Source organism: Streptomyces sp. NRRL S-920 (assembly GCF_000717945.1).
GTDB lineage: Bacteria > Actinomycetota > Actinomycetes > Streptomycetales > Streptomycetaceae > Streptomyces > Streptomyces alboniger.
On record NZ_JODF01000047.1, the window covers coordinates 1 to 90042 of the forward strand.

The following is a 90042-nucleotide window of genomic DNA, read 5'->3' on the forward strand; positions in this document are numbered from 1 at the left end:
GTCGGTGACCCGGCGCCAGCTGGCCCGCCTCGCCCGCGTCGAGGAGCTCGCGGCGGAGCTTCCCGGGGGCGGCACCCTCCACGTCCGGCGCCCCGCCCCCTCGGAACCCACCCCGGCCGCCGCCAGGACCGCGCTGACCGTGGTCAGACCCCCCAGCTCGCCCCGGATCGCGCGGCCCAGGGACGTCACCTCGCCCTCCTCGCGGGCGCGCGCACGGCAGTGGAAGGCCAGCTCGCAGGCGGACAGGCACTCGGGGGCGTACGTCGCGGGGACCGCCTCCACGGACGCCGTCAGTTCGGCGGCGGGGCGGCGGACGTCGAAGGTGACGCCCTCGGGAAGCTCCGCCGCGAGGTCCTCGACGCGGGCGAGGCGGGCCAGCTGGCGCCGGGTCACCGACAGCTGCTTGCGGACGTCGATCGCCGACGCCGTGGGGAGGTTCGAGAAGTCCTTGGGGCAGACCAGCAGGACGTGGTGCCGGACCGGCGGGGCGGGGTCGAGGCGCTCCGCCACCCGCTCCAGCGCCAAGGCGTACACCGCGGCCTGGCGCGCCGCCGCCCCCACCTTCGCCGCGTCCGCCGAACCGTCGATCATCGGGAAGGACTTGATCTCGACGACCGTCCAGCCGCCGTCAGGATGGACGACCACCGCGTCCGGCTCCAGGAAGGCGAGCGTCCCCGCGACGTCGAGCGCCAGCATGGGATGGTCGAGGAGCGTCCAGCCCCCGGACTCCGTCGCCTCGCGCAGCGCGAGCGCCGTACGGGCCGCCCGCCCCTCGGGGCCCGCCGCCGCCAGCTCGGGCACGGCCGATTCGCCGGGAACGGGCTCGGGGCCGCCGCCCAGGCGCCCGTGCGTCAGCCGCAGCAGCTCCGCGCCGCCGTCGGCCTTGACCCGGGCCTCGAACGCGTTCCCCCGCATGAAGGCGAACTGGGACTGCCCGAAACCGGAGGGCGAGCCGAGCGACCGGGCGAGCGCCGTCTTGTCCACGCCCGCCCCGTCCAGCAGCGCTCGCCGTCCGCACCCCGGGTTGGCCGCGAGCGCGGCGAGCGCGCGGGCGTCCAGCGGCTGTGCGGGGACATCGGCGCCGCGCAGCTCAGCGAGCCGGTGCCGCAGCGCTGTCCGCCGCCTCGGCGGGGCCGGCGCTCGGCTCGGCGCCTGGGCCGGCACTGTGCTTGCGCTGTCGGGGAAGTCGCTCACCCGTCGAAGTCTGGCACTCGCCACTGACAATTGAGGAGTCTGTGGCGGACGAGGCCCCGGAAACGGAAGACTCTGTGACCGACGAGACCCCGGAAACGGGTGACGAGGTCTCGGCAATCGAGGACTTCGCCGCCGAAGAAACCCCGGCACCCCCCATGAATCGCGCCCGCAGCCGCGCCATCCCCGGCTCCGTGAGCCGCCGCACAGGCCGTACGAGCAGCAGCCCGATACCCATCACGACGCCGCCCGCGACCGCGTCGAAGAAGTAGTGGTTGGCGGTGCCCATCACCACGAGCGTGGTGATGAGCGGATAGCCGACCGCGGCGATCCGCATCAGCGGCGAGCGCCCGTGCCGCCACAGCATCACGCCGCACCACAGCGCCCATCCCACGTGCAGGCTGGGCATGGCCGCGTACTGGTTGGTCATGCCGCCGAGCCCGCGCGGCGCGCTCGCCTCGGCGCCCCACCAGCCGTAGCCGCTGTACTGGGCCATGGTGTCGACGAAGCCGTGGCCCGCGCTGAGCAGGCGCGGCGGGCAGGTCGGCATGAGCGTGAAGCCGACCAGGCCGATCATGGTGGAGGTCATCAGCCACGCGCGTGCGGCGCGGTAGTGCACCGCGCGGCTGCGGAAGAGCCAGATCAGGACGGCGGGCGTGACGAGGTAGTGCAGCGAGGCGTACCAGAAGTCGGCCGGGACGCCGATCCAGGCGTGGGCGGTGAACAGACGGTTCAGCGGGCTCTCCGCGTCGAGCCGCAGGAACTGCTCGGCCCTGAGGATGCCGATGCCGTTGTCGACGGCGCCGGCGACGTCCCCCCGGGCGAGCAGCCGCCCCGCCGAGTAGGCGGCGTACACCAGCACGATCAGGGGCAGCTCCGTCCACCAGCGGAGCGGGTGTTCGGGTAGGCGCCCGGTGCCTGGCACGTCGGTCTTCGGCATCCGGTTCGTTCCCCCATCGTGTCTGTTCACTCGGCCCACTCGGCGTCGGCCGCCGCATCACTTTACGGCGTACGCGAAGGTCGCCGAGGCGTCCCCCGGGTAGGGGACGCTCAGATCGGCCGCGGGGTTGCCAGGCCGTGTGAGTGTCCGATCAAGGGTGGGTGATGATGGAGTGACGGACGCTTCGTATCCGTGCGAAGCGGCAAGAAGGCCGCAAAAGCACAGCAAGCACACAGCAATAACGCAGCACCAGTGCAGCGAGAAGCAACAACGTGGAGAGGTCACGCCCATGGCACCCCGCATCCTGCTGGCCCGGCACGGACAGACGGAATGGTCACTGTCCGGGAAGCACACCGGCAGGACGGACATCCCGCTCCTCGACGAGGGCCGCCGCGGCGCGAAGCTCCTGGGCGAGCGGCTGCACCGCGCGCCCTACGACGGCCTGCCGGATGTCGAGGTGCGCACGAGCCCGCTCTCCCGCGCGCGGGAGACCTGCGCGATCGCCGGCTTCGGAGAGCGCGCCGAGCCGTGGGACATGCTCATGGAGTTCGACTACGGCGACTACGACGGCATGACCCCGGACGACATCCGGGCCGTCCGCCCCGGCTGGATGATCTGGCGGGACGGCGTCCCCGGGGGCGAGACGCTCGCGGAGGTCTCCGCGCGCGCGGACGAGGTGGTGGAGTGGGCCAGGAGCGCCGACCGCGATGTCCTGGTCTTCGCGCACGGCCACATCCTGCGCGTCCTCGGCGCGCGCTGGCTCGGCCAGGGCATCGACTTCGCGGCCCGCATCCGCCTCAACCCGACGTCCCTCTCGGTCCTGGGCTGGGCCTACGGGGAGCCCGCCATCGAATCGTGGAACGAGACCGGCCACCTGGCCTAGCGGCCCAGGACTGCACATACGTACGTACGGCTACACCGCCCGCGGCAGCGAGGCGTGGCGCTCCAGGAAGCCCCCCACCCCCGGGGCCCTGCGGTGCGGCAGCAGCACCCGCGCCGTCGTGGCGAGCATCGACTGGATGCGGGAGGACTGCACCTCGTCGAGGAGCGCGAGGACCCGCAGGCCCGCCGTCGCCGCCTCGTCGGGGCGGCCCGCGCGGGCCAGGTCGTCGGCAAGCTCGGCGGTGTAGAGCGCGATGTTCCGGGTGAACTGCGGGGTCTGCGAGGCCGCCGTGGCCGCCGCGCGCCGCGCGTGCCGGGCCGCCCGCGCCCAGTCGCCGAGCGCCGACCAGCACTGCGCTTCCAGGCCCTCCAGCTCGGCCCGGCCGTAGAAGCTCATCCACTCCGGGTCGGCGTCCGAGCCCCCGCGGTCGAACAGGGCGTGCGCGCGGGCCAGCGACTGCTCGCACCCAGCCCGGTCGCCGAGCCCCGCCCAGCCCCCGGCCTCCCGCAGCGCGAGCAGCGAGAGCAGCCGGTGCGAGCCGTGGTGGCGGGCCGCGCGGGTGGCCGCCTGCGCCGCCCGTACCGCCTCCCGGGGCCGGCCCGCGTCCCGTGCGAGGAAGGCGGTGTTGCAGAAGGCGTGCGCCTCCAGGGCCGGGTCCCCGGCGACCCGCGCCGTGGCGAGGGCCTCGGCGTAGTGCGAACGGGCGTCGTCGAAGCGGCCCGAGTCGTGCGCCAGCCAGCCGACCGAGATGGCCAGTTCACCGGCGCCCGCGTGCAGCCGGTCCGAGGTGGACCGCCGGGTCGTGCCCGCGTCGAGCAGGGCGTAGGCGGTGCGCAGCGGGGCGGCCGCGCGGCGGTAGAGGCCGTCGGCGCCGTGCCGGTCGTCGAGCAGCCTGATCTTGCGCACGGCCTCCTCGACCGCGTCCACCTCGGCCTCGCCGATCCTGCGGCCGTGCCGGGTGGCGGCCTCGGCGGGGCCGCCCAGGGCGAGCCCGATGGGGCCGAGGGACGCGACGGCCACGGTGGCGGTCGAGCCGGTCATGAATGCGCGACGTTGCACGTCGCTCTCCTCGTGAGTCTGGATCGCGTACGGATCGCAGGCGCGGGGGTCGGACCCGGACGGATGGGACTCGTACAACTGGATCGTGGTGTGCGGCTTGTTCGTGGTGCTGGGCTGACGGGTTCCCCGGGGGTGGATCACGGTGGGGGAGGGCGGTGGTTCGGAGTCCGTGCGCGCCGCCCTGCCCCGGACCTGCGCGCGGGGCGCGAACCCCAGGTCGGCCAGCGTCCGGCCGGGGAACATGTGCAGGAACACCCGCTCGTAGGCGTAGTTGGGGCAGCGGATCTCCCCCGCCTCCACGCGCCCCACGTACCGCGCGTCGCAGCTGACCCGCTCGCCGATCTCGCGAGCGGCCCGCCGGACCGCGGCGGCGAACTCGCCGGGCGAGCGGCGCCCGCGCAGCTGCCGGAAGGCGAGGTTCGGTCGTGGGGACCGAGTGGACGATGCCATCGGTGAGGACGGTGAGGACGCCATGGCCGGACCCTCTCGTGCGGAGCGTGCCGGACCGTGCACACGCTGGCGCACTGGACGCCGCGCCCGCGCACGGGACCTCGCGGGGCTGCCCCCTGTTCCGGCGGAGCACGAACGTACCCGCTGTGACGGGGTCGACACGCGGGGTTTGGCTACAAACCGGATATCTCACCCACGATCTGCCATGAACTGCCATCCTTTGCGGCGGCGTGCCGCAGTGCCTGTTGACGCCGGATCGCGTTGAACCATGCGGAGTGGGAGACCGGAAAAGCTCCCGCACTCGCGAGGAGAGGTCCCCTTGTTGGAGATCGGCATGCAGAACAGCGACTCCCGTACGAACAGCGACGCCCGTGCGATCGGCGACGCGCCCCCGGCCTCACTGACCACGGCACGGCACCGGCCCAGCCCGGACGGCAGCACTCCGCCACGCGCCGCGGCGCCCTGCGACGACGAGTGCTGCGACCTCGTCACCGTCCCCGCCAGACAGGGGCTGGAAGCCGTCGACATCCTGCGCCGCGGCGCGGGTGACACCATCGGTCCCGTGCTGCACGACGGGAGCTGCGACACCCTCGGCTTCCTCGTGCCGCCCGGCACCGCCGACGCCTGGGACCTCCCGGGCAGCGCCTGTACCCAGACCTTCGGGCGCGGCCTGCGCCGGTCCGCGGCGCCGGACCCGGGGCCCGCCGTCCCCGAGCCGCCGGTCGCGGGCAGCGGCTGGCTGCTGCCGCCGGACGGCGAGAGCGGCCCCGTCACGGACCCCGCCGTCCTGCGGGCCGCGCTCGGCCAGGCCGCGCGCACCATCGAGGCCGCGGACAACTGCCGCTGAGCGGTCCCCGCCGCGTCCCCGCCGCCTCTGCGAAAATCCGCCCGCGTACCGGCCCGCATACCGCCGCCGGGCCGTGTCGTCCGCGTACGCCGATAATGGTCCGATGGCAAGGAACAGGCGAGCCCGGGAAGCGGCGTCCGAGGCTGTCGTCGAGAAGGTGGACGGCGGGCTCGCCGAGCTGATGCCGGACCGGGACAGGCCGCGCGCGTGGACGCTGCTCGTGGACGGCGCCCCGCAGTCCCACGTGGACCTCGACGACCCCACGTACCTCGACTTCGAGTACCAGCGCAGGCTCGGCCACATCGCCGACCTCGTCGCGCCCGCCGGCAAGCCGATACGCGCCGTGCACCTCGGCGGGGGCGCCTTCACCCTCGCCCGCTACATAGCGGCGACCCGCCCCCGCTCCACCCAGCAGATAGTCGAGCGCGACACCGCGCTCATCCAACTCGTCCGCCGCGAGCTGCCCTTGGACCCGCAGGCCCGGATACGGGTGCGCGGCGCCGACGCCCGCGAAGGGCTCGCGAAGATCGCCGACGGCTGGGCGGACCTCGTGATCGCCGACGTCTTCAGCGGCGCGCGCACCCCCGCGCACCTCACCAGCACGGAGTTCCTCACCGACGTGGCCAGGGTCCTCGCACCCGGGGGTTACTACGCCGCCAACCTCGCCGACGGGCCGCCGCTCGCACATCTGCGCGGACAGCTCGCCACCGCCGCCGTGCTCTTCCCCGAACTCGCGCTCGTCGCCGATCCCGCCGTGCTGCGCGGCAAGCGGTTCGGCAACGCCGTGCTCCTCGCCGGTGGCCAGGTCCTGCCCGTCGCGGAGCTGACCCGGCGCAGCGCGAGCGATCCGCACCCGGGCCGGGTCGAACACGGGCGGGGGCTGCGGGACTTCAGCGGGGGCGCGGCCGCGGTCACGGACGCCGCCGCGGTCGCCTCGCCGGCGCCGCCACCCTCGGTGTTCCGCTGACCGCGCGCGTCAGTACGTATTGATCTCGACCCGGGGCGCGGTGTCGTGCCAGGTGCAGAAGACGGACAGCCTGTCCGCGCCCGCCGTGAACTCCACCCGGATCCACGTGTCCTGCTTCCACGTCTGCACGGACCAGCCCGCCGCCGGGGTCGCCGAGACCAGCGTCGCGGAGTCCTCGCCGAGATCGAGGACGACCCGGCCGCCCCGGGTGCCGTAGCTCTTCACCGTGCCCATGCCCGTGCCCGTGCCGGAACGCGCGGGCGGGGCGGCTTCGGAGGTCCTGGTGCGGGACCTGGACGGTTCGGGGGACTTCGGCGGGCGGGGGGTCTTCGTGGCTCCACGGGGCTTCGGCGGCTTCTCGGCCGGCGGCGGCTCGGGGCGGCGCGTCGAGGAGGACAGCGGCTCCGCGCGGTCGGCGCCGCCGTCGTCGGCCGTGAGCGGCAGGGCGCGCGGCGGGTCGTAGGCGGTGCCCGCCAGCACCGTGTGGACGCCCCACCACGACAGCGTGACCGCCGCGCCCGTGGCGAGCGACCACGCGACGGCGTGTACGAGTCCTCTGCGCATCGCGGGCCATACTGCACCACGCGGCGACGCCGTGTCCCGTGCGAAATTCGCTCTCGGGTTCGACGGGGGGCGAGCGGTCCACGGCGGACCACGTTCCTCCGTATGGCGTACGGTGCCGCCCATGGCAAGTGTGCTCGTCGTCGAGGACGACCAGTTCGTACGCTCCGCCCTCATCCGGCACCTGACCGAGGCGTCGCACACCGTGCGCAGCGTCGGCACGGCCCTGGAGGCGCTGCGCGAGGTCGCCCATTTCCGCTTTGACGTGGTGATCCTGGATCTCGGCCTGCCCGACCTCGACGGGTCGGAGGCGCTCAAGATGCTGCGCGGCATCACGGACGTACCCGTGATCATCGCCACCGCGCGGGACGACGAGGCGGAGATCGTACGGCTCCTCAACGACGGCGCCGACGACTACCTCACCAAGCCGTTCTCCGTCGAACACCTGTCGGCGCGGATGGCCGCCGTGCTGCGCCGCGCGCGCGGCACGGCCGGTGAGGCGCCGCCGAGCAGCGTGCTCCAGGTCGGCGGGCTCTCCATCGACCCGCTGCGGCGCCAGGCCGATCTCGACGGGGCGCGGCTCGATCTGACCCGCCGCGAGTTCGACCTGCTCGCCTTCCTCGCCGGGCGGCCCGGTGTCGTCGTGCCCCGCAAGGAACTGCTCGCCGAGGTGTGGCAGCAGAGCTACGGGGACGACCAGACCATCGACGTACATCTGTCGTGGCTGCGGCGGAAGTTGGGCGAGACCGCCGCGCGGCCGCGTTACCTGCACACCCTGCGCGGGGTCGGCGTGAAGCTGGAGCCGCCGGCGGCGGAGCCACCCCGGTGAGATGGGCCCTCGTCAGGGTGTGCCTGGCCGTCACGGCGATGGTCGTGGTGGCCTTCGCGGTGCCGCTCGGCCTCGTCGTCAAGGAGATGGCCAGGGACCGCGCCGTCTCGAACGCGGAGCGGCACGGCGCGGGCATGGGCCCCACGCTCTCCATCACCACCGACCGCGAGGAGCTGACCCGGGCCGTCGCCACGTCCGAGGCGGGCGGCGACGGGCGGATGGCCGTGTACGTACCGGAGGTCGGCGGCGCCCCCGCCTTCGAGGTCGGCGATCCGCGGGCGGGCGCGCGGGCCGTCGAGGCCACCCGCGCGGCGGGCCGCGCGCGGACCGCCGAGGTGCCCGGTGGCTTCGTGGTGCTCCAGCCGACCGCGCTCAGCTCGGGCACGGCGGTCGTGGAGATCTTCGTGCCGGAGGCCGAGGTCAGCAACGGCGTGACGACGGCGTGGCTGGTGCTCGCGGGCGTCGGTATCGCGCTCGTCATCGGCTCGGTGGCGGTCGCGGACCGTCTCGGCGTACGCATGGTCCAGCCCGCCAAGCGGCTGGCGGGCGCCGCGCACGACCTCGGGGAGGGCAAGCTCGGGGTGCGGGTGCCCGAGGAGGGCCCGACGGAGCTGCGGCTCGCGGCGGTCGCCTTCAACTCCATGGCCGACCAGGTCGTGCAACTCCTCGCCAACGAACGGGAGCTGGCGGCCGACCTGTCCCACCGGCTGCGTACGCCGCTGACCGTGCTGCGGCTGAACACGGCCTCGCTCGGCGACGGGCCCGCGGCCGAGCAGACCCGCGTCGCCGTCGAACGCCTGGAACGCGAGGTCGACACGATCATCCGCACCGCGCGGGACGCCAAGCCGCGGACGGTGGCGACGGCGGCGGGCGGGCCCGGCGCGGGCTGCGACGCCGCGGAGGTGATCCGCGAGCGGATGGCGTTCTGGTCGGCGCTCGCCGAGGACGAGGGCCGCGAGGTGCGTGTGGCGGGGGTGGAGCGGCCGGTGCGGGTGCCGGTGGTCCGAGCGGAACTGGTCGCCGCGTTGGACGCTTTGCTGGGTAACGTCTTCCGGCACACCGGTGAGGGGACGGCCTTCTCGGTGGACGTGCACAGCGGCGAGGACGCGGTGATCGTCCTCGTCTCCGACGCGGGGCCCGGGATCGCCGACCCCGAGGCCGCGTTGGCGCGGGGCGCGGGGTCCGGGGCGGACGGGTCCACGGGGCTCGGCCTGGACATCGTGCGCCGCCTCGCCGAGTCGACGGGCGGCGACGTCCGTGTCGGCCGCTCGGTCCTCGGCGGCACGGAGGTCCGCCTCTGGATCCAGCGGGGGGCTCGCCGGGGGGCCTTGGGGCGCCGGGGGCACCGGGCCCGGAGACGTGCCGTCGGCCAGGCGTAGTTCCCTGCGGGTGCGTGGGGGCTGGCCGCGCAGCTCCCCGCGCCCCTTACGGGCCCGGCTGAGCGCCCCTCAGTCGACCAACGCGCCCGCCCTGGCGACCGCCGCATACCACTCCGCGCTGGACTTCGGAGTCCGGACCTGCGTCTCGTAGTCCACATACACCGCCCCGAAACGCTTGCTGTAGCCGTACGCCCATTCGAAGTTGTCCAGAAGTGACCACAGGTAGTACCCGCGGACATCCGCGCCATCGGTGAGGGCACGGCGGACCGCGGCCAGATGGCCGCGAAGGTAGGCGATCCGCTCAGGATCGTGGACGCGGCCCTCCGCGTCGGGCTTGTCGTCGCAGGCCGCGCCGTTCTCCGTCACGTACAGCGGAAGCCCCGGCGCCTCCCGGGTGTACCGCATGATCAGCTCGTGCAGCCCCGTCGGGTCGATGGTCCAGCCCATCTCCGTGCGCTCGCCCGGCGTCTGGTGGAAGGCGACGTCCTCGGCCCCGGGCCAGGGCGAGTGCGCGCTCGCGCCGTGTCCGTCGGCGCGCGAACTTCCGCCCTCGGGGGCCGCCGACACCAGCGCGGGCGTGTAGTAGTTGAGGCCCAGCGCGTCCAGCGGCTGGTGGACGGCGGCCAGATCGCCTTCGCGGACGCAGGACCAGTCGGTGATCCGCGCGGTGTCGGCCAGCAGGTCGGCCGGGTAGGCGCCGTGCAGCATCGGGCCGTGGAAGACGCCGTTGGCGAGGTTGTCGATGCGCCGGCGCGCGTCCAGGTCGCCAGGGCCCTGGGAAACCGCCCTGACCACCGCGGAGTTGAGGCTCACCGCGACCCGGGCGCGGGCCGGCAGGGCGGCGCGCAGCGCCTGGGTGCCGAGGCCGTGCGCGAGGTTGAGGTGGTGCGCGGCGTGGAGGGCGGCCGCGGGGTCGGTGCGGCCGGGGGCGTGCACCCCGGAGCCGTAGCCCAGGAAGGCGCTGCACCACGGTTCGTTGAGCGTGATCCAGGACTCGACGCGGTCGCCCAGCGCCTCGGCCACCAGACCCGCGTACTCGGCGAAGCGGTACGCGGTCTCCCGCGCGGGCCAGCCGCCCGCGTCCTCCAGCTCCTGGGGCAGGTCCCAGTGGTAGAGGGTCAGGGCGGGCTCGATGCCCTGGGAGAGCAGCTCGTCGACCAGGCGGCGGTAGAAGTCCAGGCCGCGCTGGACGGCCGGGCCGCGTCCGGTGGGCTGCACCCGGGACCAGGAGACGGAGAACCGGTAGGCGCTCAGGCCGAGGCGTGCCATGAGCGCCACGTCGTCGCGGTAGCGGTGGTAGTGCTCGACGGCGACGTCACCGGTGTCGCCGCCGTCGGTGCGGCCCGGCGTATGGCTGAAGGTGTCCCAGATGGAGGGGGTGCGGCCGTCCTCGCGTACGGCGCCCTCGATCTGGTAGGCGGAGGTGGCGGCGCCCCAGAGGAAACCGGCCGGAAAGGTGAGGGGTTCAGGCATGGAAGCGCTCCCATCGGAAGGGGGAAGGGGGAAGGGGGAGAAGAAGTACCGGAGGAAGAAGGGGGAGCGCCGGGGCACCCGGAGCCGCGCCGCTCCCGGAGACTCAGCCCTTGACCGCCCCCTGCATGATCCCGCTCACGATCTGCTTGCCGAACAGGATGAACGCCAGGAGCAGCGGCAGCGTGCCGAGCAGCGCGCCCGCCATGATCACCGCCCGGTCGGGGATGTACCCCGTGCCGAGGGAGTTGAGCGCCACCTGCACGGTGGGGTTCGACTGGTTCAGGGCGATGATCGGCCACAGGAAGTCGTTCCAGGCCATCACGAACGTCAGCAGACCGAGGACGGCCATCGCGGGCCGCGCCGCGGGGAACACCACGTGCCAGATGATGCGCAGACTGCTCGCCCCGTCCATCCGCGCCGCCTCGATCAGCTCGCTGGGCAGGGCCTGCACCAGGTACTGCCGCATGAAGAACACCCCGAAGGCGCTCACGAACGTCGGCAGGATCACGGCCTGGAGCTGGTTGGTCCACTGGAGGTCGGCGATCCACAGATACAGCGGTACGACGCTCAGCTGCGGCGGCACCATCATCGTGCCGATGGTCAGCACGAGCAGCGCCCCGCTGAACCTGAACTTCAGCTTGGCGAAGGCGAATCCGGCGATCGTGGAGAACAGGACGGTGCCGATGGTGATGCTGCCCGCCACGATCGTGGTGTTCAGCATCGCGTCGCCGAGGCTCGCCTCCTTCCACGCCCTTTCGAGGTTCTTGAAGAGGTTCCCGCCGAACCACAGGGGCGGCGGTGTCTGGGCGAGCCGCCCCTGGGTCCGCGAGGCCGCGATCGCCGTCCAGATCAGCGGCGCCAGCGAGATGGCCGTGAACAGCGCGAGGACGGCGTACGTGAGCGGCCCCGCGTGCATCGTGCGGCCGGCCTTGAGGCCCATGGTGCGGGCGCGGGTCTTCATCGGTCCTTCCTCAGGCGTCGGGCGATCAACAGATTGACCGCGGCGATGAGCAGCAGGATCAGCAGCATCAGCCAGGCGACGGCCGACGCCCTGCCCAGATGGCCGTTGATCCAGCCCTGGTCGTACAGATAGAGCCCGAGGGTCTGGAACTGGTGGTCGGCGCCGCCCTTGGACCCGGCGGTCCCGCCGAACAGCAGGGGCTCGCCGAAGAGCTGGGTCGCGCCGATCGTGGAGACGACCACGGTGAACAGGATCGTCGGGCGCAGCATCGGGATCGTGACGTGCCGGAACTGCTGCCAACGCGAGGCGCCGTCCAGCGAGGCCGACTCGTACAGGTCGTGCGGTACGGCCTGCATCGCCGCCAGATAGATGAGCGCGTTGTAGCCGGTCCACCGCCAGATGACGATCGACGACACGGCGAACTGCGAACCCCAGGACGACTCACGCCAGTTGACGGGGTCGAAGCCGACCGACCCGATCAGCCAGTTGACCATCCCGCCGTCCCACGCGAACAGCAGCGTGAAGACCAGCGAGGCGCTCGCCACCGAGGTGGCGTACGGCGCGAGCATCGCCACCCGCCACAGCGTGGAGCCGCGCAGCTTGTAGTTGAGCAGGTGCGCGATGCCCAGCGCCATGGCCAGCTGGGGGACGGTGGAGATGACGCCGATGGCGAAGGTGTTGCCGAGCGCGTTCCAGAAGTAGTCGCTCCGCAAGAGGTTGGTGTAGTTCTCCAGGCCGAGCCAGGTGCTGTCGTCGAGGTTGGTCAGCTCCAGGCGGTGCAGCGAGGCCCAGCCGGTGTAGAGCAGCGGGAAGAGGCCGAAGGCGCCGAAGAAGAGGAAGAAGGGCGCCACGAAGACATAGGGCGACGCCTTGATGTCCCAGCGGTACAGGCGGCTGCGCCACGAGGACGTCGTGGGGGAGGACGCGCGGCCCTCCGACGCGGCCGGGGCCGCGTCCCCCTGCACGGGGGGCGCGGTCTCGGCGTACTCAGTCGTCTCGGACATGGGCGTCACTGTCCCAGAACATCCTTGATCTCCTTCTGGGCCGCCTCCCAGCCCTCCTCGGGAGACTTGCCCTGCTGCTCCACCTGGAGCACACCGATGTCCGTGATGGACTGGCCGATCTGGGCGTCCTTGACGCCGTAGACGGCCGAGGGGATGTTCTTGGCGACGCCGGCGTAGATCCGGGTGATGGGCGCGTCGCTGAAGTACGCCCTGGTGGCCGGCGACGGCTTCAGCTCGTCGTAGACCGACGGGGTGGAGGGGAAGCTGGCCTGCTTGGCGAAGATCTTCGCGAGCTGCTCGGGCCGGGTCAGCCAGACGGCCAGCTCGGTCGCCTCCTTCTTGTGCTTGCCCGCGCTCGGCACCCCGAGGAAGGCCCCGCCCCAGTTGCCGTCCGTGGGCGCCTTGGCCATGTCCCACTTGCCCTTGCCGCCCGGGCCCGTCTTCTCCTGGATGTAACCGGCCATCCAGGCGGGGCAGGCCACCGTGGCGAACCTGCCGTTGGCGAAGCCCTGGTCCCACGTCGGGTCGAACTGCTTGAGCTTGGCGGACATGTCGCCCCGGGCGACCTTCATCGCCGCGTCCCAGGCGTCCTTGCGGCCCTGGCTCTCCTCGTAGATCTCCTCGCCTTCCTCGTCGTAGTAGCGCTCGGTGGCGCCCGCGAAGACGGCGTTGTAGACGCTGGAGGCGGAGTCGACGAACTTGGTGCCCTTCGGCGCCTTCTTCATGTACTTCTCGCCCATCGCGACGTACTTGTCCCAGTCGCCCGCCCACTCCTTCGCGAGCTGCTCGCGGTCGGTGGGCAGGCCCGCCTTCTCGAAGAGGTCCTTGCGGTAGCAGAGCGCGGTGGGGCCGATGTCGACCCCGAGGCCGACCGTCTTGCCGTCCTCGGTCGTCGCCTGCTTCCACTTCCAGTCGAGGTACGCGGACTTCTCCACGCCCTCCGCCTTGCCCAGATCCTCGAACTTGGCGCCCTGGGTCCGCACGATCTCCGTGATGTTGCTGACCTCGATGGCCGCCACGTCGTTGACCCCCGCGCCGGACTGGAGCTGGGTGAGCAGCTTCGGGTAATAGGCGTCGTTCCGCTCGATGACGTTCTCTTTGATCCTGATGTCCGGGTGGGCCTTCTCGTACTCCTCGTACAGGCCCGCCTGCTTGAGGCCCAGCACGCCGAACGTGCCTACGTTGAGCGTGATTCTGCCGTCGTCCGACGATCCGTCGTCGTCGCTGGAACAAGCGGCCAGCAGACTCGCGGCCAGGGCGGTCACGGCCGCGTAGGTCACCAGTCGGCGGGACCGGCCGGAACTCGTGTGCATGACGTCCTCCTGTTGCCTGACGTGCCGACCACCCGGCCAACTGCTGTGCTGGGTCCGTTGGTTCATTCTGCGGCGCGGGCGGGGAACGTGCGGGATGTGTACGGCTCAGGTACTGTGGGAGCGCTCCCACGAGTGATTGCTTGAAGACTCGTGGCTGGCGCCGGGGGTGTCAAGGGACCGGACAGGGAGTCGCGTCTTCGGTTATCGGGCCGTTACGGGACCCTCGCGCTTTCGCCCCTCGGCCCGGCGAAGATCCGGCTGTTACATTCCTCGCCGGGGGAAGGCGACGGGAGGCGGACAATGGCAGCTCACGCAGCGCGCGGCCGCAGCGGCGGACGGCCCACTCTGGAGGAGGTCGCCGCCCGGGCGGGAGTAGGCCGGGGGACGGTGTCCCGCGTGATCAACGGCTCGCCGCGGGTGAGCGCCGCGACCCGCACGGCCGTCGAGGCGGCGGTGGCCGAGCTGGGGTACGTGCCCAATACGGCGGCCCGCGCCCTGGCCGCCAACCGCACGGACGCGATCGCCCTGGTCGTGCCCGAGCCCGAGACCCGCTTCTTCGCCGAGCCGTACTTCTCCGATGTGCTGCGCGGCGTGGGCGCCCAGCTCAGCGAGACCGAGATGCAGCTGCTGCTGATCTTCGCGGGCAACGACCAGCGGCGTCAGCGCCTGGCCCAGTACCTCGCGGCCCACCGCGTCGACGGCGTCCTGCTGGTCTCGGTGCACGCCGACGACCCGCTGCCCGACCTGCTGTCCCAGCTGGAGATCCCCGCCGTGATCAGCGGCCGGCGCTCGGCCGAGGAGGCGCTGCCCTCGGTCGACTCCGACAACTTCGCCGGGGCGTGCTCGGCCATGCGCCACCTCATGGCCCGCGGCCGCACGGCCATAGCCACCATCACCGGCCGCCTCGACGTGTACGGGGCCCAGCGCCGCCTGGACGGCTACCGCGCCGCCCTGGAGGACGCGGGCCGCGCGGTGGACGAGCGGCTGATCGCGCGGGGCGACTTCACGGAGGAGGGCGGGCGCCGCGCCATGCGGGAGCTGCTCGCGGCCCGCCCCGACCTCGACGCGGTCTTCGCGGGCTCGGACGTGATGGCGGCGGGCGCCCGGCAGGCGCTGCGGGAGGCCGGCCGTCGGATACCGGACGACGTGGCGCTGGTCGGCTTCGACGACTCGGCGATCGCGCGCCACATGGATCCGCCGCTCACCAGCGTCCGCCAGCCCATCGAGGAGATGGGGCGGGCGATGATCGACCTGCTGCTCGCGGAGATCGCGGACAGCCGCCCGGCCGCCGCCCGGCGCCTGGAGCGGCGCCAGCTGGTGCTCCCGACGGAACTGGTCGAGCGGGATTCCTCCTGAGGCCCGTATCGCACGGTCCGGGAACGCGGAAAGGGCCCCGGTTCTCTCGAACCGGGGCCCTTTCTCCAGGGTGAGTGACGGGACTTGAACCCGCGGCCACCTGGACCACAACCAGGTGCTCTACCAACTGAGCTACACCCACCATGCCCGGTCGTTTTGCTTTCTTCCGACCGGCCGAGAAAAAGTGTACAGGGTCCGAAGGGGTGCTCGCGCACGCGTTTTCCGGACCCCGTACACAGGGCGCTCGTGGAGCCGCCGCGGAGGCTACTCCGCGGACAGCACGTGCTTGGCGGCGATCGACTTCGCGGTGTCCGAGTCCGGGCCCGGCTGCGGGACGAAGATCGCCTCGCGGTAGTAGCGCAGCTCGGCGATGGACTCGCGGATGTCGGCGAGGGCGCGGTGGTTGCCGTTCTTGTCCGGGCTGTTGAAGTACGCCCGGGGGTACCAGCGCCGCGCCAGCTCCTTGATGGAGGAGACGTCCACGATCCGGTAGTGGAGGTACTCCTCCAGGGTCCCCATGTCCCGCGCCAGGAAGCCGCGGTCGGTGCCGACCGAGTTTCCGCACAGCGGAGCCTTCCGCGGCTCCTTGACGTGCTCACGTACGTACGCCAGGACCTGCTCCTCGGCGTCGGCCAGCGTGGTGCCGCCGGCCAGTTCGTCGAGGAGCCCCGAGGCGGTGTGCATGGCGCGCACCACCTCGGGCATGGTCTCCAGGGCCGCGTCCGGCGGGCGGATCACGATGTCCACCCCTTCGCCGAGCACGTTCAGTTCCGAGTCGGTGACCAGTGCGGCCACCTCGATAAGTGCGTCGTCCGTCAACGAGAGCCCGGTCATCTCGCAGTCGATCCACACCATGCGGTCGTTCATGCGTCTAACCCTACGGCGCGCTCCTCTGGCCGGGCAGGGGCGCACGTCCCGGTGCGTACGCGTCCGAGTGCGGCTTGCCCGGGTCGGTGGACATGGAGGCCGAGGGGCCGAGCGCGCTGGCCGCCGCCGTCCGCCGGGTCTGCGTCGGCACCGGACCCGCCTCCACCAGCGCGGGCATGGCCTGCGAGGCCGCCGGAGCGGACTCCAGCGTGCGCTCGCCCTGCGGCCTGCGGGCGCGGTAGGCCGCCCGGTACGCGGCGGGGGACGAGCCCAGCTGGCGCCGGAAGTGGCCCCGCAGCGCGACCGGCGAGCGGAAGCCGCAGCGGCCCGCCACCTCGTCCACGGAGTAGTCGGACGTCTCCAGAAGACGCTGCGCCTGGAGCACCCGCTGAGTGATCAGCCACTGGAGGGGAGCGCTCCCGGTGAGCGAGCGGAACCTGCGGTCGAAGGTGCGCCTGCTCATGTACGCGCGCGCGGCCAGCGTCTCCACGTCGAACTGCTCGTGGAGGTGTTCGAGTGCCCAGGCGACGACCTCGGCGAGCGGGTCGGCGCCGATCTCCTCCGGTAAAGACCTGTCGAGATAGCGCTCCTGACCGCCGGCGCGGCGCGGCGGCACCACGAGCCTGCGGGCGAGCGCGCCCGCCGCCTCGTTGCCGTGGTCCGTGCGCACGATGTGCAGACAGAGATCGATTCCGGCCGCGGTGCCGGCGCTCGTCAGGACGTCCCCGTCGTCGACGAACAACTCGCGCGGGTCCACGTGGACGGACGGGTAGCGCTTGGCGAGCGTCGGCGCGTACATCCAGTGGGTGGTCGCGGGCCGGCCGTCGAGCAGTCCCGCCGCGGCCAGTACGAACGCGCCGGTGCAGAGCCCGACGATGCGGGCACCCTCCTCGTGCGCGCGGCGCAGCGCGTCGAGCGCCTCCGGTGGCGGCGGAGACGTGATCGACCGCCAGGCCGGTACGACGACCGTGCCCGCCCTGCCGATGGCCTCCAGGCCGTGCGGCGCGGTGAGTTCGAGCCCGCCGGTGGTCCGCAGCGGGCCGTCCTCGCCGGCGCACACGAGCAGCCGGTAGCGGGGCACCCCGGCGTCCTGCCGGTCGATGCCGAAGACGGAGAGCGGTATGGAACTCTCGAAGATGGGGCCACCGCTGAAGAGCAGCACCGCTACGATCTCCCGGCGGCGGCGTCCGGAGAGCTTCCGGGCCGTGGTCTCCGGCGCGGCAGTGGAGTCGTGGCTCATGGTGCTAAACCCCCCTCGGTCGTAGCGGCTCCCCGTTCCTGGCGTGCTTGGTGAGCTTGGTGTTCTTGACGTGCTTGCTGGGCCTGTCGCTCCTGCACGTTTCCCCTCGGTCCTCCACCAGTCCCCCGCCGTACTACAGTCAAGATCGAATCTACTGTGTCCCGTGCTGCCGGAGTGACCAGTTCAGCACCCGGCAGATTGTCGACATGGCAACTTGGCGTGAAGCATTCGATCACGAAGCGTTGCACTCGTGGGCCGGTGCAGGGAAGTGCGCCTGCGCTCCATGGCCGGTCCCCGTAGGGTGCGCACGCCATGGGAGCACCTTTCAGCCCTGGTCGGACGGGGGTTGGGGGCCCGTTCGGCCAAGGAATGCCCGGTTCTCGGAAGTTGGCTGAAAAGCTACGTGAGCGGGTGTGCGAATCAGTCAGTCGACCGGCGCGCTGTCGGTGCTGTGCCGCATGCCCCGGTGCGCCCCCGTGCCCGTTCTGCCGTGCCGCCCCCGGTGCCCGCTGTTCTGTTCCGCGAGCAGCCGCGCGGCGCCCCGCTCGGACTGGCGAAGGAGCACCCGGCAGACCCCGGTGACGGCCGCGAGGCCGAGGGCCGCGCCGCCGGCCCCCGCCAGGGAGATCCCGTACCCCACAAGGACGACGGGAACCAGCACGCAGCTGAATACGGCCCAGCGGACCACGTCGCCCGCCGAGTCCTGCGGGGCCGCCCGCCGTGGCTCCCGCGGGCCGGGGCCGGGGGCCGCGCGGCGCTCGCGGGCGGGTGGGGACGCGGTCGAGGATCCAGGCACGGCGTGCTCCCTGTGGCGGTGGCGTTCGGGGGTTCAACGCGCGGTGGGGCGGCCGGTCACTGGCGCGGCGCCGGGTGGCCGCCGGACGGGTGCGCAAACCGCCTGTAGGAGGCAGCAACCATTGCCATACGGGCGAGGCTCATGCATGCTCCGGTGAACGCCGGGATGCCCTGTGTGCGGCCCGGTGCGGACCCGCACGGGCTCTTCGCGGGCTCTGGGCAGGAGAGGAGTGTCGCCGTACCCTTGGGGGTATGGGCTTGGGAAGATGATTCCCGGACGACCTTCCAGGTCCTGAACTTTCGCCTCACCTGAAAACGCAGACCCTCCCACAGAGGACTCCTTCGCCGAGACACCCATGGCCGGTCACGAATTCTCCGAACCCGCGGACCGCAAGCGGCAGGTCGCCGATCCGACGACGACCCCCCGAGCGGCGGAAGAACCACGTCATCCCTGCGATCCGGCCTTCCGGCACGGCGTCGTCGTCGGCTTCGACGGCTCGACCTCCAGTGAGCGGGCTCTCGCCTATGCCATCGGCATGGCCCATCGCTCGGGATCGGGCCTGATCATCGTGCATGTCGCCAACCGGCTGCCCACCACCGTGTGGGCGGGCTGCGAGCCGCCGGTCTTCGTCGACGTGCCGGACCACCGCACCGAGGTGCTCGGACTCGAACTGGCGTGCGCGGACTATCTGGCCGAGGTGCCGTGGATCCTCGTCGAGCGCGGCGGCGACATCTGCCACGAGCTGGAGGAGGTCGGCCGCGAGTACAGCGCGGACGCGATCGTCGTCGGCTCCACGCAAGGCATCGTCGGCCGCATCTTCGGCTCCGTCGCCGGGCGGTTGGCGCGGCGGGCGCAGCGGCCCGTCATCGTCATTCCGTAGCGCGGGTCGGGGTAATGGGCGACCCCGGCCCCTGAGGAACGGCCCCCTGTGCGCTGGTGGCACGCGCAGGGGGCCGTTCATCTGTCGTCCGCCGCTGGGCAGGGGCTACTCCACGGTGACGGACTTCGCCAGGTTGCGCGGCTTGTCGATGTCCCGGCCCAGCGCCAACGCCGTGTGGTAGGCGAGGAGTTGGAGCGGGATGCCCATCAGGATCGGGTCCAGCTCGTTCTCGTTCTTCGGGACGATGATCGTCTGGTCGGCCTTCTCCTGCTCCTGGTGCGCGACCGCGAGGATCTTGCCGCTGCGGGCCTTGATCTCCTCCAGGGCCGCGCGGTTCTTCTCCAGGAGGTCGTCGTTCGGGACGATCGCGACCGTGGGGAGCGCGGGCTCGATGAGCGCGAGCGGGCCGTGCTTCAGCTCGGAGGCGGGGTAGGCCTCGGCGTGGATGTACGAGACCTCCTTGAGCTTGAGGGAGGCCTCGCGGGCGACGGGGTAGCCCCGTACGCGGCCGATGAAGAGCATCGAACGGGCGTCCGCGTAGCTCTTGGCGATCTTCTTGATCTCGTCCTCCTGCTTGAGGATCTCCGAGATCTGGCCGGGCAGCTTGCGCAGGCCCTCGATGATCCGCTTGCCGTCGGAGACCGACAGGTCACGGATGCGGCCCAGGTGCAGGGCGAGCAGGCCGAAGGCGACGGTGGTGTTGGTGAAGCACTTGGTGGAGACCACGCAGACCTCCGGGCCCGCGTGGACGTACACGCCCGCGTCCGCCTCACGCGCGATCGCCGAACCGACCACGTTGACCACACCCAGGACGCGGGCGCCCTTGCGCTTCAGCTCCTGGACGGCGGCCAGCACGTCGTACGTCTCACCGGACTGGGAGACCGCGATGTAGAGGGTGTCGGGGTCCACGACCGCGTTGCGGTAGCGGAACTCGGACGCCGGCTCGGCGTCGGCGGGGATACGGGCCAGCTCCTCGATCATCTGGGCGCCGATCATGCCCGCGTGGTACGAGGTGCCGCAGCCGAGGATCTTGACGCGGCGCACCTTGCGGGCGTCGTGCGCGTCGAGGTTCAGGCCGCCGAGGTGCACGGTGGAGAAGCGGTCGTCGATGCGGCCGCGCAGGACGCGGTCGACCGCGTCGGGCTGCTCGAAGATCTCCTTGTGCATGTACGTGTCGTGGCCGCCCATGTCGTACGACTCGGCCTCCCACTCCACGGTGGTCGGCGAGGCCGTCGTGCGCGAGCCCTCGGTGGTGTACGTGCGGTAGTCGTCGGCCTTGATGGTGGCCATCTCGCCGTCGTCGAGGGTGACGACCTGGCGGGTGTGCGAGACGAGCGCGGCGACGTCCGAGGCGACGAACATCTCCTTCTCGCCGATGCCGAGGACGACCGGGGAGCCGTTGCGGGCGACGACGATGCGGTCGTTGAAGTCGGCGTGCAGGACGGCGATGCCGTACGTGCCCTCGATGTGCCGCAGCGCCTCGCGGACCTTCTCCTCCAGGGTGTCCGCCTGGGAGCGGGCGATGAGGTGGGTGAGGACCTCGGTGTCGGTCTCGGAGAGGAACTCGACGCCGTCGGCGGTGAGCTTGGCGCGCAGCTCCGAGGCGTTGTCGATGATGCCGTTGTGGACGACCGCGACCTTCTCGTCCTGCGACAGGTGCGGGTGGGCGTTCTCGTCGGAGGGGGCGCCGTGGGTGGCCCAGCGGGTGTGGGCGATGCCTGTGGTGCCCTTGAAGCGGGCGGGGACCTTGGCCTCCAGGTCGCGGACGCGGCCCTTGGCCTTGACCGTCCTCAGGCCGGTGGCCTTGGGGCTGGTGACGGCGATGCCCGCCGAGTCGTAGCCGCGGTACTCCAGGCGCTGAAGGCCTTCCAGGAGCAGCGGGGCGACGTCACGCTTGCCGATATAACCGACGATTCCACACATAGAGGGTGTCCTAGCCGTAGATGATGCGGCGCAACTGCCGGAGGCTCAGCTCCGGCGGCGCGACCGCGCGGTATGCGAGATCCGCCGAGATCTGTTCGAAGATCGCCGCGTTCAGCAGGCCCTGACCCTGCAACTCGCGGTGGCGGCGACGGACGAATTCCTCGGTCGTCTCGTCGAAGTAGGCGAGCACGTCCTGGATGACCCGCAGCGCTTCGCCCCGCTGGAGCGGGGTGCTGCGGGTGAGGTGGTCCACCAGGTCGTCGTGCATTCGATGATCCTGGGGTATCGCATACGCTTTCGCAAGAATCCTGCCCGATATCGGGCAGGGCCGTGTCGGAACGGGCCAATGCGTGGCGCGAAGAGTGTTCGCAGGCGGCCGCGATCGGCATTCACATGCGGCGCAGGACCGCCTGCTTGGCCGCCGCGAACTCCTCGTCCGTGAGGATGCCGGACCGGTGGAGTTCGCCCAGCTCGCGCAGGCGGCGCAGCAGGGCGTCGTGGTCGTCGGCCGGGGCCGGCGCCGGGGTGAGGCCCTTGGGCCCGGCGGGCGCGTCCACCGGGGCGGCCGGGGGCGTGGGGGCCGAGGGGTGGGGGAGGCGGGCCTGGACCGCGGCGGCGACCAGGGCCATCAGCGGGTCCTTCTTGAATCCCCACAGCTCGACCGAGTTCGGGTCGTACTTCGGCGGCGCCTTGGTCGGCGCGTTCTTCACGGTGAACCGCAGATAGCCGTTCTCCAGGCCGACCGCGGGCTGCCACTCCACCGCGGCGACATCGGCGAGCGCCAGCGACCTCGTGCCGGACGCGGACTTCGCGTCCTCCGTCTTCCAGTTCCACTCCAGCCGGACGCGCTCCCCGTCGAAGCTCACCGTGCCGTCCCCCGCGGAGACGGACAGCGGCACGGCCGGGCCCGCGAGGAGGTAGGCGGTGCAGGGCGCGGCCGGTACCTGTTCGATCAGATGGGCGTTGCGCACCTCGTCGACCAGGTACTCCGCCACGCCGTACCGGTCCGGCTCCACCACCAGCTGGTAGGGGTCGGCGGTGTCCGTCAGCTGTCCGCCGGCCGCCTGGAGCAACGGATCGGCACCGTCCCGCAGGCGCAGCCGCAACCGGCCCGACTTCTTGCCCTGTTCGAAGGCTATGCCCGCCAACGCGCCGAGCGGGACGGTCAGTTCGCCCAGCGTCTTGCGCAGCAGGGACACGCTCTTGTCGTGGCCCGGTACGAGCCGCAGTGTCTCTCCGTCGAAGGTCCAGGTGCCGTCACGCTGGATGATTTCCGCCATGCGGGGATTCTCGCACCGCCCCGCGACGGTTGGTCTACACCCCTTGACCCCTTGTACGGGCCGGGTTACCAAGGGGACCGTTCGCATGCGATGCACCTCAGTTGCGCCCCCGTCGAAGGGATCCGCTTGTGAGAACGCACCACAGAACGACACGGCCGGTACGCACGGCACGCCTCCTCGGCTCGCTGCTGCTCGTGGCGGCCGCCGGGATCTCCTCCTTCGCCGCCGCCCCCGCCCCCTCGGGCGCGGCCGAAGCCCCGCCCACCCCGCTCGGCCGGATCGTGCCCGTGCCGATGACGGCCGAGGCGGGCGGCGCCGGTTACGAGATCACCGAGAGGACCCGGATCCGCGTCGCCACCCCGGAGGAGCGGCGCGTGGGCGAGTACCTCGCGAAGGTGCTGCGCCCCTCCACCGGCTACAGACTCCCGGTCACCACCGGCGAGGGTGGCGACGGCATCCGGCTGCGGATCAGCGCCGAGCCGCAGAACAAGGTCCTCGGCGGCGAGGGCTACCGGGTCATCTCGACGCGCGGCTCCCTCACCATCACCTCCTGGTCGGACGCCGGGCTCTTCCACGGCGTCCAGACGGTGCGCCAGCAACTGCCCGCGGCCGTGGAGAGGAAGACGAAGCAGCGCGGCCCGTGGCGCGTCGCGGGCGGCACCATCAAGGACATGCCGCGCTACGGCTACCGCTCCACGATGCTCGACGTCTCGCGGCACTTCTTCACCGTCGACCAGGTCAAGCGCTATATCGACCAGGCGGCGCTCTACAAGATGAACAAGCTGCACCTGCACCTGAGCGACGACCAGGGCTGGCGCATCGCCATCGACTCCTGGCCGCGCCTGGCCACGTACGGCGGCTCCACGCAGGTCGGCGGCGGCGAGGGCGGCTACTACACCAAGGCGCAGTACAAGGAGATCGTCGCCTACGCCGCCTCGCGGCATCTGGAGGTCGTCCCCGAGATCGACATGCCGGGGCACACCAACGCCGCGCTCGCCTCGTACGCCGAACTGAACTGCGACGGCGTCGCCCCGCCGCTCTACACCGGTACCGCGGTCGGCTTCAGCTCGCTGTGCGTGAAGAAGGACGTGACGTACGACTTCGTGGACGACGTGATCCGCGAGCTGGCCGCCATGACGCCCGGTGAGTACCTCCACATCGGCGGCGACGAGGCGCACTCGACCAGCCACGAGGACTTCACCGCCTTCATGGACAGGGTGCAGCCGGTGGTCGCCAAGTACGGCAAGAAGGTCATGGGCTGGCACCAGCTCGCCGGCGCCAAGCCCGCCGAGGGCGCCGTCGCCCAGTACTGGGGGTATGACAGGACGGGCGCCGCCGAGCGCGAGCAGGTCGTGAACGCCGCGAGGAACGGCACCAAGCTGGTCCTCTCGCCGGCCGACCGCTCCTACCTCGACATGAAGTACACCGCGGACACGCCGCTCGGCCTGTCCTGGGCGGGCCTCGTCGAGGTGCGGCGCTCCTACGACTGGGACCCGGCGACGTATCTCCAGGGGGCGCCCGCCGACGCGGTCATGGGTGTCGAGGCACCGCTGTGGACGGAGACCCTGTCGACCTCCGTGCACCTCGACTACATGGCGTTCCCGCGCCTGCCCGGCATCGCCGAACTCGGCTGGTCGCCCGCCGCCACGCACGACTGGGAGCAGTACAAGTGGCGGCTCGCCGAGCAGGCCCCGCGCTGGGACGCGCTCGGCATCGGCTACTACAGGTCGCCGCAGGTGCCCTGGCCCGCCCGGCTCAGGTGATCGGGTTCTTCAGCGTCCCGATCAGTTGCAGCGCCCCCGAGGGGTCCGCGAGGTCCACCATCTGCTCGTTGTTGCGCAGCTGGAGCCGGTTCAGGCAGGACAGCGCGAACTCCGGGGCGAACATGTCGTACTGCTTGAACTTGTCGGCCAGGTGCGGGGTCGCCTCCTGGTAGGCCGTCACGCACTCGGCGACGGATCCCCAGAAGGCGTCCTCGTCGATGAGGCCCTCGGTGACGAGGTTCGCCGACAGGAAGCGGAAGAAGCAGTCGAAGACGTCCGTGAAGATGGACAGGAGCTTCTTGTCCTCCGGGACCTCCACGCGGATGCGCTCGACGACCGGCGGCAGGACCGCGTCCGGGTCCATCACCGCGATCTCCTCGGCGATGTCCTTGAAGATCGCGCGCTGGACGACGCCGTCCTTCAGGACGAGGATCACGTTCTCGCCGTGCGGCATGAAGACCAGGTCGTACGCGTAGAAGCTGTGCAGCAGCGGCGTCAGGTACGCGTGCAGATAGCGGCGCAGCCACTCGGTGGGAGCGAGGCCCGAGCGCTCGATGAGCGCCCCGGCGAAGCTCCCGCCGTCGCGGTCGACGTGCAGCAGCGAGGCCATGGTGGCCAGCTGCTCGCCCTCTTCGAGGGAGGGCACGGGGCTCTCCCGCCACAGGGCGGCGAGCATCTTGCGGTAGGGGGAGTAGCGGTCGGTGGCGGCCTCGTACTCCAGGTGGCGATAGCCGACGGCCGCGCGCTCGCGGATGATCGTCAGACCGGTCCCGCGCAGCGTCTCGTCGGTCTCGATGAGGTTCGCCAGCCAGTCGTTGATCGCCGGGGTCGCCTCCATGTAAGCGGCCGACAGACCGCGCATGAAGCCCATGTTGATGACGGACAGGGCCGTCTTCACATAGTGCTTCTCCGGGGAGGTCCGGTTGAAGAAGGTGCGGATGGACTGCTGCGCGAGGTACTCGTCGTCGCCCTCGCCGAGGCAGACGAGGCGGCCCTGGGCGACCTCGGCGGCGAAGGTCACCGACAGCTTGTTCCACCACTGCCAGGGGTGGGCGGGGATGAGCAGGTACTCCGCCGGGTCCAGGCCCTTGTCGCGCAGGACGCGGTCGAAGCGGGCCAGGGCCTTTTCGCCCAGTTCGGCGCGGAGGAACGACTCGTAGTCGAGGCCGGCGCCCGCGGTGAAGGCGGCCCGGTCCTTGCGCGCCGCCAGCCAGATCAGGCGTACGGGGCTCGCCGTCTCGGGGGCGTACGAGAGGTACTCGTGCACGCCGAAGCCGAGCCGCCCGTTGTTCGCGACGAAGCAGGGGTGGCCCTCGGTCATGCCCGTCTCGATCTCCTGGAAGCCGGAGCGGGACAGCTCGGCGACGGGGACCGCGGGCTTGGTGAGCTTGTAGCAGATGCCGGAGAGGGTGGAGGAGATCTCCTCCAGGTAGACCGGCAGGATCGCGTCGCTCAGGCCGAGGGCGCCGCGCAGTTCGGTGAAGAACTCCAGGGCGTTCAGGGGAAGTTCGGTGCCGTCCCGGTGGCGGGTGATCGACTCGGCGTCGATCTGCCAGTGGTCCAGGCGCAGCACGGCGGCGGTGAAGCGGTAACGGGTGAGGCCGTCGTCGCTGCGGACCACGTACGCGCCCTCGCCCAGCGGCTCGGGCGTGAGCAGCCGCTCGTGGGCGAACTCGGCGAGCGCCTTGCGGATGAGCAGGCGGTCGGCTGTGGCCCAGCGCTCCGGGGACAGGTGCGCCACGGCGTCGGACAGGGTCATATCGCCAGTTCCCTTTCACGTACTGCTGCTTCGAACTGTTCGCGGGTGCAGAAGCTCAGCAGGGCTTCCTTCTCCGGCTTGTGGATGACGCGCTCGGGGCGGAATCCGACGGCTTCGTTGAGGGCGTGCACCGCCGTGTTGCCTACGTCCGGCTCGACGACGACGCGCTCGGTCGCCGGGTCGGCGAACAGCTCCCGCATCACCGCGGTGATCACGCCGCGGGTGAAGCCGGGGATGCGGACGTCGGACGGCGCGGTGAGGAAGTGCATGCCGACGTCGCCGGGGAGCGGCTCGTACAGGCCGACGAGTTCGACGTACGCCGGGTCGTACCGCTCCATCAGGAAGGCGGGGACGCCCTTGTGCAGGCCGATGAACGCGTCGTGGTGCTCGGCGGCCGCGATCGCCATGTACTCACGCTCGACGTCGGGCAGCGAGGCGTCCTGCATCATCCAGAAGGAGGCCTTGGGATGGGTGACCCAGCCGTGCAGCATCTCGGCGTCGGTCAGGGGGTCGAGGGGGCGGAACGTGAAGTCGCCGCCCGCCGCGCGATCGATGGTCATATGAGGACTCCCTCGGGGGCCGCGAACTCCTGGAACGCGATGGACTTCTCGACCGGGTAGACCTCGCGCCCGGTCAGCTCGCGGACGATGGTCGCGTTGCGGTACGCGCCCATGCCGAGGTCGGGGCTGGTGATCGAGTGGGTGTGGACCGAGGCGTTCTGGAGGTAGATGCCGCTCCCGGTGGTGTCGATGCTGTAGTTGCGCGCCACGTCGTAGCGGCCCCGGCCGTCCCAGCGGATGCGGTCGCGGACCGGCGCGAGGAACTCGGGGACCTGGTACCGGTAGCCGGTGGCGAGGATCAGGCCCTGGGTGCGGAGCCGGAAGTCCTTCTCCTGCTCCTCCTGGCGCAGTCCCAGCGTGTACGTGCGGCTCTCGCTGTCGTACGTCGCGTCGGTGAGCGCGGTGTTGGTCAGCAGCCGGGTCTGGACGGGCCCGGTGAGGTTCTTCTGGTACAGCAGGTCGAAGATGGCGTTGATCAGCTCGCCGTCGATGCCCTTGAACAGACCCTTCTGCGCCGTCTCCAGGCGGTAGCGGGTCGCCTCGGGCAGGGCGTGGAAGTAGTCGATGTACTCCGGAGAGGTCATCTCCAGCGTCAGCTTGGTGTATTCGAGGGGGAAGAAGCGCGGCGAGCGGGTCACCCAGTTCAGCCGGTAGCCGTGGACGTCGATCTCGCTCAGCAGGTCGTAGTAGATCTCGGCGGCGGACTGGCCGCTGCCGACGAGCGTGATCGACTCCTTCTTCTGGAGCTGCGCCTTGCTCTGGAGGTAGCGGGAGTTGTGGATCGCGTCCCCGCCCAGGCCGTCGCAGGCCTCGGGCAGGTGCGGCGGCGTGCCGGTGCCGAGGACGAGACGGCGGGCGCGCAGGAGGTCGCCTTCGGTGGTCCGTACGACGTACAGGTCGTCCTCGTAGGTGACCTCCTCGACCGTCGTGCTGAAGCGGATCGAGGAGAGCCGGGCGGCGGCCCAGCGGCAGTAGTCGTTGTACTCGGTCCGCAGGGGGTAGAAGTTCTCGCGGATGTAGAAGGAGTACAGCCGTCCCGATTCCTTCAGGTAGTTGAGGAAGGAGTACGGCGATGTCGGGTCGGCCAGCGTGACCAGGTCCGACATGAACGGCGTCTGGAGGTGGGCGCCCTCCAGGAACATCCCCGAGTGCCACTCGAAGTCGGGCTTGGACTCCAGGAAGAGGCCGTTCAGCTCGTCCAGCGGCTCGGTCAGACAGGCCAGGCCGAGGTTGAACGGGCCGAGGCCGATGCCGATGAAGTCGTACGGCGCGGGCGGCTGGTGGGGGTCAGCAGGCGCGGTCAAGGTTCTCTCCCAGGTACTGCTCGGCGTGGCCGGCGATCAGATCGAGGACAGCCGTGATGTCGGCGGTGGTGGTCTCGGGGTTGAGCAGGGTGAACTTCAGGAACTGGCGGTCGCCCACCTTGGTGCCCGCCACGACCGCGTCACCGGAGGCGAACAGGGCCTTGCGGGCGTAGAGGTTGGCGCGGTCGATCGCGGCGGGGTCGCAGATCGCGGCGGGGATGTAGCGGAAGACGAGCGTGGAGAGCTGCGGCTCCACCACGACGTCGAAGCGGGGGTCGGCGGCGAGCAGCTTCCAGCCCTCCGAGGCCAGGTCGCACACCTCGTCGAAGAGGCCGCCGATGCCGTCGGCGCCCATCACGCGCAGCGTCATCCACAGCTTGAGGGCGTCGAAGCGCCGGGTCGTCTGGAGGGACTTGTCGACCTGGTTGGGGATGCGCTCCTGCACCATCCGGCGCGGGTTGAGGTACTCGGCGTGGTACGTGGCGTGGGACAGGGTCGCCCCGTCGCGCACCAGGACGGCCGAGGAACTCACCGGCTGGAAGAAGGACTTGTGGTAGTCCACGGTGACGGAGTCGGCGCGCTCGATGCCGTCCAGGAGGTGGCGGTTCTTGCGGGAGGCGAGCAGTCCGCAGCCGTAGGCGGCGTCCACGTGCATCCAGGTGCCGTACTGCGCGCACAGTTCGGCGATCTCGGGGAGCGGGTCGATGGAGCCGAAGTCGGTGGTGCCCGCGGTGGCGACGACAGCCATGGGGGAGAGGTCGTCGCGGCGGCAGCGCTCCAGCTCGCGGGCGAGGGCCACGGTCTGCATGCGCTTGTCGTGATCGGTGGGGATCACCACGACGGCGTCCTCGCCGAGGCCGAGCAGCCGGGCCGCCTTCTGGACGCTGAAGTGGCCGACCTCGGAGGCGAAGACGCGCATCCGGGTGGGGTCCTGCTCCTTGGTCTCCTCGCGGGCGAGCAGCAGCGCCTGGAGGTTGGACTGGGTGCCGCCGCTGGTGAACACGCCGTCGGCGGCCGGGCCGAGCCCGATGCGCTCGCAGGTCCAGTCGATCAGGCGGCGCTCGATGAGCGTGCCGCCCGCGGACTGGTCCCAGGTGTCGAGCGAGGAGTTGATCGCGGAGATCACCGCTTCGCCCAGTACCGCCGGTATGACGACCGGGCAGTTGAGGTGGGCGAGGTAGCGGGGGTGGTGGAAGTACACCGCGTCGCGCAGATACAGCTCTTCGAGTTCGTCGAGCGCGGCGATGGTGTCGTGCAGGGGCTTGTCCAGGTCGACGGCCTCGATGCGGGGCGCGAGCGCGTCGACGGAGATGCCGGTGAACGGACGGGAGGTGGTGGCGAGTTGGGCCGCCACCCGCTCGACTCCTTCGGTCACGGAGCTGCGGTACCGCTCCGCGGTGGTGTCATTGAGCAGGTGCGAGCGCATGAACTGTCCTCCAGGTGAGGGGACTTGGCCGCGCCTACGGGGACAGGAGTGTGGGGAGCGAGACGCGGGGTCGAACTAAGGCAAGCCTAACCTAACCTCTTGCTTCGTTGAACCCCGGGGGTATCACAGAGTGACAAAAATGGAGCCGCCCCCTCCGTAAGCGGAAGGGGCGGCCGTCGAACTAGGAGGTCAGGCGGCCTTCTTGAGCTTCTTCGCCTTCTCGATCGCGTCCGCCAGGTCCTCCAGGATCGGCGCGCACTTGGCGTACGAGTAGATGGGCTCGGTGACGCGCGGGATGACCTGTCCGGCCTTGACCGCGGGCAGCTTCTTCCAGGTGGGCTTGGACTTGTCGAGGTCGGCCGGCTGGATGGCGGAGGTGCGGTTGTCCATCATGATGACGTCCGCGTGGTACTGGTCCACGTTCTCCCAGCTGAGGTTCTCGAACCAGCCGCCGGACTCCTTCTTGGCCTTCTCCGGCGGCTCGACGAAGTTCACGCCGAGCGCCTTGAAGTACTCCAGGTCGGCCGAGAGGTTCGTGCCGGAGACGTAGAGCAGCTCCTGGCTCGCGGAGCCGACGAGGACCTTGATGTCCTTGTTCGCCTTGGCGACCTTGCGCAGCCGCTCGGAGGCCGCCTCGAAGCGCTTCTTCGCCTTGACGACCTTGTCCGCCTTCACGTCCGCGCCGAGCGACTCGGCGAGGGCGAGGATGCGCTGGAGCGGCTGGTTCATCTGGCGGTCGTAGACGCTGATGCCGACGCTCGGGGCCCCGAGCTTGAGGACCTTCTTCTTGCTCTCCTCCGGCACGTACCAGAGGGTGCCCTGGTCGTCGAACATCGTGGAGATCAGGAGGTCGGGCGCGAGGCTCGCGTACTTCTCGATCTTGAACTGACCCCATTCGTTGCCGATGATGGTCAGCTTGCTGATGTCCATGTCGCCGGCCTGGACGTCGGCCTTGCCGTCCTTGGTCTTCGTCGGGCCGAAAACACCCTTGCATTCGATGCCGTAGTCGAACAGGGCGGCGGCGACGCCGGTGAACGCGACGATGTTCTTCGGCGTCGTGTCACGCTTGGCGGTCTCGCCGCGGTCGTCCTTGAAGCTCCAGGGGCCGGACTTGGCCGCGCCGCCCTCGCCCTTGCTGTCCCCGTCCTTTTTGTCGTTGCCGCAGGCTGCCAGGGCGGCGGTGAGACCGAGGGCGCCACCGGCGGCGAGTATGCCGCGGCGGGAGGGCTGGGAAAGGCGGGCGTGGGACATGGGGGTCTCTGCTTTCGTGACGGTGCGGTGGCGGGGCCACTGGCCGGAAGTAGAGCTTAGGCTAGCCTAAGCTCACCTGAAGTCCAGGGCCCCCCGCCCTCAGCCCGCGAAACCCAGCTCCCTCGCGATGAGCATCCGCTGCACCTCGCTGGTGCCCTCGCCGATCTCCAGGATCTTGGAGTCCCGCCACATCCGGGCCACGGGGTACTCGTTCATGAAGCCGTAGCCGCCGTGGATCTGCGTGGCCTCACGGGCGTTGTCCACGGCCACCGTCGAGGAGTAGAGCTTGGCGATCGCCGCCTCCTTCTTGAACGGCTCCCCGGCGACCAGCCGCGACGCCGCGTCCCGCCAGCCGATGCGCGCCATGTGCGCCCGCGTCTCCATGTCGGCCAGTTTGAACTGGATGGCCTGGTTCGCCCCGATCGGCTTGCCGAAGGCGTGCCGCTCCTTGGCGTACTTCACCGACTCGTCCACACAGCCCTGCGCGAGGCCGGTGGCGAGCGCGGAGATGGCGACCCGGCCCTCGTCCAGGATCCGCAGGAACTGGGCGTACCCGCGGCCCTCCTCGCCCAGCAGGTTCGCCGCGGGGACGCGGACGTCGGAGAACGACAACTCGCGGGTGTCCGAGGCGTTCCAGCCCACCTTCGAGTACGGCGCCGCGACCGTGAAGCCCGGTGTACCCGACGGCACGATGATCGAGGAGATCAGCGGGCGGCCGTCCGGCTTCCGGCCGGTGACGGCGGTGACCGTGACCAGTCCGGTGATGTCCGTACCGGAGTTGGTGATGAAGCACTTGGAGCCGTTGATGACCCATTGGTCGCCGTCCCGCACCGCCGTGGTGCGGGTGCCGCCCGCGTCGGAGCCGCCGTCCGGCTCGGTCAGGCCGAAGGCGCCGAGTACCTCACCGGAGCACAGCTTCGGCAGCCACTCGCGCTTCTGCTCCTCGGTGCCGAACAGGTGCAGCGGCATCGCGCCGAGCGAGACGCCCGCCTCCAGGGTGATCGCCACGGACGAGTCGACCCGGGCCAGCTCTTCCAGGGCGATGCCGAGCGCGAAGTAGTCGCCGCCCATCCCGCCGTACTCCTCGGGGAAGGGCAGGCCGAACAGGCCCATGCGGCCCATCTCGCGGACGATCTCGTAGGGGAACTCGTGGCGCTCGTAGAAGTCGCCGATCTTCGGGGCGACGACGTCGTGCGCGAACGCCTCCACCGTGCGGCGGAGTTCCTCGTGCTCGGGGCTCAGGCGGTGGTCCATCTTCTCTTCACTGCTCCTGGTGGGTCAGGGCGCGGACGGTGCGGGACGGGCTGGGTCGGCCCAGGTGGCCGGCCATCCAGGCGCTGGTGGCGCTGAGGCGGCCGAGATCGACCCCGGTGTCGATGCCGAGGCCGTGCAGCATCCACAGGAGGTCTTCGGTGGCGAGGTTCCCGGTGGCGCTCTTGGCGTAGGGGCAGCCGCCGAGGCCGCCCGCGGAGGCGTCGACCGTGGTCACGCCGTGCCGGAGGGCGGCCAGGGTGTTGGCGAGCGCCTGGCCGTACGTGTCGTGGAAGTGGACGCCGACGCGGTCGATGGGGACCCGCGCCTCGCCCAACGCGGTGAGCAGGGCGCCGACATGGCCCGGGGTGGCCACGCCGATGGTGTCGCCGAGGCTCAGCTCGTCGCACCCCATGTCGAGCAGGGCGCGGCAGACGCGGACGACCTGGCCGAGGGGGACCGGGCCCTCCCAGGGGTCGCCGAAGCACATCGAGAGATAGCCGCGGACGTGCATGTCCTGCTCCCGCGCGCGGGAGACCACCGGCTCGAACATGGCGAGGGCCTCGTCGACCGTGCGGTTGAGGTTGGCCTTGGCGAAGGACTCGGTGGCGCTGGCGAAGACGGCCACGCGGTGGGCGCCGAGCGCCAGCGCCCGCTCCAGGCCGCGTTCGTTCGGTACGAGGACCGGCAGGCGCACGCCCTGGAGGTCGCCGAGGAGCGGGAAGAGCCGCTCGGCGTCGGCCAGTTGGGGCACCCACTTGGGGTGCACGAAACTGGTCGCCTCCACGGTGGTCAGGCCCGCGTCGGCGAGGCGGTGGATGAACTCCGCCTTGATCTCCGTGGGGACGACCGACTGCTCGTTCTGCAAGCCGTCGCGCGCGCCGACCTCGTGGACGCGGACGCGGGCCGGCAGCTGCGGATCCGGGACGGTCATGGGGAGTCCGGTGGGGGTCATCGCCCTGCCTCCTCGTGGGCCGCGGCGCCCGCCTCGCCGCCCGCCTTGTCGTCCGTCTTGCCGCCCGCCTCGCCGTCCGGGAGGACCACCGCGAGGACCTGGTCCATGGCGACCGTCGACCCCGCGGTGACGTCCAGCTCGGTGACGGTGCCGGCGTGCGGGGCGGAGATGACGTGCTCCATCTTCATCGCCTCGACCACCAGCAGGCTCTGACCTGCGCTCACCCGGTCGCCCGGGGAGACCTTCACGACCGTGACGGTGCCCGGCATGGGGGCGGTGAGCGCGTCGGCCCCGGCGTGCGCGGCGCCCGTGAGGCTCGCCTCGACGGGGTCGTGGTCCCGCACCTGCCAGGCGTCGCCGTCGCGGCCCAGCCAGTCGCCCGCACGGTGGAAGTTGTGCCGGGTGCCGTCGACGGTGACCGAGACGCGGTCGGGGGTGACGGCGGGGGCGGTGTCGCGCAGGCGGTGGGCGACCGGTTCGTGCCCCGGCACGCGCAGCCAGTGCGTCAGGGGCGCCGGGGTCCCGCCGAGCCGCCAGCCGCTCGGCACCGAGAAGGGGTCCGTCCAGCCGCCCGCCGCGGGCGCGAGCGCGGCCTCGCGCACCGCTGCCGCCGCCTCGTACACCTCGTCCGGCACGGTGTCGGCGACCAGGCCGTCCGCCTCGCGCTCCACCAGGCCGGTGTCCAACTCGCCCGCCACCACGGCCGGGTGGGCGAGCAGCTCGCGCAGGAAGCCGGCGTTCGTCGGCACGCCGAGCGTGACCGTGCCGGCGAGGGCCGCGCGCAGCTTGCGCAGGGCCGTGGCGCGGTCGGGGCCGTACGCGATGACCTTGGAGAGCATCGGGTCGTAGAGGCTGCCGACCTCCGTGCCCTCGCTCAGGCCGGAGTCGGTGCGCACGCCGTCGCCCTGCGGCTCGCGCAGGGAGAGGACCGTGCCGCCTGAGGGCAGGAACCCGCGCGAGGGGTCTTCGGCGCAGATCCGCGCCTCCACCGCGTGCCCGGTGAGGGTGATGTCCTCCTGCGTGAACGGCAGGCGCTCCCCGGCGGCCACCCGCAGCTGCCACTCCACCAGGTCGAGCCCCGTGATCAGCTCGGTGACCGGATGCTCCACCTGGAGGCGGGTGTTCATCTCCATGAAGTAGTACGAGGAGGGGTCCTTGCCGGGGACGATGAACTCCACCGTGCCCGCGCCCGTGTACCCGCAGGAGCGGGCCGCCTGGACCGCCGCCTCGCCCATCGACGCGCGCGTGGCCTCGTCCAGGAGGACGCTGGGCGCCTCCTCGATGATCTTCTGGTGACGGCGCTGGAGGGAGCACTCGCGCTCGCCGAGGTGGATCACCTGGCCGTGGCCGTCCGCGAGGACCTGGATCTCGATGTGCCGGGGGCGGTCGATCCACCGCTCCACGAGCAGGGTGTCGTCACCGAAGGAGGCGCGGGCCTCGCGCCGGGCCGCCGCGATCTCCTCGGCGAGCACGGCCTCGTCCCGCACCAGGCGCATGCCCTTGCCGCCGCCGCCCGCGCTCGGCTTGAGCAGCACCGGAGTGCCGATCTCCCGGGCCGCGGCGGCCAGTTCGGCATCGGTCAGACCGCTGCCCGAGGAGCCGGGGACGACCGGGACGCCGGCCGCCCGCACCGTCTCCTTGGCGCGGATCTTGTCGCCCATGAGGGAGATGGCCCCGGCGGGCGGGCCGATGAAGGTGAGGCCGGCGTCGGCGCAGGCCTGCGCGAAGCCGGCGTTCTCCGCGAGGAAGCCGTAGCCCGGGTGGACCGCCTGGGCGCCGGACTTCGCGGCCGCCTCCAGGATGCGGTCCACGCGCAGATAGCTTTCGGTGGCGGGCGCGGGACCGATCCGAACCGCCGTGTCCGCCTCGCGCACGTGGCGGGCGTCCGCGTCCGCGTCGCTGAACACGGCCACCGAGCGGATGCCGAGCGCCCGCAGGGTGCGGATGACGCGGACCGCGATCTCGCCGCGGTTGGCGACCAGAACAGTGCTGAACATCAGTGGGTTCCTCACGTCACATCCGGAAGACGCCGAAGCCGGGCGCTGCGGGGTCCCGCTGGGGGAGGGGAGCGCCCGCGCAGGCGGTCAGGGCCAGACCCAGCACCTGCCGGGTCTCCAGGGGGTCGATCACACCGTCGTCCCAGAGGCGGGCCGTGGCGTAGTAGGCGTTGCCCTGCTCCTCGTACTGTGCGCGGATCGGGGCCTTGAAGGCCTCCTCGTCCTCGGCGGCCCACTGCTCGCCGCGCGCCTCCAACTGGTCGCGCTTGACCGTGGCGAGGACGGAGGCGGCCTGCTCGCCGCCCATCACGGAGATCTTGGCGTTCGGCCACATCCACAGGAAGCGGGGGCTGTAGGCCCGGCCGCACATCGAGTAGTTGCCCGCGCCGTACGAACCGCCGACGACGACCGTCAGCTTCGGCACGCGGGTGCAGGCGACGGCCGTGACCATCTTCGCGCCGTGCTTGGCGATGCCGCCCGCCTCATAGTCCCGCCCGACCATGAAGCCCGAGATGTTCTGGAGGAAGACCAGGGGGATGCCGCGCTGGTCGCACAGCTCGATGAAGTGGGCGCCCTTCTGGGCGGACTCGGAGAACAGGATGCCGTTGTTCGCGACGATCCCGACCGGGTGGCCGTGGATATGGGCGAAGCCGGTCACCAGCGTCGTGCCGTACTCCGCCTTGAACTCGGCGAAGCGGGAGGCGTCGACCACGCGCGCGATGACTTCGCGTACGTCATAGGGGGTGCGGGAGTCCGTCGGCACCGCGCCGTACAACCCCAGGGGGTCGACCTTCGGCTCCTCCACGGGCTGGACGGGCCAGGGCAGCTCGCCGCGCGCGGGGAGCGTGGAGACGATGGTCCGCACGATCCGCAGGGCGTGCGCGTCGTCCTGCGCCAAGTGGTCGGTGACCCCGGACGTACGCGAGTGCACCGCGCCGCCGCCCAGTTCCTCGGCCGTCACGACCTCGCCGGTCGCCGCCTTCACCAGGGGCGGGCCACCGAGGAAGATCGTGCCCTGCTCGCGCACGATCACCGCCTCGTCGCTCATCGCGGGGACGTACGCCCCGCCCGCCGTGCAGGAGCCGAGGACCGCCGCGATCTGCGGGATGCCGGCGCCCGACATCCGCGCCTGGTTGTAGAAGATCCGCCCGAAGTGCTCGCGGTCGGGGAAGACGTCGTCCTGCATCGGCAGGAAGGCGCCGCCCGAGTCGACGAGGTAGAGGCACGGGAGGTGGTTCTCCAGGGCCACCTCCTGGGCGCGCAGGTGCTTCTTCACCGTCATGGGGTAGTACGTGCCGCCCTTGACGGTGGCGTCGTTGGCCACGATCACGCACTCGCGGCCCGAGACCCGGCCGATCCCGGCGATGACACCCGCCGCGGGGGCGTCCCCGCCGTACAGCCCGTCGGCCGCGAGGGGGGCCAGCTCCAGGAAGGGCGAGCCGGGGTCGAGGAGCGTGTCCACGCGGTCCCGGGGCAGCAGCTTGCCGCGCGCCACATGGCGGGCCCGCGCCCGCTCCCCGCCGCCGAGCGCGGCCGCCGCGAGCTTGGCCCGCAGCTCTTCGACGAGGGCGGTGTGGCCCGCCTCGTTCGCCCGCCATGCCTCGGACGCGGGATCAGCCGCGCTCGTCAGCACTGGTGCCTGCCGCATCAGTCGAGCCCCCTTGCCCAGTTAGTGAGCGTTAACGCGTTTCCATCAGGTTAACGAGCGCTAACCGACCTGTCTAGAATTAATTCCATGGCCACCAGAACCGACGCCCCCACCCGCCGCGAGCAGATCCTCAGGGAGGCTGCCCGGCTCTTCGCCGAGCGCGGCTTCCACGGGGTCGGTGTGGACGAGATAGGCGCCGCCGTCGGCATCAGCGGACCCGGCCTCTACCGGCACTTCGCGGGCAAGGACGCGATGCTCGCCGAGCTGCTCGTCGGCATCAGCGGCCAGCTCCTGACGGGCGGCAAGCGCTGTGTGGCCGACGCGGACGGGTCGCCGTCGCGGGTCCTCGACGCGCTCATCGAGGGGCACATCGACTTCGCCCTCGACGACCGCTCCCTGATCACCCTGCACGACCGCGAGCTGGACCGCCTGCGGGACAGCGACCGCAAGCTCGTCCGCCAGCTCCAGCGGCAGTACGTGGAGATCTGGGTCGAGGTGGTGCGCGAGGTCTATCCGGACCTCGCCGAGAACGCCGCCCGGGTGTCCGTGCACGCGGTCTTCGGGCTGCTGAACTCCACGCCGCACCTGAGCCGCCGCGACGCGCTGCCCAGCCGCGCGGCCATGGCGGAGCTGCTGCACCGCCTCGCGCGCGGGGCGTTCGCGGCGGCCGCCGCCGAGTGACGCGCATCTCTGGACGCCTTTGGTGACTCCCGGGTAACCTAAGCCTGAGCAAGCGCTTAGTCGTGTCGGCAGATGCAGGCAGAGGGAGTTCTCCGTGCGCCGTACCGTTTTCAACGAGGACCACGAGGCGTTCCGGGAGACCCTGCGCGCCTTCATCGAGGCCGAGGTCGTCCCCGTCCACGACGAGTGGTTCGCCGCCGGTCAGGTGCCGCGCGAGTTCTACTACAAGCTCGCCGAGCTGGGCCTCTTCGGGATCAACGTCCCCGAGGAGTTCGGCGGCGCCGGTCTGGACACGCACAAGTTCGAGGCCGTCCAGTACGAGGAGACGGCCCGCGCGGGCGTCACCTTCGGCGGCTCCGGTGTGCACGTCCTGCTCGCCCTGCCCTACATCAAGATGCTCGCCAACGACGAGCAGAAGAAGCGCTACCTGGAGAAGTTCGTCTCCGCCGAGGAGATGTGGGCCCTCGCCATGACCGAGCCGGGCACCGGCTCCGACGTCGCGGGCATGAAGACCACCGCCAAGCTCTCCGAGGACGGCACCCACTACGTCCTCAACGGCTCCAAGACCTTCATCACCGGCGGCGTGCACGCCGACCGCGTGATCGTCTGCGCCCGCACCGCCGCGCCCACCACCGAGGACCGCCGCTTCGGCATCTCCCTGTTCGCCGTGGACACCAAGTCCGAGGGCTACTCCATCGGCCGCAAGCTCGACAAGCTCGGCCTGAAGACCTCCGACACCGCCGAGCTGGCGTTCGTCGACGTCAAGGTGCCCGTCGAGGACCTGCTCGGCGAGGAGAACAAGGGCTTCTCCTACCTCGGCAGCAACCTCCCCTCCGAGCGCTGGGGCATCGCCTTCGGCGCGTACGCGCAGGCCAAGGCCGCCGTCCGGTTCGCCAAGGAGTACGTCCAGGACCGCACGGTCTTCGGGAAGCCCGTCGCCTCCTTCCAGAACACCAAGTTCGAACTGGCCGCCTGCCAGGCCGAGGTGGACGCCGCCCAGGCCGTCGCCGACCGCGCCCTGGAGGCCCTGGACGCGGGCGAGCTGACGGCGGCGGAGGCCGCCTCCACGAAGCTGTTCTGCACCGAGGTCGCGCACCGCGTCATCGACAAGTGCCTCCAGCTGCACGGCGGCTACGGCTTCATGAACGAGTACCCCATCGCCCGCCTGTACGCGGACAACCGCGTCAACCGCATCTACGGCGGCACCAGCGAGGTCATGAAGATGATCATCGCGAAGGACATGGGCCTGTAGTCCGGCGCGCAAAGACAGCTCCGCGGAACCACCTCCATGAACCAGGCACTTGAATCCCTCCTCGATCTGCTCGACCTGGAGCAGATCGAGGAGGACATCTTCCGGGGCGTGAGCCGCTCGGTCCTGGTGCCCCGCGTCTTCGGAGGCCAGGTCGCCGCGCAGGCCCTGGTCGCCGCGGGCCGCACCGTCCCGTCCGACAGGCCGGCCCACTCCCTGCACGCGTACTTCCTGCGCGCCGGTGACCCGGGCGCGCCGATCGTGTACACCGTCGACCGGATCCGCGACGGGCGCTCCTTCACCACGCGCCGCGTCGTCGCCGTCCAGCACGGGCACCCGATCTTCCACCTCTCCGCGTCGTTCCAGACGTACGAGGAGGGCCTGGAGCACCAGGCCGCGGTGCCGGACGCGCCCGACCCCGAGACGCTGCCCACCGCCGCCGAGATGCTGCCCCGCCATCTGCCGGGGCCGGTCGCCGAGCGGCTGATCGAGGCGCGGGCCGCCGTCGACCTGCGCTACGCCGACGTACCGCCCTGGGGCACGGTCGGGCAGCCGCGCGAGCCGCGCTCCCAGGTGTGGTTCCGCACCCACGGCAAGCTCGCGGACGACCCGCTGCTGCACGTCTGCCTCGCCACGTACGTCTCGGACATGACGCTCCTCGACTCGGTGCTGCTCGCGCACGGGCGGGGCGGCTGGGCGGTCGGGGACGTCGTCGGCGCCTCGCTCGACCACGCCATGTGGTTCCACCGGCCCTTCCGCGCGGACGAATGGCTGCTCTACGACCAGGAGTCGCCGACGGCCTCCGGAGGGCGCGGCCTCGGCCAGGCGCGGATCTGGACGCAGGACGGGCGGCTGGCGGTGACGGTCATCCAGGAGGGCGTGGTTCGCGTACCGCGTTGATCGGACATACCGTCCGATACATGTCGGAGCAAGCGGAGCAAGCAGGGCAAGCGGAACGGCAGGAGCGCGGCGGCGAGAGCACCTTCACGGTGATCGTCGCCGCCGTCGCCAACCTGGGGATCGCCGTGGCCAAGGCCGTCGCCGGTGTCATCAGCGGATCCAGCGCGATGCTCTCCGAAGCGGCGCACTCCGTGGCGGACACCGTCACGGAGCTGATGCTGCTCGTCTCCCTCAAGGCGGGCGAGCGGCCCGCCGACGAGGAACACCCGCTCGGCTACGGAGGGGCCCGCTACATCTGGGCGCTGCTCGCCTCCGTCGCCACCTTCGTCGGCGGTGGCGTCTTCGCCGTCTACGACGGCATCCACACCCTCACGCACGGCCAGGAGCCGGGGGACCCGCTCATCTCGTACCTCGTCCTCGGCGTCGCCTTCCTCCTGGAGGGCTACTCGCTGCGGACCGGCCTCAAGCAGGCGCGCGGCGAGGCCGACCGCTTCGGAGTGCGCCTCAAGCGCTATCTGCGCCACACCCCCGACACGGCGGTCAAGGCCGTCGTGATGGAGGACTCGGCGGCGCTCGCGGGCCTGGTGCTCGCCGCGGCGGGGCTGCTCGGCGGGCAGCTCGCCGGCTCCGGGGTGTGGGACGGCGTCGCCTCACTCTGCATCGGCGTGCTGCTCGTGTACGTCGCGTGGGTCCTCGGGCACGCCAACTCCGAGCTGCTGATCGGCCGCCCGCTGCCCGCGCGGATGCGGGCCGCGGTGCGGGCCGAACTGCTCGCCGACCCGCACGTCGTGGACGTCCTGGAGCTGACCACGCTGCTCCAGGGCCCCGAGGAGGCCCTGGTCGCCGCGAAGGTCGACTTCCGGGACGTGTCGAGCGCGGCGGACATCGAGCGGGCCTGCGACCGCATGGCGCGGCGCCTCCAGGAGCGCTTCCCCGCGATCAGGCGGGTGTACCTGGACCCGACACCCGGGCCGGGGCAGGACCCGATGCCGGGCCCCGGCCAGGATCCTCAGGACAGTCCCGCCGCGCCCAGCAGGTAGGCCGTCAGCGGGTCGTAGTGGCGCGGGCTCGTGACGTGGTCGTCCAGGGGGACCGTCACCTGCACCGTGCCCTCGGCCTCGCCGATGAACAGCGCGGGGTCGTTGCAGTCCGCGTACCCGATCGAGTCCAGGCCGCGCTGGCCCGCGCGGCCCGCCCAGCCGTGGTCGGCGACCACCAGGTCGGGCTGCGGGCGGCCCTCGCGCTCCAGGCCGTCCAGGATCGCGTTCATCGGCTCGGGGGAGTGCGTGTGCCACAGCGTCGCGCCGCGCTCCAGGACCGCCACGTCGGCGAACTGGAAGACCATGCCCTCGTCGGCCATCAGACCCTCGGGGATCACCACGATCTCGCAGCCCGCCGCACGCAGGGCGGCGGCCGTCGCGCGGTGCACGTCGAGCAGCCCCCCGGGGTGGCCGGTGGCGAAAAGGACGCTCTCCTTGCCGGCGGCCGCCTTGCGCAGACGGGCCGCCATGCGCTCCAGGGCGTCGACCGTCAGCTCCGGGTCGATGGTGTCCTGGCCCTGCCGGTGCCCGGGGTCGTCGATGACGCCGCAGCGCTCGGCCATCACCGCGAGGACGTCCTGCTCATCGGTCCACCGGTCGCCCAGCTCCAGGCCGAGCCAGTAGTGACGGTCGCCGTTCGCGAGCTTCCTGTAGTGGCTGAGGTTGTTCTCGCGGGGAGTGGCGACATCGCCCGCGATGCGGGTGCGGACGAGGTGGTCGACTAGCGCGGGACGGCTGGGTATCGGCATGGCTCCCATTCTGCGGGACGAATGCTCCGCGCAGGGCGGAGTAAGCCTTTCGCACCCCCTGACATGGCCTGCTCAGCCCGTACTTGACCTGCTCAGTCCTGACATGACCTGCTCGGCCTCTCAGGACCTGCTCAGCGCGAACCACAGCTCCATGCGTACGTCCGGATCGTCGAGGTCCGCCCCGAGCAGTGCCGCGCACCGCGTGATCCGCTGGCGGACCGTGTTGCGGTGGACGGAGAGCGCGACCGCCGTGCGGTCCCAGCTGCCGTGCAGGGAGAGCCAGGTCCGCAAGGTCTCCAGGAGCGCCTCGTTCCCGGCGAGCGGGGCGAGCAGCACGCGCGCGTGGGCGTCGGCCTCCCCGGGCACGACCAGCGCGGCGATGCCGTTGGCGTGATGGCGTACGAGGGGCCGTCGGGTGGCCTCCGCGCGGCGCAGGGCGCGGGCCGCCTGGGCGTCGGCCGCCGCGAGGCCGTCCGGCGCGGCCGGGGCGGAGACTCCCAGGGTCCAGCCGTCCGCCGGGGCGACCTCGCGGCCCCCGGGGACGAGCAGGCGTACGACGTCCTCGCCCGGGTCGACGAGACCGCTGCCGAGGGCCGCGGCGAGGGCGGACGCGGCCAGCGGGGCCCGCTCCCCGCGCGCGTGCACCACGGTCCACGGGCCGCTCCCCAGGAGAGGCCCGACGTCCTCAGGGGTGGCCCCGAGGAGCAGCCGTACGAGGGCCGCCGAGCGGGCCGCCTCGGAGTCGCCCTGGTGTTCCCCGGTGAGCAGGGAGAGCAGCACGACCGCGGCCCCGGCGATGGTGTGGTCGCCCGGCTCGCGGTGCTCCGTGGCGGTCCCGAGCGCGAAGCCGCGCCCACCGCCGAGCGCGTAGGCGGCGAGGTGGGTGGTCCCGGCCCTGTCGGCGGCGGACGCGGGGGCGGTGGGCGCGGCGCGGCGCACGACACCGGTGAGGTCCCGCAGCGCCTCCCGCACGGCGTCCGGCGCCTGCCCGGCCGCCTGCAACGGGGTCCCGTCGGGCCCGTACAGCACCGCGAGCCCGCCGAGCCGCGCCGCCAGCCGGCGCAGGACCGCCGGGACGGGGTCGGGCCGTGCCGCGGCCGTCGCGAGGCTCTGCTGCGCCTGCGCCACCCGCCGCAGCTCGGCGTGCCTGGCCTCGGCCATCAGCCGCCACACCGCGCGGGCGACCCCGCTGAACGTGGTGCGCGGCGGGACCTCCAGGAGCGGCAGGCCGTGCCGGTCGCAGGCCTCCACCAGGGCGCGCGGCACCGTGTCGTGCACGGGGGCGACGCCGAAGCCGAGGGCGGCGCCGCCGGCGGCGACGATGCGGGTCACGTAGGCGTCGAGGCCGCCGTCCGTGTCCGCCGGGTCGGTGATGTGCACGCCCGCCGTGAGGAGCAGCTCGCCCCCGAGGAGGTACGGATAGGGGTCCCGCATCTCGGAGGTGTGCACCCACTGCACGGCGGTGTGCGCCGCGTCCGGGCCCGCGATCTGCCGCAGGCCGAGGTCCTCGCGGTCCAGCAGCGCGGCGAGCGGGACCGGCGGGGTGGGGGGCGCCGTGGGGCCCAGGGGGCCGGTGGGGTCGGCCATGGTGGATGTTCCATCCGTATCGGTCGTGCGGAGTAGAAGAAACGTACACTTCAGCGCTGCTTTCCGGCCACCTAAGGTCGTGCCGACCGCAGGTCGCGGGTACGGGCGGATGTCCCCGCGGCCGGTCCTCACTCCCATCTGCACGACACGCCACCGAGGTGCGCGAAGGAGGCCCCCCTATGGCCGTCGACTACACAGTGATCGTCGTCTACCTCGCCGGGATGCTGGCCATGGGCTGGTGGGGCATGCGCCGCGCCAGGTCCAAGGCCGAGTTCCTGGTCGCGGGCCGCCGCCTCGGACCGTGGATGTACTCCGGCACCATGGCCGCGATCGTCCTCGGCGGCGCCTCCACCATCGGCGGCGTGGGCCTCGGCTACCAGTACGGCCTCTCCGGCGCCTGGATGGTCCTCACCATCGGCCTCGGGCTGCTCGCCCTGAGCGTGTTCTTCTCGGCCCGCATCGCCCGCCTGAAGGTCTACACCGTCTCCGAGATGCTCGACCTGCGCTACGGAGGGCGCGCGGGCGTCATCTCCGGAGTGGTCATGTGGGCGTACACGCTGATGCTCGCGGTCACCTCGACCATCGCGTACGCCACCATCTTCGACGTCCTGTTCGACATGAACCGCACGCTCGCGATCGTCCTGGGCGGCTCGATCGTCGTCGCCTACTCCACGCTCGGCGGCATGTGGTCCATCACCCTCACCGACATGGTGCAGTTCGTGGTGAAGACCGTCGGCGTACTCCTGCTGCTCCTGCCCATCGCCGTCGTCAAGGCCGGCGGGTTCGGCGAGATGAGGGCGAAGCTGCCGACCGAGTACTTCGACCCGCTGGGCATCGGCGGCGAGACGATCTTCACGTACGTGCTGATCTACACGTTCGGCATGCTCATCGGGCAGGACATCTGGCAGCGCGTCTTCACCGCGCGCAGCGACAAGGTCGCCCGCTACGGCGGAACCGTCGCCGGTACCTACTGCCTCGTCTACGCGATCGCGGGCGCCGTGATCGGCACCGCCGCCAAGGTGATGTACCCGAAGCTGCCGAGCGCCGACGCGGCCTTCGCGACCATCGTCAAGGACGAACTGCCCATGGGCGTACGAGGCCTCGTCCTCGCCGCCGCCCTCGCCGCCGTCATGTCGACGTCCTCCGGAGCGCTCATCGCCTGCGCGACCGTCGCCAACAACGACATCTGGTCGCGCCTGCGCGGCGCCGTGCGCAGCGACGGCGGCGACGAGCCGCACGACGAGGTCAAGGGCAACCGCGCCTTCATCCTCATCATGGGCGTCGGCGTGATCCTCATCGCCATCGCGCTCAACGACGTCGTCGAGGCGCTGACCGTCGCCTACAACCTGCTCGTCGGCGGCCTGCTCGTGCCGATCCTCGGCGGCCTGCTGTGGCGCCGCGGCACCGCGCCCGGCGCGCTCGCCGCCGTCGCGGCCGGCGGCCTGTCCGTCATCGGGCTCATGTGGGGGTACGGCATCCTCGCCAACCAGCCCGTCTACTACGGCCTGCTGATTTCGCTGGCCGTGTACGTCACCGTCTCCCTCGCCACGAGGCCCACCGACCCGGCCGTGCTCGCCGCCTGGCGCGAGCGCCTGGCCGGGCGGGGCGCCGAGGAGTCCCCGGCCCCGGCGACCGGCTAGATCTCCGCGCGGCCCCTGCCGGTGGTCCGCGCGACACTTGAAACGCAGTCCCCGCACCAACAGAAGGAAACAGACCATGAGCAGCGCCGAGACCCCGACGACCCCCCGCGGCCCCGTCGACTCCTCCCGCATCCCCCGGTACGCGGGTCCGGCGACGTACGCGCGACTGCCCCGCCTCGACGAGGTCGGCGGCAAGACCGACGTCGCGGTGGTCGGCGTGCCCTTCGACAGCGGTGTCTCCTACCGCCCGGGCGCCCGCTTCGGCGGCAACGCGATCCGTGAGGCCTCCCGCCTCCTGCGCCCCTACAACCCGGCGCAGGACGCCTCGCCCTTCGCGCTCGCGCAGGTCGCCGACGCCGGTGACATCTCCGCGAACCCGTTCAACATCAACGAGGCGGTGGAGACCATCGAGGCCGCCGCCGACGACCTCCTCGGCTCGGGCGCCCGCATGATGACCCTCGGCGGCGACCACACCATCGCGCTGCCGCTGCTCCGCTCGGTCGCCAAGAAGCACGGCCCGGTCGCGCTGCTGCACTTCGACGCCCACCTGGACACCTGGGACACGTACTTCGGCGCCGAGTACACCCACGGCACGCCGTTCCGCCGGGCCGTCGAGGAGGGCATCCTCGACACCGAGGCGCTCTCCCACGTCGGCACGCGCGGCCCGCTGTACGGCAAGAAGGACCTCACCGACGACGAGAAGATGGGCTTCGGCATCGTCACCTCGGCGGACATCTACCGCCGCGGCGCCGACGAGGTCGCCGACCAGCTGCGCCAGCGCATCGGCGACCGCCCGCTGTACATCTCCATCGACATCGACTGCCTCGACCCGGCCCACGCGCCCGGCACCGGCACCCCCGAGGCGGGCGGCATGACCTCCCGCGAACTCCTTGAGATCCTGCGCGGCCTGTCCTCCTGCAACCTCGTCTCGGCCGACGTCGTCGAGGTCGCCCCGGCCTACGACCACGCGGAGATCACCGCGGTCGCCGCTTCCCACACGGCGTACGAACTGACGACGATCATGAGCAGGCAGATCGCCGCCGGCCGCGCCGCCGGTGCGGAGCAGAACGCGAAGTGACCGCGCCGTAAGGCTGTCGGGCACCACAGCACGCCGGGCCGTACGCGGCCCGGCGGCCGGAGCGCACGCCGGGCCGGATCCCGGGCGAGAAGGAGAAGACGCCGCATGACCCACGACCACGACCTGGTGCTGCGCCCCACGCCGCGCCAGACCGAGGCCGCCCTGAACCCGCCCGCCGGGCGCAACGGCGGCGACCTCGTCGTCGAGACCCTCGCCGGCCTCGGCGCGACCACCGTCTTCGGCCTGCCGGGCCAGCACGCGCTCGGCATGTTCGACGCGCTGCGCCGCTCCTCCCTGTCGTACGTGGGTCTGCGCGTCGAGAACAACACCGGGTTCGCGGCGGACGCGTACGGCCGGATCACCGGCGAGGTGGCCCCGCTGCTGCTCTCCACCGGGCCGGGCGCGCTGACCTCGCTCGCCGCCCTCCAGGAGGCGGCCGCGGGTTCCTCGCCGGTCCTCGCGATCGCCAGCCAGGTGCCGGTGGCCGGACTCGGCGGCGGACGCCACGGCTATCTGCACGAGCTGCGCGACCAGCAGGCGTCCTTCCGCGACATCGTGAAGTCCGTCCACACGGTCCGCACGGCCTCCCAGATCCCCTCCGCGATCGCCGCGGCCTGGGAGTCCGCGCTGACCGCGCCGCACGGCCCGGTCTGGGTGGAGATCCCGCAGGACGTGCTCCTCGCCGAGACGACGCTGCCGGTCGTCACGGCGATGGACGCGACCCCGGACGAGGTCGTGCCGCGCCCCGAGCTGACCGCGGTCGCCGCCGACCTGCTCGTCCGCGCCGAGCGCCCGGCGATCATCGCGGGCGGCGGTGTGGTCCGCTCGGACGCCTCCGGGAAGCTCCTGGCCCTCGCCGAGCTGGTGAGCGCCCCGGTCGTCACGACCTTCGGCGGCAAGGGCGCCTTCCCCTGGGAGCACCCGCTCTCGCTCCAGTCGTGGCTGGAGGACCGGCACACCACCGACTTCCTGGAGGACGCCGACGTCCTGCTGGTGGTCGGCTCGGGGCTCGGCGAGCTGTCGTCGAACTACCACACGTTCAAGCCGCGCGGCCGGGTCATCCAGATCGAGGCGGACGCCGGGAAGCTGGAGTCCAACCACCCCGGGCTCGGCATCCACGCGGACGCGCGCCTCGCGCTCTCGGCGCTCCTGGAGACGATCGACGCGCCCCGCGAGGACCCGTCGGCGCCCGAGCGGGTGGCGGCGGTCCTGGAGAAGGTCCGCGAGCGGATCGCGGCCCAGGACCTCACCCTGGAGCAGCAAATCCTCGCCGCCGTGCGCGAGGCGCTGCCGGACGCGTCCCCGTCCTTCTGGGACATGACGATCCTCGCCTACTGGGCGTGGTCGGCCTTCGACGCGCGGCGCCCCAACACCATGCACTCGGCGCAGGGCGCGGGCGGCCTCGGCTACGGCTTCCCGGCGGCACTGGGCGCGGCGACCGCCGACCCCACCCAGCCGGTCCTCGCCGTCTCCGGTGACGGCGGCGCGATGTACTCGATCGCCGAGCTGGCGACGGCCAAGCAGTACGACCTGCCGGTGACCTGGCTCATCGTCGACGACGGGGGCTACGGCATCCTGCGCGAGTACATGTCCGACGCCTTCGGCGAGGCGACCGGCACGGAGCTGACGCGGCCCGACTTCGTCAAGCTCGCGGAGTCCTTCGGGGTGCCGGGCGTGCGGACGAGCCCGCGGACGCTCCGGGACGACCTCGCGAAGGCGCTGGCGGAGCCGGGACCGTCCGTGGTGGTGCTTCCGGCCCTGCTGCGGATGTTCGCTCCGACACATCTCGGCTGATCAGCGGATTTTCGTACAACCCCCACCGGTACCGGTGAGTCATACGGGTCAAGCGCGCAGGGGGCGCGCTGGTACGGGCCTCGAGGGTCTTGTACTGCCCAAGGGGATGGGAAGAATCCATGACTCACCCGGTATCCGGGATATCCAGGCGTGCCCGCGTGCTCTCGGCGGGACTCGCCGCGGGGGTGCTCGTGCCGCTCGGCACCGCCGCCACCGCGACGCCCGCCGTCGCCGCGCCGGCACCCACGGTCACCTGCACCTCCGCGCAGGCCGGCCTGGCCGCGAAGCTCACCAAGGACATCACCGCGGCGCTGAAGAACCGCAAGGGCACCATCGCGGTCGGTCTGCACGACCGCACCACGAAGACCACCTGCACCCTGCGCTCCGGGACCGCGTTCGACTCGGCCAGCGTCGTCAAGGCGACCGTCCTCGCGGCGCTGCTGTGGGACGCGAAGAAGACCGAGCGCAAGCTGACCGAGCGTGAGTCGGACCTCGCGTACGCCATGATCACCACGTCGGACAACGCGGCGACCAGCACGCTCTGGCGCCAGCTCGGCCCGACCAAGATCAAGGCGTTCCTCAAGGCCGCCGACATGACGAAGACCGTGCCGGGATCGGGCGGCTACTGGGGCCTGACCCGGATCAACACCGCCGACGAGCAGAAGCTCCTCGCGCTGATCACCGCCAAGAACGCCGTCCTGAGCGACAACGCGCGCGCCTACATGCTCAAGCTCATGGGCAAGGTCGTCTCCTCGCAGCGCTGGGGCACCCCGGCGGGCGCTCCGTCCGGCGTCGCCATCCACGTCAAGAACGGCTGGCTCCAGCGGTCGACCCACGGCTGGCGGGTGCACAGCATCGGCGCCTTCAAGGGCGGCGGCCACGACTACACGATCTCCGTGCTCACCCACGGCAACAGCACCATGAACTACGGCGTCGCCACGATCCAGGGCGTCGCCAAGGCCATCCACAAGGACCTGACGCCCCAGGCCCCCGCCGCCGGGCGCTACGCCCCCACGCAGACGCCGCGCGAGGCGTTCGTGGCGGTGCCCGGCGCCTGAGCCCTCACGGGCCGTTTGTTGCGGCGGGATGAAATACGCACGTCACGGTGTTGGTGCCTTCCGGCAGAGCAGATGACCGGGAGGCACCCAGTGGCAGAGCGACGGGGATGGGCGAAGCGGCTCACCGGGTATGCGTGGCGGTATCCGAAGGACGTCGTGCTCGCGCTCGGATCCTCGCTCGCCGGTATGGCCGTCATGGCCCTCGTACCCCTGATCACCAAGGTGATCATCGACGACGTCATCGGCGAGGACGGCCAGGGCGGTGGACGCTCCATGGGCCCCTGGGCGGGCGCGCTGATCGGCGCCGCCGTCCTCGTCTACGTCTTCACCTACATCCGCCGCTACTACGGCGGCCGTCTCGCCCTCGACGTCCAGCACGACCTGCGCACCGAGATGTACGGCACGATCACCCGGCTCGACGGGCGGCGCCAGGACGAGCTGTCCACCGGGCAGGTCGTCGGCCGCGCGACGAGCGACCTCCAGCTCATCCAGGGCCTGCTCTTCATGCTGCCGATGACCATCGGCAACATCCTGCTCTTCGTGATCTCCCTCGTGATCATGGCCTGGCTCTCGCTGCCGCTCACCCTCGTCGCCCTCGCCGTCGCCCCCGCCCTGTGGTTCATCGCCCGCCGCTCCCGCACCCGCCTGCACCCCGCCACCTGGTACGCGCAGGCCCAGGCCGCCGCCGTCGCGGGAGTGGTCGACGGCGCCGTCAGCGGCGTACGCGTGGTGAAGGGGTTCGGGCAGGAGGACCAGGAGACCGGGAAGCTCCGCGAGGTCGGGCGCAAGCTCTTCGCGGGGCGGCTGCGGACCATCAGGCTCAACTCCCGCTACACGCCCGCCCTCCAGGCCGTCCCCATGCTCGGCCAGGTCGCCATGCTGGCCCTCGGCGGCTGGCTCGCCGTGCGCGGTGAGATCACCCTCGGTACGTTCGTCGCCTTCTCCACCTATCTCGCACAGCTCGTCGGACCCGTGCGGATGCTCGCGATGGTCCTCACCGTCGGCCAGCAGGCCCGCGCGGGCGTGGAGCGCGTGCTCGAACTCATCGACACCGAGCCGAGCATGAGCGACGGCACCAAGGAGCTGCCCGCGGACGCCCCCGCGACCGTCGAGTTCGACGAGGTGGGGTTCGCGTACGAGGACGACCGGCCGGTGCTCGACGGGCTCTCCTTCCAGATAGCTCCCGGCGAGACCCTCGCCGTCGTGGGCTCGTCCGGCAGCGGCAAGTCGACCGTCTCGCTGCTGCTGCCCCGCTTCTACGACGTGACGCACGGCGCCGTCCTCATCGGCGGACACGACGTGCGCGAGCTGACCCTCGACTCGCTGCGGTCCGCCATCGGGCTCGTCCCCGAGGACTCCTTCCTCTTCTCCGACAGCGTGGGCGCCAACATCGCGTACGGGCATCCCGACGCCACCAGGGAGCAGATCGAGGCCGCCGCGCGCGCCGCCCAGGCCGACCGGTTCATCGCCGAACTGCCCGACGGATACGACACCAAGGTCGGCGAGCACGGCCTCACCCTCTCCGGCGGCCAGCGCCAGCGCATCGCGCTGGCCCGCGCCATCCTCACCGACCCCCGCCTGCTCGTCCTGGACGACGCGACATCGGCGGTGGACGCGCGCGTGGAGCACGAGATCCACGAGGCGCTGCGGGACGTCATGGCGGGGCGCACGACGCTGCTCATCGCCCACCGCCGCTCCACCCTCGGCCTCGCCGACCGCATCGCCGTCCTCGACGACGGGCGCCTCGCCGACCTCGGCACCCACGAGGAGCTACAGGAGCGCTCCGCCCTCTACCGGCGCCTGCTCACCGACCCCGACGAGCTGGGCGGCGTCTCGCCCGGCCACGCGCTCCCCGCCGACCTGCCCGAGGACACCTCGATCCGCGCCGAGCTGGACGCGGAGTTCGACGCCGAGCGCGGCATCACGCCCGCCCTGTGGACCGGGGACCGGGAGCCGCAGGACACCGCGTTGTCCGGGATGCCGTCCACACCGGAACTGCTCGCCCAGGTCGAGGCGCTGCCCCCGGCCGACGACAAGCCCGGCATCGACGAGGCGCGGGCCGTGCGCCCCGAGGCCTCGTACAACCTGCGCAGGCTGCTCGGCGGGTTCGGGCTTCCGCTGCTGCTCAGCCTGCTGCTCGTCGCCGTCGACGCGGGCATGGGGCTGCTGCTGCCCGTCCTGATCCGGCACGGCATCGACGAGGGCGTCAACCAGCTCGCGCTGGGCGCCGTCTGGGCCGCCTCCGGGCTCGCGCTCGCCGCCGTCGCCGTGCAGTGGGCGGCGCAGACCGGCGAGCTGCGGATGACGGGACGCACCGGCGAGCGGGTCCTGTACTCGCTGCGGCTGAAGATCTTCGCGCAGTTGCAGCGGCTCGGGCTCGACTACTACGAGCGGGAGCTGACCGGGCGCATCATGACCCGGATGACCACGGACGTCGACGCGCTGTCCACGTTCCTCCAGACGGGCCTGGTCACCGCCTTCGTCTCCGTCGTCACCTTCTTCGGCATCATGGCCGCCCTGCTCGTCATCGACGTGGAGCTGGCCCTGGTCGTCTTCGCCACCCTGCCGCTGCTGGTCGTCGGCACGTACTTCTTCCGCAAGGCGAGCGTGCAGGCGTACGAACTGGCGCGCGAGCGGGTGTCCGCCGTCAACGCCGACCTCCAGGAGTCCGTCGCGGGCCTGCGCATCGTGCAGGCCTTCCGGCGCGAGCGCTCGGGCGCCGAGCGGTTCGCCCGCAACAGTGCGAGCTACCGCGAGGCCCGCGTGCGCGGCCAGTGGCTGATCTCCGTGTACTTCCCGTTCGTGCAGTTCCTGTCGTCCGTCGCCGTCGTCGCCGTCCTGATCGTGGGCGCGGGCCGGGTCCAGGCGGGCACGCTGACCACCGGTGCGCTCGTCGCCTATCTGCTCTACATCGACCTGTTCTTCGCGCCCGTGCAGCAGCTCTCCCAGGTCTTCGACGGCTACCAGCAGGCCACCGTCTCGCTCGGCCGCATCCAGGAGCTGCTCCAGGAGCCGACGTCGACCGCGACCGCGGACGCCCCCCTCGACGTCCCCTCGCTGCGCGGCGAGATCGCCTTCGAGGACGTGCGGTTCGCCTACACCGGCGAGGAGGCGGCCCTCACCGACGTCAGCCTGCGGATCCCCGCCGGGCAGACCGTCGCCTTCGTCGGCGAGACCGGCGCGGGCAAGTCGACGCTCGTGAAGCTCGTCGCCCGTTTCTACGACCCCATGAGCGGGCGCGTGACCGTCGACGGCACCGATCTGCGCGCCCTGGACATCACCGCGTACCGCCACCGCCTCGGTGTCGTGCCGCAGGAGGCCTACCTCTTCGCGGGCACGGTCAGGGACGCCATCGCCTACGGGCGGCCCGACGCCACCGACGCCCAGGTCGAGGCGGCCGCCCGCGCGGTCGGCGCGCACGACATGATCGCCACCCTCGACGGCGGCTACCTCCACGAGGTCACCGAGCGCGGCCGCAACCTCTCGGCGGGCCAGCGCCAGCTGATCGCACTCGCCCGCGCCGAGCTGGTCGACCCCGACATCCTGCTCCTCGACGAGGCGACCGCCGCGCTCGACCTCGCCACCGAGGCGCAGGTCAACCACGCCACCGACCGCATCGCGGGCAAGCGCACCACGCTGGTCGTCGCCCACCGCCTCACCACGGCCGCCCGCGCGGACCGCGTCGTCGTGATGGACCACGGGCGCGTCGCCGAGGACGGCACGCACGAGGAGCTGCTCGCGCGGGAGGGGCGGTACGCGCGGCTGTGGCGGACCTTCGTGGGGGAGCCGGTGGAGACGGTCTGAACCTGCCGCGCCTTCTGCGCAGAAGGTTCTGACGCGGAAAAGCCGGGGCGTCGCGCAACCGTGCGGGCGGTGAGCTGCGTCCGTACACCAGTACGCTTATGCCGCAAGGGGCGGGAGGGGAAACCGTGAGCAGTGGTCGCGGCCGGGGCCGCATACGACGGCGGCTGATGTTCGGCACCGCCGGACTCGCCGCCGCCCTTCTGCTCGCCCTCGCGGGCCCCGGCACCGGCTCGGCACACGCCGCCGCCCTCGCCGGGCCGTGCACCGGTCACAAGGTGCGCACGCTGCCGTTCAGCACCGGCAGGATCGAGGTCTTCAAGACCCGCGGCTTCGTCTGCGCCGTCACCATCGCCAAGCGCCCCGGCGCCCGCAAGGCCATGTCCGTCAGCGTCCAGGCGCGCGGCAGCAGGCCCGCGCGTGACCAGGGGCGCTACACCCACCGGGCGGGCCCGGTCGTGGTCCACGCGGGCAACCGGTGCGTGCGGGTGACGGGGAAAGTCAGTGGGCGCGGGGCCAGTTCGGGCTGGATTCTCTGCTGACGTCCGCGGATCGCCGTCAACTTCCTCTGGTGTGGACCCAGTTGCTCCGTTAGGTTCCGGGGCACTGCTGTGTCGACTGGGGAGAGTGCATGCGCAAGGTGCTCAGATGGCTGTTGTCGCTCGTGGTGCTGATAGGCACGGCGAGCGCGGCCGGGGCGACGGCCACCGCCGCGGAACCGAACGTCTCGGATACCCCGGACATCAAGGAAAAGCTGCTCGCCATACCCGGCATGAGCCTCATCGAGGAGAAGCCTTACCCCGGCTACCGCTTCTTCGTCCTCGCCTACAAACAGCCGGTCGACCACAGGCATCCGTCGAAGGGCACGTTCAAACAGCGCCTGACGGTCCTGCACAAGGACACCGACCGCCCCACGGTCTACTACACCAGCGGCTACGCCGTCTCCACGAACCCCAGCCGCCGTGAGCCGACGCAGATCGTCGACGGCAACCAGGTCTCCATGGAGTACCGCTTCTTCAGCCCCTCGCGCCCCGAGCCCGCCGACTGGACCAAGCTCGACATCTGGCAGGCCGCCACCGACCAGCACCGCATCCACCAGGCGCTCAAGCCGATCTACGGCAAGAAGTGGCTGGCCACCGGCATCTCGAAGGGCGGCATGACCGCCACCTACTACGAGCGCTTCTATCCGCGCGACATGGCCGGCATCGTCTCCTACGTCGCGCCCAACGACGTGGTCGACAAGGAGGACTCCGCGTACGACAGGTTCCTCGCACGCGTCGGCACCAAGGAGTGCCGCGCCCGGATCCAGGCCGTGCAGCGCGAGGCCCTGGTGCGCAGGGAGCGGCTGTCGGAGATGCTCGCCGCCCGCGCCGCGGCCGAGGGCCACACCTTCAAGACCGTCGGCACGCTGGACAAGGCCTTCGAGGCCGTCGTGATGGACCTCGTGTGGGGCTTCTGGCAGTACCAGCCCGCCGCCACCGCCTGCGGCACCATCCCCGACGCCGCCACCGCGAGCGACCGGACGCTCTTCGACTACGTCGACTCGGTGGGCGGCTGGTCCTCCTACAGCGACCAGGGCCTCGCCGGGTACACGCCGTACTACTACCAGGCGGGCACCGAACTCGGCGCGCCCACCATCAAGCAGCCCTGGCTCGGCGACCTGAGCCGCTACGGCTACCAGCCGCCCCGGAACTTCGTGCCGCGCGAGATCCCGATGACGTTCGATCCGCGCGCGATGCGGGACGTGGACCGGTGGGTGCGGCACAACGCGCACCGGATGATGTACGTCTACGGCGCGTACGACCCGTACGGCGCCGAGAAGTTCCGGCCCAGGCGGGGCGCCAAGCACGACAACCACGTCCTGACCGCCCCCGGCGCCCACCACGGGGCGACCGTCTCGCAGCTCGTCCCGGCCGAGAGGGGGAGGGCCACGCAGCGGATCCAGGCGTGGGCCGGCGTACCGTCCACCTCGGGCAAGCCGCTGGCCGCGTACGACGCGAAGCTCGACCGGCGGGACGTGAAGAGGGAGCAGATGCTGAGGCCGTAGGGCGGGTCCGCAAAGTCCCGTCGTTCGCCCGCAGGGCGGGCGACACGGCGATAGTGCGTGCCGGGCGTCGCGACGCAGGCGGTTATTTGCGGACGCGCCCTAGGGCCTGTCCGGCGGATCATGCCGCGGGCCGCGGGGTCTGGCACTTCCCCAAGCTCTCGGCTTCGCTCGAGCAGGGGGCGCCCCCATCGCGTTGCGCGTTATGTACAGGGCGGTCGAAGCCCCGCAGGCGGCGCGGCTCCGCTCCGCCGAGGCCACCCGGTATTGCGGCTTCCGCTGCCCGGAGCCGTCGCAGGCCGTCTCCCGCACCTCGCCGCGCCCCGCGCCGTACACGCAGTCCCCGACGATGGTCCGGGGCCCGCCACCGCCGCCGGGGTCGCCGGGGTGCGGGGGCTCCAGGTTGCGCATGCAGGCGCGGCCCCGCGCAACCGCTCCGTCGCCGTCCTCGTCGACCGCGGGCCTGCTCTCGCTCAGGTGCAGCACGAAGTCCGTGCGCGCCGGGCACAGCGGGCCCCGCCCGGCCCCGCCGTCGTGGCGGGCGGCGACGCGGGCGGCCGCGCGCTCGCTGGTGCACGGCACCTCCGTGACCGGCCCGCGCCCGCGCGAACCGCACTCGCCCTCGGCGAGGAACACAGCGCCCGCACCGGTAGGGCGCGAGGCCACCGGGGTCCGGTCGTCGTCGAGCCGGCCCGAGTGCGCGCCGCCGGAGCCGCCGGATACGCCGGTCTTCTGGCACCCCGTCAGGAGCGCGACGAAGGCGAGCAGCAGGGCGGCGGCCATCCCGCTGACCGCGTACGGCCGCGCTGTAGTGCAGACAAGCATGGACGTCCCCCCGACCTGTGCCCCCAGCGTGGCCGGACGGAACGGCCCCACGCCAGCCGCGCGGGGAGCATCGGGCCAAGTCGGCGGTGGTGCGCCGGGGGCGCGTCGTACGCCTCAGTACGTCAGCCCGTGGCCGATCGGGTACAGCACCTGCGCCGGGTCGTCCGCCCGCCGCACCGGCACCGGCAGCCGCCCCTGGGGCGCGGTGCGGCCCGCGATCACCCGTGCGGCGGCGCGCAGTTCGACGTCCGTCCAGGAGTACGAGGCGAGCGCGGCGTCGACGCGGGGCAGGTGGGCCACGTCGTACGGGTTGCGGATCGCGAGCGTGACGACGGGGACGCCGGTGGCCTTGAGGGCGGCCACCAAGGCGCTCTGCCCGTCCTCGCCGGCCTCCGCGGTGTCGGCCTCCGCGGTGTCGGTTTCCGCGGCGCGGGCGGGGGCCCTCTCCAGGGTGGCGTTGGCCGCCTGTGTGTTGTCCCTAGCCGTGACGGTGTGCGTCGAGACGTTGTACGTCGTCACGAGTACCGCGTCCATGCCCTCGGCCGCCGCCACCGCCTTGTCGACGGCCGCGCCGTCAGGGTCCGTTCCGGTCGGCAGTGCCGTGGCGGTGAAGCCGAGGGCGGACAGGGCGGCCGCGAGGACCGAGGTCGGCGGGCCCGTCGTGCCGGACGGCGAGCGGGGGTCCGCGCCGACCACGAGGACGTCGCGGTGCGTGCGGGGGGAGAGGGGGAGCAGGGCGTGGTCGTCGTGCAGCAGGGTGGTGGTGGCCTCGGCGATGCGGTCGGCGGCGTCGAGGTGGGCGGGGATACCGACGGCGGCGGCCACCGCGTCGGCTGCCCCGTCCGAGAGGCCGTTCAAGAGGCCGTCCGAGGAGTCGCCCAGGAGGCCGTCCAGGAGGCCGTCCAGGAGGCCCACCTTCGCCTTCATGCGCAGCACGCGCAGGACCGACTCATCGATGCGGTCCTCCGTCAACTCGCCGTCCCTGACGGCCTGGAGGACCGCCTCCCACGCGACCCCCGGCTGCGGCGGGTTGAGCAGCTGGTCCACGCCCGCCCGGAGCGCGAGGACGGCCACGCGGCCGTCGCCGTACTTCGTACGGGCGCCGCGCATCGCCAGCGAGTCCGTGGCGATCACGCCGTCGAAGCCGAGTTCCTCGCGCAGGACGCCCGTCACGATCGGGCGGGAGAGCGTCGCGGGGTCGCCCGACGGGTCCAGCGCGGGCACCACGATGTGCGCGGTCATCACGCAGTCCACCCCGGCGGCGATCGCCGCGCGGAAGGGCGGCGCGTCGAAGCGGTCCCACTCCTCGCGGGTGTGGTGGATGTGCGGCAGCTCGGTGTGGCTGTCGTCCTTGGTGTCGCCGTGCCCGGGGAAGTGCTTGGCGGCGGAGGCGATGCCCGCGGCCCGGTAGCCCTCGACCTGCGCGGCCACGAAACCCGCGACCGCCTCGGGGTCGGCGCCGAAGGAACGTACGCCGATGACGGGGTTGGCGGGGTCGATGTTCACGTCGGCGTCCGGGGCGTAGTCCTGCCGGATGCCGAGGGCGCGCAGCTCGGTGCCCGAGATGCGGGCCGCCTCGCGGGCGTGCGCGTGCGAACCGGAGGCGCCGAGGGCCATCGCGCCGGGGAGGAGCGTCGCGGGGGCACCGACGCGGGCGACGATGCCGTGCTCCTGGTCGACGGAGATGAGGACGGGGAGGTGCCGCGTCGCGGCCGCCGCCTGCTGGATGCCGTGGGAGAGGGCGGCGATCTGGTGCGGGTCGCGGGTGTTGTGGGCCCAGCCGAAGTAGACGACACCGCCGAGGTGGTAGCGGGCGATCAGCTCGGCGGCGTCGCGCACGCCGAGTTCCCTGAGGTTGGTGTCTACGTCGGAGGGGTCGGGGTCGGTGGCCGAGTGCCCGTACACGTGCATCACGAAGAGCTGGCCGACCTTCTCCTCCAGGGACATGGCGGAGATGAGGCCGCGGAGCCTGCGGTCGTCGTCGGGCTGGGGCACGGGCGCTCTCCTGGCCGGTGGCGGAAACTTTCAGGCCCTCACGGATATCCCGAAGCTTTCTGCCGGTCAAGGAGGGCGGAGGCGGGGGCCGTCACCGGCGCTGTGTGGAGGGGGGCGCGCGCCGGTGACGGCGAGCTGCCGGACCGCAGGCGGCGGAGAGGGTGGTCAGCGCTCGCAGCCAGCGGCGATGCCGACACCGCCCTACGGAGACTCAGCGGCAGCGTGCCGGTTGGACGGGGTTGTTCTTGGGCGGGTTCCCGATCCGCCAGACCGGTTTGCCGGTCGTGGCCGGGGGCACCCCGGCCCACCGAAGGCACCCGCACTGGTCAGTCGGCCCCCCGCCCCGTCAGTCGGCCCCCCGCCCCCTCAAACAGGCCACCGCGCCTGCAACGCCCGTACCGTCTCCGTGATCGCGGGCCGGCGAGAGGCGCCCGCCCGCCACAGGGCGTACAGCCTGCGGACCGGCACCGGGTCGAGCCGGACCGTGACAGCCCCGTCGGGAATGGCTCCACGCCCGAGGCGAGGAACGAGCGCCACCCCCAGCCCCGCCGCGACCAGCGCGACGAGCGTGGGGTTCTCCTCGGCCTGATGGGCGATGTCCGGCTCGCAGCCGGCCGCCCGCAGGGTCCGTACCAGCCACTCGTGGCAGACGAGCCCCGGCGGCTGGGTGATCCAGCGCTCGTCCTTCAGCTCCTCGCGCCGTACGGACGTACGCCCCGCGAGACGGTGGCCGGCAGGGACGACGAGGTCGCAGAAGTCGTCGCCGATGACGGCCTGCTCGACGCCCGGCGGCGTCGGGAGCGGCGCGATGTCCCAGTCGTGCACGACGGCCACGTCGACCGCGCCCTTGGCGACCAGATCGATGGAGAGGTGCGGATCGATCTCCGACATACGGGCGTCCAGCGCGGGATGGCGAACGGCGAGGTCCGCCAGCACCCCCGGCAGCAGCCCCCGCGCCGCCGAGGCGAACGCGGCGATGGTGAGCCGCCCCGCCGGCATCCCTCGCCGCTCCTCAAGCTCGGTCTCGGCGCGTTCCACGATGGCCATCAACTGCTGTGCGGTATCGGCGAGATGGAGCGCGGCCTCGGTGAGCGCGACACCCCGGCCGCGCCGTTCCAGGAGGGTGGTGCGCGTCTCCCGTTCCAGCTTGGCGATCTGCTGGGAGACCGCCGACGGGGTGTAGCCGAGCGCCGTGGCGGCGGCGCCCACGGTGCCGTGCACGGAGACGGCGTGCAGCGCGCGGAGCCGGGCGAGATCGAGCACGGGGCCTCCCCATCGATTCAGCGTCGCTCAATTAGCGTCGCTCATTTAGCGTCGTTCATTTAGCGTCGTTCAATTTAGCGTCGCTTCATCCAATCATGCAGAGATCCGCGCTGGTCCTACACGGTGAGGCCGGGTGATCCTCGACGCATGCGACCCGCTCATATCTGTCTCGCCGTCCTCGTCACCGCCGTCTGGGGCGTCAACTTCGTGGTGATCGAGGTGGGGTTGGACCACTTCCCGCCGCTGCTCTTCTCCGCCCTGCGCTTCCTGGTGGCCGCGCTGCCCGCCGTGTTCTTCGTGGGGCGGCCGAAGGTGGCGTGGAAGTGGGTTTTGGGGGTGGGACTCGTTCTCGGGGTCGCCAAGTTCGGGCTGCTGTTCATCGGGATGGACGCGGGGATGCCCGCGGGCCTGTCGTCCCTGGTGCTCCAGATCCAGGCCGTCTTCACCGCGCTCTTCGCCTTCGTGGCGCTGGGCGAACGGCCGGGCCGCATCCGGGCGTTGGGCATGCTGATCGCCCTCGCCGGTATCGCGGTCGCCGCCGTCGACGAGGGGGAGACGGGCCCGCTGACCGCATTCGCCCTGCTGATCGGCGCCGCGGCCTGCTGGGGCGTCTCCAACGTCCTCACCCGCAAGGCGTCCCCGCCCGACGCCCTGAACTTCATGGTGTGGGTGAGTACCGTCCCGGTGCTGCCGCTGCTCGCCCTCTCGCTCCTGTGGGAGGGGCCCTCCAGGGACCTGGCGGCCCTGCGCTCCCTCGACTGGTCGGGCGCGGGCATCATCGTCTACGTCGCCTGGATCACGACGGTCTTCGGCTTCGGCGCCTGGGGCTGTCTGCTGCGCCGCTACCCCGCGTCGACGGTCGCCCCCTTCTCCCTGCTGGTGCCCGTCTTCGGGATGTCCGGCGCGGCCCTGGTGCTCGGCGAGTCGGTGAGCGGTACGAGGTGGTGCGCCGCCGCCCTGCTGGTGGGCGGCGTCGCACTGACCTCGTTCGCGAAGGGGGGCGGCGTCAGCCGGAACGGGACACCAGTCGCGACAGGAAGTCCCGTCCCGAGCCCAGCAGCTGAGGGAGCGGCGCCGCGTCCTCGTACCACCGCTTCTCGTACTCCCAGCACAGCCAGCCGTCCCAGCTCTCCGCGCTGAGCACCTCCAGGCACTCGGCGAGCGGCAGGGTGCCGGTGCCGAGGGCCAGCGGTGTCCTGTCGTCCGCGGAGGCGACGTCCTTCACCTGGACGTAGCCGAGGTAGGGGGAGAGCGCGGCGAAGGTGTCGGTGGGGGACTCGCCGCCGAGCCAGGTGTGCATCACGTCCCACAGCGCACCGACCTGGCGATGCCCGACCGTGCCGAGCACGCGCGTGAGGTCGGCGCCCGTGCGGTGCGAGTCGTGGGTCTCCAGGAGGATGCGTACACCGGCGTCGGCGGCGTACCGCGCCGCGGTGCCGAGCCGTCGCGCGGCCGTCGCGTCGGCCTCGTCGGGGCTCTGCTCCGAACCGCCGCCGGGGAAGACGCGGACGAAGGGGGCGCCGAGATCGCGGGCGAGGGCGACGAGGGAGTTCAGCTCTTCGAGGACGGGCCCGTCCTCCCCGGGCTCCGCCACGCGCGCGTACCCCGCGATACCGAGGATCTCGACACCGGCCGCCTTGAACTCGGCGACCACGTCGGCCCGCTCGACAAGACCGAGCCCGGGATGCACCGGTTCCTCGGGATGCGCCCGAAGCTCGACACCGTGATAACCGTGCCCGGCGGCGAGCCGCACCACATCGGCGACGGCCAGACCGGGCACTCCAAGGGTGGAGAAGGCGAATTTCATGGCCCCGACCCTAGGCGCCATACAGCCATGGTCAACCCCGCCCCCCTGGGCCCCCGCCCCCCGGGCCCCCGCTCCTCGGCCGAGCCTCCCTACAGGAACGCCAGCCGCGCCCCCAGCGCCGCGAACGCCACCGCGAAGGTGCGGCGCATCCAGTTGACCACGTGGGGGCGGGAGATGACGTGGCTGCGCATCGCCGCCGCGAAGCGGCCGTACGCCGCGAAGACCAGGAACGTGATCAGCATGAAGTACGCGCTCAGCTCCGTCATGCGCAAGAAGGCGTACGGCTCGTCGGTGCTGACGAACTGCGGCAGGAACGCGAGGAAGAACAGCGTCAGCTTCGGGTTGAGGATGTTGATCAGTACGCCCGTCAGGATCGTGCGGCCCGCCGAGCGCGGCTCGCTCTCCTCCTCCGCGGTGAGGTCGCTCTTGTCGCGCAGCGTGCTCCACGCCATGTACAGCAGGTAGGCCACGCCCAGGTACTTGATGGTCTGGAAGGCGACCGCGCTGGCGTTCAGGAGCGCCGCGAGGCCGGTGATCGCGGCCACCATGTGCGGCACGACGCCCAGCGTGCAGCCGACGGCCGCGATCAACGCGGCCCGGGTGCCGCGGGAGAGGCCCGCCGCGATCGTGAACAGGACTCCGGTGCCCGGCGTCACACAGACGACGAGTGAGGTGAGCAGAAATTCCATGCCTCGACCCTGTCGCCACAATGGCACCATGAACAGGTCCAATGGATCACCTTCCGGCAGGTCCATAACTCCGGACGACGGCGTACGGACGGCTGGCGCGCCCGCCACCTCCGACTTCCTCCAGCTGGACCCCCGCGACGCCCCCCGGGGCGGACTCGGGGAGTGGCTGGCGCGGGAGATCAGGGGCGCCATCGCGGACGGCCGCCTCACCACCGGCAGCAGGCTCCCTGCCACCCGCGCCCTCGCCGACGAACTCGGCGTCTCCCGCGGCGTCGTCACCGAGGCCTACCGCCGGCTCACCGAAGACGGGCACGTCGCCGGGCGGGGCCGTGGCGGCACCGTCGTCGTCGCCGCGCCGTCACCCCGGCCGCCCGACAGGCGGGACGGCCCGCCCGGGGCCCCGGCCCCCCGCGCCGACCTCTTCACCGCCCCTCCCGACCTCGGCGTCTTCGACGCCATCCGCACCACGCCCGCCCGCATCGACCTCTCGCCGGGCCTGCCGGACCTCTCCGCGTTCCCGCGCGCGGCCTGGCTGCGCGCCGAGCGTTCCGTCCTCGCCGCGCTGACCCCCGCGGACTTCGGATACGGGGATCCGCGCGGCACCCCGGCCCTGCGCATCGCCGTCGCCCGCTGGCTCTCCCTCAACCGCGGCATCATGGCCGACCCGGACGACGTACTGATCGTCAACGGCACCGCCCAGGCCCTGCGGCTGCTCGTCGATGTCCTGCACGCCGAGGGGATCTCCGAGATCGCCGTCGAGGAACCGGGGTCACTCGGCGTACGCCAGCACCTGCGCCCGCTCGGCACCCCGCCCGTCCCGGTCGACGCCCACGGCATACGCGTCGACGCGCTGCGCGCCACCGGAGCCCCCGCCGTACTGCTCACGCCCGCACACCAGTTCCCCACCGGGGTGGTCCTCGGGGGCGAGCGGCGCCGCGAGCTGATGGACTGGGCCCGCGGCGGCGGCCTCGTCATCGAGGACGACTACGACGCCGAGCACCGTTACGACCGGCCCGCCGTCCCCGCCCTGCGCGCGCTCCTCCCCGAACACGTCTGCTACGCGGGCAGCGTATCCAAGCTCCTCGCGCCCGCCCTGCGCCTCGGCTGGCTGCTCGCGCCTGCCGCGTACCGGGCGGCGCTGGTGGACGCCAAGCGGCTGACCGACCTCGGCAACGCGGCGCTGCCCCAGCTCGTCCTCGCCCACCTCATGGAATCCGGCGACCTGGAACGCCACCTGCGGCTCATCCGCAAGCACCACCGCAGGCGCAGGGACGCGATGATCGAGGCGATCCGCACGCACCTGCCGGGAGCGGTCGTCCACGGCGCGGCGGCCGGCCTGCACCTGACGATCACCCTCGACGGCGACACCTACGACGGCCCGGACACCGCCCTCGCCACCGCCGCCCTCGCCCACGGCGTCAAGACGCACCCCCTGTCGTGGCACACCCAACTCCCGCACGCACCGGGCCTCGTCCTCGGCTACGCGGCCAACCACCCGACGCGGATCGCCGAGGGGGTGGCGGTACTGGGCCGAGTGGCCCGGGAAGCGTGAGCCGTACGACTCACCGGGGACCGCCCGTGGACCCCCGCACCATCAACTCCCCGTGCACCGTCGCCACACCCCCCGGCGGCGGCTCCTCCTTGCCCATCGCGATGCGGCCCGCCCGCGCCCCCGCCTCGTGCAGCGGCAGCCGCACCGTCGTGAGCGCGGGGGCCGCGTCGATGCTGAACGGCAGATCGTCGAAGCCCGCCACCGACACGTCCGCCGGGATCCGCAGGCCCTTGTCCCGCAGCGCCGCGCAGGCGCCGAGCGCGACCGTGTCGTTGGAGGCCGCGACGGCCGTCAGGTCCGGGGAGCGGCGCAGGAGTTCGCTCGTGGCGTCGTACCCGGAGCGCCGGTCGTAGGGGCTGTGCACGGTGAGCGCCGGGTCGTCCTCGACGCCGTGGGCGGCCAGCGCCGCACGGTGGCCCTCCAGGCGGTGCCGCGTGGTCGTCCGCTCCCGCGGGCCCGCGATGTAGCCGATGCGCCGGTGGCCGAGGTCCAGCAGATGCTCGGTGAGCCGCCGCCCGCCGCCGCGGTTGTCGAAGGCGAGCGCCACCGCGCCGGTGTCCGGCGACGACGGTGGCCGCCCGCAGAGCACCACGCGCGTGCCCGCCTCCGTGAGCCGCCGCAGCTTCCGGGCCATCGCCTCGGCGTGCTCGGGGTCCTCGCTCGCACCGCCGGTGAGGACCACCGCGGCGGCGCGTTGGCGCTGAAGGAGCGTGAGGTAGGTCAGCTCGCGCTCCGGGGAGCCGCCGGTATTGCAGACCACGGCCATCCGCTCCCCGCCCGCACGCCCCCCGGGCCCGCCGATCTCGGACTGCACGGCGCTCGCGATGATCCCGAAGAAGGGGTCGGCGATGTCGTTGACGAGGATGCCGACCAGGTCGGAGGTGGCCGCGGCGAGCGCGCTCGCGGGACCGTTCAGGACGTAGTCGAGGTCGTCCACGGCCCGCAGGACCCGCTCGCGGGTGGCGGCCGCCACCGGGTAGTTGCCGTTCAGTACGCGGGAGACGGTCGCGGGGGAGACCTGCGCGCGTTTCGCCACGTCCGCCAGGGTCACGGTCATCTCGTCGTCCTCCCGGTCACGCCCTGGTCCGGAGCCCTTGTCCGAACCTTGTGCGGCAGGCTAGCTTCTCTGCGGATGGAAAGCGCTTGCTACGTATCTACGGAGGGACCTTCGTGACACGCAAGACGGTGCGCATCGCCATGAACGGCGTCACCGGACGCATGGGCCACCGCCAGCACCTCGTCCGCTCGATCCTCGCCCTGCGCGCACAGGGCGGCCTCGCCCTCGGCGACGGCACCGTGCTGTGGCCCGAGCCGGTCCTGGTGGGCCGCAGGGAGCACGCACTGCGCGCGCTCGCGGAGCAGCACGGTCTCGAACACTTCTCGACCGACCTCGACGCGGTCCTCGCCGACCCGGCCGTCGACATCTACTTCGACGCGCAGGTCACCTCCGCCCGCGAGGCCGCCCTCAAGAAGGCCATCGCGGCGGGCAAGCACATCTACACCGAGAAGCCGACCGCCACCGGCCTGGACGCCGCCCTCGGCCTCGCCCGCCTGGCCAGGGACGCGGGCGTCCGGCACGGCGTCGTCCAGGACAAGCTCTTCCTGCCGGGCCTGCTCAAGCTGAAGCGGCTCATCGACGGCGACTTCTTCGGGCGCGTCCTCTCGGTCCGCGGCGAGTTCGGCTACTGGGTCTTCGAGGGCGACTGGCAGGCGGCCCAGCGCCCCTCCTGGAACTACCGCGCCGAGGACGGCGGCGGCATCGTCGTCGACATGTTCCCGCACTGGGAGTACGTCCTGCACGAACTGTTCGGCCGCGTACGCACCGTCCAGGCCCTCGCCACCACGCACCTCCCGCGGCGCACGGACGAGGACGGCAAGCCCTACGACGCCACCGCCGACGACGCCGCCTACGGAGTCTTCGAACTGGACGGCGGCGTGATCGCGCAGATCAACTGCTCCTGGGCGGTGCGCGTCCACCGCGACGAACTCGTCGAGTTCCAGGTCGACGGCACGGAGGGCTCGGCGGTCGCGGGCCTGCGCGAGTGCCGCGTGCAGCACCGCGGCACGACGCCCAAGCCGGTGTGGAACCCCGACCTGCCCGCCACCCACTCCTTCCGCGACCAGTGGCAGCAGGTGCCCGACAACACCGAGTTCGACAACGGCTTCAAGGCGCAGTGGGAGCTCTTCCTCAAACACGTGTACGCCGACGCGCCCTACCGCTGGGACCTCCTCGCGGGCGCCCGCGGCGTGCAACTCGCCGAACTGGGCCTGAGGTCCTCCGCCGAGGGCCGCCGCATCGACGTACCGGAGATCGCGCTGTGAGCACCCCCCGGGCCGCGGGCGCCCTCCTGCTCCCCGCCGAAGGAGGCGGCACGCGCGCGTACACCCCGCGAAGCGAGCCCCCGAGCACGAGAACGGGCGGCCCCCCGCCCACCACCCGCGCCGTCCTCGCCGCCGCCCACGTCGTCGCCGACCCCCGCGCGGACGTCTCCCCGGACGGCCCCGCGGCCGTCGACTGGGACGCCACGCTCGCCTTCCGCCGCCACCTGTGGTCGCACGGCCTGGGTGTCGCCGAGGCCATGGACACCGCCCAGCGCGGCATGGGCCTGGACTGGCCGGGCGCCGCCGAACTCATCCGCCGCTCGGCCGCCGAGGCGAAAGCGGTCGGCGGCCGGATCGCGTGCGGCGCGGGCACCGACCAACTGACCCTGCCCGCAAGCCTTCCGCAGGTCAGGGCGGCCTACGAGGAACAGCTCGCCGTCGTCGAAGCGGCCGGCGCCCGGACGATCCTCATGGCGTCGCGGGCCCTCGCCGCCACCGCCATCTCGCCGGACGACTACCTGGAGACGTACGGTCACCTCCTGCGCCAGGCGAGCGAGCCGGTGATCCTGCACTGGCTCGGCCCCATGTTCGACCCCGCCCTGGAGGGCTACTGGGGCTCGGCCGACCTGGACGCGGCGACCGATACCTTCCTGGAGGTCGTCGCCGCCCATCCCGGCAAGGTCGACGGCATCAAGGTCTCGCTCCTGGACGCCGACCGCGAGATCGCCCTGCGCCGCCGCCTTCCGGCCGGTGTGCGCTGCTATACGGGTGACGACTTCCACTACCCGGAGCTGATCGCGGGCGACGACCACGGCTTCAGCCACGCGCTGCTCGGCGTCTTCGACCCCCTGGGCCCGCTGGCCGCCGAGGCCGTGCGCGCCCTGGACACCGGCGACGTGCGGGCCTTCCGCGCCCTCCTCGACCCGACCGTCGAGCTGTCCCGCCACCTCTTCGAGCACCCCACGCGCTACTACAAGACCGGCGTGGTCCTCCTCGCCTGGCTGGCCGGACACCAGACACACTTCACGATGGTGGGCGGCCTCCAGTCGGCCCGCTCCCTCCCGCACCTGGCCCGCGCCTACGAACTGGCCGACGGGCTGGGCCTGTTCCCCGACCCGCCCCTGGCGGCGGCCCGGATGCGCGCGCTGCTGACCGTCCATGGAGTCCCGCAATGAACACCCCGCCGCCGTCTCCATCGACACTGTCGCTGTCGCGTCTGAGCATCAACCAGGAGACCGTCAAACAGCTCTCGCTCCCCGAACTCGCCGAAGGGTGCGTGAAGGAAGGCATCACCGCGGTCGGCCTGTGGCGCGCGCCCGTCCAGGAGTACGGGGTCGAGCGCACCGCCCGCCTCCTGCGCGAGACCGGCCTCGCGGTCACCAGCCTGTGCCGGGGCGGCTTCCTCACCGGAATCGGAGAGGCGCCACGTGCGCGTGCCCTGGACGACAACCGCGCGGCCATCGACGAGGCGGCGGCGCTCGGCACCGACACGCTGGTGCTGGTCTCGGGCGGCCTGCCGCCCGGCAGCCGCGACCTCGCCGGGGCCCGGGAACGCGTCGCGGAGGCCCTCGCCCTCCTCGGGCCCTACGCCGAGGAGCGGGGCGTACGCCTGGCGGTCGAGCCGCTGCACCCGATGTTCGCCGCGGACCGCTGCGTGGTCTCCACCCTGGGCCAGGCGCTCGACCTCGCGGAACGCTTCCCCGCGCACCAGGTGGGCGTCGTCGTGGACACGTACCACGTCTGGTGGGACGACCAGGCGCCCGCGCAGATCGCGCGGGCGGGCCGGGGCGGCCGGCTGCACGCCTTCCAACTGGCGGACTGGATCACCCCGCTGCCCGCGGGCGTACTGCTCGGACGCGGACAGCTGGGCGATGGAAGCGTCGACTTCAAGGCGTTGCGCGCGGAGGTCGAGGCGGCCGGGTACGACGGCCCGATCGAGGTCGAGATCTTCAACGAGGCGCTGTGGGCGAGGGACGGCGCGCACGTGCTGAGGGAGACGGCGCAGCGCTTCCGCACGCACGCGTGACGTTTCCGCACGCACGCGAGGCGGACACCCGCGCCGCGGCTGAGCCGCGCGTACGCGGCCTGACCGGTGCTGACCGGTGCTACTTCGCCTTCCGCCCCGCCGCCCGTTTGGAGACCATCGCCACCACGACGGGGAGACCGACCTCGAGGACGCGGCTGACGGTCGTCACGGGGATGCCGGTCTTCTTGGAGATCGCCTTGGCCATCGGCCCGGTCAATTTCGCGACGCCGAACATCACTGCCCTTCCCACTCGGCACTCATGGGGCAAACAGTACGTCTGCCCGCGAGCGTCGGCACCCGGAAGAAGTCCGCGAAATTAGTGGGCAACTCCGTGCAACCCTTTGTGCACCAGGCGTGTCGTACTTGGCGTCAGGACTTCCCGTGAGGGGGGTACTGGTTCCCGAGGGGATCTGGGGGGATTCCGGGGGGAATCGTGGGGGTTCTGGCATAGGGGAGGGATCGAAGGGACCTGGTCGACGGCCAGGTCCCTTCGCCGTCAGCCCGCAAGCCGTTGGCCCGGAAGTTGTCCACAGGCCGTCCGCGCTGTCAGTGCCGGGCGGTAGCGTCGGATCATGTCGAGTCCAGCTGTGGCGGCAGCGGTGGTCGAGGGGGTCCTCGAGCGCATCACGTACGCCAATGAGGAGACCGGTTACACGGTCGCGCGCGTCGACACCGGCCGCGGCGCCGGCGATCTGCTCACGGTCGTCGGCTCCCTGCTCGGCGCCCAGGTCGGCGAGAGCCTGCGCATGCAGGGCCGCTGGGGCTCCCACCCGCAGTACGGCAAGCAGTTCACCGTGGAGAACTACACGACGGTGCTGCCCGCCACCATCCAGGGCATCCGCCGCTATCTCGGCTCCGGCCTCATCAAGGGCATCGGGCCCGTGATGGCCGACCGCATCACCACCCACTTCGGCGTCGACACCCTCGACGTCATCGAGACCGAGCCGAAGCGCCTGGTGGAGGTCCCCGGCCTCGGCCCCAAGCGGACCAAGATGATCGCCGCCGCCTGGGAGGAGCAGAAGGCCATCAAGGAAGTCATGGTCTTCCTCCAGGGAGTCGGCGTCTCCACCTCCATCGCCGTGCGCATCTACAAGAAGTACGCCGACGCCTCCATCTCCGTCGTGAAGAACGAGCCGTACCGCCTGGCCGCCGACGTCTGGGGCATCGGCTTCCTCACCGCCGACCGCATCGCCCAGTCCGTCGGCATCCCCCACGACAGCCCCGAGCGCGTCAAGGCCGGTCTCCAGTACGCCCTTTCGCAATCCACCGACCAGGGCAACTGCTACCTCCCCGAGGAGCGCCTCATCTCCGACGCGGTGAAGCTGCTCCAGGTCGACACGGGCCTCGTCATCGACTGCCTCGCCGAGCTGGCGGGAGAGGAGGAGGGCGTCGTCCGTGAAGCCGTGCCGAGCCCGGAGGGCGGCGAGGACATCACCGCCGTCTACCTGGTCCCCTTCCACCGCGCCGAACTCTCCCTGGCCGCGCAGCTTTCGCGCCTGTTGAAGACCTCCGACGACCGCATGCCCGCCTTCCGGGACGTCGCCTGGGACAAGGCGCTCGCCTGGCTCGCGGACCGCACGGGCGCCAAGCTCGCGCCCGAGCAGGAAGCGGCCGTGCGGCTCGCGCTCACCCGCAAGGTCGCCGTCCTGACCGGCGGCCCCGGCTGCGGCAAGTCCTTCACGGTCCGCTCCATCGTCGAGCTGGCCCGCGCCAAGAAGGCCAAGGTCGTCCTCGCCGCCCCCACCGGCCGCGCCGCCAAGCGGCTCGCCGAACTGACCGGCGCGGAGGCCTCCACCGTCCACCGCCTGCTCGAACTGCGACCCGGGGGCGACGCGGCGTACGACAAGGAGAGGCCGCTCGACGCCGATCTGGTCGTGGTCGACGAGGCCTCGATGCTCGACCTCCTCCTCGCCAACAAGCTGGTCAAGGCCGTCCCGCCCGGCGCCCACCTGCTCTTCGTGGGCGATGTCGACCAGCTGCCCAGCGTCGGCGCGGGCGAGGTGCTGCGGGACATGCTCAGCGAGGACAGCCCCATCCCGGCCGTCCGCCTCACCCGCATCTTCCGGCAGGCCCAGGAGTCGGGCGTCGTCACCAACGCCCACCGCATCAACTCCGGCGTCCCGCCCCTCACCCAGGGCATGAAGGACTTCTTCCTCTTCGTCGAGGAGGAGACCGAGGACGCCGGCCGCGTCACGGTGGACGTCGCCGCCCACCGCATCCCCCGCAAGTTCGGCCTCGACCCGCGCCGCGACGTCCAGGTCCTCGCCCCCATGCACCGCGGCCCCGCTGGCGCCGGGAACCTCAATGGCCTCCTCCAGCAGGCCATCACCCCCGCCCGGCCCGACCTGCCCGAGAAGCGGTTCGGCGGGCGCGTGTTCCGCGTGGGCGACAAGGTCACCCAGATCCGCAACAACTACGAGAAGGGGCAGAACGGCGTCTTCAACGGCACGGTCGGCGTCGTCACCGCCCTCGACGCCGACGAACAGCGGCTCACCGTCCTGACCGACGAGGACGAGGAAGTCCCGTACGACTTCGACGAACTGGACGAGCTGGCGCACGCGTACGCGGTGACGATCCACCGCTCCCAGGGCAGCGAATACCCGGCCGTGGTGATCCCGGTCACCACCGGCGCGTGGATGATGCTGCAACGCAATCTGCTCTACACCGCCGTGACACGCGCCAAGAAGCTGGTCGTCCTGGTCGGTTCGCGCAAGGCTCTGGGTCAGGCTGTACGCACGGTCTCCGCGGGTAGGCGCTGTACGGCCCTGGATTTCAGGCTCTCGGGGCGCCGCGGAGAAGCCCCGGCCACGTTTTGATCGATCAAACGAGTCGGAAACGTCACACAGCACTTCCGGAACCAGGGCGAAGGGGGCAGGATGAGCAGGTTGGCGGCACTGAGTGCCGCCAATAGGCCCAATGGTCGACCCCGAGTGCACTCTCCAGGGCCAAATGGGGGATGGTAGAGACAGTCAGGGCACCTCGAAGAAGAGGCACAACGTCGGTGAGGGATGACGTGAGCGACAACTCTGTAGTACTGCGGTACGGCGATGGCGAGTACACCTACCCGGTGATCGATTCGACCGTCGGCGACAAGGGCTTCGACATCGGGAAGCTCCGCGCCCAGACCGGTCTGGTGACCCTGGACAGCGGCTATGGCAACACCGCCGCCTATAAATCCGCCATCACCTATCTCGACGGCGAGCAGGGCATCCTCCGGTACCGCGGCTACCCGATCGAGCAGCTGGCCGAGCGCTCCACCTTCACCGAGGTGGCGTACCTGCTGATCAACGGCGAGCTGCCGAAGGTCGACGAGCTGGCGAGCTTCAAGAACGAGATCACGCAGCACACCCTGCTGCACGAGGACGTCAAGCGGTTCTACGACGGCTTCCCGCGCGACGCCCACCCGATGGCCATGCTGTCGTCCGTGGTGAGCGCGCTGTCGACGTTCTACCAGGACAGCCACAACCCCTTCGACGAGAAGCAGCGTCACCTCTCGACGATCCGCCTTCTCGCCAAGCTTCCGACGATCGCGGCGTACGCGTACAAGAAGTCGCAGGGCCACCCGGTCGTCTACCCGCGCAACGACCTCGGCTACGTCGAGAACTTCCTGCGCATGACCTTCTCGGTGCCCGCCGCCGAGTACGAGCTGGACCCGGTCGTCGTCGCCGCGCTCGACAAGCTCCTGATCCTGCACGCGGACCACGAGCAGAACTGCTCGACCTCCACCGTGCGTCTGGTCGGCTCCTCGCAGGCGAACATGTTCGCCTCGATCTCGGCCGGCATCTCGGCCCTGTGGGGCCCGCTGCACGGCGGCGCCAACCAGTCGGTCCTGGAGATGCTGGAAGGCATCCAGGCCTCCGGCGGCGACGTCGACACCTTCATCCGCAAGGTGAAGAACAAGGAAGACGGCGTGAAGCTCATGGGCTTCGGGCACCGCGTCTACAAGAACTTCGACCCCCGGGCGAAGATCATCAAGGCGGCGGCGCACGACGTCCTCTCGGCCCTCGGCAAGTCCGACGAGCTGCTCGACATCGCGCTGAAGCTGGAAGAGCACGCGCTGGCCGACGACTACTTCGTCGAGCGCAAGCTCTACCCGAACGTGGACTTCTACACGGGTCTGATCTACCGGGCCATGGGCTTCCCGACCGAGATGTTCACCGTGCTCTTTGCGCTGGGGCGTCTGCCTGGGTGGATTGCTCAGTGGCACGAGATGATCAAGGAGCCTGGGTCTCGGATCGGGCGGCCTCGGCAGATCTACACCGGTGAGGTTCTTCGGGACTTTGTCCCGGTTGAGGGTCGCTGATCCTTTTTTTGGGGACTGCGGGCCGTCTTTGGCTGGTCGCGCAGTTCCCCGCGCCCCTTCGGGGCGCTCCCTCATCTGCGGCTCAAAAGCGAGAAGCGCCCCGCCGTCGATCCCCCCACGGGTCGACGGTCGGGGCGCTTCCCTTTTTCCCGGTGCGGATTCCCCCCACGGGATCCGGCCGGGCGTCTGTGGTTGCCCTGCGGTCTGCCGGGACGCGTACGGGAGGGCCGCTCAAAGCTCCCCGGTGTACGTGCCCCGGCAACGCAATTCCAGGGAGCATCCCCCAAGATGTCCCCTGATGGCGGACGACGTCCCCCAAGACGTCTACCGGCATCGTCCCATTAGACTCGCGACCCCCCTAGATGGTTACGTTCGGATCACTGTGATCTGCGTCTCTTGCATATGTCCAGTACATGCGCAAGAGCCCCGATATGGGGATCCTGAGGGGTGGGTGAGGATGCTGAAACGGACCTGTGAAGGGGTTATGTGAACGTCCGCAGCCGCAGACTGTTCGTGACCACGAAGACCGAGGAGAACGCCATGGCGGCCCCCGCGATCATCGGGTTCAGCAGGCCGGCCGCCGCGAGCGGCAGTGCGGCGACGTTGTAACCGAAGGCCCAGCAGAGGTTGCCCTTGATGGTGGCGAGGGTCTTCCGGGAGAGCCTGATGGCGTCGGCCGCCACTCGCAAGTCCCCGCGCACCAGCGTCAGATCGCTCGCCTCGATCGCCGCGTCCGTGCCCGTACCCATCGCGAGGCCCAGATCGGCGGTGGCCAGCGCCGCCGCGTCGTTCACGCCGTCCCCGACCATCGCCACGACCCGGCCCTCGTCCCGCAGCCGCCGTACGACGTCGACCTTGTCCTGCGGGAGGACCTCCGCGTACACGTCGTCCGGGGCGATCCCCACCGCCCGCGCCACCGCGTCGGCGACGGCCTTGTTGTCGCCGGTGAGCAGGATCGGCCTCAGGCCGAGCGCGCGCAGTTCGCGCACCGCCCGCGGGCTGGTGTCCTTGACGGCGTCGGCGACCGTGAGCACGCCGCGCGCGGCACCGTCCCAGGCGACCAGCACGGCCGTACGCCCCGACGCCTCCGCCGCTCCCTTCGCCCCGGCCAGCGCCTCCAGGCCCGTGACGCCCGCGTCCGCGAGGAGCCGCTCGCGCCCCACGAGCACCTCGTGCCCCTCCACCGCGCCGCGCACCCCGGACCCGGCGACGTTCTCGAACCGCTCCGGGACCGCCAACTCCGCGACGGGGACGCCGAGACGGTCGGCGGCGCCCGCCGCGAGAGCACGGCCGACGGGGTGCTCGGATGCGTGTTCCAGGGCGCCCGCGAGGCGCAGCAGCTGCTTCTCGTCCGTGCCCTGGGCGGCGTACGCGTCCGCCATCTCCATGCGGCCCGTCGTCACCGTCCCCGTCTTGTCCAGGACGACGGTGTCGACGCGGCGTGTGGACTCCAGGACCTCGGGGCCCTTGATGAGGATGCCGAGCTGGGCGCCGCGTCCCGTGCCGACCATCAGGGCGGTGGGGGTGGCCAGGCCGAGCGCGCACGGGCAGGCGATGATCAGGACGGCCACGGCGGCGGTGAACGCGGCGGTCACATCGCCCGTGGCGCCGAGCCAGCCGCCGAGCGTGCCGGCCGCGATGAGCAGGACCACCGGCACGAACACCGCGGCGATCCGGTCGGCGAGGCGCTGCACCTGGGCCTTGCCGGTCTGGGCGTCCTCGACGAGCCGTGCCATGCGCGCCAGCCGGGTGTCGGAGCCGACGCGGGTGGCCCGTACGACGAGCCGCCCCGAGGTGTTCACGGTGGCCCCGGTCACGGCGTCGCCCACGGTGACGTCGACCGGTACGGACTCGCCGGTCAGCATCGAGGCGTCGACCGCGGACGCGCCCTCCACGACGGTGCCGTCGGTCGCGACGGTCTCGCCGGGGCGTACGACGAAGTGGTCGCCGACGGCCAGCCGCCCGACCGGGACGCGCTCCTCCGTGCCCGCGCGCAGGACGGTGACGTCCTTGGCGCCCAGTTCGAGCAGGGCGCGCAGGGCCGAGCCCGCCCGTCGCTTGGAGCGGGCCTCCAGCCAGCGGCCGAGCAGGATGAACGTGACGACACCGGAGGCCACCTCGAGATAGATCGTCGAGGCACCGGCCCCCGGCGAGGCCGTGAGGTCGAAGCCGTGCCGCATCCCGGGCATTCCGGCGTCCCCGAGGAACAGCGCCCACAGCGACCAGCCGAACGCGGCGAGCGTGCCGACCGATACCAGCGTGTCCATGGTCGCGGCGCCGTGCCGCACATTGGTGAGCGCCGCCCGGTGGAAGGGCAGGCCGCCCCAGACGACGACGGGTGCGGCGAGGGTCAGCGAGAGCCACTGCCAGTTGTCGAACTGGAGGGCGGGGGCCATCGCGAGCAGCACGACGGGCAGGGACAGGAGGGCGGAGACGGTCAGCCGCTGCCGCAGGGTGTCGGGCTCGGTGGGGTCCGCGGTGGCCGGGGCGGAGGCGTGGCCCGCCTCGGGCTCCGGGGGCGGCGGGACGATCTCCTGCGCCGTGTAGCCCAGCTTCTCGACGAGGGCGATCAGCTGGGGGACCTCGACTCCGTCGGCGTACGTGACCTTCGCCTTCTCCGTGGCGAGGTTGACCGACGCGGCGGTCACCCCCGCCACGCGGTTCAGCTTCTTCTCGATGCGGGACGAGCAGGAGGCGCAGGTCATTCCGCCGACGGCGAGTTCGACTTCGGAGACTTCGGTCATGACTCCTTCGTACTACTTCCGGGCCCGTGACACGGCGGCGGGCCCTGTGGCGCCGACGTCGGCACCACAGGGCCCGGGGTACCCGGCGGGCCGCCGGTCAGGCCTTGACGCCGGCCAGTTCGTAGCCCGCCTCGTCGACCGCGGCGCGCACCGCGGCCTCGTCCAGCGGGGCCTTGGAGACCACGGTCACCTGGCCGGTCGAGGCGACGGCCTTGACGGAGGTGACGCCCGCGATCTCCGAGATCTCGGCGGAGACGGCGCCCTCGCAGTGGCCGCAGGTCATCCCCGTCACCTCGTACACCGTGGTGACGGCGCCCTGCGAGGTCTGCGCGGTGTCGTCGGAGTGGCAGGAACCGCTGGGGGAGCAGCAGGAGCCGGTCGTCTCGGACGCGGCCTGCGGCAGCTCGGTCTGGGCGCTCATGTCGTTCTCCTCGGGAAGGCGTGTGTACATATGCGACGTAATGTGCCAGTGGGGGCCCGGAGTCCCCTGGACCCCCTGACACTCGGAACACTATACCCCTAGGGGGTATCCCGCAACGCGGGGCGCTCGCGCGGCGTCAGCCTCTGCGTCCACGGTTGCCGGGGCGGGCCGCGACCCAGGCGCGGATCGTGTCCGCGTACCAGAAGGGCTTGCCGCTCTCCACGTGGTCGGGGTCGGGCAGCAGCCCGTGCTTGCGGTAGGAGCGCACGGTGTCGGGCTGTACCCGGATGTGCGCGGCGATCTCCTTGTACGACCAGAGCCTGCGGTCAGTCATCGGTGGCACCTCCCTGCACGCGCCCAGGCCGACCGGAGAGGCCGACGGGGGAACTGGGCGCGACGCGTGGCGATCACTCAGCCTGTGCCCGTTGAACGACGCAGAGTGACCGCCGGGGCCTGGCTGTGGGCCGCCTGTGACGTAAGGGCCGCGTACGTGAGACATGTGTGACAGGAAAAGAGTGTTTGTGACGAAAGCGGCATGTCGCGGCGCCGCGGATCCCCTGAAGCGCTGCCGGGGTTAGGCCCCGCAGGAGCGCAGGAAGGCGCGGGTGCGGCGGGCGATGGGGAGGGGCTGGTCCGGCGGGCACGGGTACATGTCCTGCTCGACGATCGCGAAGAGGTCGACGCCCAGCTTCTGCGCCGCCGCGAGGACGGGCTCCAGCGCCGGCACCCCGGCGGGCGGCTCGCACATCACGCCGCGCGCCACGGCGGGCCCGAACGGCACCTCCTGCGCGCGCACCGCCGCGAGGACCTCCGGGTCGACCTGCTTGAGGTGCAGATAGCCGATGCGCTCGCCGTACGTCTCGATGAGTTCGACGCTGTCCCCGCCGCAGTAGGCGTAGTGGCCGGTGTCCAGGCAGAGCGAGACGAGATCGGGGTCGGTGGCGTCGAGGAAGCGGGTGACGTTCTCCTCGGTGTCGATGTGCGTGTCCGCGTGCGGGTGGACGACGACCTGAAGGCCGTAGCGCTCGCGTACCTCGTGGGCCAGGCGCTCGGTCTGGGTGGTCAGTTCACGCCATTGCGCTGGCGTCAGGACGCGGTCCTCCAGCACCTCGCCGGTCTTGTCGTCGCGCCAGAAGGAGGGGATGACGACGAGGTGCCCGGCGCCCATCGCCTGGGCCAGCGCGGCGTTGTCGGCGACGTGCGCCCAGGTCTTCTCCCAGACGGCGGGCCCGTGGTGCAGCCCCGTGAAGACCGTGCCCGCGGAGACCTTGAGGCCGCGCCGGGCCGTCTCGGCCGCCAGTTCGACGGGGTCGGTGGGCAGATAGCCGTAGGGGCCCAGCTCGATCCATTCGTAGCCGGACTCGGCGACCTCGTCGAGGAAGCGGCGCCAGGGGACCTGCTGGGGGTCCTCGGGAAACCACACGCCCCATGAGTCGGGCGCCGAACCGATCCGGATGCGAGACAGCGTCGTCATGCCGGCAAGACTCCAGGCCGCCTCGGAACGGTGTCAAGGAGTGGTCCGAATGTAAGGACAAAATGTTGACAGGGCTCCCGGAGCGGGATTAGACCTGGGGGGCATACGACCGACCGGCCCGGCGAAGGGACGCAGAGGGTGAGTGATCCGTACGACGTCATCACCATGGGCCGGATCGGGGTGGACCTCTATCCGCTCCAGGCCGGGGTGCCCCTCGACGAGGTCACCACGTTCGGGAAGTTCCTCGGCGGCTCGGCCAGCAACGTCGCGGTCGCCGCGGCACGGCTCGGCCGCCGCGTGGCCCTCGTCACCCGCACCGGCGAGGACCCATTCGGGACCTATCTGCACCGGGCACTGCGGGAGTTCGGCGTCGACGACCGCTGGGTGAGCGCGGTCGCGGGGCTCCCGACGCCGGTGACGTTCTGCGAGGTCTTCCCGCCGGACGACTTCCCGCTGTACTTCTACCGGCTGCCCAAAGCACCCGACCTGGAGATCTACGAGGACGAGCTGGACCTCGGCGCGATCGCGGCGGCGCGGGTCTTCTGGATGACGGGGACGGGGCTGTGCGCGGAGCCGAGTCGCACGGCGACGCTGGCGGCGTTGGCCTCGCGGTCGGCGGGCGTCACGGTGTTCGACCTCGACTGGCGGCCGATGTTCTGGTCCGACCCGGCCGAGGCGCGCCCTCACTACGCCGCCGCGCTCGCGCACGCCACGGTCGCCGTCGGCAACCTCGACGAGGTCGAGATCGCCACGGGTGAGCGTGAACCCCTGGCCGCGGCGCGGGCGTTGCTCGACGCGGGGGTCGAACTGGCCGTCGTGAAACAGGGGCCCGAAGGAGTGCTCGCGATGAACCGGGCGGGGGAGTCGGCGCGGGTGCCGCCCCTGCCCGTGCGGGTGCTCAACGGCCTGGGCGCGGGCGACGCCTTCGGCGGGGCCCTGTGCCATGGGCTTCTCGCCGGATGGGAGTTGGAGCGGATCATGCGGTACGCCAACGCGGCGGGGGCGATCGTCGCCTCGCGGCTGGAGTGCAGTTCCGCCATGCCGTTTGCTGGCGAGGTCGCCTCAGTTGTTGAAGCGGGGGCTGTGTTGTGAGCCCGCACCTCGGGCGCCGTTCACGGGGCTCCGCCCCGGACCCCGCTCCTCAAACGCCGGAGGGGCTGGAATTTTCCGCACGTCCGCCGGAGGGGCTGGAATGTCCGCCGGAGGGGCTGAAATTCGCTGACCTCACCCGCATTCGGGCCCACCATCCCGAAGCCGTCCTCGAAGCCGCCGCCCGGCGCCCCCGGCGCAGGCTCCTCGCCGACGGTGGGCGGCTGTTGATCGTCGCCGCCGATCATCCCGCCCGGGGATCCCTCGGCGTCGGGAGCGATCCGTTCGCCATGGCCAACCGGCGCGACCTCCTCGAACGGCTCTGTCTCGCGCTGTCGCGGCCCGGCGTCGACGGCGTGCTCGCCACCGCCGACGTGCTCGACGACCTGCTGCTCCTCGGCGCCCTCGACGGCAAGGTCGTCATGGGGTCGATGAACCGCGGCGGTCTCGCGGGGGCCGCGTTCGAGCTGGACGACCGGTTCACCGGGCACCGGCCCGAGGACCTCGAACGGCTCGGCTTCGACGCGGGCAAGCTGCTGCTGCGCGTCGACTACGACGACCCGGGGTCGCTGACCACGCTGCACTCGGCGGCGCGGATCGTCGACGCCATGGCCGAGCGCCGGCTGCCGGTCTTCGTCGAGCCGTTCCTCACGCGCCGGGACGGCACGGGGGTGCCCCGCAACGACCTGAGCGCCGAGGCCGTCACCCGGTCCATCGCCATCGCATCCGGCCTCGGCGGCACCTCCGCGTACACCTGGCTGAAGGTCCCCGTCACCGACAACCCCGACGACATGGCCCGCGTCATGGAGACCTCGACGCTGCCCGCCGTGCTGCTCGGCGGCGACATCGGGGACGATCAGGACGCCGCGTACGAGAAGTGGCGCGGCGCCCTGCAACTTCCCACCGTGCAGGGGCTCGTCGTCGGCAGGGCGCTGCTCTACCCGCCCGACGGGGATGTGGCGGGGGCGGTCGACACCGCCGTAGGACTGCTGTAGCGGGGTGGACAGATGGAGGAGGCCCACATGACGTACGTACCGAAAGGGAGTGCGGCCCATGGCCCGTACACCGTTGACATCGATCCGAAACGGGCAGGCTGGGTCCACTGCGCGCTGCGCGTCGTAGAGATCGAGGCCGGCGGCACGCACTCCTTCGATACCGGCGGGAGTGAATGGATCGTGCTCCCGCTGACCGGCGGCTGTACGGTGCACACGGAAGCCGGGATCATCGAACTCCTGGGCAGGAAGAGCGTGTTCAGCGGAGTCTCCGATTTCGCTTACGTCCCCCGCGACGCCCGGATCCAGATCGCCTCCGGCGCGGGAGGCCGCTTCGCCCTGGCAGGAGCGAAGTGCGAGCGTCGACTCCCCGCCCGCTACGGCTCCGCGCCGGAGGTACCCGTCGAGAGCCGCGGCAGTGGCACCTGCGCCCGTGAGGTGCGCAATTTCGCCTCCGCGGACGCCTTCGACTGCGACCGCCTCATCGCCGTCGAGGTGATCACGCCCGGTGGCAACTGGTCCTCGTACCCGCCGCACAAGCACGACGAGCACCGGCCGGGCGTCGAGGCCGAGCTTGAGGAGATCTACTACTTCGAGATCGAGGCGCCCGAGGGCCGGGAAGGCTTCGGGTACCAGCGGGTTTTCCCCTCCCGCGAGGGTGGTACGGACGTCCTTGCCGAGGTCCGTTCCGGTGACGCCGTGCTCGTGCCCGACGGCTGGCACGGCCCGTCCGTCGCCCAGCCGGGCCACGCGATGTACTACCTGAACGTCATGGCGGGACCGGGCGAGGAGCGGGAGTGGCGGATCTGCTTCCACCCCGACCACACGGAGGGATACCGATGACGCAGACGCCGCGTGAGAGCGTCCGGCTCACCACCGCGCAGGCACTCGTGCGCTTCCTGTCCCGGCAGTTCACCGAGCGGGACGGCGAGCGGCAGCGGCTGATCGGCGCGACCTGGGGCATCTTCGGGCACGGCAACGTGGCCGGCATCGGGCAGGCGCTCGTGGAGCACGCCGACGAGATGCCCTTCCACCAGGGGCGGAACGAACAGGCCATGGTGCACGCCGCCGTCGGGTACGCCCGCCAGCGCGGCCGCCTGTCCACCCACGCCGTCACCACGTCCATCGGGCCGGGCGCCACCAACCTCGTCACCGGCGCCGCCCTCGCCACGGTCAACCGCCTGCCCGTCCTGCTCCTGCCCGGCGACACCTTCGCGACCAGGCCCGCCGACCCGGTGCTCCAGCAGCTCGAAGTGCCGTACGCGGGCGATGTGTCGGTCAACGACTGTCTGCGGCCCGTATCGAGGTACTTCGACCGCGTGATGCGCCCCGAGGCGCTGATCCCCGCCGCCCTCGCCGCGATGCGCGTGCTCACCGACCCGGCCGAGACCGGCGCCGTCACCCTCGCCCTCCCGCAGGACGTACAGGCGGAAGCCTTCGACTGGCCCGCGGAGTTCTTCGCCGAGCGGGTGTGGGCCGTGCGCAGGGCGGCTCCCGACCCGCGGGAGCTGGCCGTGGCCGCGGAAGCGGTGCGCGGGGCGCGGCGGCCCCTGGTCGTCGCGGGCGGCGGCGTCCACCACAGCGCCGCCGAGGACGCCCTGCGGGAGTTCGCCGACGCGACCGGCATCCCCGTCGCCTCCACCCAGGCCGGCAAGGGCTCCTTGCGCTTCGACCACCCGGCGGACGTCGGCGGCATCGGCCACACGGGCACGGCGACGGCGAACGAACTGGCCCGCGCCGCCGACCTGGTGATCGGCGTCGGCACCCGCTACAGCGACTTCACCACGGCCTCCGGCACCCTCTTCGAGCGGCCCGGGGTGCGCTTCCTCAACCTCAACGTCACGCCCTTCGACGGCCACAAGCTGGCGGGCGCCACCCTGATCGCCGACGCCCGCGCCGGACTTGAGGCGCTCACGGGAGAACTGCGCCGGCACCGCGTCGCGGACGGCTACACCGCCGAGTACACGGGCGACAAGGCCCGCTGGGAGCAGCGCGTCGACGCCGCGTACCAGGCGGACGAGCCGGACATCCGCCCGACGCAGGCCCAGGTCCTCGGCGTACTGGACGAGGTGGTGACGGACGACGACATCGTCATCAACGCCGCGGGCTCCCTCCCCGGTGACCTGCACAAGCTGTGGCGGGCCCGGTCGGCGCGGCAGTACCACGTCGAGTACGGCTACTCCTGCATGGGATACGAGATCCCGGCGTCGATCGGTGTCGCGCTCGCCGCGCCGGAGCGGCCGGTGTGGGCGCTGGTCGGCGACGGGACGTATCTGATGAACCCCACCGAGCTGGTCACGGCCGTCCAGGAGAACATCCCGGTCAAGATCGTCATCCTTCAGAACCACGGGTACGCGTCGATCGGCGGGCTCTCGGAGTCGGTGGGCGGCGAGCGGTTCGGCACGGACTACCGCTTCCGGGCACCGGACGGGACGTACACCGAGGGCCCGCTGCCGGTCGATCTCGCCGCCAACGCGGCCTCGCTCGGGATGCGGGTGCTGCGCGCCAGAACAGTGCGTGACCTGCGCGGGGCGCTGCGGGAGGCGCGCGCCGCGGACCGTCCCACATGTGTCTATGTGGAGACGGAAACGGCAGACACAGTGTCGGGCCCGCCCCCGGCACAGGCGTGGTGGGATGTGCCCGTGGCCGAGACGGCGACCCGGGTGTCCGCGGTCAAGGCCAGGGAAGAGTACGACCGGCACGTCGCTGCCCGACGCCGCCACCTGTGAGAGTAGGGATGCTTGTCATGACGAAGACCGTCCATCACTGGATCGGCGGGAAGGCCGTCGAGGGCGCGTCCGGCACCTACGGCCCGGTCACCGACCCGGCGACCGGAGCCGTCACGACGCAGGTCGCCTTCGCGAACGTGGCCGAGGTGGACGCCGCCGTCGCCGCCGCCCGCGAGGCCTTCGCGACCTGGGGCACCTCCTCGCTGGCCAAGCGCACCGCGATCCTCTTCAAGTTCCGCGCGCTGCTGGACGCCAACCGCGACGCGATCGCCGAGCTGATCGTCGCCGAGCACGGCAAGGTGCACTCCGACGCGCTCGGCGAGGTCGCCCGCGGCCTGGAGATCGTCGACCTGGCCTGCGGCATCACGGTGCAGCTCAAGGGCGAGCTGTCGACGGAGGTCGCGAGCCGCGTGGACGTGTCGTCCATCCGCCAGCCGCTCGGCGTCGTCGCGGGCATCACGCCGTTCAACTTCCCCGCGATGGTGCCGATGTGGATGTTCCCGCTGGCCATCGCCTGCGGCAACACCTTCGTACTGAAGCCGTCCGAGAAGGACCCGTCCGCGTCGATGAAGATCGCGGAGCTGCTCGCCGAGGCCGGTCTGCCCGACGGAGTCTTCAACGTCGTGCACGGCGACAAGGTGGCCGTGGACCGCCTCCTGGAGCACCCGGACGTGGCGGCCGTCTCGTTCGTGGGCTCCACCCCCATCGCCCGCCACATCCACACCACCGCCTCCGCCCACGGCAAGCGCGTCCAGGCGCTCGGCGGCGCCAAGAACCACATGCTCGTCCTGCCCGACGCCGACCTGGACGCCGCGGCCGACGCCGCCGTCTCCGCGGCCTACGGCTCGGCGGGCGAGCGCTGCATGGCCATCTCGGCCGTCGTCGCGGTCGGCTCCATCGCCGACGAACTGGTGGGCAAGATCAAGGAGCGCGCCGAGAAGATCAAGATCGGTCCGGGCAGCGACCCGGCGTCCGAGATGGGCCCGCTCATCACCGCCGCCCACCGCGACAAGGTCGCCTCCTACGTCACGGGCGCCGCGGCCGAGGGCTGCGAGGTCGTCCTCGACGGCACCGGCTACACCGTGGAGGGCCACGAGAACGGCCACTGGATCGGCCTCTCGCTGCTCGACCGCGTCCCGACGACCGCCAAGGCCTACCAGGATGAGATCTTCGGCCCGGTCCTGTGCGTCCTGCGCGTGGACACGTACGAGGAGGGCGTGGCGCTGATGAACGCCTCGCCGTTCGGCAACGGCACCGCGATCTTCACCCGGGACGGCGGCGCGGCCCGCCGCTTCCAGCTGGAGATCGAGGCGGGCATGGTCGGCGTGAACGTGCCGATCCCGGTGCCGGTGGGCTACCACTCGTTCGGTGGCTGGAAGGACTCGCTCTTCGGCGACCACCACATCTACGGCAACGACGGCACGCACTTCTACACGCGCGGCAAGGTCGTCACCACGCGCTGGCCCGACCCGTCGGACGCGCCGGCCGGGGTGGACCTGGGCTTCCCGCGCAACCACTGAGTCGCCGACGTGTGACTGTACGTAGAGCAGGGCCGTCCGGTATCCGGACGGCCCTGATTCTTTTTTGACGCCGCTCTTGCGGTTCCCGTGCACAGGGTGCAATTCGGGCAGCTAAAGCACCTGTGTTCATGTGCCTGCAATATCAAGGTCATATCCGCTGGCGGCATGCTCATTGTGGCCCTGGTGGGCAAACTCTTGGGAATGCGAGGCGACTTGGGGTGCGGCTCGGCTGCGGATTCCGTAGGTAAATGACCGTTGACGTTCCGGATATCGCCGGGGTTCGATGACGCGCCGGGAGCCACAGAAAGACCCAGCTCGACAGCCTTCGGAGGCGATAGGGCTCCCCCGCATCTCCTGCCGTACCAGTCGATCGGAATCGCGCTTCATGACCGACACGCTCCGCCCGCTTCCCCCGCCCACCGCCGCGCCCCCGGCGGCCCTGGCCGATCCGGGCCGTCCCCAGAAGCTCAAGCGTTCCATCGGCGTCGTCGGCGGCACCCTCCTCACGCTGTCCTGCGTGACGCCCGCCTCCACGCTCTTCGTGGTCGTCCCCGACCTCTTCTCCTCACTCGGCACCGCCACCGCGCTCACCATCGCGATCGGCTCGCTGCTCTGTGTGGGCGTCGCGTTCTGCTACTCGGAGCTGGGCACCCTCATCCCCAGCGCGGGCGGCGAGTACGCGATGGTCTCCACCATGGCGGGGCGCCTCGCGGGCTGGCTGGTCTTCGTCCTGTCCCTGCTCGTCGTGATGATCGTGCCGCCCGTCATCGCCATGGGCACCGCCGACTACCTCGCGCCCCTCGTCCACCTCGACCCGTCCTACGCGGGCGCGGGCGTCATGATCTGCGCCACCCTCGCGGGCCTGCTCGACCTGCGCGCCAACGCGTGGATCACCGGCATCTTCCTCGTCCTCGAGGTCGTCGCGGCGGGCGTCGTGGCCGTCCTCGGCTTCGCCCACGCCGAGCGCGGACCGGGCAGCCTGGTGGATCTGTCGGTGGCGTCCGGATCCGGCTCCGGGTCCGGCGGGGTCGACACCGTCACGGCCATGCTCATCGTCTCGGGCCTCGCGATCGCCCTCTTCGTCACGCAGGGCTTCTCCACGGCCGTCTACCTCTCCGAGGAGCTGGAGAACCCGCGCCGCAACGTCGCGCGCACGGTCCTCGCCACCCTCGGCATCTCCGCCGTGATCATCCTGGTGCCGGTCGTCGCGATCACCATGGGCGCCGAGAGCCTCAGCGCCCTGACCGAGGGCGACATCGGCGCCATGGTCACCGCCTGGTCCAACTCGGCGGTCGGTACGTTCGTCAGCCTCTGCGTGGCCCTCGCCATCGTCAACGCGGGCATCGTCATGGTCATCCAGAACTCCCGCGTCCTGTTCGCCTCCGCGCGGGACAAGGCCTGGCCCACGCCGGTGAACAAGGCGCTCTCCAAGCTCGGCGCGTCCGGCGCCCCCTGGGTGGCCACGCTGCTGGTCGGCGTCCCCGGCGCACTCCTGTGCTTCGTCAACCTGGACACGCTGTACGGGGTGACCGGCGTCTCCGTCACCGGCATGTACCTCCTGGTGGCGGTCGCCGCGCTGCTCGCCCGGCGGGGCTCCCACGGGCACGGCGCGGCCTGGCGGATGCCGCTGTGGCCGGCCGTGCCGGTGGTGCTGATCGCCGTACTCGCGTACGTGCTGAGCCAGCAGGAGACGCAGTACCTGGTGTGGACCGGCGGGATCGTGCTCGTGGCCACCCTGTACTGGGCGCTGTACCTGCGGCCGCGCCGGGACACGCGGTGGCTGGTGAGTGTGCCGGAGGACGGGCAGGGCTGAACCGCTCAGCCCTGCTCAGCCCCGCTCAACCCGTCGCTCCACCTCCGCCCAGTCCTCCGGATCCACCTCGGCGGACCCGCCCCCGACCAGCAGGTCACGGTCCTTGAAGCCGCTCGACGTGGACACGCACACCACGGGTCCCTCGGCGGACGCCGGGCCGCCCCGCTGCCGGTACCCCGCGAGCCCTGCTGCGGCTGACAACTCCGCCCAGAGCCCGGCCCCCGCCAGCTCCGCACGCGCCGCGGACATCTCCGCGTCGGAGACGAGCAGCGCCGCGCCGCCGCTCTCCCGGACGGCGAGGGTCCCGCGGTAGCCGCCGACCGAGGAGCCGATCGCGTAGGCCGCGGTCTCGCCGACCGGGACCGTGGCCGCCGGGAGCCCGTCCCGCAGCGCCGCGGCCAGCGGGCCCCCGGCGGCGGGCTCGCAGGAGTACAGGCGCGGCACCCGGTCGGCGACACCGAGAGCGACCAGTTCCGCGAAGCCCTTCCACACGCCGAAGAGCAGCTCGCCGTAGCCGGTGGGCAGGAACACCGCCGCGGGGACGCCGAGTTCGGCGTGGATCTCGTAGGCGAGGGTCTTGTAGCCCTCGGGCCCGAACGCGTGCCCGGTGTGCGTGGGCGTCACATTGCTGACCGGGTGGTAGCCGAACCGCTCCGCGATCCGCCGCAGCAGCGGCCATCGCGCGTCGGAGGGCACCGGCAGCACGACGGCTCCGTACGCCCGCAGGAAGGCGTCGACCGCGGGCGGCGTCCCCGCCGACGAGAGCACCACGCAGCGCAGGCCCGCCCGCGCCGCGTACGCCGCCGCGGAGGCGCCGTGGTTGCCGGACGAGGCGACGACGATGCCCTCCGCACCCGCCCCGACCGCCGCGCTGACCGTGACGCGGTTGATGCGGTCCTTGTGGCTCCAGGTCGGATTGCGGGACTCGTCCTTGATCCACAGGCCTTCGCCGAGCGGCACGAGCGGCGTGCCGCCCTCGCCGAGGCCGGGGGCGTGCAGTGGCGGCAGGAGCGGCGCCCAGCGTTCGTGGCCGCGCGGCTGCCCCGGCGCGGTGGTGAAGAGACCGGCGGGGACCTTGTCGTAGGCGTAGTCGACCTCGACCGGGTACGACACGCTGTCGTTGCTGGTCACCGGGCAGCCCGCGGTGAGCGGCGGCCACAGGGGGAAACGGACGGACGGGTCACCGAGCGAGCGCTGACCGGTGGCGAGGGAATCCCGGGATGTCATAGGTGAAGACTCTATTCACCCCTGACGCGGTGCGTCCTCCCCGCTCTCCGGACTCTCCGGGCCGAAGTCCCAGCCGACCGAGACGAAGCGCCCCTCGTCCGTCCCGCCCGCGGCACGGTAGGTCGCGAGCGCCGCTTCGTTGTCCGTGTCCACGCCGACCCACATGCCCGCGCACCCCCGCTCCCGCGCGAGCGCCGCCAGCGCCCGGACCAGGGCGCGTCCCGTGCCGCGGCGCCGGAAGCCCTCGGCGACGTCCAGCTCGTACAGGAACATCTCCGTGCCCTTGTCGGGGTGGACCGTCTCGACGCCGCTGACGAAGCCGACCGGGGTGCCGCTGCCCTCCTCGTACGCGAGCAGGAGGTGGTGGCCGGGGCTGTCGAGGAAGCGGCGGGTCGCCTCGGGGCGGGCGGGGCCGTCGAAGAGGTGCTCGGCGGCGGTCACCTCGGCGGCGGAGGCCGCGGATCGGATCTCCATGCGTACCACGATCGTGGTACGCGGGACGCGGAGTCTACTCCCCGGGGAGGCAGGACAGTTCACACCGGCGGCTGCCCCGCTTGTCAGTCGCCGCCCGTACGGTGGTCGCATGGATCTACGACTGCCCAGGCCCAGGCTCCCCGGACCGCGCGGGCCACGTCGGCTGCTCGCCGCCGCGGCCGCCGTCGTGGTGCTCGCCGGGGCGGGCACCTGGACGGCGGTCGCCTCGGACGACGGCCCGTCCGTGCACCGCTCCGACGGCACGCTCGACGCCGGCGGCGCGAAGATCGACACCTCCTACTTCACCGCGGGGGACCCCGCCGCCAAGCGCCCCGCCGTCCTCATCGGCCACGGCTTCGGCGGCAGCAAGAACGACGTGCGCGAGCAGGCCGAGGACCTCGCGGCGGACGGCTATGCCGTACTGACCTGGTCCGCGCGCGGCTTCGGGAAGTCCACGGGAAAGATCGGGCTGAACGACCCCAAGGGCGAGGTCGCCGACGTCTCGAAGCTGATCGACTGGCTGGCGAAGCGGCCGGAGGTGCGGCTCGACAAGGACGGCGACCCGCGCGTAGGCGTCACCGGGGCGTCGTACGGGGGCGCGGTGTCGCTGCTCGCCGCCGGGACCGACCGGCGGGTGGACGCGATCGCCCCCCAGATCACCTACTGGAACCTCGCGGACGCGCTGTTCCCCGACGGCGTCTTCAAGAAGCTGTGGGCCGGCTCCTTCATCAACACCGGGGGCGGCTGCGAGCGGTTCGAGAAGCGGCTGTGCGACATGTACAACCGGGTCGCCGTCGCCGGGAAGCCCGACGCGAAGGCGCGCGAGCTGCTCGCCGCGCGCAGCCCGGCCGCCGTCGGCGACCGGATCAAGGTGCCGACGTTCCTCGCCCAGGGCCAGACCGACTCCCTCTTCCCGCTCGGCCAGGGCGACGCCATCGCCAGGGCGGTCCGGGCCAACGGCGCGCCGGTGGCCGTCGACTGGATCGCGGGCGGCCACGACGGCGGCGACTCCGAGCGAGGGCGCGTCGAAAAGCGCGTCGGCGCGTGGTTCGACCGCTATCTGAAGGGCGACAAGAGCGCCGACACCGGGCCCGCGTTCCGCGTCACCCGCACCGGGGGCGTCGACTCCACGGACGGGGCGGCCCGGCTGCGGGGCGCGAGCGCGGACACCTACCCCGGCCTGGAGAGCGGCCGGCGCGCGGTGCCGCTCGCCGGGCGTGAGCGGACGTTCGACAACCCCGCGGGCGCCAGCCCGCCCGCCGTCTCCACCCTCCCCGGCCTCGGCGGCAGGGGCCTCTCCCGCCTCACCTCCCTCGGCGTCGGCGTCTCCCTGGACATCCCCGGACAGAACGCCACATTCATGTCGAAGCCGCTGAGTGAGGACCTGCGGATCACCGGTACGCCGACGGTCCGGGCCCATGTGAAGTCCTCCCGCGAGGACGCGGTGCTCTTCGCCAAGGTGTACGACGTCGGGCCCGGCGGAAAGCAGCAGGTCCTGCCCTCCCAGCTGGTCGCCCCGGTGCGGATCGAGGGCGCCAAGGACGGCAAGGACGTCGAGCTGCGCCTGCCCGCCATCGACCACGAGGTGCGCAAGGGCCACCGCCTGCGCCTCGCCCTCGCCTCCACCGACCTCGGGTACGCGTCCCCCGCCGACCCCGCCACATACACCGTCTCGCTCAAGGGCGACCTGGAGGTGCCGACGGCTCCCGGCCTGAGGACCGGCGCCGCGCCCCTGCCCTCCTGGGTGTGGTGGCTGCCGGTCGCGGGTGCCGTCATCGCCCTCGGCCTGCTGATCACCGGCCGCCGCAGGACGACGGCCCCCGCCCCCGACCCCGCCCTCGCCGAAGTGCCGCTCCGGATCACCGACTTGAGCAAGCGGTACGCCGGGTCCAGCGACCGGTACGCCGTCCGTGACGTCTCCTTCCGCGTCGAGAAGGGCCAGGTCCTCGGCCTTCTGGGACCCAACGGCGCGGGCAAGACGACGACCCTGCGCATGCTCATGGGCCTGATCCGGCCCGACGCGGGCGAGATCCGCGTCTTCGGACAGGCGATCGTGCCCGGGGCGCCCGTCCTCTCCCGGGTCGGCGCGTTCGTCGAGGGCGCCGGCTTCCTGCCGCACCTCAGCGGCCGGGAGAACCTGGAGCTGTACTGGAAGGCGACCGGCCGCCCCGCCGAAGACGCCCACCTGGACGAGGCGTTGGAGATCGCCGGACTCGGCAGCGCCCTGTCCCGCGCGGTACGGACGTACTCCCAGGGCATGCGGCAGCGCCTCGCCATCGCCCAGGCCATGCTCGGCCTGCCGGACCTGCTGATCCTCGACGAGCCGACGAACGGCCTCGACCCGCCGCAGATCCGCGAGATGCGGGAGGTCATGATCCGCTACGCCCGCGGCGGGCGCACGGTCATCGTCTCCAGCCACCTCCTCGCCGAGGTCGAGCAGTCCTGCACGCACCTGGTCGTCATGGACCGCGGCCGCCTCGTCCAGGCGGGCCCGGTCGCGGAGATCGTCGGCTCCGGGGACACGCTCCTCGTAGGGCTCGCGGCGGCCATCTCCGACCCGCTGCTCGACAAGGTCGCCGCGCTGCCCGGCGTCGCCTCCGCGGTGCGCGCCGACGACGGCCTCCTGATACGCCTCGACGGCACACCGAGCGGGAGCGCCGCCCGCCTCCTGCCCGAACTGGTGCGCCTGGAAGTGCCCGTGGAGTCCATGGGCCCGCACCGCCGCCTCGAAGACGCGTTCCTGACCCTGATCGGAGGCACCGCATGAGCGCCCCCACCCTGGAGCGCCCCACCGCGCCCGGCTACCGCGCCGGACGCACCCTGCCGCTGCGGGTCGAGGCGGCCCGCCAGCTGAAGCGCCGGCGCACGCTCGTGATGGGCGGGATCATGGCGCTGCTGCCCGTCGTCCTCGTGATCGCGTTCGCCGTCGCCGGTTCACCGGGGGAGCGCAACAGCGAGGTGACGCTGATGGACACGGCCACGGCGTCCGCGGCCAACTTCGCGGCGACGTGCCTGTTCGTCTCGGCGGGCTTCCTCCTCGTCATCCCCGTCGCCCTGTTCTGCGGGGACACGGTCGCCTCCGAGGCGAGCTGGTCGTCCCTGCGCTATCTGCTGGCGGCGCCCGTGCCGCGGGCCCGCCTGCTGTGGTCCAAGCTCGTCGTGGCGCTCGCCCTCAGCGCCGCCGCCATGGTGCTGCTCCCGCTCATCGCGCTGGCGATCGGCACGGTGGCCTACGGCTGGGGGCCGCTGGAGATCCCCACCGGCGGCGAGCTGCCCGCGGGCACGGCGGCGCAGCGCCTGCTGATAGCCGTCGCGTACGTCTTCGTCTCCCAACTGGTCACCGCGGGCCTCGCGTTCTGGCTGTCGACGAAGACCGATGCCCCGCTCGGCGCGGTCGGCGGCGCGGTCGGCCTCACGATCGTCGGCAACGTCCTGGACGCCGTCACCGCGCTCGGCGACTGGCGGGACTTCCTGCCCGCGCACTGGCAGTTCGCCTGGGCGGACGTCATTCAGCCGCGCCCCGAGTGGGGCGGCATGATCCAGGGGGCGGCGGTCTCGGTGACGTACGCGCTGGTGCTGTTCGCGCTGGCGTTCCGGGGGTTCGCGCGGAAGGACGTGGTGAGTTGAGGGGCGTGGTGAGCCAAGGACGCGGCGAGCGGAGGGGTGGCGCTTCGGGTGGCCGCGTCGGCCTCAGTTCCGACGCGGGCCGAGCACGCAGAATGGGTTGCCCTCCGGGTCCGCCAGTACGACCCACGGCTCGTCGCCGGTCTGACCGATGTCGGCGTGCCGGGCCCCATGGGCCAGGAGGCGGGCGACCTCGGCGTCCCGGTCGTCCGGACGGAAGTCCAGGTGCAGCCGGTTCTTCTCCGTCCGCTCCACCGTCTCCTGCTCCGCCGCCCGGCCGAAGAGCAGGCCCGGCAGCCGGTCGGGCGCCGGCCTGATCTCGCACTCGTCGGCGGAGTCCTCGACCACCACCCAACCGAGGGCCTGGGCCCACCACCGCCCCAGCGCCCCCGGGTCCGCCGCGTCGACTACGACTTGCTCCCATTCCAGGCTCATTGGGCGAGGGTAGCCCCGGTGATCGTGCGGCGCGGTGATCGTGCGGGAGCCGCGCTGTGCCGCGCCGTACAGAGCAGGCGGGTACGCGACCTGACCGCGCCGCGCCGCGCGGCCGGGCCGTGGCCCGCTACCGGCACAGCTCCCGCTCCGCCCGCACCGGGTCATTCGGAAACCGGAACGACGTGAGCCGCACCGCGCCCGTCAGATTCCGCCAGAACCGCCCGGCCGTCATCGGCGCGCGCGTCGCCGCCCGCAGCTCGGCGAACGGCTCGCACCGCAGGGCGCGGCGGGCCGCGTCGACGCGGGCGGGGTCCAGCCCCGGAGGCAGGCCGTCGGCGACACCGCGTTCGGCGACGATCCACTCGTCCGGCAGTCGCTTGTCGTGCCCCACGCGACCGTTGAAGCCCTCCGAGTGCGCCGCCAGGGGGTAGGCGAGCCCGATGGGATCGAGGGCCGCGCCGGACAGCGGGATGACGGACCCGCTGAAGCCGAGCGTGTTGTAGATCCCCGTCACCCCGGGCCGGGCGGCAGGGACGGGGGTGTGGGCGAGCAGCAGCGTGGGCGCGCCGGACCGCACCCGTTTGCGTACGAGCCCGGCATACGCCCTGTTGCCGGGCTGCCCCGCGAAGTCGTGGTGCACGGGGTGCGGGGCGGCGTTCTGCTGTACGTACACCCCGCGCTCGTCCGCGACACCGGCCGGCCCGATCCGCCCCTCGTACGGCACCCGCAGCACCGATGCGCATGCCACGGCCCACACCGCGATCCCGGCGACGACGATCGTCCACGCGCGCGTGACGGGCACGAGGAAGACGGGCAGCAGCATCAGCAGCAGCCCCGGCAGGAACATCCGCCCGTGCATGAAGTCGCCGCCGACTTTGATGACGTAGAGCCAGCACAGGGCGCCGGCGGCCACGGGGGCGGCCACGAGGACGCGTTGGCGCGGGCGGTCGGAGGTGGGGGCGGGGGCGGGCCCCTGGGTCTGGC

At 71.9% G+C, this 90042-nt stretch carries 72 protein-coding genes, 1 tRNA gene and 2 pseudogenes; 34 read left to right on the top strand and 41 right to left on the bottom strand.

Annotation, left to right across the window (positions count from 1 at the left end):
- On the bottom strand, window positions 1–1164 hold a 1164-nt coding region (locus tag IG54_RS0127355; RefSeq protein WP_234336371.1), incomplete at its 3' end, for a hypothetical protein.
- A complete protein-coding gene (locus IG54_RS0127360) occupies window positions 1091–2131 on the bottom strand; it encodes a phosphatase PAP2 family protein (protein ID WP_030790028.1) in 1041 nt (346 codons plus the stop codon). The genes IG54_RS0127355 and IG54_RS0127360, both read right to left, overlap by 74 nt.
- A 289-nt stretch (window positions 2132–2420) precedes the next feature.
- On the opposite strand from IG54_RS0127360, the gene IG54_RS0127365 reads away from it, so the two are divergent.
- Window positions 2421–3014, top strand: a complete 594-nt coding sequence (locus tag IG54_RS0127365; protein ID WP_030790031.1) for a histidine phosphatase family protein — start codon at window positions 2421–2423, stop codon at window positions 3012–3014.
- Between the two features lie 30 nt (window positions 3015–3044).
- Here IG54_RS0127365 and IG54_RS0127370 read toward each other — a convergent pair whose 3' ends face one another.
- On the bottom strand, window positions 3045–4523 hold the full coding sequence (locus tag IG54_RS0127370; protein ID WP_106977100.1) for a transcriptional regulator: 1479 nt from the start codon (window positions 4521–4523) through the stop codon (window positions 3045–3047).
- 322 nt (window positions 4524–4845) lie between these two features.
- On the opposite strand from IG54_RS0127370, the gene IG54_RS0127375 reads away from it, so the two are divergent.
- Window positions 4846–5370, top strand: a complete 525-nt coding sequence (locus IG54_RS0127375; RefSeq protein WP_420712289.1) for a hypothetical protein — start codon at window positions 4846–4848, stop codon at window positions 5368–5370.
- A gap of 103 nt (window positions 5371–5473) precedes the next feature.
- Complete coding sequence (locus IG54_RS0127380; RefSeq protein ID WP_030790039.1) at window positions 5474–6337, top strand: spermidine synthase; 864 nt, start codon at window positions 5474–5476, stop codon at window positions 6335–6337.
- 9 nt (window positions 6338–6346) lie between these two features.
- Here IG54_RS0127380 and IG54_RS0127385 read toward each other — a convergent pair whose 3' ends face one another.
- On the bottom strand, window positions 6347–6901 hold the full coding sequence (locus IG54_RS0127385; RefSeq protein ID WP_030790042.1) for a hypothetical protein: 555 nt from the start codon (window positions 6899–6901) through the stop codon (window positions 6347–6349).
- Window positions 6902–7022: 121 nt separating this feature from the next.
- Between IG54_RS0127385 and IG54_RS0127390 the strand changes: the two genes are divergently transcribed.
- Entirely contained in the window at window positions 7023–7727 is a 705-nt protein-coding gene (locus IG54_RS0127390; protein ID WP_030790044.1) for a response regulator transcription factor, read from the top strand.
- A complete protein-coding gene (locus IG54_RS0127395) occupies window positions 7724–9106 on the top strand; it encodes a sensor histidine kinase (protein ID WP_030790046.1) in 1383 nt (460 codons plus the stop codon). The genes IG54_RS0127390 and IG54_RS0127395 overlap by 4 nt, the downstream gene beginning before the upstream one ends.
- A gap of 69 nt (window positions 9107–9175) precedes the next feature.
- On the opposite strand, the gene IG54_RS0127400 is transcribed toward IG54_RS0127395, so the two are convergent.
- From IG54_RS0127400 to IG54_RS0127415, 4 genes are all read right to left on the bottom strand, one after another.
- Window positions 9176–10579 carry a GH1 family beta-glucosidase gene (locus IG54_RS0127400; RefSeq protein WP_030790049.1) on the bottom strand — a complete coding sequence of 468 codons (1404 nt, stop codon included), beginning with the start codon at window positions 10577–10579 and terminating at the stop codon, window positions 9176–9178.
- Window positions 10580–10682: 103 nt separating this feature from the next.
- Window positions 10683–11540 carry a carbohydrate ABC transporter permease gene (locus tag IG54_RS0127405; RefSeq protein ID WP_051820040.1) on the bottom strand — a complete coding sequence of 286 codons (858 nt, stop codon included), beginning with the start codon at window positions 11538–11540 and terminating at the stop codon, window positions 10683–10685.
- Window positions 11537–12544 carry a carbohydrate ABC transporter permease gene (locus tag IG54_RS0127410; protein ID WP_030790054.1) on the bottom strand — a complete coding sequence of 336 codons (1008 nt, stop codon included), beginning with the start codon at window positions 12542–12544 and terminating at the stop codon, window positions 11537–11539. Before IG54_RS0127410 ends, IG54_RS0127405 begins: the two co-directional genes overlap by 4 nt.
- Window positions 12545–12549: 5 nt before the next feature.
- Complete coding sequence (locus tag IG54_RS0127415; RefSeq protein ID WP_030790057.1) at window positions 12550–13857, bottom strand: extracellular solute-binding protein; 1308 nt, start codon at window positions 13855–13857, stop codon at window positions 12550–12552.
- Window positions 13858–14157: 300 nt separating this feature from the next.
- On the opposite strand from IG54_RS0127415, the gene IG54_RS0127420 reads away from it, so the two are divergent.
- On the top strand, window positions 14158–15213 hold the full coding sequence (locus tag IG54_RS0127420) for a LacI family DNA-binding transcriptional regulator (RefSeq protein ID WP_030790060.1): 1056 nt from the start codon (window positions 14158–14160) through the stop codon (window positions 15211–15213).
- A 69-nt stretch (window positions 15214–15282) separates the two neighbouring features.
- Here IG54_RS0127420 and IG54_RS0127425 read toward each other — a convergent pair.
- From IG54_RS0127425 to IG54_RS0127440, 4 genes are all read right to left on the bottom strand, one after another.
- Window positions 15283–15355: transfer RNA gene (locus IG54_RS0127425), tRNA-His, on the bottom strand.
- 122 nt (window positions 15356–15477) lie between these two features.
- Window positions 15478–16080 carry an oligoribonuclease gene (gene orn / locus IG54_RS0127430; RefSeq protein ID WP_030790063.1) on the bottom strand — a complete coding sequence of 201 codons (603 nt, stop codon included), beginning with the start codon at window positions 16078–16080 and terminating at the stop codon, window positions 15478–15480.
- Window positions 16081–16090: 10 nt separating this feature from the next.
- A complete protein-coding gene (locus IG54_RS0127435; RefSeq protein WP_030790066.1) occupies window positions 16091–17320 on the bottom strand; it encodes a helix-turn-helix domain-containing protein in 1230 nt (409 codons plus the stop codon).
- Window positions 17321–17744: 424 nt separating this feature from the next.
- Window positions 17745–18116 carry a hypothetical protein gene (locus tag IG54_RS0127440; protein ID WP_078594577.1) on the bottom strand — a complete coding sequence of 124 codons (372 nt, stop codon included), beginning with the start codon at window positions 18114–18116 and terminating at the stop codon, window positions 17745–17747.
- 355 nt (window positions 18117–18471) lie between these two features.
- On the opposite strand from IG54_RS0127440, the gene IG54_RS0127445 reads away from it, so the two are divergent.
- A complete protein-coding gene (locus IG54_RS0127445; RefSeq protein WP_030790072.1) occupies window positions 18472–18996 on the top strand; it encodes a universal stress protein in 525 nt (174 codons plus the stop codon).
- Window positions 18997–19101: 105 nt separating this feature from the next.
- Here the strand turns inward: IG54_RS0127445 and glmS are convergent, their stop codons facing one another.
- The 3 genes from glmS to IG54_RS0127460 form a co-directional block, all read right to left on the bottom strand.
- Window positions 19102–20919, bottom strand: coding sequence for a glutamine--fructose-6-phosphate transaminase (isomerizing) (gene glmS, locus IG54_RS0127450; protein ID WP_030790074.1), 1818 nt, complete (start codon window positions 20917–20919; stop codon window positions 19102–19104).
- A 10-nt stretch (window positions 20920–20929) separates the two neighbouring features.
- Window positions 20930–21187 (bottom strand): hypothetical protein, encoded by a 258-nt coding sequence (locus tag IG54_RS0127455; protein WP_030790077.1) that lies wholly within the window; start codon window positions 21185–21187, stop codon window positions 20930–20932.
- Between the two features lie 121 nt (window positions 21188–21308).
- Entirely contained in the window at window positions 21309–22199 is an 891-nt protein-coding gene (locus IG54_RS0127460) for a DUF4429 domain-containing protein (RefSeq protein ID WP_030790080.1), read from the bottom strand.
- A gap of 128 nt (window positions 22200–22327) precedes the next feature.
- Here IG54_RS0127460 and IG54_RS0127465 point away from each other — a divergent pair, with 128 nt between their 5' ends.
- Window positions 22328–23962: a beta-N-acetylhexosaminidase gene (locus IG54_RS0127465; RefSeq protein ID WP_106977101.1), complete on the top strand. Its 1635-nt coding sequence runs from the start codon at window positions 22328–22330 to the stop codon at window positions 23960–23962.
- Here the strand turns inward: IG54_RS0127465 and IG54_RS0127470 are convergent.
- The 9 genes from IG54_RS0127470 to IG54_RS0127510 form a co-directional block, all read right to left on the bottom strand.
- Complete coding sequence (locus IG54_RS0127470) at window positions 23955–25721, bottom strand: IucA/IucC family protein (protein ID WP_030790085.1); 1767 nt, start codon at window positions 25719–25721, stop codon at window positions 23955–23957. The two genes, IG54_RS0127465 and IG54_RS0127470, sit on opposite strands and share 8 nt — an antisense overlap.
- Window positions 25718–26281: a GNAT family N-acetyltransferase gene (locus IG54_RS0127475; RefSeq protein ID WP_030790088.1), complete on the bottom strand. Its 564-nt coding sequence runs from the start codon at window positions 26279–26281 to the stop codon at window positions 25718–25720. The genes IG54_RS0127470 and IG54_RS0127475 overlap by 4 nt, the downstream gene beginning before the upstream one ends.
- Window positions 26278–27585 (bottom strand): lysine N(6)-hydroxylase/L-ornithine N(5)-oxygenase family protein, encoded by a 1308-nt coding sequence (locus IG54_RS0127480; RefSeq protein ID WP_030790090.1) that lies wholly within the window; start codon window positions 27583–27585, stop codon window positions 26278–26280. The genes IG54_RS0127475 and IG54_RS0127480 overlap by 4 nt, the downstream gene beginning before the upstream one ends.
- Window positions 27569–29011 carry a lysine decarboxylase DesA gene (desA, locus tag IG54_RS0127485; RefSeq protein WP_030790093.1) on the bottom strand — a complete coding sequence of 481 codons (1443 nt, stop codon included), beginning with the start codon at window positions 29009–29011 and terminating at the stop codon, window positions 27569–27571. Before desA ends, IG54_RS0127480 begins: the two co-directional genes overlap by 17 nt.
- Window positions 29012–29200: 189 nt before the next feature.
- Window positions 29201–30262 carry an ABC transporter substrate-binding protein gene (locus tag IG54_RS0127490; protein WP_030790096.1) on the bottom strand — a complete coding sequence of 354 codons (1062 nt, stop codon included), beginning with the start codon at window positions 30260–30262 and terminating at the stop codon, window positions 29201–29203.
- Between the two features lie 99 nt (window positions 30263–30361).
- Window positions 30362–31516, bottom strand: a complete 1155-nt coding sequence (locus tag IG54_RS0127495) for an acyl-CoA dehydrogenase family protein (protein ID WP_030790100.1) — start codon at window positions 31514–31516, stop codon at window positions 30362–30364.
- A 7-nt stretch (window positions 31517–31523) separates the two neighbouring features.
- Window positions 31524–32468 (bottom strand): hydroxymethylglutaryl-CoA lyase, encoded by a 945-nt coding sequence (locus IG54_RS0127500; protein WP_030790103.1) that lies wholly within the window; start codon window positions 32466–32468, stop codon window positions 31524–31526.
- Window positions 32465–34465: an acetyl/propionyl/methylcrotonyl-CoA carboxylase subunit alpha gene (locus IG54_RS0127505; protein ID WP_051820043.1), complete on the bottom strand. Its 2001-nt coding sequence runs from the start codon at window positions 34463–34465 to the stop codon at window positions 32465–32467. The genes IG54_RS0127500 and IG54_RS0127505 overlap by 4 nt, the downstream gene beginning before the upstream one ends.
- A 16-nt stretch (window positions 34466–34481) precedes the next feature.
- Complete coding sequence (locus IG54_RS0127510) at window positions 34482–36113, bottom strand: carboxyl transferase domain-containing protein (protein ID WP_030790109.1); 1632 nt, start codon at window positions 36111–36113, stop codon at window positions 34482–34484.
- A gap of 87 nt (window positions 36114–36200) precedes the next feature.
- On the opposite strand from IG54_RS0127510, the gene IG54_RS0127515 reads away from it, so the two are divergent.
- The 4 genes from IG54_RS0127515 (at window position 36201) to IG54_RS0127530 (ending at window position 39983) form a co-directional block, all read left to right on the top strand.
- Window positions 36201–36794 (top strand): TetR/AcrR family transcriptional regulator, encoded by a 594-nt coding sequence (locus tag IG54_RS0127515; RefSeq protein ID WP_030790112.1) that lies wholly within the window; start codon window positions 36201–36203, stop codon window positions 36792–36794.
- A 94-nt stretch (window positions 36795–36888) separates the two neighbouring features.
- Window positions 36889–38046, top strand: a complete 1158-nt coding sequence (locus IG54_RS0127520) for an acyl-CoA dehydrogenase family protein (RefSeq protein ID WP_030790115.1) — start codon at window positions 36889–36891, stop codon at window positions 38044–38046.
- 36 nt (window positions 38047–38082) lie between these two features.
- Window positions 38083–38943, top strand: a complete 861-nt coding sequence (locus IG54_RS0127525) for an acyl-CoA thioesterase (RefSeq protein WP_030790118.1) — start codon at window positions 38083–38085, stop codon at window positions 38941–38943.
- Between the two features lie 20 nt (window positions 38944–38963).
- Window positions 38964–39983, top strand: a complete 1020-nt coding sequence (locus tag IG54_RS0127530; RefSeq protein WP_051820054.1) for a cation diffusion facilitator family transporter — start codon at window positions 38964–38966, stop codon at window positions 39981–39983.
- On the opposite strand, the gene IG54_RS0127535 is transcribed toward IG54_RS0127530, so the two are convergent.
- Window positions 39953–40732 carry a phosphatase gene (locus IG54_RS0127535; RefSeq protein ID WP_030790124.1) on the bottom strand — a complete coding sequence of 260 codons (780 nt, stop codon included), beginning with the start codon at window positions 40730–40732 and terminating at the stop codon, window positions 39953–39955. The two genes, IG54_RS0127530 and IG54_RS0127535, sit on opposite strands and share 31 nt — an antisense overlap.
- Before the next feature lie 120 nt (window positions 40733–40852).
- Window positions 40853–42319 carry a PucR family transcriptional regulator gene (locus tag IG54_RS0127540; RefSeq protein WP_037897839.1) on the bottom strand — a complete coding sequence of 489 codons (1467 nt, stop codon included), beginning with the start codon at window positions 42317–42319 and terminating at the stop codon, window positions 40853–40855.
- Between the two features lie 179 nt (window positions 42320–42498).
- Between IG54_RS0127540 and IG54_RS0127545 the strand changes: the two genes are divergently transcribed.
- From IG54_RS0127545 to IG54_RS0127575, 7 genes are all read left to right on the top strand, one after another.
- Window positions 42499–43959, top strand: a complete 1461-nt coding sequence (locus tag IG54_RS0127545; protein WP_030790131.1) for a sodium:solute symporter — start codon at window positions 42499–42501, stop codon at window positions 43957–43959.
- Window positions 43960–44035: 76 nt separating this feature from the next.
- Window positions 44036–45037 carry an agmatinase gene (gene speB / locus IG54_RS0127550; RefSeq protein ID WP_030790134.1) on the top strand — a complete coding sequence of 334 codons (1002 nt, stop codon included), beginning with the start codon at window positions 44036–44038 and terminating at the stop codon, window positions 45035–45037.
- A 105-nt stretch (window positions 45038–45142) separates the two neighbouring features.
- The gene (locus IG54_RS0127555; protein ID WP_030790137.1) at window positions 45143–46831 is read left to right on the top strand and encodes a thiamine pyrophosphate-binding protein; all 1689 of its coding nucleotides are present in this window, start codon (window positions 45143–45145) and stop codon (window positions 46829–46831) included.
- A gap of 119 nt (window positions 46832–46950) precedes the next feature.
- Complete coding sequence (locus IG54_RS0127560; protein ID WP_030790140.1) at window positions 46951–47889, top strand: serine hydrolase; 939 nt, start codon at window positions 46951–46953, stop codon at window positions 47887–47889.
- A 90-nt stretch (window positions 47890–47979) separates the two neighbouring features.
- Complete coding sequence (locus tag IG54_RS0127565) at window positions 47980–51693, top strand: ABC transporter ATP-binding protein (protein ID WP_106977102.1); 3714 nt, start codon at window positions 47980–47982, stop codon at window positions 51691–51693.
- A gap of 167 nt (window positions 51694–51860) precedes the next feature.
- Window positions 51861–52232, top strand: coding sequence for a hypothetical protein (locus IG54_RS0127570; RefSeq protein ID WP_030790146.1), 372 nt, complete (start codon window positions 51861–51863; stop codon window positions 52230–52232).
- Window positions 52233–52321: 89 nt separating this feature from the next.
- Window positions 52322–53737 (top strand): S28 family serine protease, encoded by a 1416-nt coding sequence (locus IG54_RS0127575; protein WP_030790149.1) that lies wholly within the window; start codon window positions 52322–52324, stop codon window positions 53735–53737.
- Between the two features lie 99 nt (window positions 53738–53836).
- On the opposite strand, the gene IG54_RS0127580 is transcribed toward IG54_RS0127575, so the two are convergent.
- The 3 genes from IG54_RS0127580 to IG54_RS0127590 form a co-directional block, all read right to left on the bottom strand.
- A complete protein-coding gene (locus IG54_RS0127580) occupies window positions 53837–54559 on the bottom strand; it encodes a hypothetical protein (protein WP_234336370.1) in 723 nt (240 codons plus the stop codon).
- 114 nt (window positions 54560–54673) lie between these two features.
- Window positions 54674–56554 (bottom strand): glycoside hydrolase family 3 protein, encoded by a 1881-nt coding sequence (locus IG54_RS0127585; RefSeq protein ID WP_051820056.1) that lies wholly within the window; start codon window positions 56552–56554, stop codon window positions 54674–54676.
- 366 nt (window positions 56555–56920) lie between these two features.
- On the bottom strand, window positions 56921–57817 hold the full coding sequence (locus IG54_RS0127590; RefSeq protein WP_030790158.1) for a LysR family transcriptional regulator: 897 nt from the start codon (window positions 57815–57817) through the stop codon (window positions 56921–56923).
- A 147-nt stretch (window positions 57818–57964) separates the two neighbouring features.
- On the opposite strand from IG54_RS0127590, the gene IG54_RS40605 reads away from it, so the two are divergent.
- Window positions 57965–58957 carry an EamA family transporter gene (locus IG54_RS40605; RefSeq protein ID WP_030790162.1) on the top strand — a complete coding sequence of 331 codons (993 nt, stop codon included), beginning with the start codon at window positions 57965–57967 and terminating at the stop codon, window positions 58955–58957.
- Here IG54_RS40605 and IG54_RS43140 read toward each other — a convergent pair.
- Window positions 58908–59645: pseudogene (locus IG54_RS43140) on the bottom strand (sugar phosphate isomerase/epimerase family protein); the annotation flags it as partial. The gene IG54_RS40605 and the pseudogene IG54_RS43140 overlap by 50 nt on opposite strands.
- 68 nt (window positions 59646–59713) lie before the next feature.
- Window positions 59714–60313, bottom strand: a complete 600-nt coding sequence (locus IG54_RS0127605) for a LysE family translocator (RefSeq protein ID WP_030790166.1) — start codon at window positions 60311–60313, stop codon at window positions 59714–59716.
- A 28-nt stretch (window positions 60314–60341) separates the two neighbouring features.
- On the opposite strand from IG54_RS0127605, the gene IG54_RS0127610 reads away from it, so the two are divergent.
- Entirely contained in the window at window positions 60342–61865 is a 1524-nt protein-coding gene (locus IG54_RS0127610; RefSeq protein WP_030790168.1) for a PLP-dependent aminotransferase family protein, read from the top strand.
- A 10-nt stretch (window positions 61866–61875) separates the two neighbouring features.
- Here IG54_RS0127610 and IG54_RS0127615 read toward each other — a convergent pair whose 3' ends face one another.
- Window positions 61876–62922 carry a LacI family DNA-binding transcriptional regulator gene (locus IG54_RS0127615; RefSeq protein ID WP_030790170.1) on the bottom strand — a complete coding sequence of 349 codons (1047 nt, stop codon included), beginning with the start codon at window positions 62920–62922 and terminating at the stop codon, window positions 61876–61878.
- 113 nt (window positions 62923–63035) lie between these two features.
- Between IG54_RS0127615 and IG54_RS0127620 the strand changes: the two genes are divergently transcribed.
- The 3 genes from IG54_RS0127620 to IG54_RS0127630 are packed head-to-tail and all read left to right on the top strand — an operon-like array spanning window position 63036 to window position 66213.
- Window positions 63036–64187, top strand: a complete 1152-nt coding sequence (locus tag IG54_RS0127620) for a Gfo/Idh/MocA family protein (protein WP_030790174.1) — start codon at window positions 63036–63038, stop codon at window positions 64185–64187.
- The gene (locus tag IG54_RS0127625; protein WP_030790177.1) at window positions 64184–65362 is read left to right on the top strand and encodes a dihydrodipicolinate synthase family protein; all 1179 of its coding nucleotides are present in this window, start codon (window positions 64184–64186) and stop codon (window positions 65360–65362) included. Before IG54_RS0127620 ends, IG54_RS0127625 begins: the two co-directional genes overlap by 4 nt.
- Entirely contained in the window at window positions 65359–66213 is an 855-nt protein-coding gene (locus IG54_RS0127630) for a sugar phosphate isomerase/epimerase family protein (protein ID WP_051820057.1), read from the top strand. Before IG54_RS0127625 ends, IG54_RS0127630 begins: the two co-directional genes overlap by 4 nt.
- A 79-nt stretch (window positions 66214–66292) precedes the next feature.
- Here the strand turns inward: IG54_RS0127630 and IG54_RS42200 are convergent, their stop codons facing one another.
- The gene (locus tag IG54_RS42200) at window positions 66293–66463 is read right to left on the bottom strand and encodes a hypothetical protein (protein WP_158708937.1); all 171 of its coding nucleotides are present in this window, start codon (window positions 66461–66463) and stop codon (window positions 66293–66295) included.
- 322 nt (window positions 66464–66785) lie between these two features.
- Between IG54_RS42200 and IG54_RS0127640 the strand changes: the two genes are divergently transcribed.
- Both IG54_RS0127640 and IG54_RS0127645 read left to right on the top strand, forming a co-directional pair.
- A complete protein-coding gene (locus IG54_RS0127640) occupies window positions 66786–69029 on the top strand; it encodes an ATP-dependent RecD-like DNA helicase (protein WP_030790182.1) in 2244 nt (747 codons plus the stop codon).
- A gap of 197 nt (window positions 69030–69226) precedes the next feature.
- A complete protein-coding gene (locus IG54_RS0127645; protein WP_030790185.1) occupies window positions 69227–70516 on the top strand; it encodes a citrate synthase in 1290 nt (429 codons plus the stop codon).
- 482 nt (window positions 70517–70998) lie between these two features.
- Here IG54_RS0127645 and IG54_RS0127650 read toward each other — a convergent pair whose 3' ends face one another.
- The 4 genes from IG54_RS0127650 to IG54_RS0127665 all read right to left on the bottom strand — a co-directional run bounded on the left by IG54_RS0127650 (window position 70999) and on the right by IG54_RS0127665 (window position 75155).
- Window positions 70999–73260: a heavy metal translocating P-type ATPase gene (locus IG54_RS0127650; protein WP_030790188.1), complete on the bottom strand. Its 2262-nt coding sequence runs from the start codon at window positions 73258–73260 to the stop codon at window positions 70999–71001.
- 97 nt (window positions 73261–73357) lie between these two features.
- The gene (locus tag IG54_RS0127655) at window positions 73358–73681 is read right to left on the bottom strand and encodes a heavy-metal-associated domain-containing protein (protein WP_030790191.1); all 324 of its coding nucleotides are present in this window, start codon (window positions 73679–73681) and stop codon (window positions 73358–73360) included.
- 136 nt (window positions 73682–73817) lie between these two features.
- The gene (locus tag IG54_RS0127660; RefSeq protein WP_030790194.1) at window positions 73818–74015 is read right to left on the bottom strand and encodes a MarR family transcriptional regulator; all 198 of its coding nucleotides are present in this window, start codon (window positions 74013–74015) and stop codon (window positions 73818–73820) included.
- A gap of 240 nt (window positions 74016–74255) precedes the next feature.
- A complete protein-coding gene (locus IG54_RS0127665) occupies window positions 74256–75155 on the bottom strand; it encodes a sugar phosphate isomerase/epimerase family protein (RefSeq protein WP_030790197.1) in 900 nt (299 codons plus the stop codon).
- A gap of 165 nt (window positions 75156–75320) precedes the next feature.
- On the opposite strand from IG54_RS0127665, the gene iolC reads away from it, so the two are divergent.
- The 6 genes from iolC to IG54_RS0127695 all read left to right on the top strand — a co-directional run bounded on the left by iolC (window position 75321) and on the right by IG54_RS0127695 (window position 83298).
- The gene (iolC, locus tag IG54_RS0127670; protein WP_030790200.1) at window positions 75321–76247 is read left to right on the top strand and encodes a 5-dehydro-2-deoxygluconokinase; all 927 of its coding nucleotides are present in this window, start codon (window positions 75321–75323) and stop codon (window positions 76245–76247) included.
- Window positions 76248–76363: 116 nt separating this feature from the next.
- A complete protein-coding gene (locus IG54_RS0127675) occupies window positions 76364–77239 on the top strand; it encodes a Cgl0159 family (beta/alpha)8-fold protein (RefSeq protein WP_030790203.1) in 876 nt (291 codons plus the stop codon).
- Between the two features lie 27 nt (window positions 77240–77266).
- The gene (gene iolB, locus IG54_RS0127680; protein ID WP_030790206.1) at window positions 77267–78079 is read left to right on the top strand and encodes a 5-deoxy-glucuronate isomerase; all 813 of its coding nucleotides are present in this window, start codon (window positions 77267–77269) and stop codon (window positions 78077–78079) included.
- Window positions 78076–79965, top strand: a complete 1890-nt coding sequence (gene iolD / locus IG54_RS0127685) for a 3D-(3,5/4)-trihydroxycyclohexane-1,2-dione acylhydrolase (decyclizing) (RefSeq protein ID WP_030790209.1) — start codon at window positions 78076–78078, stop codon at window positions 79963–79965. Before iolB ends, iolD begins: the two co-directional genes overlap by 4 nt.
- A 17-nt stretch (window positions 79966–79982) precedes the next feature.
- Complete coding sequence (gene mmsA / locus IG54_RS0127690; RefSeq protein WP_030790212.1) at window positions 79983–81485, top strand: CoA-acylating methylmalonate-semialdehyde dehydrogenase; 1503 nt, start codon at window positions 79983–79985, stop codon at window positions 81483–81485.
- 385 nt (window positions 81486–81870) lie between these two features.
- Window positions 81871–83298, top strand: a complete 1428-nt coding sequence (locus IG54_RS0127695; RefSeq protein WP_030790215.1) for an APC family permease — start codon at window positions 81871–81873, stop codon at window positions 83296–83298.
- Window positions 83299–83313: 15 nt separating this feature from the next.
- Here IG54_RS0127695 and IG54_RS0127700 read toward each other — a convergent pair whose 3' ends face one another.
- Entirely contained in the window at window positions 83314–84525 is a 1212-nt protein-coding gene (locus IG54_RS0127700) for a threonine synthase (protein ID WP_037897842.1), read from the bottom strand.
- Between the two features lie 15 nt (window positions 84526–84540).
- Window positions 84541–84999: a GNAT family N-acetyltransferase gene (locus IG54_RS0127705; protein WP_030790222.1), complete on the bottom strand. Its 459-nt coding sequence runs from the start codon at window positions 84997–84999 to the stop codon at window positions 84541–84543.
- A 109-nt stretch (window positions 85000–85108) separates the two neighbouring features.
- Here IG54_RS0127705 and IG54_RS0127710 point away from each other — a divergent pair, with 109 nt between their 5' ends.
- Entirely contained in the window at window positions 85109–87766 is a 2658-nt protein-coding gene (locus IG54_RS0127710) for an alpha/beta fold hydrolase (RefSeq protein ID WP_030790224.1), read from the top strand.
- Window positions 87763–88626 carry an ABC transporter permease gene (locus IG54_RS0127715; RefSeq protein ID WP_030790226.1) on the top strand — a complete coding sequence of 288 codons (864 nt, stop codon included), beginning with the start codon at window positions 87763–87765 and terminating at the stop codon, window positions 88624–88626. The genes IG54_RS0127710 and IG54_RS0127715 overlap by 4 nt, the downstream gene beginning before the upstream one ends.
- A gap of 63 nt (window positions 88627–88689) precedes the next feature.
- On the opposite strand, the gene IG54_RS0127720 is transcribed toward IG54_RS0127715, so the two are convergent.
- Window positions 88690–89058, bottom strand: a complete 369-nt coding sequence (locus IG54_RS0127720) for a VOC family protein (RefSeq protein ID WP_030790228.1) — start codon at window positions 89056–89058, stop codon at window positions 88690–88692.
- Window positions 89059–89185: 127 nt separating this feature from the next.
- Window positions 89186–90042 (bottom strand): annotated as a pseudogene (locus IG54_RS0127725) (hypothetical protein); the annotation flags it as partial.

Bases quoted from the DNA above. Each gene is read 5' to 3' on its own strand.
- IG54_RS0127360 (WP_030790028.1), bottom strand. From the start codon at position 2,131: ATGCCGAAGACCGACGTGCCAGGCACCGGGCGCCTACCCGAACACCCG.
- IG54_RS0127365 (WP_030790031.1), top strand. From the start codon at position 2,421: ATGGCACCCCGCATCCTGCTGGCCCGGCACGGACAGACGGAATGGTCA.
- IG54_RS0127370 (WP_106977100.1), bottom strand. From the start codon at position 4,523: ATGGCATCGTCCACTCGGTCCCCACGACCGAACCTCGCCTTCCGGCAG.
- IG54_RS0127380 (WP_030790039.1), top strand. From the start codon at position 5,474: ATGGCAAGGAACAGGCGAGCCCGGGAAGCGGCGTCCGAGGCTGTCGTC.
- IG54_RS0127385 (WP_030790042.1), bottom strand. From the start codon at position 6,901: ATGCGCAGAGGACTCGTACACGCCGTCGCGTGGTCGCTCGCCACGGGC.
- IG54_RS0127390 (WP_030790044.1), top strand. From the start codon at position 7,023: ATGGCAAGTGTGCTCGTCGTCGAGGACGACCAGTTCGTACGCTCCGCC.
- IG54_RS0127400 (WP_030790049.1), bottom strand. From the start codon at position 10,579: ATGCCTGAACCCCTCACCTTTCCGGCCGGTTTCCTCTGGGGCGCCGCC.
- IG54_RS0127405 (WP_051820040.1), bottom strand. From the start codon at position 11,540: ATGAAGACCCGCGCCCGCACCATGGGCCTCAAGGCCGGCCGCACGATG.
- IG54_RS0127410 (WP_030790054.1), bottom strand. From the start codon at position 12,544: ATGTCCGAGACGACTGAGTACGCCGAGACCGCGCCCCCCGTGCAGGGG.
- IG54_RS0127415 (WP_030790057.1), bottom strand. From the start codon at position 13,857: ATGCACACGAGTTCCGGCCGGTCCCGCCGACTGGTGACCTACGCGGCC.
- IG54_RS0127420 (WP_030790060.1), top strand. From the start codon at position 14,158: ATGGCAGCTCACGCAGCGCGCGGCCGCAGCGGCGGACGGCCCACTCTG.
- orn (WP_030790063.1), bottom strand. From the start codon at position 16,080: ATGAACGACCGCATGGTGTGGATCGACTGCGAGATGACCGGGCTCTCG.
- IG54_RS0127435 (WP_030790066.1), bottom strand. From the start codon at position 17,320: ATGAGCCACGACTCCACTGCCGCGCCGGAGACCACGGCCCGGAAGCTC.
- IG54_RS0127445 (WP_030790072.1), top strand. From the start codon at position 18,472: ATGGCCGGTCACGAATTCTCCGAACCCGCGGACCGCAAGCGGCAGGTC.
- glmS (WP_030790074.1), bottom strand. From the start codon at position 20,919: ATGTGTGGAATCGTCGGTTATATCGGCAAGCGTGACGTCGCCCCGCTG.
- IG54_RS0127455 (WP_030790077.1), bottom strand. From the start codon at position 21,187: ATGCACGACGACCTGGTGGACCACCTCACCCGCAGCACCCCGCTCCAG.
- IG54_RS0127460 (WP_030790080.1), bottom strand. From the start codon at position 22,199: ATGGCGGAAATCATCCAGCGTGACGGCACCTGGACCTTCGACGGAGAG.
- IG54_RS0127470 (WP_030790085.1), bottom strand. From the start codon at position 25,721: ATGACCCTGTCCGACGCCGTGGCGCACCTGTCCCCGGAGCGCTGGGCC.
- IG54_RS0127475 (WP_030790088.1), bottom strand. From the start codon at position 26,281: ATGACCATCGATCGCGCGGCGGGCGGCGACTTCACGTTCCGCCCCCTC.
- desA (WP_030790093.1), bottom strand. From the start codon at position 29,011: ATGCGCTCGCACCTGCTCAATGACACCACCGCGGAGCGGTACCGCAGC.
- IG54_RS0127490 (WP_030790096.1), bottom strand. From the start codon at position 30,262: ATGTCCCACGCCCGCCTTTCCCAGCCCTCCCGCCGCGGCATACTCGCC.
- IG54_RS0127495 (WP_030790100.1), bottom strand. From the start codon at position 31,516: ATGGACCACCGCCTGAGCCCCGAGCACGAGGAACTCCGCCGCACGGTG.
- IG54_RS0127500 (WP_030790103.1), bottom strand. From the start codon at position 32,468: ATGACCCCCACCGGACTCCCCATGACCGTCCCGGATCCGCAGCTGCCG.
- IG54_RS0127505 (WP_051820043.1), bottom strand. From the start codon at position 34,465: ATGTTCAGCACTGTTCTGGTCGCCAACCGCGGCGAGATCGCGGTCCGC.
- IG54_RS0127510 (WP_030790109.1), bottom strand. From the start codon at position 36,113: ATGCGGCAGGCACCAGTGCTGACGAGCGCGGCTGATCCCGCGTCCGAG.
- IG54_RS0127515 (WP_030790112.1), top strand. From the start codon at position 36,201: ATGGCCACCAGAACCGACGCCCCCACCCGCCGCGAGCAGATCCTCAGG.
- IG54_RS0127525 (WP_030790118.1), top strand. From the start codon at position 38,083: ATGAACCAGGCACTTGAATCCCTCCTCGATCTGCTCGACCTGGAGCAG.
- IG54_RS0127530 (WP_051820054.1), top strand. From the start codon at position 38,964: ATGTCGGAGCAAGCGGAGCAAGCAGGGCAAGCGGAACGGCAGGAGCGC.
- IG54_RS0127535 (WP_030790124.1), bottom strand. From the start codon at position 40,732: ATGCCGATACCCAGCCGTCCCGCGCTAGTCGACCACCTCGTCCGCACC.
- IG54_RS0127540 (WP_037897839.1), bottom strand. From the start codon at position 42,319: ATGGCCGACCCCACCGGCCCCCTGGGCCCCACGGCGCCCCCCACCCCG.
- IG54_RS0127545 (WP_030790131.1), top strand. From the start codon at position 42,499: ATGGCCGTCGACTACACAGTGATCGTCGTCTACCTCGCCGGGATGCTG.
- speB (WP_030790134.1), top strand. From the start codon at position 44,036: ATGAGCAGCGCCGAGACCCCGACGACCCCCCGCGGCCCCGTCGACTCC.
- IG54_RS0127555 (WP_030790137.1), top strand. From the start codon at position 45,143: ATGACCCACGACCACGACCTGGTGCTGCGCCCCACGCCGCGCCAGACC.
- IG54_RS0127560 (WP_030790140.1), top strand. From the start codon at position 46,951: ATGACTCACCCGGTATCCGGGATATCCAGGCGTGCCCGCGTGCTCTCG.
- IG54_RS0127570 (WP_030790146.1), top strand. From the start codon at position 51,861: ATGTTCGGCACCGCCGGACTCGCCGCCGCCCTTCTGCTCGCCCTCGCG.
- IG54_RS0127575 (WP_030790149.1), top strand. From the start codon at position 52,322: ATGCGCAAGGTGCTCAGATGGCTGTTGTCGCTCGTGGTGCTGATAGGC.
- IG54_RS0127580 (WP_234336370.1), bottom strand. From the start codon at position 54,559: ATGCTTGTCTGCACTACAGCGCGGCCGTACGCGGTCAGCGGGATGGCC.
- IG54_RS40605 (WP_030790162.1), top strand. From the start codon at position 57,965: ATGCGACCCGCTCATATCTGTCTCGCCGTCCTCGTCACCGCCGTCTGG.
- IG54_RS0127605 (WP_030790166.1), bottom strand. From the start codon at position 60,313: ATGGAATTTCTGCTCACCTCACTCGTCGTCTGTGTGACGCCGGGCACC.
- IG54_RS0127610 (WP_030790168.1), top strand. From the start codon at position 60,342: ATGAACAGGTCCAATGGATCACCTTCCGGCAGGTCCATAACTCCGGAC.
- IG54_RS0127615 (WP_030790170.1), bottom strand. From the start codon at position 62,922: ATGACCGTGACCCTGGCGGACGTGGCGAAACGCGCGCAGGTCTCCCCC.
- IG54_RS0127630 (WP_051820057.1), top strand. From the start codon at position 65,359: ATGAACACCCCGCCGCCGTCTCCATCGACACTGTCGCTGTCGCGTCTG.
- IG54_RS0127640 (WP_030790182.1), top strand. From the start codon at position 66,786: ATGTCGAGTCCAGCTGTGGCGGCAGCGGTGGTCGAGGGGGTCCTCGAG.
- IG54_RS0127650 (WP_030790188.1), bottom strand. From the start codon at position 73,260: ATGACCGAAGTCTCCGAAGTCGAACTCGCCGTCGGCGGAATGACCTGC.
- IG54_RS0127655 (WP_030790191.1), bottom strand. From the start codon at position 73,681: ATGAGCGCCCAGACCGAGCTGCCGCAGGCCGCGTCCGAGACGACCGGC.
- IG54_RS0127660 (WP_030790194.1), bottom strand. From the start codon at position 74,015: ATGACTGACCGCAGGCTCTGGTCGTACAAGGAGATCGCCGCGCACATC.
- IG54_RS0127665 (WP_030790197.1), bottom strand. From the start codon at position 75,155: ATGACGACGCTGTCTCGCATCCGGATCGGTTCGGCGCCCGACTCATGG.
- iolC (WP_030790200.1), top strand. From the start codon at position 75,321: ATGGGCCGGATCGGGGTGGACCTCTATCCGCTCCAGGCCGGGGTGCCC.
- iolB (WP_030790206.1), top strand. From the start codon at position 77,267: ATGACGTACGTACCGAAAGGGAGTGCGGCCCATGGCCCGTACACCGTT.
- iolD (WP_030790209.1), top strand. From the start codon at position 78,076: ATGACGCAGACGCCGCGTGAGAGCGTCCGGCTCACCACCGCGCAGGCA.
- mmsA (WP_030790212.1), top strand. From the start codon at position 79,983: ATGACGAAGACCGTCCATCACTGGATCGGCGGGAAGGCCGTCGAGGGC.
- IG54_RS0127695 (WP_030790215.1), top strand. From the start codon at position 81,871: ATGACCGACACGCTCCGCCCGCTTCCCCCGCCCACCGCCGCGCCCCCG.
- IG54_RS0127700 (WP_037897842.1), bottom strand. From the start codon at position 84,525: ATGACATCCCGGGATTCCCTCGCCACCGGTCAGCGCTCGCTCGGTGAC.
- IG54_RS0127705 (WP_030790222.1), bottom strand. From the start codon at position 84,999: ATGGAGATCCGATCCGCGGCCTCCGCCGCCGAGGTGACCGCCGCCGAG.
- IG54_RS0127710 (WP_030790224.1), top strand. From the start codon at position 85,109: ATGGATCTACGACTGCCCAGGCCCAGGCTCCCCGGACCGCGCGGGCCA.
- IG54_RS0127715 (WP_030790226.1), top strand. From the start codon at position 87,763: ATGAGCGCCCCCACCCTGGAGCGCCCCACCGCGCCCGGCTACCGCGCC.
- IG54_RS0127720 (WP_030790228.1), bottom strand. From the start codon at position 89,058: ATGAGCCTGGAATGGGAGCAAGTCGTAGTCGACGCGGCGGACCCGGGG.